This window comes from Exiguobacterium sp. UBA1053 (assembly GCF_002316465.1).
GTDB classification, from domain to species: Bacteria; Bacillota; Bacilli; order Exiguobacteriales; family Exiguobacteriaceae; genus Exiguobacterium_A; species Exiguobacterium_A abrahamii.
This window is the reverse complement of sequence record NZ_DCDO01000013.1, coordinates 576,716-692,058: the sequence shown is the minus strand read 5'-3', so window position 1 is coordinate 692,058 and position 115,343 is coordinate 576,716. Positions and strand designations below refer to the sequence as shown.

Below are 115,343 nucleotides of genomic sequence, written 5' to 3'. Positions count from 1 at the left end.
CATTATTCATTTATGATGAAGATGTAGAAGAAGCACACCAAAGTCGTTCGGCTTCTTTTTTTGTCAGTATAATGAATGGTTGTTCATTCAATTTAAAATCAGGGGGTATATCATGGCGAGTCAAATCGGTCAGCCGACCACAATCCAGTTGACGAAACACATCCAATTCGCCGTCATCATCGGTTCAGGGGTGATGGGTGCAGGCATCGCGGCACATCTTGCGAATGCTGGCATACGGACATTGATGCTTGATATCGTACCAAAAGAACTTACGGCACAAGAAGAGAAGCAGGGCTTGACGCTGAGTGATCCGCGCGTCCGCTCCCGCATCGCACGCGATAATCGCGAAAAACTCTTGAAACAAAATCCAGCACCACTCGCGTCGAAAAAATTGATCGACTTCATCGAGGTCGGAAACTTAGAAGACGACTTAGAGCGTCTGAAAGAAGCGGACTGGATCGTCGAAGTCGTCGTCGAACGACTCGATGTTAAACAACAATTGTTTAAAACGATCGAACCGTTTATTCGGGAAGACGCGATCGTCAGCTCGAATACATCGGGCATCTCGATCGAAGCGATGCGCGAAGGGCGTTCGGAGTCGTTTAATCGTCGTTTCCTCGGGACACACTTCTTTAACCCACCACGTTATCTGAAGTTACTTGAGTTGATTCCGACGTCAGACACGGATCCGAGTGTCGTCGACTTCATGAAGCAATTCGCAGAGGAACGACTCGGGAAAGGCGTCGTCATTGCGAAGGACACACCGAACTTCATCGGTAACCGAATCGGGACATACGGTCTCCTCGTGACGATGGATGAGATGAAAAAAGGTGGCTATTCGATCGGGGAGGTCGATTCGGTCACAGGTCCACTGCTTGGTCGCCCAGGGTCAGCGACGTTCCGGACACTCGACGTCGTCGGCATCGACACGTTCGTTCACGTCGCAAACAACGTCTATGACTTGTTGCCGGAAGGCGAAGAGAAGGAGACGTTCGCGGTTCCGACTGAGATGCGTCGCCTTGTCGAACAAGGAGCACTCGGTGCGAAGACAGGTCAAGGCTTCTATAAGAAAGTCGGAAAACAGATCCTTGAACTTGACCTCGAGACATTTGAGTACGTTGAAAAGAAAGCGCTTACTGAACCGTCAATCGGACAAGCTAAAGCACTTCCGGGCGCAAAAAACAAACTGAAAGCCGTCGTCTTCGCACAAGATCGTGTCGGTGCCTTACTCTGGCCGATCCATGCGAAAACATTGCTCTACTCGGCTCAGCTGACGGGAGAGATCGCAGACGACATCAAAGCGATCGACGAAGCAATGAAATGGGGCTTCGGTTGGAAGATGGGACCGTTCGAGACATGGGACGCACTCGGTGTCGAGAAGACGGTCGCGAAGATGAAACAAGACGGTTACGCAGTACCGGCATGGGTCGATGAGATGCTCGCAGCAGGAAAAACGAGTTTCTATGATGCGTCCGGTCGTCATTATGACGTTGCAACGAAAGACTACGTCGGTGCAACGGTCAATCCGAAGGAAATCCGCCTCCGCGACGTCCGGAAGTCAAACGGTGTTTTACTAGAGAACAATGGAGCACGCTTGCTTGATATCGGAGACGATGTTGCGGTGCTCGAGTTCACTTCTAAGAGCAATGCGATCGGTGTCGACATCATGCAGATGATTGAACAGTCAGTCGATCTCGTTGAGAAAAACCACCGTGGTCTCGTCATCGCGAACGATGGCAAGAACTTCTGTGTCGGTGCGAACCTAGCGATGATGCTGATGGAAGCGGAAGATGAAAACTGGTTCGAACTCGACTGGATCATCAACAAGTTCCAACAATCGATTCAAAAGATTCGTTATGCATCGCGTCCAATCGTCGCTGCACCGCAAGGAATGACGCTTGGTGGCGGTACGGAGATCTCGCTTCCGGCAGCTCGTCTGCAAGCCGGGCTTGAAACGTACATGGGTCTCGTCGAAGTCGGTGTCGGTCTGATTCCAGGAGGCGGCGGAAACGTCAATACGTACCGTCGACTGTTAGAAAACACACCGGACGGACTCGTCAATATCGAAAAAGCAGCACAAAAGACGTTCGAAAACGTCGCGATGGCAAAAGTCTCAAAATCAGCCTTTGAAGCACGCGAACTCGGATATGTCCGCTCCGTTGATCAGATCTCGATGAACCGGGATCACTTGACGTATGATGCGAAACAACTTGTCCTTGAACTGGACCGGACCGGCTACACGGCACCAGCGAAAGCGAAGATTCCAGTCGTCGGTCGTGCTGGGAAAGCGACGCTTGAACTCGCGACACGCGAAATGTTCTACGGCGGTTATATCTCGGAACACGATTTGAAGATCGCTAGTAAACTGGCACACGTCATCGCCGGCGGAAACGTCGCCTTCGGTAGCCACGTCGATGAACAATATATGCTCGACATCGAACGGGAAGCATTCTTGAGCCTGATCGGTGAGATGAAGACACAACAACGGATGCAGCACATGCTCGTCAAAGGCAAGCCGCTTCGTAACTGAGGACTGGGGGGATTCGGATGAAGGAAGCAGTAATCGTCGCCGGTGCACGGACACCGGTCGGAAAAGCAAAAAAGGGCGCATTCAAATCGATGCGCTCGGATGAATTAGCAGGCATCGCCATCCAAGAAACGTTGAAACGGTCCGGTTACACGGGAGCGGTCGATGACGTCATTCTCGGATGTGCCTTACCGGAAGCAGAGCAAGGGATGAACATCGCCCGTTACGCTTCAGTCCTCGGTGGTTTATCCCATGAGGTACCGGCAATAACGATCAACCGGTATTGTTCAAGTGGACTACAATCGATCGCTGACGCAGCGATGAAGATCATGACGGGGCAAGCAACTGCGGTCGTCGCCGGAGGACTTGAATCGATGAGTCAAGTCCCGATGCCAGGTCACGTCGTCCGACCTAATCCGTCGATCGTCGACACGGCACCGGAATACTACATGAGCATGGGGCATACAGCGGAGCAAGTCGCTGCGACCTACAATGTCTCACGGGAAGATCAAGATGCGTTTGCGTTGAAGAGTCACCAAAAAGCAGCGGCAGCCATCGCGGCCGGTAAGTTTGCTGACGAAATCGTCCCGGTAACGGTGACGGAACAATTCGTCAATGATGAACTGAAAATCGAAGAGAAGACATTCATCGTCGAACACGATGAAGGCGTTCGTCCGGATTCGTCACCGGAAGGTCTTGCGAAACTTCGCCCAGCGTTCCGCCTCGGCGGTAGCGTCACAGCAGGGAACTCTTCGCAGACGTCAGACGGTGCGGCTGCTGTCCTCGTCATGGAACGGGAAGAAGCAGAACGCCAAGGGTTACCGATTCTCGGAAAGTTCAAGTCGTTTGCGGTCGGTGGTGTCCGTCCGGAAGTGATGGGAATCGGACCGGTCGTCGCGATTCCGAAAGCACTTGAACTCGCAGGCATCACGCTTGAGGACGTCGGATTGATCGAGTTGAACGAAGCGTTCGCATCGCAGTCACTCGGTGTCATCCGCGAGCTTGGATTAAACGAAGACATCGTCAACGTCAACGGTGGAGCGATCGCCCTCGGTCACCCACTCGGTTGTACAGGAACAAAACTCACATTGACGCTCTTGCATGAAATGAAACGTCGGAATGTCCAGTATGGTGTCGTATCGATGTGTATCGGTGGCGGAATGGGCGCAGCAGGCGTATTCGAACTAGTTGAAGGAGGAACAGGACAATGAGCCAAACGACAAACGAATTAATCAAAGGTGGCAGTTTCGTATTAGATGAGTTAGCACCAGAACGTCTCTTCACACCAGAGGATTTCTCGGAAGAACACAAAATGGTCGGTGACATGACAGCGAAGTTCGTCGAAGATCGTGTCGTTCCTGTCCTTGACCGAATCGAAAAACACGAGTTCGAATTATCAGTCGGTCTCCTCCGTGAAGCAGGCGAATTAGGTCTACTCGGTGCAGACGTTCCGGAAGCATACGGCGGCTATCAGATGGATAAGATTTCGTCTTCGATCATTACGGAAAAGTTCGCGCGCGGTCGTTCATTCGCCCTCAGCTACGGCGCACACGTCGGAATCGGTTCGTTGCCAATCGTCTTCTTCGGTAACGAAGAGCAAAAGCATAAATACTTGCCAAAACTCGCTTCAGGGGAGTGGATCGCTTCGTACGCGTTGACGGAACCAGGCTCTGGTTCGGATGCTCTTGGTGCCAAAACGACGGCTGTCTTGAACGAAGCTGGTACGCACTACATCTTGAACGGTGAAAAGCAATGGATCACGAACGCTGGTTTCGCAAGCTTGTTCGTCGTCTACGCAAAAATCGACGGTGACAAGTTCACAGCCTTCCTCGTCGAAGGATCGTATCCAGGCGTCTCGACAGGCGTCGAGGAACAGAAGATGGGAATCAAAGGATCATCGACACGGACGTTGATCTTACAAGATGCAGAAGTACCAGTCGATAACGTCCTCGGTGAGATCGGACGCGGTCACGTCATCGCCTTCAATATCTTGAACGTCGGTCGTTACAAATTAGCTGTCGGTGCTGTCGGTTCATCAAAACGGGCGATTGATCTCGCAGTCCAGTACTCGAACGAACGGAAACAGTTCAAGACACCAATCAGCTCGTTCCCATTGATTCAAGAAAAACTCGCGACGATGGCAGCACAGACGTATGCGATGGAAAGTTCGGTCTACCGGACAGGTGGTCTGTTCCAAGACAGCCTCGATCAGTTGTCAGAAGAAGAGAGCAAGGACGGTAAGAAAATCGCTGATGCAATCGCGGAGTACGCGATTGAATGCTCAATGAACAAAGTCTTCGCTTCGGAAACATTTGATTATGTCATTGATGAAGCGGTTCAGATCCATGGTGGTTACGGCTTCATGGCAGAATATGAAGTCGAGAACATGTACCGTGATTCACGGATCAACCGGATCTTCGAAGGAACGAACGAGATCAACCGTCTTCTCGTTCCAGGAACGTTGCTGAAGAAAGCGATGAAAGGCGAGTTGCCGTTGCTTGCGGAAGCACAGCGTCTGCAACAAGAAGTGATGAGCTTCATGCCGACAGAAATCGGAACAGCACCACTTGATCGCGAACGCCACTTACTCGCGATGATGAAGAAGATCTTCTTGTTGACTGCCGGAACGGCGGTCCAAAAATACCAGGACAAACTCCAAGGCGAACAAGAGATCTTAGCGAACACAGCTGACATCATGAGTGCGATCTATGCGCTCGAGTCAGCGATCGTCCGGACGGACAAAGCGATTACCGACAAAGGAATCGAGAAGAGCGAACTGAAAGTCCGTTACACGGAAGTCTTCGCACAACAAGCGTTCGAAGCTGTCGAGCGTGACGCGAAAGAGACACTCTACGCGGCAGCAAGCGGCGACGAACTCCGGATGTTGCTCTCGGCGCTGAAAAAATTCAGCCGTTACCAGCCAATCAACGTCATCGGTACGAAACGCGACATCGCAAAACGTCTCATCGAGTCAAACAAATATACGGTCTAAGTCAGGTTTACCGCTTCGCCTTTGCAGGGAAAATCTCTGTAAAGGCGAAGTTTTTGGTTGGAGGAGGAAAACGAGATGCGCCAAGAATTGGTTGAACTGCATTTTGCGATTGCCTACTATCAATCCCTTGAACGTTTGTCGCCGGAAGAATGGGATCTGCCGCTTGCACTTAATAAGTGGACCGTCCTTGAGTGCGTCAGTCATCTGTATTTATGGGACCGGTTTTATTACGATCATGCCATCTCGAAGTTACCGGATGAACCGTTGACGCTCGTCGAGACGGATTTTGATCAGTTCAATCGACTGGCGGTCGAATATGCGCATCATATCGATCCGCTTGCTTTGTTGAAAAAAGCGATCAGCGTCCGGCGTGACATCGTCAATCACCTCGATCGTTTGTCTGACGAGCAGTTTGAAGCAACCTATGAGGATTTCCGACCACTTACATTCGTCGAGTCGTTCGTTGCCCATGACGCGCATCACCAAGATCAGATTGACGGGGCGCTCGCACGCTTGAAGCAGAAGTGATCCATCTGCTACTCTTGAAGTTGAGGTGAGGAACATGACAAAAACAGTCACGATGTACGGCTATCCGAAATGTAGTACGTGCGTCAAAGCAAAAAAAGCACTCGAACAGCACGGTGTCGAAGTGGATTACAAACATATCGTCGAGGAGACACCATCTGCAACGACGATTCAGGAACTTCATCAAAAGAGTGGAGAGCCACTGAAGAAATTCTTCAACACGAGCGGTCAATCATACCGTTCGCAAGGGATCAAGGACAAACTTCCAGAGCTATCAGAAGACGAGCAATACAAGTTACTCGCAAGTGACGGCATGTTGTTGAAGCGTCCGATCGTCACAGACGGGAAAGACGTCACGATCGGCTTCAAGGAAGAAATGTATCAAGGAAAATGGTATTAAGTTCAGAGTCGATTTTGGTATACTGAACACGTTAGTCCAAATTAGTCCACAGGGGGAATCGGAAATGAGTCAAGTAAAAGACAACTTACGCTATTCGGAAGAACATGAATGGGTCGAAGTATCAGGAAACAAGGCGCGCATCGGAATCACGGATTTCGCGCAACACGAACTCGGGGATATCGTCTTCGTCGAATTGCCTGAAGTCGGAGATACGATCTCAGCAAACGAGCCATTCGGTTCAGTCGAGTCGGTCAAGACAGTCTCGGAGTTATACGCACCGATCTCTGGTAAAGTCGTTGCCATCAACGAAAACCTTTCGGATTCCCCAGAACTCGTCAACGAGTCACCATTCGAAGGTGCTTGGATGGTTGACATCGAAATCGAAGATGCTTCACAAGTCGAGGCATTGATGGACGCTGCGGCGTACAAATCGATGATCAACGAGTAATACTTAACGAAAAGAGAGTGAACGAGGCGCTTGCGTTTCGTCCGCTCTCTTTTTTTTGTATACTGACGACAGATACCACGAAGAAAGGAGCGACCGTCATGCAAGAGGTCACGACCGTCCCGGAAAACGGGCTATTGTATGTCTATGCACCGATGTGCGGGACATGCGCCATCGCGGAGCGTATGCTCGATATCGTCGAAGCGACGGAATCAGGTCAATCGATTCAGAAGGCGAACGGGAATTTCATTCCGGATTTCTTAGAAGAAGCCCGTGTCATGAGTGTTCCTGCGTTGTTGAGAATTGAAGAAAATCAAGTCGTAGAGCGCCTTTATGCTTTCCAGTCCGTTCAAAACGTCTTTGCTTTCTGTCAAGAACGGTAAGAAAAGTCCAACTGGATTTTTCTTTTTGTTAAATTGTCGGAATATTTACAATAATCCGTTGACAACGCAGAAATATGAATGGTATATTCATAACAACTTCTAGAAATGCATTATAGGAAGTCTAGCAGAGATGATCGTTCAATACGATTCAAGTCCTGAACCCTTTCTCCCATCCTAAGCCGGTGTATTGTTTCCCCTTAAGTCGTCCCCCAAAGACGAAGCGGTGCAATGAACGGGTGGTGGATCGAAAGGACCGATCAGGAAGTGAACGTAAGCTGGCGATCATGTCGAACAGGCGCCGTCCTCCATGCGGAAGAGCGAACAATTCCGAATGGAGCTGGGTTTTCCTTCGTAGCATTTCTAACCACATTATTCGTGTTGTCGGTTCGCCGGCAACGCCTTTTTTTTGTTTTCTGGAAGTTTTTCGAGCCGGTCGCTTGCCAGGATAGAATCTCCTTGCTACAATGCGAATAAGGAAAATTACTTTAATTCATATCCGATTACTCGGAATTAACTGGTGAGATGGAGGACGACAAGGCATGACAGTACGTTTTATGGATGTTTTCACAGAATGGGCATCAACGTATGACGAGACAGTAACCGGACACGATCCGGAATATAAAGAGGTTTTTCGTCGATACGATGAGATTTTGGATACAGTAGCGGATAAAGCGCAGTCGCCGGTCATTGAATTCGGAGCAGGCACAGGGAACCTGACACAACGTCTTCTGGCACGTCACGACGCCGTACTCGCCGTTGAACCAAGTCCGGAGATGCGGGCAATCCTGACGGAAAAGATTCCGTCGCTTGATGTACAGGATGGTCACTTCCTCTCGTTCGAGGCGAAGGGAGCACGCAGTTTTGTTTCGACGTATGCGTTTCATCATCTAACAGATGAGGAAAAGGGAGAAGCAATCGAACTGATGGCATCACATTTACCGGCAGACGGAAAAATCGTCTACGCGGATACGATGTTCGTCTCAGAAGAGGCGCGCCTGCAAACGATCCGTGAAGCACGTGCTCAAGGGTTTGATGCGTTAGCGGAAGATCTCGAACGCGAGTTTTACCCGTTGATTCCAGTCATGGAAGAATTGTTTACATCACGGGGATTCACTGTTAAATTTATACAATACAATCACTTCGTCTGGCTCGTAGAAGCCGAGAAAATGGGGGAATAAATCATGGCACTTCAAAAAATGAACGTCGAAAGCTTTAACCTGGATCATACGAAAGTCAAAGCACCTTATATCCGCGTCGCGGGTTATAAAGAAGGTAAAGTCGACCAAGTCGTCAAATACGATATCCGTTTCACACAACCAAACGTTGAGCAAATGCCGATGCGTGCGATGCACACACTCGAGCACTTACTTGCTGAAAACATCCGTAACTACTCGGATGATGTCATCGATGTCTCGCCGATGGGATGCCAAACAGGTTTCTACATGGCGATGATGAACTTCGACTCGGTCGAAAAAATGAGCGAACTCGTTGAGAAGACGTTGAAAGACGTCCTCGCAGCAGAAGAGATTCCAGCGCAAAACGAAGTCCAATGTGGATTTGCGAGCGCACATGACCTCAAAGGAGCGAAGCACTATGCCGAGAAAATGCTTGCCGGTCGTGATGAATGGGACATCGTCTTCGGATGATCGCGAACAACGTCCGCGACCTCGTCGGAAACACACCACTCTACGAGATCACTTCATTCGATTTGCCTGCTGGTACGCGCATTTTGGCGAAGCTCGAATGGATGAACCCTGGGGGCAGCGTCAAAGACCGCCTTGGCATTCAACTCGTTGATGCAGCAATCGAAAACGGACATGTGACACCAGGCGGTACGATCATCGAGCCGACAGCCGGGAATACCGGCATCGGCTTGGCGCTCGCCGCTAAGAAATACGATCTCCAAGTCATCTGTGTCGTTCCGGAAAAATTCAGTCAGGAAAAGCAGACGTTGATGCGGGCACTCGGCGCAACCGTCGTCAACACGCCGACTGAACTCGATATGCAAGGGGCGATCGACCGGGCAAAAGAACTCGGTCAGGAAATTCCGAACAGTTACGTTCCGTTACAATTCGAAAACGAAGAGAACCCAGTCACGTATCAGCGGACACTCGGTCCTGAGCTGATTGCGGACTTGCCGCACATCGACTGGTTCGTTGCCGGTTGTGGTTCAGGTGGTACGTTCACCGGAACAGCGGACTTCTTAAAACAACGTCTCGGTACAAAAGCAGCAATCGTCGAACCGGAAGGCTCCGTCTTAAATGGTGGTCCAGCCGGTCCTCATAAGACAGAAGGCATTGGAACAGCAAAATGGCCAAGTCTCGTTCCGCGTGAACTCGTCGACGAGATTCATACGATTTCTGACCGCGATGCATTTGACGCGGTTCATACACTCGCTGCTCGCGAAGGATTACTCGTTGGTAGTTCAGCAGGTGCAGCGCTCGTTGCTGCGCTTGATATCGCGAAGCGTCACCCCGGCAGTACGATCGTCACCGTCTTCGCAGACAGTGCCGAACGCTACTTGAGCCAACAAATCTTTGAAAAGGTGGACGAAACTCATGCGTAAGAAGACAGCATTGATTCATGGAGGAACAGGTGTCGACCGGGCAACAGGAGCCGTCACACCTCCGATCTATCAAACAAGCACATACAAGCAGGATAAAATCGGTCAACTCAAGGACGGATACGAATACTCACGGACAGCGAACCCAACACGGACGAGCATCGAACGATTGATTGCGGATCTCGAAGGTGGCGCACGTGGTTTTGCCTTCGGTTCTGGGATGGCAGCGATCCATGCCGTCTTCCACTTACTTGAGTCTGGCGACCACATCGTCATGACCGATGACGTCTACGGTGGTACGTTCCGCTTGATGCAACGCGTCTTACCGAAGTTCAACATCGAAGTGACATTCGTCGATACGACGGACCTTGCGGCAACGGAAGCAGCGATTCAAGACAACACGAAGATCGTCTACGTCGAAACACCGACGAACCCGTTGTTGAAAGTTACGGACATTGAAGCAATCGCAACAATCGCAAAACGTCACGATCTTAAACTCGTCGTCGACAACACGTTCGCGACACCATACCATCAACAACCACTCGCACTTGGTGCAGACATCGTCTTGCACAGTGCGACGAAATACATCGGCGGACATTCGGACGTCGTCGCTGGACTTGTCGTCGTCAAAGATGATGCGCTCGGCGAAGAGCTGCACTTCATCCAAAACTCGACAGGCGGCGTGCTTGGACCGCAAGACAGCTTCTTGCTCGTCCGTGGTCTTCGTACACTCGGTATCCGGATGGATGCGATCGAAGAGACAGCACATGATCTCGTTGCGTTCCTACAAGCGCAAGATATTGTCTCAAACATCTTCTACCCGGGACTTGCATCGCATCCTGGTCACGACATCCAAGCGAAACAAGCGACTGGATTTGGTGGGATGATCAGCTTTGATGTTGGTTCAGCAGCGAACGCAGAAAAACTCGTCGAGGCGACACACTTCTTCACACTTGCTGAAAGTCTTGGTGCCGTCGAGAGTCTGATTTCCGTTCCGGCACGGATGACGCACGCGTCGATCCCAGCAGAACGTCGGGCAGAACTCGGTATCACGGACGGTCTCGTTCGGATTTCAGTTGGACTTGAAGACGCAGAAGATTTGAAAGAAGACTTAACACGTGCTTTCACGTTCCTCGAAAAAGTTTCTGAAAAAACTGTTTGACAACAAAAATAACCCCTGCTAATATTCAGAATATATTCTACAAACTTAATACCGAAACTCTTATCGAGAGTGGTGGAGGGACTGGCCCGATGAAACCCGGCAACCGCGGATCTAATCCGAAGTGGTGCTAATTCCAGCAGACAAAAGTCTGGGAGATGAGAGCAAATGGTTTTGTGTACTGAAAAGTGCGCGCGTTTGCTCTAAAACGCGCGCACTTTTTTTATTTTAGGAGGGACAGTTGTGATTCGTTTACAAGACGTAGGAAAGATTTATCGCTCAAAGCGCGGAGCGGTCGAAGCCGTCGCGAATGTCGATCTGACAATCGAGCGCGGTGAAATTTTTGGAATAATCGGTTATTCCGGAGCAGGGAAATCGACTCTGATCCGATTACTGAATATGCTCGAAGCACCAACGAGTGGTTCGATCCAAATCGATGGTGTTGAAATGACATCACTGAAACCAAAAGAATTACGAGGCGTCCGCAAGAATGTCTCGATGGTCTTCCAACACTTCAACTTACTATGGTCACGGACGGTTGAAGAGAACATCATGTTCCCACTCGAGCTAGGTGGCTTCCCGAAAGCACATCGCAAGGAACGGGTAGCGGAACTGATCCAACTCGTTGGTTTGGACGGACGCGAAAAAGCTTATCCGTCACAATTATCCGGTGGTCAAAAACAACGTGTCGGTATCGCTCGGGCACTGGCATCGAACCCGGACGTTCTCTTATGTGACGAGGCAACAAGTGCACTCGATCCGAAGACGACGGACTCAATCCTTGAGTTACTCGTCGACATCAATGAAAAACTGAAACTAACGATCGTCTTGATCACACACGAGATGCACGTCATTCAAAAAATCTGTCACCGGGTCGCCGTCATGGAAGCCGGTAAAATCGTCGAGCAAGGACCGGTCGCAGAAGTCTTCCGTCATCCGAAGCAAGCGATGACGAAGGAATTCGTCAAACAATTGACGTCACCGTCAGAGAACGAGTTAACGTTCGCGAAACTACGCGAACGCTACCCAACCGGAAAAATCGTTCAGTTGACGTTCGTCGGATCGACAGCGGAAAGCCCGATCCTCGCGGAAGTCATGAAGGATTCACCGGTCCTGTTCAATATCATCGGCGGAAACGTCGGTCAATCGCAGGAAGGGGCACTCGGTACACTGTTCATTCAGTTGATCGGGGAAACAGAAGCAACACAAGCGGTCATCACGAAGCTTCAAGCCAGTGATGTTGAAGTGGAGGTGGATCACCGATGATTTCATTCTTTGACAACCTAGATTGGGACATGGTGTGGGAAGCGACAGGCAGTACCGTCTATATGACGGCAATCGCTGGGGTTTCGACATTCGTTCTCGGTTTGATCATTGGTTTACTATTGTATGCGACAAACGAAGAGTTATTGTTCAAGAATCGGGCGTTCTATTCAGTGTTGAGCTTGATCGTCAACGTCTTCCGTTCGATTCCGTTCATCATCTTACTGATCTTATTGATTCCATTTACGACAGCGATCGTCGGTTCGTTCCTCGGACCAACGGCAGCATTACCGGCACTGATTTTCGGTGCTGCACCATTTTACGGTCGGATGGTTGAACTCGCGTTACGTGAAGTCGATAAAGGTGTCATCGAGGCAGCTGAATCGATGGGGGCGACGAAGTTCCAAATCATCTATAAAGTCTTAATCCCGGAAGCGTTGCCTGCCATCGTTTCTGGTATCACGGTCACACTCGTCTCACTTGTCGGTTATACGGCAATGGCCGGAGTAGTCGGCGGAGGTGGACTTGGGGACATGGCCTTCATCGAAGGATTCCAGCGTTCTCAAAACGATGTCATCGTCATTGCGACACTCTTAATCTTAGCGATCGTCTTCGTCATCCAAATCATTGGTGATTTGCTGATCCGTGCGATCGATAAACGTTAATTCAAATTTTATTCATATTGGAGGAATCATTCATGAAAGTTTGGAAAAAATTCGTAGGTACTGCTGCTGTATCCGTCTTAGCAATCAGCCTTGCTGCATGTGGCGAAAAATCATCAGGATCAGGTAGCGACGACAAAACACTCGTCGTTGGTGCATCAAACGTACCGCACGCTGAGATTCTTGAGCACGTTAAAAAAGAATACGAAGCAAAAGGTTACAAGCTTGAAATCAAGAAGTTCCAAGATTACGTACTTCCGAACAAAGCACTCGCTTCAAAAGAAATCGATGCGAACTACTTCCAGCACGTACCGTATCTTGAGCAACAAGAGAAAGAAAACAAATCATATAAGTTCGCGAACGCAGGTGGCGTCCACGTTGAACCACTCGGTATTTATTCGAAGAAATACAAATCACTCGATAAGTTACCAAATGGTGCAACGATCCTGACGAGCTCAAACGTCGCGGAACGCGGTCGTGTCTTGACGTTCCTTCAAAATGAAGGATTGATCAAGCTTAAAGACGGTAAAACAACAGATGCACAACTCGGTGATATCGCAGAGAACCCGAAGAAACTCAAGTTCAAGACGAACATCGAAGCATCACTTCTTCCGCAAGCTTATAAAAACAATGAAGGCGACGCTGTCCTCATCAACACGAACTATGCGATCGATAACGGTCTGAACCCACTGAAAGACGCGATCGCTTCAGAAGATGAGTCTTCACCATACGTCAACATCATCGTCACACGTGACGGCGATGAGAAAGACAAGCGTGTCACAGCACTTCTTGACGTTCTGCACGAGAAGAAAAACCAAGATTGGATCCTCGACAAGTACAAAGGTGCGGTCGTTCCAGTCAGCAAATAAGTTCACCGAAACCGGCATCCTTCCTATATAATGGAAGGATGCTTTTCATTTGTCTGAAACAGGGGTTAGGGGGAATCATATGCAACGCATACGTCAACTGCATCCGTTGACACTCGGGGTCTTGTTCGGGACGTTTTTCTCGCGTCTCGGAACGTTCATCACGATGCCGTTCTTCGCCATCTACATGACGACCGTCCTGAAGTTTGATCCGGTCGATGTCGGCTGGGTGCTCAGTATTTCGGCGATCGCCAGTCTCGTCATGAGCTTCATCGGTGGTACTTTGTCAGACCGTTATGGACGGCGGACGATGATGCTTGCCGGAACGATTGGGTTCGCGGTCGTCTTCATCGCGCTGGCACAAGTCGAGACATTCTGGGCATTCTTTACGCTCAGTGCCTTGAACGGGGTCTGTCGCTCGATTTTTGAACCGTCCGCCCGTGCCCTGATCAGTGATACGACGGACGAAGCGAACCGATTGTTCGTCTTCAATATCCGTTACGCGATGATCAACATCGCAGCAGCGATCGGACCGGGAATCGCCTTGCTGCTGAGTGCAGGGAACACGTCCGCGACGTTTTACATCACGGCGTTCGTCTATATCGTGTACGGGGTGATGATCGGTATCTTATTCAAACGCTATCCAATCACCGAGACGCATGGTGGGAAAAAGGTCTCGTTTGGAGCAACGGTTCGTCTGTTGCGGACGGATATCGCCTTTACGCTGGCACTTGCCGGCATCATCTTCGGGGTCTTTGGCTACAGCCAGTTCAACTCGACCTTGCCACAGTTCTTGACGGAAACGTCACTCCTTGAAGGCGGGAAGACACTCTATGCGATCTTAATCACGATCAATGCAATCACCGTCTTGATCGTCCAGTATCCAATCATGAAGTTTGGTGTCAAGACGTCACCACTCGTCTCGATCACGACCGGGATTGCGACTGTTGCGATCGGATTGTTCATCATGGGAAATGCGAACGCGATCTGGTTGATGATCGTCGCGATGTTCATCTTCACGTGCGGGGAAGTCATGATGTTCACGATGACTGATATCTTAACCGATCGGTTCGCGAAGCCAGAATTACGGGGCAGTTATTTCGGGGCGATGGGCTTGACGTCGATCGGACAATCAATCGGTCCGATCGCCGGAGGACATTTGTTAAGTTTATATGGAGCGGACCGTCCGTTACCGATTTTCGGGATATTAGCGGGCTTGACATTATTCGGAATACCACTGCTCTTACTGTCACAACGGATTCATCGGGCTTCGACGATCGAGGAACTCGAGGAACCGGTGAAACTTTCGAATGATTCTCAACAAAACGCATGATTTTGAGAAAAATCAACGAGCGATGACGCTTGAATAATACGCGATGTTTCTTTAAGATTAGAATGATACTAAATTAGTAACGCTCGTGTTCTGAATCGTCAGTCACGAAATGAATAGATGGAGGGATTCTAACATGAAGGCTTCACACTTGAAGATTGAAGATCTACACGTCGCGATCGACGGCAAGGAAATCTTGAAAGGCGTCAACTTGGAAATCAAAGGCGGGGAAATCCACGCGGTCATGGGGCCAAACGGGACAGGTAAATCAACACTCGCATCAGCATTGATGGGTCACCCATCGTACGAAGTGACATCTGGTTCAGTCACACTCGACGGCGAAGACGTCCTCGACATGGAAGTTGATGAGCGCGCACAAGCGGGTATGTTCCTCGCAATGCAGTACCCAAGCGAAATCAGTGGTGTCACGAACTCCGACTTCCTTCGTTCAGCGATCAACTCGCGCCGCGAAGAAGGCGATGAAATCTCACTCATGAAGTTCATCCGTGAGCTTGATTCACAAATGGGTCTTCTCGAGATGCCTTCAGAAATGGCACACCGTTACCTCAACGAAGGTTTCTCTGGTGGAGAAAAGAAACGTAACGAAATTCTTCAGATGATGATGCTTAAACCAGCGATCGCGATTCTTGATGAAATCGATTCAGGTCTTGATATCGATGCATTGAAAGTCGTCGCAAAAGGTGTCAACGAAATGCGTTCACCTGAATTCGGTTGCTTGATCATCACGCACTACCAACGTCTCTTGAACTATATCGAGCCAGACTTCATCCACATCATGATGGGCGGAAAAATCGTCATGTCTGGTGGTAAAGAACTCGCACACCGTCTCGAAGCAGAAGGTTATGACTGGGTTAAAAAAGAACTCGGCATCGAAGACGTCGAAATCGAAACAAAAGCGTAAGACGAGGGAGGAAGCATGATGACTGTAGAACTGAATCTTGCAGTAAATCGCGAGGCAGTGGCAGAACGTGCGACTCGCTTAGGGGAACCATCTTGGATGGTCGCAAAGCGTCAAGACGCGCTTGATCTTGCCCCAACGCTCGCATTGCCAAAAGTAGAAAAAATCAAGATCGAAGGCTGGAACTTCACAGAAGGTACGACGGAACTCGAAACCGTCACTGGTCTTTCTTCAGATATCGAAGCATTGATCGGCGAAAACCGTGATCACATGCTCGTCACGCGTAACGGACAACTTGTTCACGCGCAAAACAGTGAAGCGGCGAACGGCGTCATCTTCACGACGCTCGAAGACGCATTAAAACAACACCCGGAACTCGTCGAGAAGTACTTCATGACGGAAGGTGTTCAAGTTAACGAAGATCGTCTTGCGGCATTAAACGCAGCACTTCGTAACGGCGGTACGTTCCTTTATGTACCAAAAGGCGTTAAGCTTTCTGTACCGATGCAAGCGATCTACACGCTTGAGCAATCAGGCGCAGCGCTTTACCATCACGCGATCATCGTCGCAGATGCGGACAGCGAACTGACGTATATCGAAAACTTCGTCTCTTATGGTGATGAAGCGCACAACGTCAACGTCGTCACAGAAGTCTTCGTTGAAGACAACGCAAAAGTCCTCTTCGGTGGTGTCGACACGCTATCAAAAGGTGCCATCACGTATATGAACCGTCGTGGTGTCGTCAAACAAGGCGCGAAGCTCGAATGGGCACTCGGTCACATGAATGACGGTCACACGGTTACAGAAACGAAAACACACCTCGTCGGAAACGATTCGTTCTCAGATACGAAAGCCGTTACGGTCGGTCGTGGAGAGCAAAAACAAAACTTCAACGTCCGGACGGACCACTTCGGTAAAGGATCAGAAGGTTTCATCTTGATCCACGGTGTCCAAAAAGACGCAGCAACATCTATCTTCAACGGAACGTCGATGATCCATCACGGTGCTTCGAAATCAAACGGCGTTCAAACAGAACGTGTCCTCATGTTGTCTGAAAAGGCACGTGGTGATGCGAACCCAATCCTCTTGATCGATGAGGATGACGTCATGGCAGGACACGCGGCATCTGTCGGTCGTGTCGATGAACTACAACTCTACTACTTGATGAGCCGTGGCCTTTCACGGAAGGAAGCAGAACGCCTCGTCGTTCACGGATTCCTCCAGCCAGTCGTCTCGGAACTTGCGATTGACTCGGTGAAAGAACGTCTCGTTCAAGTCATCGAAGGGAAAGTAAACTAATATGGGAATCGATGCATCCATCCGCAATCAGTTTCCGATCCTCGACCAACAGGTCAACGACCGGAAACTCGTCTATCTCGATAGTGCGGCCTCTTCGCAGAAGCCGCTCGTCGTCATCAATGCGATTGACGACTACTATAAGACGATTCATTCGAATGTGCACCGTGGCGTCCATACGCTCGGAACACGAGCGACGGATGCGTACGAAGGTGCGCGTGAGAACGTTCGTCGTTTCATCCAGGCGCAACACCATGAAGAAATTATCTTTACCCGCGGCACGACGACGGCGATTAACATCGTCGCGTCAAGCTACGGCATGGAGCATGTCGAAGAAGGCGACGAAATCGTCGTCACGTACCTCGAACACCATGCGAATCTCATTCCGTGGCAACAAGTCGCTAAACGCAAAAAAGCGAAGTTGAAATACGTCGATTTGACAGCTGATGGTCGCGTGACGGTCGAAGCGGTCGAAGCACAACTGTCCGACCGGACGAAGATCGTAGCGATGGCACATGTCTCGAACGTTTTAGGTACGATCAATCCGATCAAAGAAGTCGCGCGTCTTGCGCACGCTAGAGGTGCCGTCATGGTCGTTGATGCTGCGCAAAGTGCGCCACACCAACGGATCAATGTCACGGATCTCGACTGTGACTTCCTCGCTTTCTCCGCACACAAGATGTGTGGTCCGACAGGCGTTGGTGTCCTTTACGGGAAAAAGGCATTACTCAATGCGATGGAACCCGTCGAATTCGGTGGTGAGATGATTGATTACGTTGGTCTTGAAGAGTCGACGTTCAAACCGTCTCCATATCGTTTCGAAGCGGGTACACCAATCATCGCTGGTGCCGTTGGTTTATCGGCAGCGATTGATTTCTTAGAAGAGATTGGTTTAGAGAACGTCGAAGCACACGAACGTGAACTCGCGCAGTACGCGATGGCACAAATGCGTGACATCGACGGACTAACGATTTACGGTCCGGAAGAACGCGTTGGACTCGTCACGTTCAATCTCGGTGATGTCCATGCACATGACGTCGCAACCGTCCTTGATATGCAGGGAATCGCGGTTCGCGCCGGTCATCACTGTGCACAGCCCTTGATGCGTTGGCTCGGAGCGAGCTCGACGGCTCGCGCTAGCTTCTATCTCTACAACACGAAAGAAGAGGTTGACGCACTCGTGACAGGACTTCGCCAAACGAAGGAGTATTTCAGTCATGGATTTTAACAATCTCGATCACTTGTATCGTCAAGTGATCATGGATCACTATAAAACTCCCCGAAATCGCGGTGCGATCGAGGGGGGCGTCACGATCGACATGAACAATCCGACGTGCGGCGATACGATTCGTCTCCAGCTCGCGATTGAAGACGATGTCGTCCGTGATGCGAAATTTGACGGGGAGGGCTGCTCGATCAGCATGGCGTCTGCTTCAATGATGACGCAACTCGTCAAAGGTAAGACTATCGAAGAAGCCTTACGACTCGCGGATATCTTTTCGGACATGGTCCAAGGAAAAGACTATGACGACGAATCGTTCGACCTCGGGGACGTCGAGGCACTCTCGGGTGTCACGAAATTCCCGGCACGGATCAAATGTGCGACACTTGCCTGGAAGGCGCTCGAACGCGGCGTAGAAGAAGGGAAGTAAACTTCGGTCACAAGCAAGTAAGAGGAGGAAATGAACATGGCAAAGAACATGCCGGAAATTGGCGATTATAAATATGGTTTCCACGATCGCGATATCTCGATCTTCCGTTCTGGACGCGGCTTGACGACTGAAGTCGTCGAAACGATCTCGAAAATGAAGGAAGAACCACAATGGATGCTTGATTTCCGTTTGAAATCACTCAAGATCTTCAACGAACAAGCAATGCCAGCGTGGGGTGGCGATCTCTCAGAATTGAACTTCGACGACATCACGTATTACGTTAAGCCGTCTGAACGTGCAGAGAAATCGTGGGATGAAGTACCAGAAGAAATCAAACGTACGTTTGATAAGCTCGGTATCCCTGAAGCAGAGCAAAAATACTTGGCAGGTGTCTCGGCACAGTACGAGTCAGAAGTTGTCTATCACAACATGAAAGAAGACCTCGAAGAAATTGGTGTCGTCTTCAAAGATACAGATACAGCGTTAAAAGAGAACGAAGATATCTTCCGTGAGTACTTCGGAAAATTGATCCCGCCAACAGACAACAAGTTCGCAGCACTGAACACAGCGGTCTGGTCAGGTGGATCGTTCATCTACGTACCAAAAGGCGTTAAAGTCGACACGCCGCTTCAAGCCTACTTCCGCATCAACTCGGAAAACATGGGTCAATTCGAGCGGACGTTGATCATCGTTGATGACGAAGCATCAGTTCACTACGTCGAAGGATGTACAGCACCGGTCTACACGACGAACTCGCTTCACTCAGCGGTCGTTGAGATCTTCATCAACAAAAACGCTTACTGCCGTTACACGACGATCCAAAACTGGGCGAACAACGTCTACAACCTCGTTACGAAGCGTGCGATCTGTGAAGCTGGCGCAACGATGGAATGGGTCGATGGTAACATCGGTTCGAAACTGACGATGAAATACCCAGCCGTCATCCTCAAAGGTGAAGGTTCACGTGGTATGACATTGTCAATCGCAATCGCTGGTAAAGGTCAACACCAAGATGCGGGTGCGAAGATGATTCACTTAGCACCGAACACATCGTCGACGATCGTCTCGAAGTCGATCTCAAAACACGGTGGTAAAGTCACGTACCGCGGTATCGTTCACTTCGGACGGAAAGCGACAGGTGCACGTTCGAACATCGAATGTGATACGCTCATCATGGATAACCAATCGACGTCGGATACGATTCCGTACAACGAAATCCTCAATGATAACATTTCGCTCGAGCACGAAGCGAAAGTCTCGAAGGTCTCGGAAGAGCAATTGTTCTACCTCATGAGCCGCGGGATCTCACAAGAGGAAGCAACGGAAATGATCGTCATGGGCTTCATCGAGCCATTCACGAAAGAACTTCCAATGGAATATGCGGTCGAAATGAACCGTCTCATCAAGTTCGAGATGGAAGGTTCAATCGGATAATTCGTCTTACTCTCTCATCTACGGATGAGGGAGTTTTTTTCATGAAATGGTTATTCGGGTAAAGAGTGAAAAAGGAGGGATTACTATGCGTGACATCGTCTATTCCTTTCAAGTCTCGCTCGACGGTTATATCGAAGATGCGTCAGGTAGGATTGATTTCGCTTCACCAGACGCAGAATTACATCAGTATTTCAATGACTACGAGAAAGCGTTCGATACTCATGTCTATGGACGTCGTTTGTACGAGATGATGCAATACTGGGAGACAGCGGATCAGGAAGACGAGCCGATTGTCGTTGAGTATGCGAAAACCTGGCAATCGCTTGAGAAGGTCGTCTTCTCGCGGACGCTTGATTCCGTCACAGGAAATGCGCGTCTAGCGAATCAGTCGCTTGCCGAGGAACTTCAAGCACTAAAAGCATTGCCTGGAAAACAGATTGCGATCGGTGGGGCGACGCTTGCTTCTGAAGCAATTGAGCTTGGACTCGTCGATCGCTATCATGTCGTGATCTACCCCGTTCTGCTCGGTAGTGGAAAACGGATGTTTCCGGTATTTGATCAACCACAGACGCTACGGTTAGTCGAAACACGCGTCTTTGCTTCCGGATGTATCGCGTTATCTTACGAAAAAATCTAGTCTTCACAAAAAAGAGTCTCTTATTTCAAAAGGGATTCTTTTTCGTTACATCCGATAAAATTTGGATATTATCATTTAATTTGGACGAAAATAGATTATAATAACTTTTGTGAAAAAATATATAAACATGATTAAGGTGTGAAAAAATGAAATTTTATCAAGAAATTCCTGTCATTCGATCGATTGCGGCAATCATGGTCGTCGCTGTCCATGTCATCGCCGGTTTGTATCATTCGAAAGGGGAATTCCAAAATGAAGCGATTGGTTACATCGATCAATTTTCTCGGATTGGTACGCCGATCTTTGCCATCATCAGTGCGTTTCTGTTGATGTCGATGGTCCAGCGCAAAGGATTCGATTTCGGAACATTCGTCAAGTCACGTTTCTCTAAAATCTTTATTCCTTACCTGATTTGGAGCACGATCTACCTCGTGTATCGTTATCATGTAGAAGATAGTTTAAAACCAGGTATGCCGCTATCGGATTACTTCCTTTATGGAACAGCAAACTTCCATCTGTACTTCATTTTGACGGTACTTCAGTTTTATGTCGTATTTCCGGTACTTGCACGACTTAAGAAAGGAACATTGCTGCTTGTCGCGACAGTGGCGGCGATGGGCGTCAACTACTTCTGGCTGACTTCAGGAAACTTAACGACAGACATCGAGTTTCTTGATCGACTCGTCAATAGCCGATCTTTCTTACTCAATTGGATTGCCTATTTCATGATGGGGATTACATATGCCGTCTATTATGAAGAGATTCAACAGATTCTAAAGCGTCATCGGACAATCTTATTGCTGATCAGTGGATTGATCATCCTTGATATTTGGGTCAGCATCGACCTAGAACGGACGTACACGTCGACGAACATTTCGAACCTTGTGTACATCCCGTTCGTCCTCGTCGTCTTGAACTACGTCTTCCGCCGTGTCCAGACGGATGCGACAGCGATGCGCATCTTCCAGACGATCGGAACGCATTCGATGGGGATTTACCTGATTCATCCGCTCGTCATTCGCGGAATCGGTCGAACGGATCTCTTCGCTTACTTCGACTCTGCGAGTATGTTCATTTGTGCGATGATCGTCACGCTTGCGGCTTCGATTTCTGTCTCTTATGTGATCAGTCTATTGCCGTACGGAAACTATATCGTTCCAGTTCCAAAACGAAGAGCTCCTGCTCCGAAAATCGTCGAGACACAGTCTACTGCTTCATGATGAGAACGGTGACTAGGCATCCTTTTCCTTCCTGCATGAGTAGGGAGGAGAGGATGTCTTTTTTCTGAAAAAAGAGTGTTTGCTTAGGAAGCATCGAAGAAGAAATCCCGGATTCTGCTATGCTATGATGAATAGGTAGAATAGAACATACGAGGGGGAAGAGAGCATGATATATATCGGTGTCACGGGCTGGGGAGATCATGATAGTCTCTACTTGACCCCGCAAGATCGTAAAGAGAAACTGGCTGCCTATGCCGGTCATTTTCCAGCGGTCGAGGTCGACTCGACATTCTATGCGATTCAACCGGAACGAAACTATGAGAAATGGACATCCGAGACGCCGGACGGGTTTCGCTTCATCGTCAAGGTTCACCGGGCGATGAGTGGGCACGACCGGGATAACAAAGATCCGCTCGGACCGATTTTTGAACAATATATCGCGTCGATCGAACCGATGCGAAAGAGTGGAAAGATTGCGGCGATCCTCGTGCAGTTGCCGCCCTGGTTCGATGTCAGCAAAATGCACTTGGAATATTTGCAAACGATTCGAAAATCACTTGCCGGACTGCCGGTCGCGATCGAGTTCCGAAATCCATCGTGGTATTCGGAAGCTTATCGTGAGAGAACGCTCCGTTTTCTGAAGGAACATCAGTTCATTCATACGATTTGTGACGAACCGCAGACGGAAGATGGTTCCGTACCATTCGTACCGGTCGTGACGCAGGAGACGGCATTCATCCGCCTCCACGGACGAAATAAAGCCGGTTGGTTAAAGAAACCCGGTCAAAGCAGCGAAGATTGGCGAAAAGTCCGCTGTCTCTATCGGTATTCGGAAGACGAGCTACAAGAACTCGCAAGTCACGTCCGCGACGTTGCAGCGGAAGCAAAGGATGTCTATGTCTTTTTTAATAACAACTCAGCAGGAGATGCTGCCCCGAATGCGAAACGATTAATCGAGATTCTCGATCTCGACTATGAACTCGCGCCGCGACAAATCTCTTTGTTCTAAATCATCAAGGGGGGCTTCTGCATGAAGTTACACATCATTCACTATAATGATTTGCACTCACACTTCGATATGTGGCCTCGCTACATGTCCTTCGTCAAGGAACACCGGACGTACGATTCGCTCGTTTTTGATCTCGGCGATCATGCTGACCGTGTGGATCCAGCGACGGAAGCAACAAAAGGAAAGATCAATACGCATCTACTGAATGCGTTGATGCCAACCGCCGTGACGATCGGGAACAATGAAGGCATCACGTTTCCACATGACTGGTTAGCGAATCTCTACACGGAAGCGGACTTTCCGGTCCTCGTCTCGAATTTAGAAGCACCGTTTGCCAAACAAGGGGTCATTCACGAATTACCGACCGGCAAAGTCGGCGTCTTTGGTCTGACGGCACCGTATATTGAACTATACGGTTTACTTGGTTGGACGATCGAAGAACCGTTTGACGTCGCAGCGCGTGAAATCGAGCGGTTGCGCCAAGAAGTCGACGTCTTGATTTGCTTAAGTCACCTTGGTTTCTATCAAGACGAAGAACTGGCGATGCGTTTTCCAGAACTGGATTTGATCATCGGTGCGCATACGCATCATGTCCTTGATGACGGTGTCGTTAAGAATGGTGTCTTGATCACCCAAGCCGGTAAACATGGTCAGTATGCGGGTGAAATTTATATGAATACGGACACTGGCGAGAAGGAAGCGGTCCTTCACTCCTTGCACGATTACGCCGAGGATGAAGCGACGGCAAAATTGCTCGACCGGGAACAATATCTGGCGGAACAACAGATGAAGGAGCCGATTGGCGAGACATCGGGTCTAGCCAATGACTGGTTCAGCGAGTCGCCATTCTCACAATTGCTTGTCGAGACGATGCGCGACTGGTGTGATGCGGATATCGCTTGTGTTCCGGCAGGCATTCTGCTTGGGTCACTTCCACCAGGTCCTGTCTCTGCCTTTGATTTACATCGACTCTGCCCGCACCCGATCAATCCCTGTAAAGTGACGATGACCGGAGTGGAAGTCCAAGCTTTCCTCGACGAAGTCAAAACAGATCAGTTCGAACAACTAAAGGTTCGTGGTCTCGGTTTCCGTGGTAAGTTGATGGGGCGGATGCATTATGCTGGTTTGGCGGAACATCAACCGCTTGAGCCAACGCGAAACTATACGGTCGTCTTGCCGGATATGTTCACATTCGGTCCACTCTTCCCAGCGATCAAAGAAATGCCAAAAGAATATTTCATGCCGGAATTGTTACGGGATTTATTGTTCGAACGCTTATCGGAGAAGTCGGAATATAATGAATTGCATGTTCGCAAACCCTGATTGTTTGTTATACTAAAGCAGACATTAATTGACTTTTTGGGGATGAAGGGGGAAGCGAAACCATGGGACGCGGAGAAATCCAACGTAAACCGGAATGGTTGAAAATCAAGCTGAATACGAATGAAACCTACACAGAATTAAAAAGTATGATGCGCGAGAAAAAGCTACATACTGTCTGTGAGGAAGCAAAGTGTCCGAATATCCACGAGTGTTGGGCGGTACGCCGGACGGCGACGTTCATGATTCTCGGAAGTATCTGTACACGTGCGTGCCGTTTTTGCGCCGTGACGACAGGACGTCCAAACGAACTCGATCTCGAAGAACCAAAACGTGTCGCGGAATCCGTTCGATTGATGAACCTGAAGCATGCGGTCATCACAGCGGTTGCTCGTGACGATTTGAATGATTTCGGAGCAGGCGTTTACGCTGAAACTGTCCGTGAAGTGCGTCGGATGAACCCAGAGACATCAATCGAAGTCTTGCCTTCAGATATGGGCGGGAACTTTGAAGCGTTGAAAACGCTGATCGATGCACAACCAGACATCATGAACCACAACATCGAGACGGTCCGCCGTCTGACGCCGACCGTTCGTGCGAAAGCCACTTACGACCGGACGCTTGAATTCCTTCGTCGTTCGAAGGAACTCGCACCTGAAATTCCAACGAAGTCGAGCTTGATGCTTGGTCTTGGTGAGACATGGGAAGAGATTCTTGAAACGATGGATGATCTTCGCGCAAATAACGTCGACATCATGACAATCGGTCAGTATCTCCAACCGACGAAAAAACACCTCGACGTCATCAAATACTATACACCGCAAGAGTTTGCTGAACTGAAGCAGATCGCCCTCAGCAAAGGGTTCTCGCACTGTGAGGCAGGTCCACTCGTTCGTTCGTCGTATCACGCGGATGAGCAAGTCAACGCAGCGAAAAAGAATAAAACAGCACTTCCGATCGACTAATAATCAAAAACCGTTCGAGCAGTTGCTCGGACGGTTTTTCGTCTGCCAGGCGAAATGGAATATGCTATGATAAGAACAGCAGGAGGTGGGAATAATGATACAAGTCAATCGGGAACGTTATGAGGTCGTCGAAGAGAAGCGCGAAGGTTTTAATGAGGAAGCCTTCATCGGTCGTTTTAGCGACGTCCTTGAGAAATATGATTATATCGTGGGGGACTGGGGGCACGGTCAATTACGGCTACGTGGCTTCTATGAGGATCAACACGAGAAAGCGACATTCGATACGAAGATTTCGCATGTGGCGGATTATCTCTACGAATACTGTAACTTCGGATGTGCCTACTTCATCGTCAAGAAGATCGGATTGGTAGAAGGAGAAGAAGCACCACCTCGCTTCGACGGTTCTTCATCCAATACGTTGAAGTTGAAACGGAAGTTCGCACCTGCACCAGAGAAAACGGAAAGCGAGTAATCAAACTGTCATACAGAAAAGCGTTTCTAGTGGACGGAATTCGGCTATTACTATAAGTATCATGTACCTATAGGGGGAACCATCCATGCGAATCGTTGGAATTTACTCATCCGTACCAGAAGTCGTCAGTGCCGTGCACGATCTCCGTGTTGCCGGTGTCGTCTCGACTGATTTAAAAGTCTTAGCGCACGATAAATACGATCTCGAACAAATCGAGGAATTGGCGGATTTGAACAACCAACAGACATCTACGCGTCTGTCACAGGAAGATCATCGTAATCTATGGCAGGAAATCAAGAGTATCTTCAAAAAGGATGATACAGTTTCTCATGGCGACGCGATTCATGGAAGTGGCTTGACGAAGGAAGACGTCGATCGTGCAAATCATGCGGTCGAAAGCGGTCAATTCGTATTACTCGTCGGTGATGAAGCAGACCAGCATTCAGAGCGTCGTGCCCATGACGAGTCAGACAATACGAACGTCTTCAGCGGACCGAACACACTAAATGAACGAAACGATCGTCTCTTATAAGAAAAAGCCTTCGTCCACGGACGAAGGCTTTTTTCATAGACCGATATAAGCACGCAGGTACATCTCAAGTTCCGTTGCCGCATCGTCTTCGACGTCAAACGCCGTCGCGATGTAGCCAGGTTCATCAAAATCATCCGCGCCGATGATCGCAAAGCGATTCGATAAGAGATTCAAGACGAGAATCTTACCGTAAAAATGCTCTGAGTGGGTGATGGCGAGATCAAACCGACTGGCTTCTCCAATCCAACTGACGAAGCGTGTCTTCGTTTGTTCGACATCATCATATAAAAAATCACGTTCTTCCATCATTCAGCTTCCCTCATTTCCCTAACATCTGTTTCAGATTAAAGGGTTTGGGGGACTTTTTGCAAGTATGGTTTACGCGATAAGCTATGCTCGGCGATGACTTTTCGAATCGTCCGTGTCTTTGAACGCATGACAAGGGATGTCGTCTCAACGATATCATCCGTCAAGAACTTCACGCCGTCGAGCATTTCGCCCGTCGTGACGCCGGTCGCAGCAAAGATACAATCGTCGCTTTTGATGAGGTCATCAAGCGTCAAGAGTTGAAGCGGATCTTCAAGCCCCATCCGGATGACACGAGCGGTTTCTTCTTCGTTCATCGGATGTAAACGTGCCTGCATGTCGCCGCCCATCGCTTTGACGGCAGCAGCCGTGATGACACCTTCAGGAGCACCACCTGTTCCGATGAAGATATCGATTCCTGTCGCAGGAGAGAGTGGTGCGATTCCAGCTGAGACATCGCCGTCTTCAAATAGACGAACCCGTGCGCCCATCCGCATCGCGGCTTCGCGGAAGTGATCGTGACGCGGGCGATCCTGCATGATAACCGTGACGTCCTCAATCCGTTTGTTGTTGTATTGAGCTGCTTTTTCAATGATGACTTCAAGTGGATCGTCGAGCGAGACGTGCCCTTTTAAGTTTGGTCCAACGGTTAATTTATCCATATACATATCCGGTGCGTGGAGCAGGGCACCTTGATCGGCGACGGCGATGACGACCATTGCATTACCGAGACCTTTGGCAACGATGTTCGTACCTTCAAGCGGGTCGACGGCGATGTCAACGATTGGACCGTTTGCTGTTCCGACACGTTCGCCGATGAAGAGCATTGGTGCTTCGTCGAGCTCACCTTCACCGATGACGACCGTTCCGTTCATGTTGACCGTGTTCAAGACTTCGCGCATCGCAGTCGTTGCTGCATCATCCGCTTCATTTTTCTTACCGCGACCAATCCATTGAGCAGAAGCTAGTGCTGCTGCTTCCGTAGCGCGTACGATTTCCAGTGCGAGTTCCCGTTCCATGTATATAACCTCCACGTCACCAATGTGACATACTATTTTCAGCAAAAATCTAAATTGAGGATAACACATTGGGGAATGTGATGCAAATGACCTTTCTGCTTTTCAGGATTGCCGGATAGCGATAAAATGGAGGATGTGAGGGGGAATGAAGATGTATTTCGTCAATCGTCAAAAAATCGAAGAGACGGTCGTCTGTTATGAGACGGCACTTCGACAAAGTAAGGAAGTTACGGGGGATCCGGTGACGACGGCACTGGCTATGGAACGGATCGGTTTTTTAGTCATCGAGAGTGTCATCGACATCGGAAACAGTATGATTGATGGATTCATCATGCGGGATCCGGGAAGTTATGAAGATATCATTCTCATTTTAGAAGATGAGAAGGTCATCGATGGACCGCTCGCGACGAGTCTGAAGAAGCTCGTTGCGTTACGTACGTTGATCGTCCGGTCATTCACACAGTCGAGTATGGCGGAGATTCGGGCGGTACTTGAGACAGAGGAAGCAGAACTACGTCGTTTCCCGGAAGCGATTCGCCGGTATATCGAGACAGAACTCGGACCGGTGTCTGCATTTTTACCAAACGAGGAGTGAGTCAGGATGAAGGCAAAAGGCTATTTATTTGATTTAGATGGAACGATGTATAACGGAACGGAACCGGTAAAAGAAGCGGTCGATTTCGTCAATCGTCTGCAAGCAGAAGGCATTCCGTATTTGTTCGTGACGAATAATGCGTCGATGACGGCAGAAGCCGTGGCGGAGAAATTACGCGGGATGGGTGTTCATTCCGATGCGAAACACGTCTTGACGAGTGCGATGGCGACTGGTCGTTATATCGCTGATCTATCACCGAAAGCACGCGTCTATGCCATAGGTGAGACAGGACTGATTGATGCGCTTGAACGGGAAGGGTTAGACGTTGTCGCAACCGAAGCGGCAGATTACGTCGTCATCGGTCTCGACCGTCAAATCACGTATGAAAAACTCGCTGTCGGTGCCCTCGCGATTCGTGCCGGTGCTCGCTTCATCTCGACGAACGGAGACATCGCCATTCCGACAGAACGTGGATTCTTACCAGGAAACGGTGCCTTGACGTCCGTACTGCGCGTGACGACGGAGAAGGAACCGTTCTTCATCGGTAAACCGGAACCGGTCATGGTCGATATCGCAACGGAGATGATTGGTCTGTCAAAAGAAGACGTCATCATGGTCGGGGATAACTACCATACGGATATTCTATTCGGAATCAATGGAGGCATCCGGACGATGCACGTCAATTCTGGCGTCCATACACCAGTCTTCATTCAAGGTCAGGATCGTCAACCGACATACATGGTCGATACATTAGCAGAATGGATTCTATGAATCAAAAAATCCCGAACGAGAATTCGTTCGGGATTTCATGTATTAGAAGACTTGTTCGACTTCAACGACGCCAGCGACTTCTTCAAGAAGGGCACGTTCGATACCGGCCTTCAATGTGATGGTTGAACTTGGGCAGCTACCACAAGCTCCCATCAAACGGAGTTTTACGATTCCGTCTTCTACATCTACGAGTTCAACGTCTCCTCCATCACGAAGAAGGAACGGACGCAATTTTTCAAGAACTTCATTCACTTGATCAAACATTTCCATGCGTAAACACATCCTTTCGTATAGTTTCATTGTAACAGGGTTGAAAAATGTTCTCAATCTGGAAAACTTGTATACTAAAGAGGAGAGAATTGAAAAGGGGGACTTCAAGATGGAAATCACGGTTTACGGGACAGCGGTCACTTGTCCGAGTTGTGTCGGGGCACCCAGCTCGGAAGAGACGTTCAGTTGGCTACAAGCCGTCCTCGGGCGAAAATATGAGCAAGCGATGACGCTACGCTATGTCGATTTCGAGACAGCGACAGCGGATCAATGGACGGAAGCGCTGAAAGAGGATGTCTATTTTTATCCATTGATCGTGCTTGATGATGAGATGATTGACGAGGGGTACGTCAAGCTGAAGACGATTACGGCAGCGATTGATGCAAAGTTAAGTCAGACGGGATGAATGAAAAAGAGGTATCCCAAGATCGGGACACCTCTTTTGCTCATTTAATCTTTTTGTGTTTCCATAAGACACCGGACTTCAAGAGACGTGGGACTTTCCCCGTCAGAGCTTGCTTGCCCATGACGATCCCGAAACCGTCTGATTTTCCGAGCGATCCGAGCATCCCGCGTAGTTTGATTTCTGGCAGTTTCGGCAATTTCTTCCCTTGCCATTTCGCTTGCAAGACGTCGACGACTTGTTCTGCCTGATGTTCTGCGAGTTGACCGCTTGGCGCATAAGGCAAGCTGGCACAATCGCCGATGACGAAGACGTTATCGTATTCTGGTACGTGATGATGTTCCGTCAATTTGATCCGACCACCACTGTCTGCAGCAAAGCCGAGATCACGAACGACTTTGACCGGTTGCGTACCTGCCGTCCAAATCGTCAAGTCCGACGGGTACGTATCGTCGCCGTTACGCACGTCGTCCGCTGTGACGAGCGTGACGTTCGAATTGTTGATGACTTCCACGTCATGCTCCTCGAACCATTCCTGAACGTAAGATGAGACTTTGTCGGATAAGAATGATAAAACGGATGGACCGCGGTCGAACAAACGAATCGTCAAATCCTTCCGGCTCTCGTGCAGTTCACTGGCGAGTTCGACACCAGATAGACCAGCACCGACGATCGAGACGACGGACCCCGGTGACAGACCACAGATCGCTTGCTGTGTCTTGCGCGATTCTTCAAGTGTCTGGATGCTGTATGTAAACTCTTGAGCACCCGGAATGTTGTGGTATTTATCCTCGCAACCGAGGGCGATGATCAAGTCATCATAGAATAATTCTGATCCGTCCTGCAGGTGGACCGTATTCGTCTCTGGTGAAATTTTAATGACATGTCCATATTTATAAGTAAGATGTTTCCCCTCCGGAAATTCAATCCGGACATCCCGATCTGATAATGTACCTGCTGCGAGTGCGTAATATTCCGTTTTGAGTGCGTGGTACGGTAGACGGTCGACGAGCGTGACGGCAACTTCCTCGTCCTTGAATCGCTCACAAATCCGCATTCCACCATAACCTCCGCCGAGTACGATCAATTGCTTCATAACGTAAAATCCCCCTTAGTTCCCCTAAATCAGTCTGACCTTGTATAATACGACATGAGGCAGGTCGTTTCCTGCTTGAAGGAGGAAAAAAAGTGAATCCGATTATTGAATTTTGTATTAGTAACTTAGCGGCTGGTACACAGGTCGTCATGGAGCAACTTGAACGTGACCCGAATGTTGACGTCGTCGAATACGGTTGCCTCGGTTATTGCGGGATTTGTTCGCTTGACCATTTTTGTCTCGTAGATGGTGAGACCGTCGTAGGTGAAACGCCGGAAGAGTTGCTTGAAAAGATTTACCTGAAAATCGAAGAGAATGAGCTGTGAGCATGGACAGCCAAAAAAATCCCCTCGTTCGTCTGAACGAGGGGATTCGTGTCCGTCAGCGGGCGCAGCTTTTCGGATCAGGCAGATTGTTGGCGGCGCATCATCCATGGGCGTAGTTTCAAGAACAATGGAATGAAGAGTGCCGAGATGAACAAAGCCTTGATGACGTTAAACGGTAAGATACCGGCAGTGATCGCTGTCCATTTGACAGCTGGATCCGCCATGTAATCCATACCGAGGAACCATGCATACGCTGGAAGGATCAAGATATAGTTGAGGATCGCAAGACCGAGTGCCATCGTGATCGTACCAGCGACGAGACCAGTTGCGAGACCTTGTGTTGATTTCTTTTTGTGGTAGAACCAGCTGACAGGTAGTACGAATGCGACGCCTGCAGCGAAGTTCGCGAATTCTCCGACCGGAACACCACTTCCGCGGAAGATGTAGTATAACACGTTCTTCAATGCTTCGACGATGACACCTGCGACCGGTGAGAACATGATCGCTGCGACAAGAGCAGGAACATCACTGAAGTCGATCTTCAGATAGTTTGGTAAGAACGGTAGTGGAAAATTGATAAGCATAAGAACAAATGAGATTGAACCTAACATTGACAGAGTGACCATTTTTTGTGTGCGTTTCATACGAGTATTGTCTCCTTTTGCTCGTTCCTCTCGATGAAGTATTGGCATGACTGCGACCATAAAGAAACCCCTATTGATGAGATCAACAGGGGAGAAGTCCGCATTAAATAAACCTAATCGATTATTGCAAAATCGATCAAATTCAAACTCATGCCGCCATCTTCTCCCATCCAGACTGTACTGTCGGCTCCTGAATTACACAGAATCAGCAAATAGCGCCCTATTCGCTCGCGGGCTTCAACTCATATGAGTTGTTTACCGCCGGTCGGGAATTTCACCCTGCCCTGAAGATGGAACGATTATTTTATTGTACATACCATTTATACAACGAATTCAAGATAGTTTCAAGCAACTAGGTTTCGATTCGCTCAGAAGTTGCGTATACTAAAGAAAAGGAAGGTGATGACATGATCCATTTAACGGAGGCAGCAGCGCTACAAGTCCAGGACATGATGGCGCAGGCACCAGCAGATGAACGGAATCTTCGGATGCTCGTCCAAGGTGGTGGATGTAGTGGTCTGTCGTACGGAATGGGATTCGACCAACAGAAAGAAACGGATCTCGTTTTCGAACAGCACGGCGTGACCGTCATCGTGGACGAAAAAGATTACCCGGTCGTCAAAGGACTGGAAATCGATTATAAACAGTCGATGCTTGGCGGCGGATTCACGATCACGAATCCGAATGCCATCGCAACATGCGGTTGCGGGACTTCGTTCCGGACGGCAACGAATGCCGGGACACCGGGTGGCTGTTAAGTTAGTCGCCTACTGAGCGCTAACTGACGCAAATGAGCGCAGGGATGCGAAGGGTGATAATGTCGAAGGATAAGATTGATTATTACTACGTGAGCACCGCGCTAATGCGTCTTCTATCGGTAAAACGATGGGAGGCGCTATTTTTTATGGCTAAAAGAAGAACGATGAATGGTGGAGGCGTGCGCAGAACGTTGCGTGCGCCAATCGGTAAGGGGAGAAAGCAAGACGCCATAATTAAGGCTGATTTGAATGTCGCGTTAGATCGGGCAGTCAGCGAATTTTTTGAGTCTAGAAAAGCTCGGAATTTAAGACCGGCAACTGTCGAAGCATACTCGTTAACTTGGCGAAAGTTTGACGGATGGCTTCGCGAAAAGTATCCCGAAGTGATGTTTGTATCGGATGTTGAAAATACGCATGTCCGAGAGTTCGTTCTTTATTTAACGGAAGAAGCGCCGCGTTACGGTGATCATCCTTCGTTAGGAAAGAAGAATTTTGGTAAAGGGCTGTCTGCTAACTCTGTTAACGGAGCAATTCGCAACTTAAGAGCGATGTTCAACTACTTCGAAGAAGAAAAGATGGTTGAGAAGAATCCTACGGCGAACATACGGCGCCAGCGAACGGATGACGATGTGATTCAGTCCTTCACGGATGACGAAGTGACTGCGTTACTAGATGCGTGCGATCAACGCACTTTCGTAGGGTTTCGAGATTATGTATTTCAGTTTTTGTTGTTGGATACTGGGGTGCGTAATAATGAGGCTACAGGTCTTCGATTTTCAGATATCAATTATAAAACAAGAAGTCTCTATATTAATGGTGACAAGGCAAAGAATCGTAAGGGACGTGTTGTCCCTATTTCTAAAGAAGTATTGGATTTATTAGAGGAATTACAAGCTGAAGCAACTTTTCATTTCCCTGATGCAGAGCATTTTTTTATGTCAACTAATGGAGTGCCAATGCACCCTAACAACATGAATAAAAGGTTGAAGTTTTACGGAGAAGTGACTGGGGTTGAAAAGCGAATACGCACGTCTGCTCATACGTGGCGACACACTGCAGCTAGGAACTATGTGCTGAACGGTGGTGATGCTTATACGCTAATGCGCTTACTCGGGCACTCTAGCGTCACTATGACAAGGCGTTACGTACAGATGACGGATACCGACGTACAAAACGTTCACGAGAGAGCATCTGCTATTCGCAAATTCCGAAAATTATCCAAAGGAAGTAGATTCTGAACACAAAAAAGCGTCCATGCGGAATACGTAAGCCCTGGCAGGGGCAGACGACACATGAACACCAATCTCTAGTTCTAGTGTAAGAAATATTCACTCAAAAAGCAAGCTAGTAACGCCACACAATAATATAGTGATGCGTTATTTTGCATGGATGCTCCGAAAAGGGAGCCTATACTAATGTCACTTAAAAATATCACTCACATACTTAACTCCGAAACACTAGCCTCAATGACGACGCATGATAGCGTAGAAGACCTCAATGCGACGTACTGGGCGCAAGTAATGCTGAACGGCGATCAACTAACGAAATTAGAGCGTGAGGTGTACTACCGGTTAAATCAATTTGCTTTGCGCTATATCGGCGTAGCTTATTTGTCTGCGAACAAACTCGCCACTATCGTCGGATGCGGTCGTGCAACGATATTCCGCGCTTTTAAGAAGCTCCGCACACTTGGCATGATCGAGGTACATAACGCTAAACGACGCTCTGATAACCGTCAGACTTCGAATATAGTCCGTATACTGCCCTTACCAATCGAAGAAACAGCGGCTACTAACGAAATAGATAACGGAGTGTCGCAATTCGAAGATGCGCAACCGGCGAATGATTCGCAAGGAACTATCGAAAATGATTCACAAGGACATAGCCGAAATGAGTCACCATTAATTTCTTCTCTTTTAAGCTCTTTTTCTTCAAGCTCTAAAACATTCGATGCTACTCCGAATGAAATATTGAGCGCCTTTAACGTGGAAACAGAACTGACGAGGGCAATACAGCCGTTAGCGATTCCGGTTGAACAGAGACTCGAGTTGCTAACGAAAGGTATCGCCAATCACGTCAGATCCGTTTTATCACGCCAGTTCCCTTTACTCGTCCGCAATTTTGATCTACTCGCATATATTCGTCAGATTGAATCTGCAGCCATCCGTACTGCCTATGTCGCGAAGAAGAAGAACATTCGCAGCATCGCTGGGTACTTTTTAAACGTCGTCACTTCGTTAGTATGCGATGAAATGGCTCAGATGGCCGCTGAGTTAGCGATGGAAGAAGCAGAAGGCGAAGGGGTGTCCGGATACGCAGCAATCGTGTATGGGCGCTATGTGGCGCAGAAGTACGCTTCAGGCGAAGGATTGGTGCGGGCTCGCAGTATTATCAATGAGTGTTCTATCGGTGAAGTCGGATGAGTGCGGACATGATACTTCGCTAAGTACGTATTATAGAAGGATATGGAAATCGAGATGTCCGTTTCGTTCCGGTTTAATCCGTACCGGGCGTAGGATGCGCAGGTAAATTTAATTTCGAGGATAGAGTGTAATGGGTGTTTTGTGCTGGCGTAATATAGTAGGAGTCAGAAAAAAACAGTTATACTTTTCTACACTCTACGTCCGCACACAGCTTCAGATAGACGGCCACTATTTATTTTTGAGGCAACTAATCCACTGTATATTTGTTGCATAAAAGGTGCTCTATACAGGCGCCAATCGACGCAACTATGCGGTGTTTCAACGCTATGTATATCGCATGCATACGCAAGTACTCGCATGACTGCGGACGAATGGCGTAACACCAACGTTCCTTGCGATAACACTAACGCAACACAACATGGTTCTGTAGCGTTGTTAATACGTTTTTTATTCATCGTGATATTTGCGGTGCTGATCGAGAACTTGCGCCCCCCAAGCGCCCCTCTTTTTTGAGCGCCTTCCTGGCGCCATAGAAATCCGCGCACCAAAATTACGTTTCGACTTTCTGCGAGTAAGAAAAAAAAGGCGCCTCTATAAAGAGGCGATTGATGAAAGAGCAAGTTATGCTTCTAGAGATTGGAAATTCATAATTACTACTGAATCTTTCGGGTAATTAAACCTACTAGCGATTTGATGACTCAATTCATTTAATTCTTCAATGTTAGAAAAAGGTTTTTCTCGCTGAACAGAAATATTACCAGAACCAGTTGAAGGGTTGCTTCCTTCGTTAATAAAGTAGTTATAAGAAATAAAGTATGTCTTCATGATGTATCACCTCCTCATATTACTTATTATAAAACAATTTGAGGCAATAAAATTCAATATTATGGTAAATGTTTTAATCAAAAAAGTTACGCTAATTTAGCGTAACTCGTCATTTATTTCAGATTTTAGTGGTAATCCTTTTTGATGCCTTATGTACACATTTGCTACTGCAATATCAATAAGCTTCGAACGATTTGACCCGTGTGCGTCCACAATTTCATCCATCTTCGCAAGCGTTTCATCCGATAGAGTAAAATTAACACGCTTCCGTAATCTGTTTTTTCCTTCGCTCATATAAATCCCACACCCCTTTTTACCAATATAACAATCTATCTCAAAAAGTGTGTACAAATACTTATGATATTGACCGAAATAATAAAAAGTCTCTTTATAAAGTGTGTACTAGTGTGTACACTAAAGGTACAGAATTACATTTAAGTAACAAGGAGGAATTTTTTTATGTTACTCATTGAGAATAAAGGTTACGGGATTTTTTGGGTTACTGAAGGGGCCGTTACATATGTAGTCGGCGCAAGAAACGCATCTGAGCTTTTGAATTGTACCGTCGAAAATGTCAAAAAAATCATGATCGCGACTGTCGAGGTGAGCCGATGAGCTTCGGACTAAGCGAGTTTAGAGCAGATCAACTATCGAAATCGTATTTTTATAATAGAGTGGCGACAAACTACGAAAAACCTGCGAAAGGTCACTCATTGAGCGAATTGTTTCCGCTATTGACTAGCAAGGTAACTCCAATTGATTTGACTGATCGGGAAGACTACTTATCAGGAATCGAGTTCGCTGGCAAAGTAATCCTCGAAACTCCGGTCTTTCGATGGGAGGGTATCACGACATTCTACCGTGATCGTGAAGAGATGTGGGATAACCTAGGAACCATCGATCGTGAGCGAGTTTCAATGTGGTTTGCCGAATATGTAATCAACGAAGCAAGTGATGAAGTGTTTGGTGCAGAGATTTTAGAAGGCGTCTATAACAAGCTAAGATACTGTTCTATTCAACACATCGTTCACAGCCAAAAGATAAAGGTTTACGTGTCAGACATCGTTTATCGTCTATCTTTTTCACCGGATCCGGATTGGGAGGGGCAATAAAACATGCAGAAATCATTACTTATACGAACGCAACGCCAAGGTACGATAGCTAATGTCGAGATTCCGCAATTGGATTCTTCTTGGACGATTCCACTCGGAACCAGATCGATATCGTTCTTCACGGAAGTCCACGTCAAATTGCCATGGGGCGTTGAGCAAACTATCACAGCGACATCTGCGCCAATCACCGATGACGAGCTCGGCGGACAGCAAGTCGAAATGGAAGCGTTACGAGTCGATTCAAGTAGCGCAGCAGTCCGAGAAGCAGTTAACCTAGCGCTAGGATTCTCTATCGACAACGAATTAATCGATCCATGGCGACCGGTACCGAATCAAATCGGCATCTATACTTTAGGAAACGTCGTCGTCGAGGTGAAGCGAGTCCAGGCAAGAGTCGAGATTCATCGATAATCAAATAGCAATACCGCAGAAGGCGCCTTAGGGCGTCTTTTTTCGTGGCTATAAGTGGAAAAACGGAGCGTGGCGTTAATAGCGAGGGTATCGGTATGGGTACGAAAGGGTTGCGCTGTAATCGCGATTGGATAGCGAAGAATAGAGCTAGTAATATAGTCTATCGTTTTTACCGCTGTTTATAGCACGATTCCAGCGTTGTACCATCGAACCATACCCGACATACCCGCAATTATCGCCACCTGTTATTTTTACGATTGGTGGGCGGTAAATCACGCATAGAATCGAAGGGGAGCGTAATAGTAAGTAAGGGATTGCGGAGGGCCGCGGAAGGATACCGGAGTAAGGTCGCCAGGTTGCGCTGATCGGCGAGTTACCCAGGATGCCGGCCCACTATCCTTTACCGCGTTAAATCGTGATGACTGACAAATACGTTCAATTGGTCGCCATTTCACTGACAAATACGTTCAATTGCAAAAGTGACTTACGCCTTAGAGCGCCAACGGTTTCCGCGTTTTTCGGGCAAAAAGTTCTCTTAGTCTTAGAGAGCGCAAGTTTAGGCGTCATAAATCCGAAGTAAATACGCAATTAAACACGCAATTAAACACCATAGGGTCAAATACGTTCAATTGGTCGATAAAAGAGGGTCAAATACGTTCAATCGCAAAACAGCGTTCGACCTTAGAGCGCCAATGACTTTCAGCGTTTTTAGCGAAAAAGTACTCTTAGTCTTAGAGAGCGCAGTATTACGGATATAAAAGCTAGCGATCTTTGTCTATCGACAAATCTCGCGCGAATAACAAACTCTTGTATAGTCGACATAATCAATTACATTGCTAGCACACGTGTGACGCGACAGCGGCACTAGTACTTGAACTTCAAAAACAAACACTCTTCCATAAAAGACTTTAATGAGTGCCTGTTTGTTTTTTAATGTCGATATAAGAACCTGCGATCTTTGTCTACCGACAAATCTCGCGCGAGGTAGACTGACGTATTTATGAGCAGTTGGTAATGAATAGGTGCGATATACAGAATCGATTAATGGCGCTATAAAAAGCAGACGATCAATTCCGGTAACTGGCGACAATCAACGTTAATAAAAATAGTTGCGAATTACTTTACTAAATCGGGGGCCAAAAAACGATAAATGTTGCATATAAGTATGAGAAGTATGTATTACAAATTATTTTGCGCAATTTGCCTACAAAAAGCGCTAATTGTTGTCTTTACTATATGAGGAAGTATAAACGATAAATTTATTTACGCAAAAAATAGTGAAAAAAGCGCCAATTGTTCTATTACGTTATAGAGAAGAGTAAACGAAATCAGTCGATAGTATCCGCAGATCAGCGCTAATAAAAATAATTAAATTTATTTTGCGGAATTAATAGATAAAAAGCGCTAATTGTTGCATATAAGTATGACGGGAATTATGTTTTAAATTATTTTGCGTAATTAGGTTGCAAAAAGCGCTAAATGTTATATGTAAGTATGAGAGGGCACGTACTACAGATTATTTTGCGCAAAAACCGCACAAAACCGCCGGATTGTTGCATGTATATATGAGGGATTGTTGCCATTGAGCACACCCCAAAAATAGTTGCGAATTATTTTCGTTAAAAATAGTATAAAAAGCGCCAATTGTTATATGTACTATTGAGAAGATATAGGCAGTAAATTTATTTTGCTTTAAAACCCGACAAAAAGTGCCGATTGTTACCTTACTGTATGAGAATGTATAAACGATAAATTTATTTTACGTAAAAACCGTACAAAAGATGCTAATTGTTGTGCGTATATATGAGAAGGCGTAGCCTGATCAAAAAAATTAAATTTATTTTTAACAAATAACCGCTAAAAAACCCTGATTGTTGCATATAAGTATGAGAAGGTATCGCGAATAAAAATAATTAAATTTATTTTGCGTATTTTGCCTGAAAAAAGCTCGAATTGTTGTATGTATATATGAGGATGTACTGTCTCCAAATTTATTTTCATGAAAAATGGAATGAAAAGCGCTAATTGTTACCTATAAGTATGAAGAGGTATTTAAACATAAATTATTTCAGCAACTCGGCACCTGCCGGATTGCTTTTTTTGCGTTCCATTAGCCAATATGGCTCAACCAAAGGAGGAGAGCACGCTGAATCCCATTCAAGAAATGCTGGACGTTTCAGGCTTGTCAGTCCGAGAAGTCTCGCGCCAAACCGGAGTCTCACGCTACATCACGCATCAAATCATCTCATATCCGACGTACCAACCGAATGATCCGAAGAACAAACGCAAGATTATCGCATTTTTGACCGATTATCTGGCGCAAAAAGGCGAAAAATGCACGCAAATCGTAAAGGGGCTGGTATGAAATGACGCTAATTTCAAGACCTTTGAAACAGTCGACACTTTGCCGAACTAATTTGGTGGAAAGCGTGACTACAACGCTAGAGACGAACGGTAAATCGGTCACAGAATCGCAAGAAGCGCACTTTTATCGCATGGTTGACGTCCTGGTAAATCGTCGTTCTTACGACAAGAAGGTCGCCATCGTCGCTGACGTTGGTTTAGGTAAGACGCTGTTGATTACGCGATTCATCGAAGCCACAGCGAAGTATTCCGGTAACCCTATCGTCGTCGTAGTTCCGCGCGTTGAGGTCGTGGATGAACTGGTGACCGCAGCAAACGAAGCACGCGAAGGTTCGGCCACCGCAATCCGGCGTAAAGATAGCTTTGTTGACGAGACGGATTACACACGACAGCTAGATATTGCGCATGAGTTCCGAATCGTAATCCTCACACACGCAATGTTCCGGATCGCGCTTGATTCCGGAATGTTTGATAGCCGGTTGGCGCAGTTTACGGGAGCTGTCGGTACATTGAAAGACACTCGTTCAATTATCGTGGATGAACAACTTCCGTTACTACGCGAGCATGCTATCTCACGAAGCTCGTTGAGCATGATAATGACGAATTTAGAGAATGTCGTGGATAATACTCGCCGATTCACCGGTACTAACTTTGCTGTTCGTTCCTTCGAAGATGTGCGTCAACATATCCGGAACTTGTCTGACGTGATTGATCGGACTGAACGAGAATCATTTCATGCTAAACGCATACCGGCGATTAATGAAGCATTTTCGTTGCCCCCAAGCCTAGTTGAACAAGCTCGAGCACGCTTTGGCTTTGATTTCGAGCGGATATTAAAATCTTTTGAGTACGTCGTACGTTCTGGCGCACGGTTAGAATGGAAACAAACGAAGTCGGATGGGGTTTATATGACCGACAAACTTGGTGCTGCCGTCAACGATTTTGGGCTATCTTGCTTCGAGTCCTTAGCTGGGTCCTTGAATCCGTATGATGTCGTTTTCTTCGATGCCACAGCGGAGTTTGACGCAATGTACGACCTGTTACCGAGTCTTCAAATCATTCGCCCAGAGACGCCAGTATTCGACTACTCAAACCTTACTATTCGCGTCTGTAACGCAGTGACTGCATCTAAACGATGGGCATCGAGTCCAGATAACATCGAAAGACTGCGCTATTTAGTCGAGGGGGAGCTAATGCTCGATCATGACCAGCTCTTAGTGTCTGTGTTTAAAGGTGACCCGATGGAATCGCTCATGCGTCGTCTTGCTGCGGTTAATCCGGATAGCATTTTGTATAAACCAAATGACAGCGGCCGAGGCGTGAACGATTACGAGCAAGCAGACGCCATTTTACAGGTAGGAACCGCGATTCCCGCTGCCATCACGAACATCGCAATTGGAGACAGTCGCTACCCTGATGAACATATTGACGGACATTATAAGCCAGATCGTAGTGTTTCAATTCTCTATGCGGATCCTTTAGTGCAGGGCGTCGTCAATTCGCACATCGGTGTCACGACAATCCAAAATATCGGTAGATTGCGCCCAGGCAGAAAAGAAGACGCGTTAACTGCCTATCTCTTAGCTGTTCCTGACGAGTCTGTAGCAATGATTGCACAGGCGTTCCCTGGTGCGAAGATAGTTCATGAACCGATTTTAAAAGGCGAATACAGCGATACAGTCAAAGCAATCGCTGATTTACTGCAAACTCACGATGAGCCGGAGCTAAAGAAGGCGCAGATTTGCAGTGCAATCGGAATTGCGCCGAACTCGCTTACTCGAGCTCTACGAGAAAACCAAACGCTTAATCGCGTCTTTACGGCGCATGGCTACGAACGTGTTTCGACACAGAAGTATAAAAAATCAAATTGATTACACAAAGGCGTCTTCCTTCGGGGAGGCGCTTTTTGCATATAAAAAACTAGATTGGAATGGTGCAAAAATGACAGAAGACCAAAAACGACGGATTGCAAACCGAAAGAAGCGACAGGCTCGTCACACGCTGTTAGGACGTTTACAACGTTGTGCAGAGAAAGCTAATCGAAGTGCTGCGGAACTAGGGCTGGATGATCGTATCACTACTGCAGAGCTAACAGAACTGTACATGAAGCAGTCGGGACGTTGTGCGATTTCAGGGAATCTGTTGACGTTTAAGGATCCAGATAGCCAGTCATACCTTTCTCTTGACCATATAATCGGGCTTCGCTGTAAAAGTGGCTTGGGAACAAACACTATCGCTAACATGCAACTAGTTCGGTTGCCATTGAATAAAAGAAAGTCCGTAAAGCCTCTTAGTAAGCTATTCAATCGGAAACGTCCAGTAGTGACTCGAATGGTAATGGATAGTTTTGAGGAAGAAGAGATTGATGCACTTGTCGAGAGCCAAAGGGCTCAAATGATTAGTCTCGGATTGAACCCCAAGGATGGGTTCGTTGTGGTTGCCAATTATGTAGAGAAACGGAAAGTGCAGCTAGCCGGATGACGGGTCTATAAAAAGGCGATGCAAGAGTTGATTGAACGAAAAGAAGCAAATTGATCAAGGCGCCTTCGGGCGTCTTTTAATTTAGGAGGAATCGCACATGCGAATTGAAACGAAGCCTGGCGAAATTGTTGTTCACGGCCATCCGGCTATTTACGAACTTGTCCGCAAATATAAAGTCGATAAACGAAAGCTCACGCCGTATCTTGAGCGAACAAAGCACCTGACGCTCGCAATGTCAGTGCAGGTTCTTGAGAATATCGTTGTGCTAAAGCAACCATCGAAATACAACGTGCTACTTTACTTCGGAGCATTGACTGCTTACTCGAAGCAGTATGAAGACGCAGGCGTAAAGGTGACGTGGAAAATCGAAGGTAGCGATGCTAGTGGTGAGCTGCGATGATTCAATTAAAAGCAATGGTCTCGATGAAAGACCAGTTCAGCGCACCACTCAAAAGGCAAATGAGTTCCCTTCGGGTGTTTCAAGCAAGTACGACAAATGCGACTTCAGCGGTCGATACGATGTCGCGCACCTTTTCGGGAGTATCGTCTTCTTCGAATGGGTTAGCGAAATCCATGAAAACCGTGTCAGTTGCATCGAACGAATTATCTAACGGACTATCTACAATCGATGCGACTCAAGCGCTTAACGGTGCAGAAGTGCGCTATGACTCGTTGGGCAGGAAGATCTACACTGTTTGGAAAGGCGCATCTGCGGAAGCGCAGCGAATGAGCGCCGAGGTCCGATCGGCTTTCGCACAACAGCGCGTAGCCATGGCTGGGCTTCGAGATGACCTGATAAAGTCGGAGCACGGATTCTTCAAGCTAGCGCAGAGCAGCGGAGCTTATAGTGGTACGTCGAAGGCGTTCATTTCGGAAATTGAGTCGATGGGGAATGCCCAAAAGAAGACGACCGAGAAAATGATGGCTGCGAATGAGCTGGGAAAGGCGTCCTTCTTCTCGAGCATCGGTGCAGTGTTAGCGCGATCTTCGCAAGCATCTAAGATTTCAGCGAACTTTGAGCGCATAGGAAATCCTCTTTATTCGCTCAACAAGCCGCTATTAAGCGTTGCGGACGGACTCTCTCGAATAGCTGCGCGAGGAACACCAGCGGCACTTGCGGTTAAGATGTTAGGCCCGTCTGCCAACCTCAAGCAGCTTAGCGACATGACCCGTATGATCAACCAGGGACTAATGCGCTTTACCGGCGTCGCCCTCGTGGCAGGTGTCGCGGCAGTCGCATTCTACGGAAAGTTGCACAAGTCAGCGATGGAGGCGAACAAAGGGTACGCAGAATCGTTCAAGGCGATGACCGAGAGCGTGTCGAAGGTTTTCGACCCACTCGTACAGACATTTGCAAAGATCATGACACCGATATTCAACGTCATTACGAAAGTCAGCGACATGATTGCGAAGTTCCAAGAAGCTCACCCGATGATCGCGAAGGTAGCTAGCGCATTCATGATCCTTGTTCCGGCACTGAGTGCCATTTTGGCGCCGCTTGCGATAGGTATCGGGCTGGTATCGGGGTTAGGTGCTGCATTCGCCGCCGCCGCACCACTCATGATGCCGTTGATTACCGGGTTTGCTGCAGTACTCGGGACGACATTCGCTGTAGCTGCGGGTATTACGTTGCTCGGCACCGCGTTCTACCTTCTATATTCGCGTTCAGAGACGTCCCGGAACGCAATCACGGCGGCATGGAACAGTATTAAAGCGGCAGCAATGTCGGTCTTCAACTTCCTCGCACCATACGTGACACAGGCGATGACGGCGGTTACGAGCTTCGTACAGGCGAAACTTACGGTACTCAAGACGTTCTGGCAACAAAACGGAACACAAATACTTCAAGCGCTCACTAATGTTTGGACTGCGATATCTACCGTGATTCGTGCGGGAATGGCGATCATCATGCCGATAGTATCCGTCGGGTTCGCAGTTGTGAAGAGTATCGTGGTTGGCGCATGGAATGCGATCAAGGACATCATCTCAGGCGCCTTAAACGTATTGATGGGAAGCGTTAAAGTCTTCACCGGTCTATTCACAGGCGACTTTTCGAAGATGTGGTCAGGCATCAAGCAAATATTTAACGGAGCTATACAAGCCGTTTGGGGCTACGTGAATTTGTTGCTAGTAGGTAGAATCCTAAGAGCAGGTCGAGCACTTTTCACAGGTTTGAAAGCGACAACTAGTGCGGGTTGGTCTTCAATCAAGTCGTTCTTTTCAAGTAATATCGCTTCGATCAAATCAGCGGTATCGGGCGGTTTCAATGCCATCAAAGGATTCTTCACTGGTGGTTTCTCTGCCGCGAAAGGAACGGTGAGTGCGGGATGGACGAGCATCAAAAACTTCTTCTCGTCAGGAATCTCGTCTGCAAAAACTTCGGTGTCGAACGGGATGCAGAACATCTTGACGACAATCTCAAGCAAACTCACGTCGGCCAAAAATAAGCTGGGCGAGTGGGCTGCGTCCTTACCAGGTAAACTCCTATCAGCGTTCCGGAGCGCAGTAGGCGTCCTTTCATCAATCGGCACGCTCGTTTTCGATCAAATCAAGTCTACGCTACCTAGCGTCGGCAGTATCGTTGATTATGTCTCGAGCAAGATTGGTGGAGGCGGCAAGAAAGCAGGAGGAGCGAAGTCGGATGGTCACCACTATTCCGGTCTCTACAACGTTCCGAAGCACGGATATCGCGCGACGCTACATTCGGGCGAATCGGTATTAACCGCCGATCAATCGGCAACTTTACGCAGTTCAGGCATCTTGTCGAACCGTAACGGTAACCGACCGGTCGTTAACGCGAATGCTGGTGTAGCAAATGCGAAGAATGGCGCAAACATGTCTGACGCAAGTCAAAGCGTCACACTACGAGTCGAAAACTTAGTGGTGCGTGAAGAAGCGGATATCACGAAAGTGGCGAGCCAGCTAGCGAAAATGATTCGACCGTATGATGATAGAAACAAGTAAGCTAAGGGGTGCTGAAGATTGAGTATACAAAACGCTTCCGCGGAATTACGTGATGCAATAAAAGAAGTTAGTTTCAATCGGACGCTAGATATCGAGTTCGGGGTTGTCGTAGATGACGACCCTCTCAAGGTATCGATGGATGGCGTAAGTGTCTTGTTCGGTGTTGAGGAACTCGTACTATCGGAGAGACTGACGAAGCATGAGATACAAATCGAGATTGACGGAGAAGTGCGCATGGCTACGGTGAATGGCGAGTTACGGCGTGGGGATCGTATCGCGCTTATATACGATCAGGATCAGTATAAGTACGTCGTAATCGACCGAGTGGTGAACGCAATCAATTATTATGACGATTAATTAATTTCAAATACTGTAGTTTTTCATATACCTCAGAAAAGAAAATTACACTCATTATTAAGTTTATTCTTAAAAAAATTATGGAATGGTCGATAATTAAAATACAAGAAGAACTCTATTGAAATTTATATGTATAAAAATAGCAAAAAAGTGAACGAGACGTAAAAAAAGTTTATTTAACGTTAGAATTATTCCCTTTAACAGTGACAATGTCATTAATTAGTGCTATTATTAACTTAATTACAAAAAGAGGTTGACATATATTTTTAAAGATGATAACATCCCACAAGGCGTTTTTTACTAAATGTTTTCAAAACGGGATGTTTTAGAAGTGCAATGAAGGGTTATATACATTAACTAAGCTTATGTGAACACAAATTAAGTCTATGTGAACGCAAACTAAGCATTAATTAACTCTACATCGTTGAAAAAGGAGGAGTAAAACGTGTCTACAATCAGCGAGATTAATTTATTGAATGAGTTCTTTTCTGATAATAGTCATTTGAATTACGATGATGAGCCGTTTAGAATTTATTCAGATTTGCACGATAAAGATCAGAACGGTAAAGAAATCATAATTAGAAACGTCCCGCACTTCACGTATACTGAAGGTGATTTAGACGAAAGCTTCATTCCTTACGATGTTGAGCGAACATTAATAAGCTTTCTAACTGAATTTAAAAGTGATAAAATACTTCACACAACGGGTGAGAACGATAAGTTTATGATTGAGTATAATGCCGTTGAAGCATACTGTAATAGATAATTGATTCTATATGATTATTCCACAAAAAAGGGAGGCTGCTAAATGCAGCTTCCCTTTTAATTTTATTTAATAGTAAGTGACCGCATTAACGGTAATTCTTACATGAACTCCTCGATGTCTTCGCAAAGAGATTACTACGCTGTCGTTTTGATGAGTGTTAGATGTCAAAACATAAGTTATTCCCTTTGGATTCCATCTAAATTTAATGGATACCTTGTCAAATTCCGTAATGTACTTTCGGATTTTGTTGTAACCAGTGGGAGAAAAATCATCGAAATCATTTGAACGAAGCTCCAGTCGTTCCAAAAAATGTTTTGTGAGATTTATCTCGCATTTATCCGAACGGAAATTGTTAGAAGAATCTAATGAGCTTAAAAGAAGTTTAATTAAATCTGAAACCAGCGTGTGTTGCGCGACTGACATGGTGACTCCAATAGAATTGTCTTCTAAATAATAAGCATCTTGTTTAGAAATTTCAGTTGAAAATTCTTGCGATTGTGCTGGGGCCAAAGAGGTAATGATTAAATCAGGTAGTAGAGAGCAAGTTACAGAGTCTTTCGTACTACCAGTTGCTAAAGGCACTACGGATTTTCTTGGGTTAACGTTTCCTGGATTGACCATAAATTTTGTGGACCCCCCTTTTCTTAGGAATTATTTTATTTGGTGTTGTGTAAAGTGCGATTATTTAATAATTTCAAAAACCTAAAAAATAAAGGGAGACATAATGGTGACCTAATAATGGCTTTTCTACATAATGCCCATTATATCAAGAACAAGAAGAAAAGTAAAACCGATAATGCTACTTTATTCCTAGTTGAAAAAGGTTATAATAAGCCTATGGTAGAAAACGTATTAGCGAAAACTTTTAATATCAATCTCATACATTTCGACAACTTGCGCAAACTGGCGAAAAATGATCGTAGGGTTCCGAAAATACTTCGGTTCTTAATTCACGATCACGAATCCGAATGCCATCGCAACATGCGGTTGCGGGACTTCGTTCCGGACGGCAACGAATGCCGGGACACCGGGTGGCTGTTAATGAATCCAATCGTGGACATCGTCCACGATTTTTTTATTGTCCGTATACAGGAGACCTGTTCCGTTGACTCGAAATATTAAGAGAGTGAATGCTACTACGAACAGGGAGGGCTTCAGGATGAGAAAAGTATTGATCTTCGGGGGAACGCGCTATTTCGGACGCCGGCTTGCGATTCGGTTAGCCGATTCGGGGGATGATGTGACGATCGTCACACGCGGCGAGCATACGCCACCGGTCGCGAAGGGCTTGACATTCTTCAAAGGGGACCGGACGTCAAGTAGTACGATGAAGGACTTAAGCCAACAGCACTGGGATGTCATCTATGACAACATCTGCTTCACGCCGTATCAAGCCATGCTTGCGATCGACGCGTTTGAAGGGAAAGTCGGACGCTACGTGTTGACGTCGACGATGTCTGTCTATGAAGGCGGTGGTGCGAACATCACCGAGCGTGCATATAATCCGTTTCCCGGGAAATATGACCTCGAGAAGGAACATGGATATGGCGAAGGGAAACGCCAAGCGGAGAGTTATTTCTTCCAACGGGCGACGTTCCCAGTCGTTGCCGTCCGTTTCCCGGTCGTCCTCGGACCAGATGATTATACGGAGCGACTCGTCTTTCATATCAAACGGGCGCTTGACGGTCGTCCGATCGTCGCTGAAAACAGCTATGCCAAGATGGGCTACATCTCAAGTTACGAAGCCGCTGCCTTTCTTGAGTGGTGTGGTCGTTCGGAAATGACGGGACCAATCAACGCTGCGAGTGACGGTGTCTTATCGATTCAAGATCTGATGGATAAGATCGACCACGTTGCGGGAACGACGAGTCAACTCGTTGCAAAAGGAGAAGATGAATCGCCGCTTGCTCCGGACCGTGATTTCTATATGGATACGACAGCTGCGAAACAAGCCGGCTATCTGTTCCAACATGTCGATGACTGGCTCGATCGTTTGATTGAAGAGGAGGTGCGCAATCACCAATGATGCAGTTGATAAAACCAACTCTTGAATGGGAAACGGAGTATCGCGCCTTTTTTGAAGACTGGCGAGAGTCGGGCGAAACGATCGTGCCGGAAGCAGTCGGAGACACATATGAACCACTGGGCGCTTATTTTGCGGAACTTAAGGAAATGGAGACAACAATCAGACCGGGTCTTGTCACCCATACGACGTACTGGATGGTCGACGGGCAACGAATCGTTGGTGCGCTGAACTTCCGGCATGACTTGACGGAGAACTTGAAGTTGTACGGCGGACATATCGGATACGGAATCCGACCATCCGAGCGTCAGAAAGGATATGCGACGAGTGGTCTTCGACTTGCGCTTGAAGAAGCACGCCAGCGTGGACTGGATCAAGTACTGTTGACGTGTGGCGTTGATAATCTAGCATCATGTCGTGTCATCTTAGCGAACGGCGGACAAGAAATCGAGCCGACTGTTCGTAATGGACGCGAGACACGTCGCTTTATCATCTTGTTATGAGAATCCGTGAAGCACATCTTGAAGATGCGTCAGCCATCGCTCGCGTTCATATCGACGCTTGGCGGGAGACGTATCAAGGTATCATCCCGGACACTTATTTAGCGCAGTTATCGTACGAAAAACGGACGAAACTATGGGAGCAGACGTTAGTCGATCAGCGCGTGTATGTTGCCGTGTCAGGAGAAGAAGTCGTTGGCTTCGCGCAAGGCGGACCGAATCGAAGTGATGCGCGTGAAGGGGAGTTGTATGCGATTTATGTCTTGCAAGCGTCTCAAGGGCAGGGACTCGGGAAAGCGTTGTTTCAACGCATCGCTGAGGACTTAGCGGAATATGAGACGATGCAGGTTTCTGTCTTGCGGGATAATCCGGCGTGCCAGTTTTACGAACGATTCGGTGGTCAGGTCTTCAAAGAATCGATGATTGAGCGTGGTGGAGTGGAATTCGTGCAACGGGTTTATCGGATGCCTATCCAACTAAGAACGAGATAGACTGATGAATACATTGCGAGAGCTACGAACAAATAAAGAACCTTCCAGAAGCTGATCTGGAAGGTTCTTTATTATTCATGATACGGGCGAAACCATATATTCTCGACTCCTACAGGAAAAGGAAGCATGTTATGTGCTTCCGTCAGGGATAGATAAGACCCGGAAAGCCGCACGGAGTGCGGGATACCGCGGCTTATCTCCCGCCTGAGGAAAGCGAGAATATTGGATCGGTCCGTAAAGATGGACTGTCAAGTGACTGATCAAGAATGATTCGTTACTTTTTCGAACAGACTCGTCGAGTGTTGCGGATGACGAGCAGATGGATCAACGAGAAGTTTCGCTTGGTTAACGGCGATTGGTGCTTCACCGAAGCCCGTTGCAATCAGTTTGACGCGTCCTTCGTAAGTCGCGATATCACCACAAGCGAAGACGCCTGGAATCGCAGTCTCCATCTTCGAATTGACACGAATCGAATTGCGTTCGAATTCGACTTCCCATTCTTTGAGCGGTCCGAGTGACGAGACGAAACCGAAGTTACAGACGACATCGTCGGCAGCGACGACGACGACTTCACCACTTTCAGCATGTTTGAACGTCAGCGTCTCGATGTGCGTCTCACCTGTAACTGATTCAAGTGTATACGGCGTCATGACGTTGACGGACGAATCGTGTAACAGTTCGACCGAATGTTCATGGGCACGGAACTTATCACGACGGTGGACGAGCGTGACGGATTTTGCGATCGGCTCAAGCATCAATGACCAGTCAACTGCTGAGTCACCGCCACCCAGTAAGACGACTTGGCGATCCTTGAAACGTTCCATGTCGTTGACGAAATAGTGTAAGTTTGTTTCTTCGAAGCGTTCTGCATCCGCTACTCCGAGTGGACGCGCAGCGAACGAGCCGTTTCCTGCCGTCAAGATGACGGTCTTTGTATAATGCTCGCCTTTGTTCGTGACGAGGCGGATGATTCCGTCATCCATTCGTTCATAAGCGATGACGGTCTCACCGAGCACATAGGTCGGATCGAATTCATTTGCTTGTTCAAGCAACCGATCGACCAGTTCCTGTGCTTTTACTTTCGGAAAACCGGCAATATCGTATATATATTTTTCAGGATAAAGCGTAGCGAGTTGACCACCTAATTGAGGTAGACTCTCGATGACCTTCGTCTTCATCTGGCGCATTCCTGAATAAAACGCGGTGAACAGTCCGACCGGACCGCCGCCGATGATCGTGACATCATATGGTTGGTGCATCTGATTCCCTCCTAGCGTTGGATAGGTCCATTATATAGGAAGTAGGGGGTGAAGGTGCAAGTACGGAACATCTCACATTTTTTTAAGGGAAATTACATTTTTCTTTTGCAATCATTCCTGAAAAGTGTTTCAATAGGCTTATAGACATGTGAACATTATTTGAACAAAATTTTTGAGCATTCGTCTGTAATTGAATGTGAAGAAAATCACAACAAAACTACGATTCGTAAGGAGTATCAGAACATGAACACACCTAACATTGTTATTCTTGGAGCGGGCTACGGTGGATTGATCACAGCAGTCAACCTTCAAAAAAAACTCGGCGTCGATCAAGCGAACATCACGTTGATCAACAAACACGACTATCATTACCAAACAACTTGGTTGCATGAACCAGCTGCAGGTACGATGTCTGCGGAGCAAGCGCGCATCTACATCAATGATGTTATCAACCCGTCACGCGTCAAACTTGTCAAAGGTATCGTTGAGAAAGTCGACACGGCTGCTAAAACGGTTCTCTTACAAGATGGCGGAACAGTTCCTTACGATTACGTCGTCGTTGCTCTCGGTGGCGTTCCTGAAACATTCGGTATCAAAGGATTGAAGGAACACGCGCTGACGATCAGCTCGTTGAACAGCGTCCGTAAAATCAAGGAACATATCGATTACTCATTCGCACAGTACAAAACAACAGGATCACAAGATCGTTCACTCTTGACGATCGTCGTTGGTGGTGCTGGATTCACAGGAATCGAGTTCATGGGTGAGCTCGTCAACCGTATTCCAGAACTGTGCAAACAATATGACATTCCACGCGAACTCGTTCGTGTCGTCAACATCGAGGCAGCACCGACAGTCCTTCCAGGATTCGATGCAGATCTCGTCAACTATGCACACAAATGGCTTGAGCGCCAAGGCATCGAGTTCAAACTCGGTAACGGCATCAAGGAATGTGGACCAGGAAGCGTCACATTCGGTCCGCTTCAAGGCGACACGACTGAGACGATCGAAGCGAACACGATCATCTGGACTGGTGGCGTCAGCGGTAACCCTGTCGTTGCAGCATCTGGTTTCGAAGCGATGCGTAACCGTGTCGTCGTTGAAGAAGATCTCCGTGTTCCAGGACACGACAATGTCTTCATGATCGGTGACTGTTCAGCAGTCATGGACCCAAGTTCGAACCGTCCGTACCCACCGACTGCACAAATCGCGACACAACAAGCACACAAAGTCGCTGAGAACATCGCAGCACTCATCGCGGGCCGTCAAACATCGACGTTCACGTACGAGAACAAAGGAACGGTCGCTTCGCTTGGTCACAAAGACGGCATCGGCATGGTCTTTGGTAAGAAGATTTACGGTCGTAATGCATCGTTCATGAAAAAAGTCATCGACAACAAACACTTCTTCGAACTGAAAAAGCTTGGTCTTGCGATCAAAAAAGGGAAGTTCTAAGTTCACGTTTTAGGCAAATGTACACTCGTGCATTTGCCTTTTTTGTCGGTTATACTAGAAGAGATTCAAAGGGGGAACAGTATGCATATCATTCAAGCCGTGATCGGGAGTGTGCTTTATCTCGTCATGTTCTTTAGTATCGGATTCATCTTAAACATGTTGTTGCGGAGTACGTGGGTGATGCTCGTACTCTATCCGGTCATCATCATCATGATGATCGACAACCAATCGACGCTCGAATACTTCACGAATGCTCGTGAAGCGATTCCGAATCTCGGAGACCGGATTGCTGGTCTACAGACAGCGGATATCACGATGTTCGCGGCTGGTCTTGCCGGAATCATCATCGCCGGTCTATCGATTCGCTTCTTGCGTAAGAGCGGTTACCAAATGTTTTAAAGTCTACTTGAGTAAGTAGGCTTTTTTCGTGTCTGAAAAACCGTTATAATAAAAACAATGTCTTTAAATAAATGTGTAAGAGCAGATTGGGTTGAGAGCGAATGGATAAACAAATGTACCACGTTATCAAGGTATTGAATAATAATGTCGTCATTTGTTCGACTGGTGCGAATCAGGAAGTCATTATCCTCGCGAAAGGGATTGGCTTCGGTCGGAAGCCAGGCGATCAACTGACAGATCTCGACAAGTTGGAAAAAGTCTACACGTTGAAGGATAAAGAAGAACAGGATCAATATAAGGCGCTCGTCGGTCATCTCGATGAAAATTTCATCGCGTTGATGAACGAGATCGTCTCGATGATCGAGACACGCTTCGGAAAAAAGGTCGACGAACATATCCATATTGGATTGACGGATCATTTGACGTTTACGTTCAAGCGACTGGAACAAGGAATGGAAGTCACGAATCCGTTTCTTGCTGAAACGGAAGCCTTGTATCCGGAAGAGTACGCCCTTGCAGAAGAAATCGTCGAGTTCATCAGTGCCGAGATGAATTTTTACCTGCCTCCAGCGGAGACAGGATTCATCGCACTTCATATTCATTCGGCGACGAACTTCAAAGACGTACTTGAAGTCAACCGCCATCATCAACTCGTCGGTTTAATTGCTAGTCATATCGAACAGCGACTGGAGATTAAAATCGATCGAAAATCGCTTGATTACAAGCGTCTGATTCGGCACCTTCGTTCAGCGATTGAAAGGGTTTCCAATGGGGAGTATCTAGAGGCTCCAGAAAAAGTAGAAAAGCTATTGCGTGAAGAATATCCGCTATGCTATGATACTGCTTGGGAGCTGATGTCCATCATGGAACGTCAGTTGAAGAAAGCGGTACCGCGCGGTGAGGCGACGTATCTTACGATGCATCTGCAACGCTTAGTGCAGTACGATTCAGGTAAATGACCGCACGGACTACGTGTTACTGATACGATCAGGCATGAGTGGGATGTCGGGCAAGAAGCTTTATTTCCGTTATTCAACGGGATAAGTCTATTGTCTACAATCCGCTCGTGCCTGATTTTTTTCTGTAAAAAATCGGTCAGATGTCTGACTTTTTTCGTCTCAATCATTGGCATTATTCATCATACTTCGCTCTTAACAGGAAAAGGAGGAAACACACATGTTCAAACAGATTTTTGCTGTTCTTCAACGTGTCGGTAAAGCGTTGATGCTTCCTGTAGCGATTTTGCCAGCTGCCGGTATCCTACTCGGATTCGGTAACGCGATGCAAAATCCGAACTTGACGTCAAAACTCGAGTTCTTAAAAAATGATGCAATCATCAAGGTTGCAAAATTGATGGAAGCAGCCGGGGATATCATCTTCGGTAACTTAGCACTCTTATTCGCGGTCGGTGTCGCGATTGGTCTTGCAGGGGACGGCGCAGCCGGACTTGCGGCAATCGTCGGATTCTTGATCATGAACAAAACAATGAGCGTTTGGCTCGGCGTTACACCAGAAATGGTTGCTAACGGTCAAGGGTATGCAAACGTACTCGGTATCCCAACACTTCAAACTGGGGTATTCGGTGGTATCATCATCGGTCTGATTGCAGCTTGGGCGTACGGGAAGTACCATAATCTCGAATTGCCGCAGTTCCTCGGATTCTTTGCTGGTAAACGTTTCGTTCCAATCGTCACTGCTGTCGTTTCATTATTCGCAGGTCTTGTACTTGTATTCGTTTGGCCGTTCGCACAGGACGGATTGAACACATTCTCCCACTTCATGATGGAGAAAAACCCAACACTCGCAGCATTCGTCTTCGGTCTCATCGAACGTTCGTTGATTCCATTCGGTCTTCATCACATCTTCTATGCACCATTCTGGTTCGAATTCGGTTCGTACACTAATGCAGCAGGTGATGTCGTTCGTGGTGACCAAGCGATCTTCTTCGCTCAATTGAAAGATAACGTTGAATTGACTGCTGGTACATTCATGACTGGTAAATTCCCGTTCATGATGTTCGGTCTTCCAGCAGCAGCTCTTGCTATGTACCACGAAGCTCGTCCTGAGCGCCGTGCAGTCGTTGGTGGTCTTCTTGGATCAGCAGCACTTACAGCATTCTTGACAGGTATCACAGAGCCAATCGAATTCGCATTCTTGTTCGTTGCTCCAATCTTGTTCGCAGTTCACGCAGTCTTCGCAGGTCTCTCGTTCATGACGATGCAATTGTTGAACGTTAAGATCGGTATGACATTCTCTGGTGGTTTGATTGACTTCCTTCTCTTCGGTGTTCTTCCAGGACGCACGCAGTGGTGGCTCGTCATCGTCGTCGGTCTTGCACTCTCTGTCATCTACTATGTTGGATTCCGTTTCGCAATCCGCAAGTTCAACCTGAAAACTCCAGGTCGTGAAGATGCAGCGCAAGAGACTTCATCTGCTCAAGGTTCTGAACTCGCTGAAGGTATCCTTGATGCACTCGGTTCAGAGTCGAACATCAAACACTTGGATGCATGTATCACACGTCTTCGTGTCGAAGTTCTCGACAAATCGAAAGTCAACAAAGATGAGTTGAAAAAATTAGGTGCTGCTGGTGTCCTTGAAGTTGGTAACAACGTTCAAGCGATCTACGGACCGAAATCAGACAACATCAAGTCTGAAATCCAAGCCGTCATCGCATCACGTAAACAAGAAAAAACAGTCTAAAGTTTTTAGAGTGAGTCCTTCTGCGGAAGGGCTCATTTTTTTTGGAAAAATCTTTTAGAATCGTTTTGCAATAGAATATTTTAGGGTATGAACTAAGTAGTTTGTTTAAAAAAGGAGGGAATATACGCATGTGGAAAAACGTGTTTGGTGTCTTACAGCGGATCGGTAAGGCTCTGATGTTACCGGTAGCGATTTTGCCGGCAGCGGGGCTATTGCTCGCGTTCGGGACAGCGTTTCAAAACCCGAACTTGACGCAATATTTACCGTTCCTCGAGAACGATTCGCTAGTCGTCATCTGGCGAGTCATGCAGGATGCGGGTGATATCATCTTTGCGAACCTCGGGTTACTGTTTGCCGTCGGGGTCGCGATTGGTCTTGCGAATGGGGAAGGGGTCGCCGGTCTAGCAGCGATCGTCGGTTTCTTGATCATGAACAAGGTCATCAGTTCGTTTTTACAGATCACACCAGAAAAAATCACGGAAGCACAGAAAGCGAGTGACTTGTCGTATGCGACGGTCCTCGGTATACCGACCTTGCAAATGGGGGTATTCGGAGGGATCATTGCCGGTTTGATAGCAGCGTACAGTTATAATAAATTCTTTAAAATCAAACTGCCTGATTTCCTCGGATTCTTCGCAGGGAAACGTTTTGTTCCGATTGCAACCGCCTTATTCAGTCTTGTCGCCGGGTTTGCCTTGTCGTACATTTGGCCGCCAATCGGTAGTGGAATCAACACATTCTCAAAAACAATCATCGAAGCGAACGAACCGTTGTCTGCCTTTATCTTTGGACTCGTCGAACGTTCGTTGATTCCGTTTGGTCTTCACCATATCTGGTACTCAAGCTTCTGGTTCCAGTTCGGTGAATATACGGATAAAGCCGGAACGATCATCAACGGGGATCAGCGGATCTTCTTCGCACAGTTGAAGGACGGTGTGCCGTTCACGGCAGGGACATATATGACCGGGAAATATCCGTTCATGATGTTCGGTCTGCCAGCAGCCTGTCTTGCGATGTACCACACGGTCGCAAAAGATCGTCGGAAAGCCGTCGAAGGTCTCTACTTCTCGGCTGCGTTGACTTCCTTCCTGACCGGGATCACGGAACCGGTCGAGTTCTCATTCGTCTTCGTCGCACCTCTCTTATTTGCCGTTCACGCTGTTTTCGCAGGTCTATCGTTCATGATCATGGACTTGCTGAACGTCAAGATCGGGATGACGTTCTCCGGTGGATTGATTGACTACACGTTATTCGGGATTTTACCGAACCGAACTTCGTGGTGGCTCGTCATTCCAGTCGGACTTGTCTTCGCCGTCATCTATTACTTCGGATTCCGTTTCGTCATCACGAAGTTTGATCTGAAGATTCCGGGACGCGAAGCGATAAAAGAAGGTGCCGCTACCTCAACGGCACAAGCCGGCGATCTACCGTATGAAATTCTACAAGCATTCGGTGGTCCATCAAACATCAAGCACCTCGATGCTTGTATCACACGACTTCGGATTACGGTTAATGATAAATCAGGCGTCAACAAGGACCGCTTGAAAGAACTTGGTGCTGCCGGTGTTCTTGAAGTCGGAGATAACGTCCAGGCGATCTTTGGACCGAAATCTGACGGAATCAAGACAGAGATGGCAGACATCATGAAAGATCCAAACTATAAACCAAAAGAAACACCGGAAGCCGATCCAATTCCACAAGTACCAACGGGAGACGAAGCGCGCACTTCTGGAACTACAGCAGATACCGGTCCACTCGCTGGGGATCGTGGTGGGGCTTACGTGCCTGAAGATGGATATGTCGCACCACTGAGCGGTATCATTCGTTCTCTCGATGATGTACCGGATCAAGTCTTCTCCGGTCGGATGATGGGTGACGGATATGCGATCGAACCAACGGAAGGATATGTTGTCTCTCCAGTCTCTGGTGAGATCACGACCTTCTTCCCGACGAAACACGCGATCGGTATTCTTGCGGATAATGGAGATGAGATCTTGATTCACATCGGTATTGATACGGTGTCACTCGAAGGAAAAGGATTCGAGGCGTTGGCGAAAGCAGGCGATCGTGTCGAACCGGGGACACCACTCCTCAATGTCGATCTCGAGCAAGTACGACCACTCGTACCATCATTACTGACACCAATCATCGTCACAAACAGCGGCGATCGAAAAGTCGACGTTGATGTCGGACGGACGGTCGAAGCCGGTGAAGCGATTTCGTATCGTGTAGAGTAAAGAAGAAAAGCGACGGATCGCCCTGAGCGATCCGTCTTTTTTTGTGTGAAACGATCGTAGAGCACATTTGATAGTGAGATTTTGCACATATGATGATACAATGAGTTAGCTATTATAAGAGTTAGCTAATTTTTTTAAGAAATGAGGTGCTTTGATGTCTTCGACTACAACAAAAACGAATACGACACCTGTCGTCATCGGATTATTGATTGGGATTTTAGTCGCAGCGATGGATAACACAATCGTTGCGACAGCGATGCCGACGATCGTCAGTGAGCTGAACGGGTTTGATCAGTACGCATGGGTCACATCTGCTTACATGATCGCAACCGTTGCCGGGATGCCGATCTTCGGTAAACTGAGTGACATGTATGGAAGAAAACGCTTCTTCCTCTTTGGGATGCTTCTCTTCATGGTGGGAAGTATCTTGTGTGGAATGGCAGACTCAATCATTGAATTGTCTGCGTATCGTGCCTTGCAAGGGCTCGGTGGTGGGGCGTTGATGCCGATTGCCTTTACGATCATCTTTGATATCTTCCCACCGGAAAAACGGGGGAAAGTCAGTGGATTGTTCGGAGCAGTCTTCGGTATCTCGAGTATCTTCGGACCGTTGCTTGGTGCCGTATTGACGGATTCCCTCGACTGGCGCTGGGTATTCTACATCAATATTCCACTTGGTTTGATAGCCCTTGGTCTCGTGACGGTCTTCTATCAAGAATCGCCGGTTCATCGGACGCAAAAGATCGACTATGTCGGCGCCTTTACCCTTGTCGCCGGATTGGTGTTATTCTTACTCGCACTTGAAATGGGTGGAAAAGAATATGCGTGGTCTTCGCCACAAATTCTTGGTCTGTTTGGAGCAGCGCTCGTCGCGTTCGTTGCCTTCGCATTTGCTGAACGACGCGCAGCGGACCCTGTCATTACGTTTAGCCTGTTCCGGCGTCGTTTGTTTGCGGCAACACAAGGCGTGGCGTTCTTTTATGGATTCGTCTTCATCTCGGCGAGTGTGTTCATTCCAATCTTCGTACAAGGTGTCTTTGGTGGCAGTGCGACGAATTCCGGTCTGATCTTGATGCCGATGTTGATCGCTTCAGTCATCTCGGCGCAGCTCGGTGGACAGTTGCCGAATAAGTTTGGTTTCCGCAATGTCATGATCGTCTCGGCTGTCTTTTTCTTACTCGGTGTTTATCTCCTCAGTACGATGACGCTTGAAACGTCGCGGACAGCGGTAACGATCTATATGATCATTCTTGGCTTTGGTGTCGGGTTCAGCTTCTCATTGTTGAACCTAGCAAGTATTAACGGAATCGAGATGCAACGTCGTGGAGCAGCGACCTCGATGGGCTCAACTTTCCGGACAATCGGGATGACGCTTGGTGTCACGGTGCTTGGCATCATTCAATCACGGACGTTCACTTCGGCTGTCTCCGATCGGTTGCCCCAAGGTGGAGCGCCGTCCGGTGGTCAGTTCCCAACGGCTGCTGCGTTTGCGAAGATGCCACCAGAAGTCGCGACAGCAATCAAGACGTCGCTTGCAGAATCAATCTCAACCGTCTATTTCTGGGCACTGATTCCAGCAGTACTCGGTGTCATCTTTATCTTCTTAATGGGGAACGAGCGTCCGATTTTATCGGAACAAGCAACACCAGCGAAGAAGAAACAAGCTCAATGATCACGTTTCAACAACGTCTTCTTTCTTAATTAGAAAGAAGCGTTGTTTTTTTGTTGATCGGCACAAAAAAAGACGAACCTGGATTGCTCCAAATTCGTCTGACAGAACTTATTTTTTGATGTCGAATGTCGTGCTGAGGAAGTCGACGACTTCTTCTGCCGTATCCATATCGAGTACTTGCTCGACGATTGCTTCACACTCTGACTTGTTGAGGCGTGTCATCAAGCTACGTGCGCGAAGGACAGATGATGCTGACATCGAGAACTCATCGAGACCAAGACCAAGAAGGATTGGAAGAGCCAATTCTTCTCCTGCCATCTCACCACACATGCCGACCCATTTGCCTGCTTTGTGTGCTTCAGTGATGACATTGTTCAAGAGGTTCAAGATTGCTGGGTTGAACGGTTGATACAGGTATGATACTTTTTCGTTCATCCGGTCTGCCGCCATCGTATATTGAATCAAATCGTTCGTTCCGACAGAGAAGAAGTCGACTTCTTTTGCGAACTGACGAGCCATGACTGCCGTTGCTGGAATCTCGACCATCATACCGACTTCGATGTCTTCCGATACCGTAACGCCTTCAGCTTGAAGGTTGGCTTTCTCTTCAAGGAGAAGTGCTTTTGCAGCACGGAACTCTTCGATCGTTGCGATCATCGGGAACATGACAGCGAGTTTACCGTATGCACTCGCACGAAGAAGTGCGCGTAATTGTGTACGGAACAAGTCTGTTTGATCGAGACAGAGACGGATCGCACGGTAACCGAGGAAAGGGTTCATCTCGTGTGGGAGATCAAGGTACGACAATTCTTTATCGCCACCGATATCAAGTGTCCGGATGACGACTTTTTTATCGCCCATTGATTCGAGAACCGTTTTGTAAGCTGTGAACTGCTCATCTTCCGTTGGGAATGTCTCTGCATCCATGTAGAGGAATTCCGTACGGTAGAGACCGACTGCTTCTGCACCGTTATCCAAAACGCCTTTGACATCGTTTGGTGTACCGATGTTTGCAGCGAGCTCGACGTGATGACCGTCAGCCGTCATTGTTTTTTCGTTCTTGAGTTTTTTCCACTCTTCTTTTTGTGCGATGTATGCTGCGCGTTTTGCTTCATACTCAGCAACTTGCTCTTCACTTGGGTTGACGATGACGTCACCTTCTGCACCATCAAGGATGAGAAGATCGCCGTGTTTAACGTCCGTCAAGACGACTTTTGTTCCGACGACTGCTGGGATTTCGAGTGAACGTGACATGATGGCAGAGTGCGATGTCCGGCCACCAATGTTCGTTGCGAAACCTTTAGCATATTTACGGTTCAATTGAGCTGTATCCGAAGGAGTCAAGTCTTCCGCGATGATGATGACTTCTTCGTTGATTTGAGCTGGAGTGACGAACGTGATACCGAGAAGGTGAGCCATCGTCCGTTTCGTGACGTCACGAACGTCTGCTGCACGTTCGCGCATGTATTCGTTATCCATCGATTCGAAAATCATGACCATCATGTTTGCGACTTCATCGAGTGCTTTTGCAGCATTTGCTTGCTCGTCCTCGATTTTTGCGTTCACCTGACTGACGATTTCCGGATCTTCTAAGATGAGAAGGTGAGCCGAGAAGATTTCCGCTTTATCTGGACCTAATTCTTGTAAGGTATTTTCACGAATGACTTCGAGTTCTGTCTTCGATTTTGCGATTGCCGCTTGGAAACGTTCTTTTTCCGCAGCTGCATCCTCGATTTTGTGCGATGGAATCTCAAAGACCGGTGTTTCCATCACGAATGCTTTTGCAATCGCGATCCCTGCAGAAGCGCCAATTCCCTTGATATGTTGTGCCATGTGCATTACCCTCTTTTCAGTAAGTTTTTTTAACGCGACGACTTCGTTTCTTAGCTATCTATAGATACCCATAAACGCCTCTCTCTTAACGAGCCTTCTGCGCACTCTCCCTTGAATGAAAACGTAGACATTTCCCGGAACAGCAAACGCATCGTTTCTTGAAGTGTCTCAACATTTCACCCGTTTAATCCTATCATATTGTGAAACGGGCAACAATTGTTTGAAACCAAGCATTTCGACAAATTGTCGAACAGAAGTAATGAAAGCGTTTGCGATCAGTCGAGAGGCTATCAGTTGGAAAATGACTGAAAACACTTCATACTAATAGATACTAGTCAAAGGGGGAGTTTTATATGCAAACGAATCAATCCGTAGATGTACTCGTTGTCGGGATTTCTGGAAATCAACCGCTCGATGAACGGTTACAAGCACTGTATGGTGACAAACTAGAAGAGTGGGTTCGTCAAGGCGATATCTCAACGAAACGCGGAGAACTGCGTCTATTACCAACGTTAGCGGGCGACATCGCGCGTGTGCTGTTCGTCGGGCTCGGGAAAGTCGATCAACTCTCACAAGACGATTTACGTCGCTTGCTCGGAAAAGCGGCACAGCATGTCAAAGCACGTCGCTTAGAACATGTCACAGTTGATGCAACGACATTCCCAGGGCAACCAGTCGAGCTGATTGCTGAGACATTCACCCTCGCTACATATGAGGTCAAACATTATAAGACGTCGCCTTCGAAAGCATATACGTTACAACTGACGGTCTTACCTTCTGATGACGAAGCCGTCCTTCGTGGTACGGTCTTAGGCGAAGCGACGAACTTAGCGCGTCGTCTCGTAACGATGCCAGGGAATCTCTTGACGGCGCCAGCGCTTGCGGACGAAGCACGTTTCATCGCGGAACGTCATGGACATGATCTCCGGATCATCGATAAGGAAGAGATGGAAGCACTTGGGATGGGCGCCTTGCTTGCCGTCAACCAAGGATCCGTCATTCCACCGAAATTGATCGTCCTTGAATATAAAGGATCAGCAGAAGCACCGATCGCGGTCGTCGGGAAGGGAGTCACGTTCGATACAGGTGGTTATTCCATCAAACCGAAAGACGGGATCGTCGGGATGAAAGGCGATATGGGGGGAGCAGCAGCCGTTCTTGGACTGTTCGAAGCACTCGGTCAACTGAAGCCAGATGTTCACGTCATCGGTGTCATTCCAGCAACCGACAACATGATTTCCGGGGATGCCTTCAAGCCGGATGACGTCATCACGTCGATGGCAGGAAAAACGATTGAAGTCCTGAACACGGATGCGGAAGGACGGCTTGTCCTTGCTGACGCAGTCACGTACGTGAAAGAGTATCAACCTAAAGCGATCATCGATCTCGCAACGTTGACAGGTGGTGTCCTAGTCGCCCTTGGAACGGAAATCACAGGTGCGTTGACGAACGATGCGTCACTTTACGAACGTTTTGAGCAGGTGACGAAAGAGACGAATGAGATGGTCTGGCAAATGCCGTATGTCGATGCCTTCATCAAACAAGTCCGCCGTTCGGAAGTCGCAGACTTGAACAACTCACCGGGACGCATGGGACACATGATCTTCGGTGGTGCGTTCGTCGGCGAATTCGTTGGTGACACACCTTGGCTACACCTCGATATCGCGGGAACATCGGAACAGAATCAAGCGTCTGAGATTGGTCCAAAAGGAGCGACAGGCGTCATGGTTCGTAGTCTGTACCGGTTCGTCGAGCAAGAAAAATGAGACGCTGGAATCTACTCGGCGTCTTGTTGACGATTCTTGCCGTCGTCTGGTATTTGGATGCACGCGATCGTCTATCGCTCGGTCTCGCGACGTTCATCGGTATCTTCACCGTCTTATCACTACTGCGTTCTTTCCGGGAGAAGACGAATGCACGTCATCGGGATTGATGCGGCAAAGGCGGGGTGGGTCGTCGTTATGTACGAAAATGGTCGTTATACGGGATTCGTCGAACCGACGCTTACTCAGATTCCGCTAGCTGACCGGATCTGGATCGATATGCCGATCGGCTTGATGGAAGGACGACGGGAAACGGATCAACTGTTGCGACTGGAGCTACGACCTGGGCGGACGAGCAGTGTCTTTAATGCACCGTTTCGTAGTGCGTTGACAGCTTCTACCTATATGGAAGCAAATGATTTAGCCAAACAACATGCGGGGATCGGGCTTTCAAAACAAGCGTGGTACCTATTACCGAAAATCCGAGAAGTCCGCAGCGTATATCGAACGGAGATGATTGAAGCCCATCCGGAAGTCTGTTTCGCACGACTCGCCGGTCATCCGGCACGCTTTTCAAAGAAAACGACCGAAGGCATTGCGGAACGAATCGAATTGCTCGAGCGCTTTGATTGTCCGCCGTTATGGGAACAGCGTCAGTCGCATGTTGCGGTCGATGATTGGCTCGACGCTTGTCTGCTTGCGACGGGCGCCCGTTTTCCGTGTGATTATTTGCCGGCGAGTCGACCGGTGGATCCGGAAGGATATCCGTTATATGCAGCTGTACCAAAAAAATCACCCTCACCGAAATGGTGTGGGTGATCCTTTGACGAAGTCCCAGATATAATGAAAAATCTGGGCGTTGTAGAGTGCTTTTAAGATGACAGCGATCAATGGTCCGAGAATCAGTCCGAAGACACCAAAGAATTTGATTCCGACGAACAGCGCAATCAACGCCGTGATGGGTTGAATCCCGATATTATCGCCGACGATTTTCGGTTCCATGATGTTGCGCTGGAGAATGACGAGCGCGTATAGAATCCCGAGACCAATCGCAAGTGTCGTATCTCCGGTAATCAAGGAGTAAGCGATCCAAGGCAGGAAGACGGAACCTGTACCGAGATACGGTAAAATGTCGAAGAAGGCAGCGATAAACGCGACTGCAAATGGATGCTCGACACCAATGATGAACAAACCGATTAGGACGATGAAGAACGTGATTGTAATCAAAGTGAATTGTGCTTTGATATAGCCGAACAAGGCGGAGCGTAAACTCAAGAAGACGGATTCGAAACGAGCGAACCAAGGAAGCATCTCATAGCGCTTCAATCGCATCTCGTACTGGTGCCAATCTTTTGCGATGAAAAACCAAGCAAGTAAGACGATGACGAAAATCAATGCAATCGATGGCAATGTCGCAAGGACCGTCTGTAGCATCATGGCGATACTTTTTGATCCTTCGCCAATCGCACTCGCAAGTGAACTCCCGAGAGATTGGATACTGTTTTGAACCGTATTTTGTTGCGATGGCTCCAGTGAGCGTAAGGCTTCGGAAGCATCGTTCCAGATGGGTGCCAGTTTTTCATTGTACAGCTTTTGAAAATACAGGCTCAACTCTTGGATTTGCGCCGGTAATTGGTTGGCGACAAATACAAGACCGCGAATCAACTGCATGATGATCAAGGCGAGCGAACCAACTAATAAGCCACTGATCAAAATGATGGACAACAACGCACCCCATCCGCGAGTGATTCGTAACCGCTTTTGGAAAAAATCGACGAGCGGTCGACTCAAAAGGGCAAGCAGAAACGCAAAGACAAACGGATACAAAATGGACGAGAGGCGGATGAGTAACCATCCACCAACTAAGAAGGCGAAGATCACCGTCAGGAACCGGGCCATTTGCCAAAGACGTTCAGTCGACACAAGCAACACCTCTTACTGGATTATGTAGAATTAATTGATATCATCATATCATGTTTAGATAGGTTACGAGTCATTCAAAAGGAGGAGATCTCGATGCGTAAAAGAGAAATTGGACTAATTGCTGCATTGATTGCTGCGACATCTGTCGGAATCCGAGAATGGAAGAAAAACCAGTCATTTACGCAACGCGTTAAACAGGAGACAGAAATGCACGTACGCCAGGCAATCGTGGAGGGTCAGACAGATGGAACAGATGAAGACACTGCAACAAAAGGTTGATGCGACGATTCGCTCACTCGGTGGTTATTTTCGACCGCTATCTGGTCTCGCGCGCCTGACGGAAGAAGTCGGTGAAGTCGGAGAAGCACTGGAACAAAATGATTTAGAAGCCCTTCGTTTTGAACTTGTCGACGTCTTGATGATCTCGACCTGTCTTGCGAACCAATACGTGACGGATCTTGCAGCACAGCATGAGACGCTCGGTACAGTAAATGATGATCAGGACGGTTCGTTTTATCGACTCGTGCATGAGGCCGGACAAATCGCACGTGTCATGAACGGTTATGAAGGGGACAAACCACCGAAAGCGAAAGACACGATTGTTCCGATTGGTCATTCCTTAGCACGTCTGCAACGCGAACTGTTTCGGTTAGCACGACCACTTCAACTTGATTTACTGACAGAAATCGACCGGACGAATGAAAAGAATCTGAAGCGGGATAAAACACGCTTCGCGTTGACGCGTGATCCCATCACGGAAGAGACGATTGATCATTTCCGAAGTGCGACAGGAAGCGAGGCACGCCTCTGGGGAGCCCCTATGTACGAGGAGAACCAAACGATCGAGGACAACATGGAAGCAGCATTGCCGTCACTCCGGCGTTTCCTCCGATGTGCGTCGATTGAGGGAATCGAGGCATTCGTCTTCGAAGCACCGATGGAACGCTCACGTAGTTTGGTTGAAGTGAAAGAACTAGCGGACGAAATGGGACGCTTGATCAAAGAGCGGACACCGCTTGACTTCAAGGATTCACCGTATCGGTTGGAAGTCTTTGCGCCACAACTCGGTCCAATCTCGCCGTATCACGCAGAAGACGATCATCGGATGTTCCTTGTTCTCTATGTAGACTAAAAAATGATCCGCCTGCTCTTTTGAGCAAGGCGGATCATTTTTTTTAATGTGAATGAGACGATGCTGCCTCATCTTGAGTCTGCCATTTTTTCATGAAGCGCTGAATGCGAGCGATCGCTTCTTGGAGTTGTTCAATCGAACTTGCATAACTTGCCCGGACATAACCTTCACCGCTTGCTCCGAAGACGGATCCTGGAACGACGGCGACGCGCTCAGCGAGTAGTAGTTGCTCAGCAAACTGTTCACTCGTCAGTCCGGTATGACCGATGTACGGAAAGGCATAGAAGGCGCCACCTGGTAAGTGTGTTGGGAGACCTGCATCGTTTAACGCCTTAACGAAGTAGTTCCGGCGTTGACGATAACTCGTCACCATGTCAGGGACAGTTTTATGACGAGAACGCAGTGCTTCAATGCCCGCGAATTGAACGAGTGTCGGGGCACACATCATCCCGTATTGATGGACCTTCAGCATCGATTGTGTGATTGCAGGTGGCGCACAAGTGAAACCGAGCCGCCATCCTGTCATCGCGAAGGCTTTCGAGAAACCGTTGATGATGATCGTCCGCTCTCGCATACCGGGAAGGGTCGCGAAGCAGATCGCTTCCGTTTCGTAGGACAGTTCCGCATAGATTTCGTCACTGATGACATATAGATCATGCTTTTGGACGAGTAACGCTAGGTCCGCTAATTGATCGCGCGACATCGTCGAGCCTGTCGGATTCGATGGGAAACAGAAGATGATCGCTTTCGTCTTATCTGTCAGCAATTGTTCGATCGTTTCCGGTTGAATCGCAAAACCGTCTTCTGCATGACACGCAGCGGCGACAGGAATGCCACCAGCGAGTTCAATCAAAGGGGCATACGAGACGAATGCCGGTTCGACGACGATGACTTCATCACCGGGATTGATCAAACTACGAAACGCAAGGTCGAGTCCTTCTGAGGCTCCAGTCGTGACGATGATCTCCTCCGTCGTCGAATAGGAGATGGCGAATTTTTCTTGCATGTAAAGCGCGATTTCCTGACGTAACTCTAGTAAACCGGCGTTGGCACTATACGCTGTATAGCCTTGCTCGAGTGCTGCGAAGCTCGCTTCGCGAACATTCCATGGCGTGACGAAATCAGGTTCGCCGACACCAAGGGAGATGACGTCTTCCATCGATCCTGCTAAATCAAAGAAACGACGGATGCCGGATGGGGCTAACTGTTCGACACGTTCAGATAGAGACTTCATGGAGACACCTTCAATCGTTTGTCGTCATCATCCTGACTGAAGAGGACACCATCGTGCTTGTAGGTCTTCAAGCGGAAATGGGTCGTCGTCGAGATGACGGAGTCGAGCGTCGATAATTTTTCCGAGACGAATTGAGAGACTTCTTGTAGCGATTTGCCATCAAGTACGACTTGTAAGTCATATGCGCCCGACATCAGATAAAGGGACGTCACTTCCGGGAAACGATGGATGCGCTCCGCTACCTCGTCAAAACCGCGTCCGCGTTTTGGTGTGACTTTGACATCGATGAAAGCTGTCACGCCATGATGGGCATGAATCTTTTGCCAGTCGATGACAGCGGTGTAACCGAGTAGGACACCGTCGCGTTTGAATGTCTCGATGGAAGCTGCTACTTCTGACGCTTCCCAGTCGAGCATTTGCGCAAGCAAGTCCACGTCCATCGGACCATTTTGTGTTAATAATGCTAATAATTCGAGTTGTTTTTCGGTGTACATGGGATCACTCACTTTCTGTCAATTGACCATTGAAGGTACGGCGGGTCTGGCGCAATCGTGCGCGTCGCTCAGCCTGGACGATATGGAAGTTCTTCATTTCATTTGTCGGAAGTTGGTGTTTTTCAACGAGGCGTTCAAAAAAGACGCGACGCGCTGCATCCTGACGCGCGGATTCATGATTACCCGACGGATTGAAAGCATATAAGACGGTCGCGCGCGCCGGATGCAGTATTAAATGATCCTTGCCGACGCGTAAGATCCAATCCCAGTCCCAGTAGTTGAAGACGTCCTCATCAAATGGACCAAGTTGATCGTGGAGCGATTTACGGTAGAGTGACCCGGACGGAATATACGTCGAGTCTTCTCGAATCGTCTCCGGATCGTACGGATACGCGAATGGCTCAGAATCGATTGCAATCCGGTGATCCTCTTCCCAACGGTACGTAAAGAGTTCCGCGTCCGTATAGGTGAGGTCGGCACCAGCTTCGAGATCGCCGACCGCTTCTTCGAGGTGACTCGGCAATAAGAGGTCGTCATCGTCATGAAGTAAGATATACCGACCGGAAGCGAGCGTGACACCATGATTTCGAGCACGAACATGGTGGTTTTCAGGTAACTCGACATAGGTCAGTTGAAGACGGTCCTGATACGCAGTCGTCACTGCTGAGACATCGTCTCCATTATTGTTTAAGACGATGACTTCGAAGTCTTGATAGTGTTGACGCGTCAACGCTTCTAGCGCTTCTGCTAATTCACGAGGACGATTGTACGTCGGAATGATGATGGATACGGTTGGCATCAGTGATCGCTCCTTGAACAAAGACACCTGTCCAGGAACAGGTGTCTTCTTGTTTTTTACATGTTTGCTTCAATGCGTGGTAGCAGTTCGTTCCATTCTGCTTCTGGTTCTTTCGTAACCGTCACGAAGTCGCCGTAAGCGAACAGATTGTCGATGCCATCGAGAGCGATCAATGATGCGAGCAACGCATCTTCAGGTGTATCTTCTTTTTTGACACTCGTACTTTTAGCACCGAAGCGCTGTTCTTCGAGCGTGATTTTGACGGAATTCGGATTTGGTGTGTAATCGACTTGCATGAGGTAAGCTCCTTTCAACGTACATACGTATATGCCGTCTTTTCGTGATAGATGGATGGAATCCTTCTTCCTGATAGACGGAAGATCGATACGTTCAGTATATCAGAAAATTCGAAGAGAATATTTTTCTTCTAGTAGGAGAAATGGACCATCTTTATTTTAACGGTTCACTTGACCTTATAATGCATTTTACTCGCTATCTCAATATATCTCAAAAGGCGTCATGATGCCTTTTTCAAATTGTTTGACCTGAATTTCAAAGCAAGGGGTTATTTTTTTGAATTTCAGTGATAACCTATATCTTGTACATTAACAGGTTTAAAAACGGCTAAAACGTCTATATATAGAGTGATACTTGTAGAGTCCTTTCTATATGTAGGACGTCTTTTTTTAGTTTAGCGTATTTCATTGTGTAATGCGAACCTGTTTAACGATAGAGAATGGGAGTGGTTCATAGTGGCATCTCCACTGAATACAGCACGCATCTTTAAGGGTGCAATGACAATAGAAGACGTATATGTCGTGATCCGACAGGCGACGGAAACGTATCCGGAACTTGATATCGACCGCTATACTGAACGTGCCATCCGAGCGCTTGAAGGAAAATCCCTACAAGCCGATCAAGTCTATGAACTGTTAACGATGCACGCACTCGATATGTTAAAGGCAGAAGAGCCGAACTGGACATTCGTAGCGACAGCGACTTACTTAAATCGGTTATACCTTGAAGCAGGTGAAAATCGCGGATATGCAGCAGAAGAACGGTATGGTTCGCTGTATACGCTGATTGAAAAACTGACAGAAATCGGCATCTTCACGAAACATTTACTAGATGCGTATTCGAAGGAAGACATCAACGAACTGTCGGCAACGATCGATCCATCCCGCGACCACTTGTTCACATACATTGGTCTTCGAACACTGGCAGACCGGTACCTCGCACGTGATCACGTCAAAAACTTGTACGAGCTACCACAAGAACGATTCATGGTCATCGCGATGACACTGATGCAGAACGAACCGAAAGAACGTCGTTTAGAACTCGTCAAAGAGTCTTACTGGGCATTGTCGAATCTCTACATGACAGTTGCGACTCCGACGCTTTCGAACGCTGGTAAGTCTTACGGTCAACTTTCTTCATGTTTCATCGATACAGTCGATGATTCGCTACGTGGCATCTACGACTCGAACACGGACGTGGCGACACTTTCTAAAGGTGGCGGCGGAATCGGCGTCTACATGGGTAAGATTCGCTCACGCGGATCAGACATCAAAGGCTTCAAAGGCGTCTCAAGCGGTGTCATCCCGTGGATGAAACAATTGAACAACACGGCAGTCAGCGTCGACCAGCTCGGTATGCGCCAAGGATCGATCGCGGTGTATCTCGACATCTGGCATAAGGATATTCTCGAGTTCCTGGACGCGAAGCTCAACAACGGGGATGAGCGACTTCGGACACACGACTTGTTCACAGGCGTCAACTTACCGGACTGTTTCATGCGTGCCGTCGAAGCACGAGAAGACTGGCATTTATTTGACCCACACGAAATTCGGACAGTCATGGGCTTTAGTCTCGAGGATTACTTCGATGAGACGGAACAAGGTGGCAGCTTCACGGAACGATACGAAGCATGTGTCAACGAGCCACGCCTCAGCAAAAAAACAGTTCCAGCAATCGATCTCGTCAAACGCTACATGCGTTCGCAACTTGAGACAGGGACGCCATACATGTTCTTCCGTGACGCCGTTAACCGTGCGAATCCGAATAAACATGCAGGGATGATCTACTCGTCAAACCTTTGCTCGGAAATCATGCAGAACATGAGCCCGACGACCGTGACGGAAGAATACACGGAAGACGGTAAGATCATCGTCACGAAGACACCAGGGGACTTCGTCGTCTGTAACTTGTCATCGATCGCACTTGCGCGTGCAGTTCGTTCTGACGTCCTCGAGCGATTGATTCCGATTCAAATGCGGATGCTTGATAACGTCATCGACTTGAATACGATCGATGTCCCGCAAGCACAATTGACGAATCAAAAATACCGTGCCGTTGGTCTTGGGACGTTCGGTTGGCACCATCTACTCGCACTCGAAGGCATCCGTTGGGAATCGGTCGAAGCGGTACAATACGCAGACCGTCTTTACGAGAAAATCGCTTACTTGACGATCGATGCGTCGATGCAACTTGCGAAAGAGAAGGGCGCGTACCGTCTCTTCGAAGGTTCGGAATGGCAAACAGGAGAGTACATCAAACGTCGCCACTACAAAACGACGGATGAACTCGATTGGGATCGTCTCCAAGCCGACATCACGGCGTATGGAATGCGTAACGCATACTTGATGGCAGTCGCACCGAACTCATCGACGGCGATCATTGCGGGTAGTACAGCATCGATTGATCCAATCTACAAAAAAGTTTACTCGGAAGAGAAGAAAAACTATAAGATTCCAGTCACTGTTCCAGATTTGACACCGGAAACGAACTGGTTCTATAAATCAGCGTTTGAGATTGACCAGCTATGGAGCATTCGTCAAAATGCTTCGCGTCAGCGTCACATCGACCAAGCGATCAGTTTCAATCTGTACGTGAAAAATAACGTCAAGGCGAAAGAATTACTCGAGATGCACATGGAAGCATGGCAACTCGGGATGAAGACGATCTACTACACGCGTTCAACGACGGTTGAGATCGACGAATGTGAATCGTGTTCATCATAAGATAAGGAGGACGATATCATGAAGGCAGCAATCGTATATGCGTCATTGAGTGGAAACACGGAGGAGGTGGCAGAACTCGTCGCGAAGACGTGTTCTGAGATGGGAATCGAGCCGACGATGTTGTTTGCAGACGAAGTGACGACGTATCAGTTAATGCCTTATGATATCGTCTATTTTGGTTCGTATACGTGGGGAGATGGGCAACTACCCGACGATATGCGCGATTGTCTCAGAACCGTTCTAAAGGAGAGTTCGCATGCGATTCCGCAGGCAGCTGTTTTTGGAACAGGGGACAAGATGTTCGTCAAATATTGTCGCGCCGTTGATGAGATGGCCTATCATCTCTCGAAATTCGGTGTACCGCTTGCCGGAGAACTGTTGAAAATCGAACAGTCACCACGCAATCGCCCACATCTCGTCAAGGAATGGACGAAACGGACCATTCTTCAATTACAGCAAGAAGGAGTCGAAGCACATGGAACAGCTACAAAAAATCAAACTGCTTGATGCACGTCATCCGAATCGCGCGACAGCGATCATCGGTGGCGAAACGAGTGCCATCGTCAACTGGAACGACATTGCGTATCCACAGTTTTATTCGATTTACAAACAACTATTATCGAACTTCTGGATCCCAGATGAGATCTCGATGTCGAAGGACATGCAACAGTGGAATCAATTAAGCGAACGGGAACAGGATGCATTCAAACGAATCATCGGACTACTCTCGATCCTTGACTCGGTTCAGACACGTTATATCTTGGAATCGGCAATGTTCACGTCGGATTCGTCCGTTCATGCGATTCTCGCGATCATCGCGCAACAGGAAGTCGTGCATAATCAATCGTACAGCTACGTCTTATCCAGCTTAGTTCCATTGGCTGAACAAAACCGGATTTTTGATATTGCGAAAGACGATGACATGGTCATGAAGCGTAATGCATTCATTCTTGATTTATACGAAGATTTCCAAAATGACCGGACTCCAGAGAACTTCGCGAAATCGCTCGTTGCTTCGATCGTTCTTGAAGGAATCAACTTCTATTCAGGCTTTGCCTTCTTCTATAACTTAGCACGTCACCAAAAGATGGTCGGAACATCGACGATGATCAGTTATATTCAACGTGATGAATTGCAACATTCGTACTTCATCAGCCAATTGTTACGTGCTGTCTTGTCGGAGCATCCGGAAATTGATGCCGATGGCTCATTCACACAATTCGTTTATGACACGTTCAAGCGTGCCGTTGATCTTGAAATCGAGTGGAGCGAATACGTTTTACGTGATTTAGACGGACTTGATGTCAGTGAGATGCGTGATTACGTTAAATATCTCGCGAACAAACGCCTTCGCGTCATCGGTTTGTCGGATCTCTATGAAGGGCACGACGAAGACGTCATGCCATGGATTCGTGCGTATTCAGATGATTCGATGAACGCGACGAAATCAGACTTCTTCGAACAAAAATCACGTTCGTATGCGAAAGTAACGGATGCGAATGGATTCGACGATCTGTAAGTAATCAATTGATGATTGCTTCTACTCTATATTTCCTTTACGCTAGGACAGGTGAGGTTCTGCTCGACTCCTGCGGAAAAACAAGTCATCATGACCCTGGAAGATGCGACGCATCTGAAGCGGCATGAGGGCTTGTCCGCGGAAAGCGAGCAGACCGAGACTGTCCGTTTTTTTGATAGTCTTATCTGTTTTTCGTCTTTCTCGTTTCAAGCATTACTTTTCTTTGTCACTTAGGTCAATTGAGCAAAAGAACAAAAAAAGGGCCGAACTCGGAAAGTTCGGCAGAATCAGGGGGAATACTTGAAGTCTTGCTATTAAAATGTTCCCTTGTGAAATAAAAAATAAACAAATTCCAAAAATATTTTTTACGATACAAGAAAAGTGTGTTATTATAAGTTGATGAATTTAGTTAGGGAGTGTATACATTATGGCAAACTTTGAAAAAGACCAAGTCGTTACTGGTAAAGTAACTGGTATTCAAAACTTCGGTGCTTTCGTAGCACTTGACGAGCAAACACAAGGTCTCGTCCACATCTCAGAAATCTCACACGATTACGTAAAAGACATCAACGATTACGTAAAAGTTGGCGATGAAGTAACTGTTAAAGTTCTCGACATCGACGAAGCTAACAAAAAAATGAAGCTTTCGATCAAAGCAACTCAGGAAGCTCCAAAACGTGAAGCACGCGCGAAAGGTCCACGCAAAAACGCTGGACGTCGCGATGCAGGTCCTGCTTTCAAACAAGAAGAAGCACCTGGATTCAACGTTCTTAAAGGTAAATTGGAAGAATGGATTGAAAAATCAAACTTCCAAAAATAAGCCACATGAGAGAATCGACATCGGTCGGTTCTCTTTTTTTATGCGATTTTTACATAGAATAAGCATTAAATTAGATGCGAAAGGGGAATGTGTGGATAATGTAAGGTGTTCATTACTTATTGAGGAGGCAACACAGATGGAAAACTTTGAATATCGCAATCCAACAAGACTTATTTTTGGTGACGGTCAAGTCAGCCAACTGAAACCACAACTCGAAGCACTCGGTGCAAAGAAAGTCATGCTCGTCTTCGGTGGCGGCAGTATTAAACGTAACGGCGTCTATGATGATGTCACACGTGAACTCAACGCGGCAGGAATCGAGTACGTCGAATGCGACGGTGTCGAACCGAACCCGCGTATCGAGACAGCAGAGCGCGGTATCAAAATCGCACGTGAAGCAGGCGTTGACGCATTGCTTGCACTCGGTGGCGGTTCTGTCATCGACTGCACGAAATTGATTGCTGCTGGTATTCCTTATGAAGGCGAAGCATGGGATCTCGTCATCGGCAAAGCAACACCAGAAACAGTCATCCCATTCGGAACAGTCTTGACGCTTGCAGCAACAGGTTCTGAGATGAACTCAGGATCCGTCATCACGAACTGGAAGACACAAGAGAAGTACGGTTGGGGTAGCCCGCTTACGTTCCCAACATTCTCAATCCTTGATCCGAAGTACACGGTCAGTGTGCCAAAAGATCAAACAATCTACGGTATCGTCGATATGATGAGCCACTGCCTCGAGCAATACTTCCACCCTGCGCATGCACCGGTCCAAGAACGGATGACAGAAGGTGTCATGAAAGCAGTCGTCGAAGCAGCACCAAAACTCGTCAACGATCTCGAGAACGTTGAACTTCGTGGCACGATTCTCTTCGCTGGTACGATGGCACTCAACGGTGTCCTTCAAATGGGCGCACGCGGCGACTGGGCATCACACAACATCGAGCATGCTGTCTCAGCTGTTCACGATATCCCGCACGCAGGTGGACTCGCGATCCTCTTCCCGAACTGGATGCGCCACGTACTCGACGAATCAAACGCACATCGTTTCGTCACACTCGGTGAGAACGTCTTTAACGTCGATACGGAAGGTAAATCAGAGATGGAAGCAGCACACGCGACAATCGACGCAATCAGTGCTTTCTGGACATCACTCGGTGCACCGAATCGTCTTGCTGATTACGACATCAAAGAAGATACAGTTGACGCAATCGTCAAGTCAGCAATGACACGCGGCGACTTCGGAAACTTCAAATCACTTGGAAACGAAGACGTTCGTCAAATCGTGACAGCTGCCCTATAACAATCTGTAACATTTGCTACTCATTTCACAAAAGACTTGAACGACCTTCCTTCTTGCGTTTTAATGAAAAGGAAGGTCGCATTTCGTTGCGAATGAATAAGGAGGACGATGGCATGTCAACAGTACGTTTTGATTATTCGAAAGCCCTACAATTCGTAGGTCAACATGAAGTAGATCATATGGCGGAAACGGTAAAGACGCTTCACCATGCGATTCATGCAGGAACAGGCGCAGGAAGTGATTTCTTAGGATGGGTGGATCTTCCGACGAACTACGATCAAGCGGAGTTTGCACGTATTCAAGCGTCTGCAGAAAAAATCAAGTCGGATTCTGATGTGTTGTTAGTCGTCGGAATCGGCGGTTCATATCTCGGAGCGCGTGCTGCGATCGAGATGCTCGGACACTCATTCCATAACTTGTTATCAAAAGAAGATCGCAAAGCACCACAAATCATCTATGCAGGACATAATATCTCATCGACGTATCTGCACGATTTATTCGAAGTCCTCGAAGGAAAAGATGTATCGGTCAACATCATCTCGAAATCGGGTACGACGACAGAACCAGCAATTTCGTTCCGTCTCTTGAAATCGTTCATGGAAGAGAAATACGGTAAAGCAGAAGCAAAACACCGGATTTATGCAACGACGGATAAAGCGCGTGGTGCATTAAAAACACTCGCAGACTCTGAAGGATATGAAACATTCGTCATTCCGGACGATGTCGGCGGTCGTTTCTCTGTTTTGACACCGGTTGGTCTATTACCAATCGCAGCAGCTGGTATTTCAATTGAAGAGTTGATGCAAGGTGCCCGTGATGCGCAAGAGCGCTATGCGAGCGAAAACCTAGCTGACAACGAAGCGTATCAATACGCGGTCGTACGAAATGCGCTCTATGCGAAAGGGAAGACGATCGAGCTTCTCGTCAACTACGAACCAGCACTTCATTATGTATCGGAGTGGTGGAAACAATTATACGGCGAGTCAGAAGGAAAAGACTTCAAAGGAATCTTCCCAGCAGCAGTCGACTTCTCGACGGATCTCCACTCGATGGGACAATACGTCCAAGAAGGTCGTCGTGACCTGTTCGAGACAGTCATCAAAGTCGGTCAAGCGCGTCATGCGTTGACTGTTGAAGAAGATGCTCAGGATCTCGATGGATTGAACTTCCTTGCAGGTAAGTCAATTCAATTCGTCAACGATAAAGCGGCAGAAGGTACGTTGCTTGCGCACACGGACGGACAAGTACCGAACTTGACAGTCGAACTTCCAGAGATGACACCGTATCACCTCGGATTCCTGTTCTACTTCTTCGAAAAAGCTTGTGCGATGAGTGGTTACCTCCTCGGAGTGAACCCATTTGATCAGCCAGGCGTCGAAGCGTACAAGAAAAACATGTTCGCTCTTCTTGGGAAACCAGGATTCGAAGCAGAAAAAGCAGAACTCGAAGCACGTTTGAAGTAATGTAAAACGACAGTCGATTGTTCCTTAGTGGAACATCGGCTGTTTTTTGTTTACCGGATGATAGTAGGCTATCATTTTCCAGATTTACAGGTAATCCTAGCGTTTTCACTTTTAGAATACCCGTGAAACAGGTAAAGTGAAGTTAGAAGAAGAAATGAGGTGCACGTACGTGATTACATTCTTGGATTATTATCAAAATCAAGTAGAGTTAAGTTTTGATGACCATCCGTTCTCGGATCGTCCTTTGCACGTGTGGGTCATTGCCGTGTACGAAGGAAAATGGTTACTGACCCATCATAAGCAGCGTGGTTACGAATTTCCTGGTGGAAAGGTTGAACCGGGTGAAACGGCAGAAGAAGCCGCACGTCGTGAAGTGATGGAAGAGACGGGTGGGAAAATCGATTCTCTCTCATATGTCGGACAATATCGTGTTGCCGGAAAAGGCGATACGATCATCAAAAACATCTATTTCGCGCAAATCGGATCATTGTCGTCTCATCTTGCCGTGGATGAAACAGATGGTGCTTTTCTATTCGAGGAACTCCCTGATCGTCTCGATACGAATCGACAATACAGCTTTATGATGAAGGACCGTGTCCTTCCGGAGACGCTCCGTGTACTTAGCGAACGCCGATTGGTTTGAACTTCCGCGGCAAGGTCCGTTTCGGACGTTTCGGATGTTTTATACCACAGCGGACGGAGAAAGGGTCGGTGCCTATATCGTACTCCCGCAAGTCGCGAACGGTCAGGGAATTCTCTACTTGCGTGGTGGAACGCGTTCGATCGGAATGGTCCGACCGACACGACTGCTCGCGTTCGCACAGGCAGGCTTTTTTGTCATGGCACCTTTCTATCGAGGGAATCTAGGCGGTACGGGAAAAGAAGACTTCGGTCATCACGATATCGAAGACGCCTGCAGTGCCTTTGACTGGTTGCAGCAACGGGTCTCGCATGTTCACGCATTTGGATTTTCACGTGGTGGACAGATGGCGTTGCTCCTTGCGCATCACCGTCCAGTCGCTCGAACGGTGTCTTGGGCAGGGGTGACGGAGTTGACGTGGACGTATGAAGAGCAGAAGACGATGCAAAAGATGCTGCGGCGATACACGGGAGGTACACCAGACACGGTTCCTGATGCATACGCGGTTCGCTCGCCGCTCCATGTCGAACCTCAAGGTGAAGTATTGTTGATTCACGGTGCGTATGATGAAAACGTTCGTTTACGACACGCGACGGCTTATGCCGCGAGTCATTCCGAAAAAACGATGCTTCAGACCTACGCCTACGCCCATCAATTTCCGATTCATGAGAAGTTGCGTGTGACGCAGAATGTGTTGAATTGGTTTGAGACTGGTATCTATAATCGATGATGTAACCGGTACGACGAATGTCGTATCGGTTTTTTTGTCAGCTAAAGAATCTGACTTACATACATAATGGGAAAAAAAGAATATTGATTCGTTGTAAAAAACAATAAACTTCCTAAAAAATAAATTTTGATATAATTAGAACCATATGAGTAATGTAGAGGGGGATGGAGGACGATGGATATCTTACTAGCACGTCAACCCATCGTTGACCGAATCGGAGCAGTTGATGCATTTGAGTTGCTGTATCGTTCCGTCAAACAAATGAATGTATTTGATGGTGATCTAGCAACTATGGATGTATTAACGAATACACTCGTTCATATGGGTGTGGAACATGTCGCTGAAGGAAAAAAACTTTTCGTCAACTTTACAGCGGATCTCTTGAAAAGTGATCTGATTCACTATTTAGATCCAAGTCGGTTCGTCATCGAAATTTTAGAAACTGTCGATATCGATACAGAGATGTTATCTGTGCTGCACAGTTGGAAAGAAGCAGGTTTTACACTAGCACTCGATGATTTTGTGACCGATTTACTTCGTCAACATGGAACAGAATTATTCGCACTAATTGATTTAATTAAAATCGACATCGAAGCGATTCCCACTCGCGAGCAAAGTGCGATTTTGCATATTGTCCGGCGTAATTATCCCCATATTAAGATGCTTGCCGAACGAGTCGAGACACATGAGGATCATACACGTTGTCTTGACATGGGATATGACTGGTTTCAAGGCTATTTTTACGCTAAGCCAATGTTGATGAAGGGAAAAGCTGTCCCTCCTCAATTGCCGGTATTGCTGAAGATGCTAAAATGGCTCGATACGGATGAAAAATACGATGAAGTCATTGATGAGATTGAAGCAAATCCTTATATCAGTATTCAAGTACTACAATTGATCAATTCTCCGGGAATGGGATTACGCAATACAGTCAGCTCTGTTCGACAAGCCATTTCACTACTTGGCTTCTCACAACTCAAAAGCTGGATTTCGTTAATCGTCTTGCGTGAGATGAAGCTTGCTAGTCCTTACGAATGGTCAAATGAGTTACTTCGGTCTTCCTTGCACTGCGCAAAACTTTGTGAGTTATTTGCGAAAGAGACGTGTACGTTAAAGCCGGAGAGTGCTTATATGATCGGTCTGTTATCACACATAGATGCGCTGTTATCTGTGGATATCGACGACATCATCGACCAACTGCCAATTGAAGATTCTCTGAAGGTCGTTCTGCAAGGAAAAGATCATCCGTTTCGGGATTGTTTAGTGCTTGCGATCAGTGCAGATCGCGGTGATTTCGATCAGTTTGAACTGCTCAGTCAACGTTTAGGTGTCTCACTTCCACGAGCCTATGCTCTACTAGCAGAAAGTCAGGAATGGCTTAAACAAAAAGAAACACATCTTCAAGAAAGAACGGATTCTATCCTATAAAAAAAGAGCCCGAAGGCTCTTTTTTTATAGGCGTGGACCAGCTGACTTGATCGCATCCGTCGCACTTTCGAAGCGAAGGAAATTGTGTTGGAATTTCTCAGCAAGCGACCGCGCTTGTGTGTCGTATTCGTCCGGATTCGACCAGACGCGTACCGGATTGAGTAACTCGCTTGGAACACCTGGAACTTCAAGTGGCATATGAAGTCCGAAAATCGGATGTTCTTCTGTTGGAATCGTTGCGAGTGTGCCGTTGACGGCAGCATTGACCATCGTCCGTGTATACGATAGCTTCATGCGACTACCTGTTCCGTAAGCACCACCTGTCCAGCCTGTGTTGACGAGATAAACAGTGACACCATGACGATCAATCAATTCGCCGAGCATCGTCGCATATTTTTCAGGCATCAGTGGAAGGAACGGTGAACCGAAGCATGTTGAGAATGTTGCTTCCGGTTCCGTGACACCGCGTTCTGTTCCGGCGAGTTTTGATGTATATCCTGATAGGAAGTGATACATCGCTTGTTCTTTCGTCAATTTACTGATCGGAGGCAAGACACCGTACGCATCAGCCGTCAAGAAAACGATCGTCTTCGGGTGACCAGCACGTGACGGAACAGCGATATTATCGATTGCAGTGATCGGATAAGCAGCACGCGTATTTTCCGTCAACGATGTGTCATCGTAATCAGGATGACGGGCTTCGTCGAGCACGACGTTTTCAAGGACGGTTCCAAAACGGATCGCGTCAAAGATTTGCGGTTCTTTTTCACGTGATAGATTGACCGTCTTCGCATAACATCCACCTTCGATGTTGAAGACACCGTCGTGCGACCAACCGTGTTCGTCGTCACCAATCAATTGACGACTATCGTCTGCTGACAGGGTGGTCTTACCAGTACCAGATAGACCGAAGAACAAGGCAACGTCGCCTTCGTGTCCGACGTTTGCCGAGCAGTGCATCGAAAGGACATTTTCTTGTGGCAAGAGATAGTTCATGACGGAAAAGATGGATTTTTTGATTTCGCCCGCATATTCGGTTCCACCGATCAAAACGATCCGATGTTCGAACGACATCGCGATGAACGTTTCGGAGTTCGTTCCGTCAACGGCAGGATCTGCTTTGAAATGTGGCGCATAGACGACCGTGAACGGTTCGAAGGCAGCCACTTCAGGATACTCGCGTAAAAAGAGTTGTTTGGCAAACAGGTTATGCCAAGCATATTGTGTGAGCACACGGACCGGAAGGGTGAAGTGCGTATCTGCCCCAGCAGCAGCTTCTGTGTAATAGAGCTGATCGGCTTCGTTCATGTAACGAAGAACCTTTTGCAACAATTGTTCAAATTTGTCTCCATCCATTGGTTGGTTGACATGCCCCCAATCAATGTGAGACTCGCAGGAAGAATCACGGACGATGAACTTATCTTTTGGTGAACGACCTGTAAATTTCCCCGTTTCTACAGATAATGCGCCGTTCTCAGCAAGGACACCTTCTTCGTTTCGAATCGCATGTTCGACAAGTTCAGCAACAGATAGTTGTTTGAACACATGCTCTTTCTTGAGTAGTTCTTCGATATTCAGGACCGTCATCGGCATCCTGACCCCACCTTTCCCCTACGTTGGTTTTGGCTCACTGTATTTAGTATGACACATTTATTATATATGACATACTAAAGAGAGAGCAATCATTTTCTAATGCTGATTTCTATTTATCTGGAAACGCTTTCAGCATTAACAGTTTAACATCTCTTTCAAAAAGTTTCGACTAGAATTTGAAACCTTGCTTGACAGAGTAGGTACAACTTTATATCATGTAATTCGTAACGGATACTCTTATTCTGAGCAGGTGGAGGGAACAAGGCCCGAAGAAACCCGGCAACCGTCCTACATTAATTCACATATTAATGAGGGAAAAGGTGCTCTCCTGAAGCGAAGTAAACACTTCGAACGATAAGAGGGTAAAGGAAGAACGCACAACCTTTCCCTGACCATTTTTTGGACTCGGAAAGGTTTTTTTCATTTTACCGTCCCACTCAACTAGGGGAAATGAGTACACCGTCAAATTCTTTTTTGGGAGGGTCATACATGACAAACCTTAATCGCCGACTATTCACGTCGGAGTCAGTCACTGAAGGTCATCCAGATAAAATCTGTGACCAAATTTCGGATTCAATTCTTGATGCAATCCTCGCAGCGGATCCAAACGCGCGTGTTGCGGCAGAAACTTCTGTTACAACAGGTCTCGTTCTCGTTGCAGGTGAAATCACGACATCGACTTACGTCGACATTCCAAAAGTCGTCCGTGAAACGATTCGTGAAATCGGTTATACACGCGCGAAATACGGTTTTGACGCGGACACGTGTGCTGTATTGACATCAATCGATGAGCAATCAGCAGACATCGCTCTTGGTGTCGACCAAGCGCTTGAAGCACGTGAAGGTAGCATGTCTGATGCAGAAATCGATGCAATCGGTGCAGGAGACCAAGGTCTCATGTTCGGTTACGCAACGAAAGAAACACCAGAACTCATGCCACTTCCAATCTCGCTTTCACACCGTCTCGCACGCCGTTTGGCAGAAGTGCGTAAAAACGGTCAACTCGACTACCTTCGTCCGGACGGAAAAACACAAGTCACGGTCGAATACAACGAGAACAACGAGCCGGTTCGTGTCGATACGATCGTCATCTCGACACAACATGCAGAAGAAGTCACGCTTGAGCAAATCCAAGCTGACTTGAAAGAACACGTCATCACACCGGTCATCCCGGCTGAATACATCGACGCAGCAACGAAATTCTTCATCAACCCAACTGGTCGTTTCGTCATCGGCGGACCACAAGGAGATGCTGGATTGACGGGTCGTAAGATCATCGTTGATACGTATGGTGGATACGCACGCCACGGCGGTGGAGCATTCTCAGGTAAAGATCCAACAAAAGTCGACCGTTCAGCTGCATACGCAGCACGTTACGTCGCGAAGAACCTCGTTGCTGCAGGTCTTGCAGACAAAGCAGAAGTTCAACTTGCGTACGCAATCGGTGTCGCGCACCCAGTATCAATCGCGGTTGACACATTCGGTACAGGAAAACTTCCTGAAGCGCAACTCGTCGAATTGGTTGCTGAAAACTTCGATCTTCGTCCGGCTGGAATCATCAACATGCTTGATCTCCGTCGTCCGATCTATCGTCAAACAGCTGCATACGGTCACTTCGGTCGTACAGATGTTGAGCTTCCATGGGAGCAAACAGATAAAGCAGCAGTTCTTGAAGAACAAGCAAAACGTTTCGCATAATCAAAAAGTCCGAAAACCCTACGCAGGTTTTCGGACTTTTTTGTTTCCGTGGAACTTTGCAGGAAACGAATGTTTTTTCTAGAAGAGGGTAAAAGTACATGAGTCGATTCGTATGAATACAAAGGGGGGTTCCGATTATGGAAATACGCGAAGCTATTCCAGCTGATGCAGGACGTATTCATGACATTGCCGTCACATCTTGGTTGGATACGTATGCAGAAATCTATTCCGAGCGCTCGAAAGCGCATTTCGTGCAGGAGGCGTATCCGCAAGAAGAAGTCGTTCGTGCGATCCGGACGGCGGAAGAAGCACGGGGAGAGTATTTTTATGTCGGAATCATCGATGAGGAAATCGTCGGTTTCATTCATGCTGTTGATGTTGAGGGAACGTGGGAGATCATTCGTCTGTACGTCTTGCCGAAATATCAGCAAAACGGAATCGGACGACGGCTGATCCGTGAACTCGAACGACAAGGAGCCGTCCCACTCGAAGTATACGTGGAGGCACGTAACTATAAAGCACGTCAGTTCTTAACCTCATTCGGTTTTGAAGAACTCAGTGAGATGACGGAAGAAGTCTTTGGGCAAGTAGAATCTGTCATTCGTCTTCGCCATGTCGCCTCATGAAATCCGTCTTGGGACGGTTTCGTGTGCGTTTGAAATAAGGTATCGTAAAAAAGAAGTATGAAGTGAAGAGGTGAGTTTGTGGTTGAACAACCAACAGGAATCATCGTATTAGTCTATCCGTTACAACTGCGTGCCCGTCCGAGTGAAGCCTTGATTCGGGTACTCGAACGAGAGTATGAAGTATTACTTGTCGACGCACCACGTCGCATCTCGTTTGAAGAGCATGGTCAACTGTTAAAAAAAGCATTACGTGAAGCCGGGAAACGCAAGCTACCGATTCATATTGTCGCCTGTAGCATGGGCGCACTCGTTGTCAATCGCCTGTTGCAAGAATATGAATTACCTGTCGCCAGTCTGTCGTTCATTTCACCGTTGTTTGATTGGCATCCGACAAAACAACTCGGAGGCGTCAAACAAGTCTTTGCAAGTGCATTTGATCGTTTCCGACCCGATGCGCCACTCGGTACGTTGCCGTTTGGTCAAAGTACGGAAGATACCGTTCGCATCGGTGAACTGACCTATGCGCAGTACCGGGAAATCGAAGAAGAGATCGTCTTACATGACGAGGAACGAAAAAAACTGCCGCGTGTGAATTTGGCTTGTTTTTATGCACCGGACGATCAGTTCGCAGACGTCAAGTTGACGCTTGAAGTATGCCGGAAAATGGGTGGCGATCAGATTTACTTACAACGTCTACACGGATTTCCGCATTTTAGTTTCGAACGGTTGAACACACGGTTTGCAGAAAAATTAATGTTGTTCTTTAAGCTTGTTGAAGAATGAAATAACAAAAGTGATGCCTCTAAAAAAGGGCATCACTTTTTTGTGTCCCATCATCCGCGTACTTTTTTCTCGATCGCGATGATGAACGGGGGATGATTTTGTTGATTCAAGAAACGGTACTGGAGAACGGCATAATCTTGCTGATCAAGGGCTGTGACGTAATCAAGGACAGCGTCGCGTTCCCGTTTTCCTTCCAGGTGACCGTGATAGACGACGAGGACGACAAGACCGCCGGGAGCGAGGACCGGGAGGAGGGCATCGAGTGCTTCGAGCGTCTCTTCTCCTGTCGTCGTGATTGATTTGTCGCTTCCAGGCAGGTATCCGAGATTGAAGACACCGGCGCGGACAGGACGTTGTTCGTCCGAAAGACGGGCACCGACATGGATGTGGCTTTCATGATAAAGGTCGACGCGTGCTAACATTCCGGCTTCGTCGAGACGTCGCGTCGATTCCTCGATGGCTTGTGCCTGGACGTCGAACGCAAGAACCCTTCCTTCTGGACCGACGCGTTCTGCTAAAAACTGTGTATCATGTCCATTTCCGGCAGTCATATCGACGACGCAGTCTCCCGGTTCGATAACGGACTCGAGTAATTGTTTCGTATAAGGTAGTACACGGGCAAGTGACATGGCATAGACTCCTGTTCCTATGGTCTGTTTTTCTAGTAATGGTTCAGTATGTGCAAGATTCTTTCTGCATTATATCATTTTTTGATTCGTTGACGAAAAGCGAAGTGGCTTGACAGTTAGGGGACGGATTGCGTAAAGTGGCAAGGTTGAGAATGAAATAGGAGGACCACAGGTATGCCAAAATTACCAAAAGCGGTCTGGATCCTCGTCCTTGCGATGGCCATCAATACGACGGGATCCTCTTTTTTATGGCCGTTTAATACATTATATATTCATGAATATTTAGGAGAGTCGATGACAAAAGCAGGGATGGCATTGTTCGTCAACTCGGCCTTAGCAATCGTCGGAAACTACTTAGGTGGAAAAGCGTTTGACCGTCTCGGTGGCAAGAAGACGCTTGTCATCAGTGTCATCGGACTTGTCCTGTCTTCCGTCGGCTTGTTGCTGTTTCATCAGACGTACCTCGGATACGTCGCGATGCTTGGATTGATTGGATTCGTCGGTGGGATGGTTTTTCCGACGATCTACGCGATGACGGGTGTCATCTGGCCGGAAGGCGGGCGCCGTGCCTTTAATGCGATCTATGTCGCACAAAACGTCGGTGTAGCGCTCGGGACAGCAGTCAGTGGTCAAATCGCTGCCTTTTCGATTCAGTACATCTTCATCGCCAATCTCGTCCTCTACATCGCCTTTGCCATCATTTTGTTCGTTGGTTTGTCCTGGATTCAGGCACCGGCGCGGATGCATGCGGCGCATGACGAAATCGAAACGACACGCACACCCCTTGCACGCGGTGCGGCACGGACGATGTTGCTCGTTTCGATTGGTTATGCCTTACTTTGGTTCGTTTATGTGCAATGGCAAGGAACCTTTGCCGTACACACGAAATCGCTCGGTGTCACGATTTCCGAGTACTCGATTCTTTGGACGATCAACGGAGCACTCATCGTGTTCGCACAACCTTTACTAACACCAATTCTTCGTTGGTTTGGAGATGACTTAAAGCGACAATTGATGACCGGTACAGGAATCTTCCTCTTGTCTTATCTGATCGTTCCGTTCGCAGGCGGCTTCAAGATGTTCCTCGTCGCGATAATCATCCTGACGATTGGTGAGATGTTCATCTGGCCAGCAGTTCCTGCTATGGCGGCGAGACTCGCGCCGATCGGAAAAGAAGGAGAATTCCAAGGGTACGTCAATATTGCTGCTTCAGCGGGGCGGATGATCAGTCCGACTGTTGGAGGGTTGATCTACGATGTATCCGGTATGTCAGCGGTCTTCTTGACATTGATTGGATTGATCCTGTTAGCAGGCGTCGTCTTCCTTCGTGCTATTCCTAAAATCACCTCATGAGCATCATTTGTGAGACAGTGGACATTAGATCCGCTGTCTTTTGTTACGTCATTCGTTCCAAAATCATAAAATAAACATTTAATAATATGGAATATTTCGGCAAAGAAACGGGTACTTTCTAATCAAGAACTTGAAAAAGAAAGGTCATATGAACGTTGCTTCTTTTTGACTGGAGGTGCACGAATGGAAAGGTGTCAATTCATCACAGATGCCGCAACTTGGACGACGCATGTACAGCAACAGCCTCTTGATATCTTCTACAGTCACCAATACGTCACGCTCAATGCTAGACCAGCTGAGCAAGCGGTGCTATTCCGTTATGAAGGTGATGTAGGAACAATGTTCTATCCATTTCTGAAACGCCGGATTTTTGATACGCCTTATTCAGATCTCATCACGCCGTATGGCTATGGTGGACCGGAAATCATCGGTCAACTGACTACGACTGAAATGCGGCATGCACGCTTATTGTTTGAAAGGTGGGCAAAACGAGAAGCGATCGTCTCGGAAATGATTCGCTTTAATCCATTGACAGGTAATGAACGTTTCATGCGGGATTGGACAAAAGTCTCCTTCATCCGTCATACGACGAGTATCGATTTACGCCCTTCACTAGAGGACATCATGCAGACATTTCATAAGAAGACGAGAAGTATGATTCGCAAATCGCTTGCCTCTCCTTTAACCGTTAGAACAGGAACGCGAGACGACCTACCTATTTTTGTGGCGTTGTATCATGAAACGATGGATCGGAAGAATGCTTCGGCTCATTACTATTTTACCACGACATATTTTGAGCAATTATTTGAAGCAAATTCACTCTGTGAGCCATTGTTACTGATTGCGGAAATCGACGGAGAACCTGTTGGTGGATACTTCGTATTGCTCGGAAAAGAATATGCCCACGGTCATTTGATTGGTTGTAAGCGGGACGAAGCGAAGATGTTCCCGAATCAGCGACTCGAGTACGAAGCGATTCTTCAGGCGAAAGCACGCGGTCTCGTCGAACAACATCTCGGGGGTGGATATCAAGAACGGGATAGTCTCTTTGAGAGTAAATGCCGTTACACAGGGTATCGTTTATTTGAGTATCATCAAGGAAAATCCATTCTTCAACCAGCCATATACGATCAGTTATGTGTACGATACGGGTCAGATGCTGATTCGGATTATTTTCCAGCTTACCGACAAACCAGTGTCCAAATGGCGACAAGTTAAACAGTAACTAAATGAAGAAGGCGAAACGACTACATCGTGTAGTCGTTTTTTTGATATGCTGAAATCATGATAGATCAATTGAGGGGGATGTGTCTTGAAAAAACGAGGTCTTATTTTTGATATGGATGGGGTCATTTTAGATAGTGAAATTCGCTACTTTGAGGTCCATCAGCAGATGTTCAAAACGTTATCGATTCCGCTCGACCCGGTTCAGTATGCGACGTTCATGGGAAAAACAGGTGATGAGATGTGGGAAGAGCTTGTCGCCCAGCATCAGCTAAAAGAAACAGCTAGTGCGTTACTAGAAGAAGAACATCGGTTGTTTCAAATTCATGCAAAACCGGAGGAATGTGGTTTAAAAGAGGGAGTCAAACAAGTCATCGAGCAAGCGGCGTCTCTTGGTTACGATATCGGGATTGCCTCCTCGAGTTCGCTTCAAAAAATCGAACGCGTCATCCGTCATTATGAGCTTCCAATCACGCATTACGTCAGTGGAGAAGAAGTCGTGCGTTCAAAGCCTGATCCTGCGATTTTTCATCTTGCAGCATCACGAATCGGGCACGCGCCTGAAGATTGTCTCGTCATTGAAGACGCTGCAAACGGGATGATCGGCGCAAAAGCAGCAGGCATGGAAGTGATTGCGCTTCTCGATGATCGGATGCCGACACAACGTCTAGAACAAGCGGATCATGTCGCACGATCGCATGCAGAAATCGAGGAAATTTTACGGAAGCGTTGACGCTTGAGGAAGAAACAGATTACACTAGGAAAAGATAGTCAATTGCATGGAACTGAAGTAGTAGGGGAAAGGTGCCGTCAAGAGAGCTGGTGGAAGGTGCGAACCAGTCGGTAACAACCGTGAACTCGTCAGGGAGCACGATTCGTGAAGTCGTAGTAGCGAATCCGGTCTTTCACACCGTTATCCGTGAATCAAGCGGTCTGTCATAGACAGACAACGTGGGTGGTACCGCGGAAGCCAAACCGGTCTTTCGTCCCTATTCCTAGGGACGGAGGACCGGTTTTTTTAGATTAGAGGAGGAAAAGACATGCCGTACAATCATCGCGAAATCGAACCAAAATGGCAGGCGCGTTGGGATCAAGAAAACGCCTTCGTCACGACAGAAGATCCAGAAAAAGAAGGGTTTTATGCCCTTGATATGTTCCCGTATCCGTCAGGTGCCGGACTCCACGTCGGTCACCCGGAAGGCTACACAGCAACCGACATCCTCGCACGGATGAAACGGATGCAAGGATACAACGTCTTGCACCCGATGGGATGGGATGCGTTCGGATTACCAGCAGAACAATACGCCCTCGATACAGGGAATGACCCACGTGAATTCACAGCGAAAAACATCGAGACGTTCAAGCGTCAGTTGAAAGAACTTGGATTCTCCTATGACTGGGATCGTGAAATCAACACGACAGATCCGAAGTACTACAAATGGACACAGTGGATCTTTACGAAGTTGTATGAAAAAGGACTTGCGTTCGTGGACGAAGTCGCGGTCAACTGGTGCCCAGCACTCGGAACCGTTCTTGCGAATGAAGAAGTCATCGACGGATTATCTGAACGCGGAAATCATCCGGTCGTGCGTGTCCCGATGCGTCAATGGGTCTTGAAAATCACGGAATATGCGGATCGTCTTCTTGAAGATCTCGATGACCTCGATTGGCCGGATTCTGTCAAAGAGATGCAACGGAACTGGATCGGAAAATCAGAAGGTGCTGAAATCGACTTCACGATTGATGGACACAAAAAACAAGTCACGGTCTTTACGACACGTCCGGACACAATTTTTGGTGCGACGTACCTCGTGCTTGCGCCGGAGCATCCATTCGTAGCTGACATCACGACAGCGGATCACAAGGAAGCCGTCGATACGTACATTTCGCAAGTCCAAACGAAGTCGGACCTCGAGCGGACGGATTTAGCGAAGGAAAAAACAGGCGTCTTCACGGGTGCTTTCGCCGTCAATCCAATCTCAGGTGATCGTCTTCCAATCTGGATCGCTGATTATGTCCTTGCTTCGTACGGAACGGGTGCAATCATGGCGGTCCCAGGACACGATGAGCGCGATCATGAATTCGCGAAACAATTCGACTTGCCAATCGTTGAAGTCGTCGCGGGTGGAAACGTTGATGAAGCAGCCTATACAGGAGAGGGCGAACACGTTAACTCGCATATGCTTGATGGTCTTGGAAAACAAGAAGCAATCGAGACGATGATTGCTGAACTCGAAACGAATCAAGTCGGACGTAAGAAAATCACGTATCGTCTCCGCGACTGGTTGTTCAGTCGTCAACGGTATTGGGGCGAGCCGATTCCAGTCGTTCATATGGAAGATGGTTCGATGAAGACGCTCAGTCAAGAGGAGTTACCGCTTGAACTTCCAATCATTCCGGAAATCAAACCGTCTGGTACAGGCGAATCACCACTTGCGCTTGCGGAAGACTGGTTGGATTACACGGATCCTGAAACAGGAATGAAAGGGCGTCGCGAGACGAATACGATGCCACAATGGGGCGGAAGCTGCTGGTACTATCTTCGTTTCATCGATCCGCACAATGAAGAGGCGATCGCGGATCCAGAAAAATTAAAATACTGGCTTCCAGTCGATATTTACATCGGTGGTGCGGAACACGCCGTTCTCCACTTGTTGTATGCGCGCTTCTGGCATAAAGTCTTGTATGATGCAGGCGTCGTACCAACAAAAGAACCATTCCAAAAGTTGTACAACCAAGGGATGATTCTTGGAGAGAACAACGAGAAGATGTCGAAATCACGCGGTAACGTCATTAATCCGGATGAAATCGTTAAATCGCATGGTGCGGATACGTTACGCTTGTACGAAATGTTCATGGGACCACTCGATGCATCAGTTGCCTGGTCTGAGAACGGTCTTGACGGGGCGCGTCGTTTCCTCGATCGTGTTTGGCGCTTGTTCGAACGGACAGCAGACATTCAAGACGTTACAGAAGTCGATGCTGACTTCGAGCGGACGTACCACCAGACGGTCAAGAAGGTCACGGAAGACTTCGCGAATATCCAGTTCAACACCGGAATTTCGCAACTCATGGTCTTCGTCAACGAAGCAAACAAACAGCCGGTTCTTCCGCGTCACTTCCTTCGTGGATTCATCCAATTGTTAACGCCAGTCGCACCACACCTTGGTGAAGAACTCTGGGAACAACTTGGATTTGAAGAGACATTGACGTATGCAGCATGGCCAACATTCGATGAATCGAAACTCGTCAGCGATACGATGGAATTCGTCATTCAAGTGAACGGAAAGGTTCGCTCGAAAATCGAAATCAACATCGATGCGACAAAAGAAGAAATCGAAGCACTTGCCTTTGCTGATGAAAAGACACAAGAATGGATCGGCGATAAGACGGTTCGTAAAGTCATCGTCGTACCGAAAAAATTAATCAATATCGTGGCAAATTAAGCCATAGCCCCTTTCATTCGTTTGACGCGAATGGAGGGGGTTTCTTCATTTCCGTCGCAAGTCCGCTTTTTTTTTGAACGTCCTTCTGCTACACTGAATCAGAAACCGAGAAAGAAAGGCGAGTACCATCAATGAAACGATCTTATATAGTCTATACAACGATTTTTGCTGTCGTTTCGGGGTTGATCCTTTGCGTACTGCTCGTCTTCTCGAAGCCGGAGACGTTGTCACGTATTCAGGAAACGTTCGCGAAAATCGAGACGCAATCAAAGCATCAGGCAGCCGTTAAACAGGTGCCACCGAAAACGCCTTCAGCTATTCCGAACCCGGAAGAGCCGTTAATCAAAAATGTCCAACACATGTTATATGATGATTCCATTGGTTCGTACCTCGTCGTCACAGACGATTATCGTTTCTTTGAAATCAGTGGAACCGGGGAACGCATCAACGCATCTTTCCAGTTAGAAGAAGGAAAGTTGTTGCTCGCTGGTCTAGACGGTATGACGCTGGTTGACGGGGAGACCGTCGCGTTACTGACGTCGAATCAGATTCTGGTCACGATTACGCGAAAAGACGGTGTCTGGAGCGAAGAAAAACGTGAAAAAGTACAAGGAACGACGATACGGGATAGTTTCCACGGTCTTGGATATGATACGAAGAAAAAAGAATTCTATACGATTAATCATATTCGAGCACTGGGACGAGTCGAGGTGACCTATTTCGCGATGAAAGAGGATAAGATCAAGATTGATCCTGACGCCTCGGAAAAGAAAAAACGTGCGTTGAAGAAAAAACAGAAACCACCTTATCTGTCAGTCATCAAACGCGAGAAGATTGAAGCGGCGAGTGGGATGCGAAGTGATGCGAAGAAATCGTTCGAGTCCGAGTTCCGTCCGATTGGTCTTGCTGAACGGCAAGGTCGGATCTACACACTCGATTCAGAAGCGCTCTATCTCTATTCGATCGATCGAAAGGACAAAACGATCACGGGTGAGACAGCCAGTCCGAAAGTATATGGTTCGAAGGGGATTTTCGTGCAGGATAACGAGTTGTTCGCGTTAGTCGTCACGGATAAATTCTCAAGCCGATCGTTTACACCGATTGATTAAATCCTGACACAATAAGACCCGATTTCTCTGTTAAGCAGAAGAATCGGGTCTTGTTCATATTAAAAGACAGTATCACGTGCCATCTCTGCGGCGTGACTACCGGCGCAATGACCCGTCACGAATGCAGCTGTGATGTTGTAACCACCTGTATAGCCATGGATATCAAGAATCTCCCCGGCAAAGAATAATCGCTCCGCTTTTTTCGACATCATCGTCTTTGGATCAATCTCTTTGATCGAGACGCCACCACCCGTGACGAAAGCTTTATCAAAGTCGAGCGTTCCCGTTGCTTTAAGTGGGAATCGCTTTAATTTTTGCAAGAAGTCCGTCCAGTCCTGTTTCTTGACTTGTGTGCAGACTTCATCGCCAAAGCCGATTTGAGCAAAGAGAAGTTCAAGCAGACGTTCCGGCACGAAGCCGCGGAGGGCGTTGCGTACCGTTTTCTTGGGATTGGCTGCAAGCGCGGCTTGGAAGCGTTCGGTTAACGCACCGAGTGATTCGTCCGGGAAGAGATCGATCGATAAATGGACGATCGTCTCCTTCGAACGTTTGCGCTCCTTGATCGTGTACTGGCTACAGCGTAAAGCAATCGGACCGCTTAAACCGAAGTGGGTAAAGAGTAGGTCACCCGTGTGTGTTTTGATTGCTTTATCTTTTTTGCCGTGGACCGTTAAGGCGACGTCACGTAGCGACAGCCCTTGTAATGTTTTTTCATGAATGAACGTATCACCTAACAAAATTGGAACTTCAGTTGGGAAGAGTTCCGTGATCGTATGACCCGCTTTTTCAGCCCACGGGTAGCCGTCACCTGTCGAACCGGTATGTGGAACGGATTGTCCGCCGACTGCAACGATGCAACTTTTTGCTTCAAGACGCATGCCGTTTTCTAAGATGACAGCTGCAAAAGAACCGTCTGGATGGAAGTCGAGCGTAGCGACCTGCGCGTCTGTTTGAATCTCGGCACCATGCGCGCGGATTTGATCGATCAATACACGGACGACATCTGCTGCTTTATCCGAGACAGGAAACATCCGTCCATTGTCCTCTTCTTTGAGGGCGACACCAAACCCTTCGAAGAGTTCGATGATCGATTCATTATTGAATTGAGAAAAGGCACTATAAAGGAAACGTCCGTTTCCTGGAATCGACTGGACGAGTTCGTCGAGTGGTTTTCGGTTCGTGACGTTACAACGTCCGCCGCCAGAGATCGCAAGCTTCCGACCTAATTTATTTCCTTTATCGAGCAGGAGTGTTCGAGCTCCAGCCTGTAAAGAGGCGAGCGTTGCCATCAAGCCGCTCGGTCCGCCTCCGATTACGATTACATCGTACATAAGGTCACCTCATTCATAGAATTCTGCTTGTTTCACTTTAGCAGAAGTTGCGACTGTAAACAAACCGTCTCTTTCAATTCAAGATAGACAGCGGTATAATGATTTGCAATTGTGTACGAGAGAACTTGTATAATGAGACAGTCACGATCAGAGTGTCGAGTTTAAAAATTAGAAAGCGTGAGGGATGTTACCATGTCCACAGTCAGTAATAAGCAGTCTACTTCTTCCGGCAATTCAGGATTCGTTCGTGGAACGATGCTCCTGTCCGGTGCGTCACTGATTTCCCGCGCACTGGGTTTGATTTATCTCTTTCCATTTCAGTTCATGGTCGGCGCGACAGGCATCATGTTCTATACCTATGCCTATAACTATTATGCGATCATGATCGGACTCGCGACAGCGGGGATTCCTGTCGCCGTCTCGAAATTCGTCGCCAAATACAATGCATTAGGAGAATATGATACGAGTGAACGGTTGTATCGGTCTGGTCTGAAAATCATGTCCTTGACCGGGATTGTTTCCTTCCTCGCTTTATTCTTTCTCGCACCGTATTTAGCACACCGGGCCATTCCGGGTGGTGACGTTGATTCAGCAGCCTACGTTGATGCCGTCACGATGACGATTCGTGGCGTGAGTTTCGCTTTACTCTTGATTCCCCCGATGAGTATGACCCGAGGTTACTTCCAAGGGTATCAATCGATGGGACCAACAGCGATTTCGCAAATCTTGGAACAAATCGTCCGGATCATCTTTTTGCTTGCAGGAGTCAGCATCGCCATCTATATCTTTGATTCAGGTGCAGCATTTGCCGCAACGATTGCAACGTTCAGCGCCTTCATTGGCGCAATCGGTAGTGTTGCGGTTCTGATCTATTATTTCCGCAAACGTGCCAGCGGCTTGCAGGAACTACGTGCTACTCAAACCGTCCGTTCGCCGGATCGCCCGTTAACGGATTTGTATAAGGAATTATTGACGTATGCGATTCCAATCGTCATGGTCGGTCTTTCGACACCCCTTTACCAAGTCATCGACCAAAATACGATGAATGCCGCATTACAAAGTATCGGTTACACGCTCGAAGCGGCCGGAAACGCGACTGCCTATCTGATTGCGGATAGTCATAAGATCGTCTTGATTCCGGTGTCGGTCGCAACAGGATTGTCGTTGTCGGCAACTCCACTGTTGACCGCATCCTTTACGCAAGGGGATATGCGGAAAGTACGAGCTCAAATCTCACAGATTTATCAACTCGTCTTTTTCGTGACGATTCCGGCAGTCGTCGGGATGATTCTCCTCAGTGAAGAAACGTTTCATGTGCTCTTCCCGAAAGATCAAGCGGCCTGGGTCTATCTGTTAAGTTATGCGCCGAGTGCGTTATTCCTTGCCTTGTATTCTGTAACGGCAGCCGTCCTTCAAGGGATTAACCGTCAGTACTTCACGATCATCGCAACACTTGCTGGACTACTTGCGAAGTATCTCTTGAATGCGCCGTTGATTCATTTGACGGGTGATGGAACGGGTGCTGGTTATGCGACAATCATTGGTTATCTCGTTGCGACGGGATTGATGTTCTTCCGGATCACACAAACGGTGAAGTTCCCATTCAGTACGGTCTTGCGCCGGACATCATTGATTCTAATCATCAGTGCATTGATGGGAGCAGGTGTTGCACTCGTGAAGTGGGGAATGGTGTCCTTTTTACCAGAGACGACATGGGCATCTCTGTTGATCCTGATTATTGGTGCGGCAGTTGGAATCGTGATTTTCGCTGGACTCTCGATTTGGAGTGGATTAGCAGAAGTCGTATTAGGACGTAAAATTTCATTGAAACGAGGACGAGGTCATGCGTCTAGATAAACTATTATCCAACATGGGGGCAGGCTCCCGAAAAGAAGTAAAACTTTTGCTCAAGGCAGGGGCAATTCAAATCGATGGTGAGATCGTTCGTGATCCGAAACAACATGTCGATGTCGAGACGCAACAGGTTCTGATGTACGGCGAACCGGTCACGTATCAAAAATACATCTATTTAATGATGAATAAACCACCTGGTGTCATTAGTGCGACGGAGGATAAACGAGATGAGACCGTCATTGATCTGTTGTTTGAAGACGTGACGTATTTCAAACCGTTTCCAGTCGGACGACTTGATAAGGATACTGAAGGCTTATTGTTACTGACAAACGATGGAGCGTTCAATCATGCTTTGATGTCTCCGAAGAAACACGTCGAAAAAACGTATTACGCGGAAGTGACAGGTGTGTTGACGCAAGAAGACGTCGAGGCAATTGCGGCAGGCGTCACCTTAGAAGACGGTTATCAGGCAAAGCCAGGAAAACTCGTTATCTTATCGACGACAGAAACAGACTCAACGCTTGAATTGACAATCACGGAAGGGAAGTTTCATCAAGTCAAACGGATGATGCTTGCCCTCGGTAAAGAGGTCACATTCTTGAAACGGCGTTCGATTGGTCGCTTGGAGCTTGATCCGGCACTTGCACTCGGGGACTACCGCGAACTGACACCGGATGAATTATCCTTGTTTGATTGGCAACCTGAATAAGCAAAACGAAAGGCGATGGAATAATGTACATTCCATCGCCTTTTATTGTGGAATTCAATTATTGGTTACGTAGTGCTTCTGCGATCGGATAAGGACCGCTGAGTACTTCGAACACACGAGATTGTGTCGGATGATCAATCAAGTGAACGAACAGTGCTGCCACATCGTCACGAGACACCTTACGATCTTCGTATGAATCGAAATGCTCTTTCGTTTCAACAGTACCTGCTGGGTCATCGTAGCTGAGTGGACCAGGACGGACGATCGTATAATCAAGTCCGCTTTCTTTTAGGTGAGCATCTGCTGCTGCTTTCGATTCGAGATATACTTTTAGTTCGCCTTTCGGTTCTTCTGTACCGACTGAGCTGAGCATTAGGAAACGATTGATTCCGTTCGCTTTTGCTGCGTCGATGACTTTGATCGCACCTTCCTGATCGACGGCACGTGTCAATTCGTCCGATGCGCCACCAGCACCCGCTGCAAAGATGACGACGTCCGCGTTACTGACGACGCCACTGACATCCTTCGTCAAATCCCCAAGTCTGACTTCAGATGCACCGAGTGCAATCAAATCGTTGATTTGATTTTCTTCACGTACGACAGCGATCGCTTGGTGATCTCCTTGTTTAGCGATCAATTCGACCATTTTGCGTCCCGTCGTTCCGTTTGCTCCAATGATTAAAATATTCATTCTTATCATCTCCTTCTCCCAATAGCTATACCCCACGTTTTAAAAAAGATAACAAAAAAAGACGCGAAGAATCGCGTCATCGAAAGATATACATAGTGAAACAGTGGATCAACCCGCTTGCTTTTGTTTCTTACTCGACGTCCATGTACCGCGTCGAGGGCTCACAATGAGATTGTTGTATTCGAGCACGTTCAAATCCCGCTGGACGGTCCTTGATGTGATGCCAAACTCTTCAACCAACTCTGCTGTCGTAGTAGCTCCGTTCTCTTGGATGTAGAGATAAATCGATTTAATCCGGGTCAACATACGGTCTGTAGAATCTTTCATTGGTATAACCACTCCCCCAATGGATAGAATAGTGTTCTAAAGCTTCGGGTGACAAAAGACAATGCAATATCCAGTTGTTTCGCCTTTAGTATAACGTTTTGATATTAAAATGCAAGTAATTTAACCGAACGTTTTCATAAAAAATATATTCAAATGGTTTGTAAAGTCGATGATTAGGGTTTTATTTTAGATTAATGTTCGTCATTTCAATAAATAAAAAAGAAAACAGAATTTGGATGTTCGTATCTGAACGAATATTCGCTATACTAGGAAGGTGTATAGGAAACGAATCCAAAACCCGTAATGAAGGAGCGAAATCAGATGGTGAATTGGAAAGAGGAAGTACTCGCACGTCGCGAGGATTTATTAGAAGATTTAAAAGAATTATTACGGATTCCGAGTGTACTCGACGAATCCACGATCAAAGAGGGCGCGCCGTTTGGTCATGAAGTCAAACGTGCCCTCGATTGGATGCTCGCGACAGGGGAACGCGATGGGTTCACGTCAAAAAATGTCGATGGGTATGCAGGACATTTGGAGTATGGTCAAGGGGAAGAGTTACTCGGTATTCTTTGTCACTTAGACGTCGTACCAGCTGGTGGTGATCACTGGACATACGGTCCATTCAACCCGACGCTTGTAGATGGAAAACTGTATGCACGTGGAGCAATTGATGATAAAGGACCGACGATGGCAGCTTATTACGCTTTGAAAATCGTCAAAGAACTTGGCTTACCACTCTCGAAGCGCATCCGTCTGATTGCAGGAGGGGATGAGGAGAGTGAATGGCGTTGTGTCAATCATTACTTCAAACATGAAGAAATGCCAACACTCGGTTTTGCACCAGATGCCGACTTCCCGATCATCAATGCGGAAAAAGGACTCTATGATGGGTTATTGATTCAAGGTAAACCAGCGCAAGCATCTGATACAGGCTACCATCTCGTTCGTTTTGAAGGTGGCGAACGTCCGAACATGGTTCCAGGTCATGCCCAAGCGCTTCTTCGTGTCGTCGAAGTAGGAACGCTTGAGACGGATTTCCATGCTTATCTTGAAGAACAAGATTTGACGGGAACAGTCAAGCAAGAAACGGAAGGTCTCGTCCTTGATGTCAATGGTGTCGCAGCCCATGCGATGGAGCCGGACAATGGTAAAAATGCCGCTTTACATTTGGCGCGTTTCCTCAATACGCTTCATTTGGATTATAACGGTCGTCGTTACATTCAACTCGTGACGCATATGTTCCGGGATTCTCGCGGTGTAGCGATCGGTGTCGCTGCTTCAGACGAGACAGGTGACTTAACGATCAATGGCGGTGTATTCCGTTACGCTGAAGAGCAAGGAACGGCATCGATCAATATCCGTTACCCGTATACAGCAGACTTCACGGAACGTCTGCAAATCATTAAGGAGGCCGCGGCAGGATATGGTTTTGAATTGCAGACGCGGACGCATATGACACCGCACCATGTCGATCCAAACCATGAATTGATCAAGACGCTAAGTGCCGTTTATGAGCGCCACACGAACCAATCAGCTGATCTGATAGCAATTGGTGGCGGCACATATGCGCGTTCATTGACGGCGGGAGTTGCTTTTGGTCCAGTCTTCCCGGGTGGTCCTGAAGTTGCCCACCAAGTCGATGAATATGTTGATTTTGATGAACTATTGCTTGCTGTCGCGATTTATGCAGAAGCGATTTATGAGCTCGCAAAATAATGATTGATGATCCCCGCATCGTAAAGATGGGGGGATTGCTTCTTGAAAGGAAGTTCCGTGTGAAAAATCGTCAAACCTATCATTTCCAAGCCTTATATTTCTTTATTTTCTTTGGGCAAGGAGCACTCATTCCGTATCTCGCACTTTATTTCTCAAACGACGCGTTCGGACTGTCGGCTTCAGAGATTGGAACAATCGTTGCGATTGGACCGATTCTCTCCATTTTCCTACAACCTGTCTGGGGAATCGCGGCAGATCGACTCGGGAAACCGAAACGACTCTTACTCGTCGCGATGCTTGCTGCCGGTATTTTTACACTCAGTTACTTACTGACGTCTGCTTATCTACTTTTATTGTTGATTTCTTGTGTCTGGGCGTTGTTCCAGTGTGCGCATATTCCGCTCGTGGATACATTAGCGATCGAGTACACGCGAAAGCGTAAAGTGGATTACGGCGCTTTACGTCTTTTCGGCTCAGCAGGGTTCGCTTTAGCTGTTTTCATTCTTGGGCAAATCACTGAGGGTGGCGGACTAAATCTGATTTTTTATGCAACCGGTGCAGCATGGGTTCTCGGTTTCCTTGTTCTGATCGGTATTGAAGAGACGGGCAGCGTCCATGTTTCAAATCAGCAATCCGTACCGTTAAAGCAGCTCTTTTCGAATCGGCGTTTCTTATTGTTCCTAGCAGGCGGGAGTTTGATCTTCGGACCCATCTTCGCCAATAATTATTACTTTGGTAGCTACGTCACGATTCGTGGCGAGACGACAGCACTCGTCGGAACACTATTCTTTGTCGCCGTTCTGTGCGAAATTCCGTTTATGCGCATCGCCACGCGTCTGTTATTACGCTTCGGAGCGATTCCGGTTCTTGTATTCGTCTCCTTGTTGTCGGCTGCGCGGACGGCGATGATTGCTTTAGAACTTCCAATCGTCATGCTGTGGGTATTATCTGCGATGCAAGGTATGATCGTAGGTCTATTGATCCCTGTCGCCTTAGATTATGTCCGATCGCTCGTTCCAGAGACGATGGTCGCAACAGCTGTCAGTACATATATGGCGACGACGACGGGACTCGCGACCGCGTTGTTTAATCTGATGAGTGGTTTTGTACTCGAGAAGAGTACAATCTATATCGTCTTTTGGGTATATACAAGTAGTAGTATCCTAGGTGCGATTCTGTATGGTATCAGTGGTCGTATGAAGGAGTGAACGCGACGATGAGACAAGAACGACACTTTTTCATTGCCTTACCGATCCCTTCTAAAGATTTAGCGAATCTTGCTGAACGGTTATCGCTACCTGAGCACTTTCGTAACGTTTATACATTAGAAGAGTATCATCTAACACTTCGTTTTTTCGGTCCATTGGAGGAAAAAGAACAGCAGTCGTGGAAACAGCAGTTACAGCAGATCGCGCGTACGATGGAACCCTTCGTGCTACGATTCGATCGTTTAATCACGTTTGGTCGGAATGAACGACCACGCGTCTTAGGGTTCGGAACGGAATCGGAGGAATTGTTTCAATTAGTGGAACAGATTGATCCGAATTCGACCAGACCATTCGTACCTCATGTCACGATCGCGAAAAAATGGCGTACTGAGGCAGCTGAATGGGAGACGAGTCCAATCCGATCAGTAGAGTGGACTGTTCGTGAGCTCGTTCTATTTGAAGTACGACCAGAGGTTTCACCGCGGTATGAGCCGGTTTACCGGATTCATCTAGGTGAAGAGGAATGAGGTGATCCCCATCGCAATTTTGATGAAACTATATGACTTAGATAGTCGATTTGAAAAAAATCCGCTAGAGATGACAAAACGATTCGGTGAACACCAGGCACTTGATTATGCCCATGTCTATCGCAGATGGGAAGCAGGAGAGTTGTTTCCAGGGGAGACGCTCATCCGTCCGAAGAAGTGGTGGCAAGTGATGAAAAAAAGTGAAGTCATTCAACTTCCGGGTAAACAATTATCTCGAAGAGCGTTTGATAAATGGTACAAAAAACGTCTCGAGTTACAAAAGCTCTTGAACGTCACTGGTGGAGCAGGGGAGGAGGACATTTGGCGGATTCCATTGAAACGTCATTTAGACTTCTATCAGATGTTGCATCTACTAAATGAACAATATGCGATGTTTTATCGAGCGGTCATCCAATATCAAGTCGGAGAAGTCGAATTGAGTCCGTTCGTCGTCGGTCCGTCCGCGATCTATATCATGGAATGGCTCGATGGCGACGAAAGTATCTATCATATCCGGCGAGATAAGTTATGGCGGGAGCAGCCGTTCAAGGCTTCTGCGAAACAAATTTTGAATCCGAACATCGGTTTAAAGCGGACAGAAGATATTTTACGGGTCGTACTCGGTCGAGATTACGTCTTGCCGATCGAACGAGTCATCCTCGCCCCTTCAGGTTATTTTGATCAAATTCCAAAGGAAACGACGACGACGTATGTCAATAAAGTCGATTTTCCGAACTGGGTGCAACGGATGAATGCGAATGCGACTCATACAAAGGCATTTCAGATGCGAGTGTGCGAAAAAATCCTAAAAGAGACGGTATCGATTCCGTTTCATATGGCGATTCAAAGTGAGGGACAGTCTCGAATCCAAGAGTAAGGGAGGGAGCGACGGCATTGTCGTTGCGAAAGAGATGACGAATCAAGAAGTAGCGATACCAGTGATCCGGGCGGAGTTCTTATCGTTCCAAAGCATCCGGGTCGAGGTCGAAGGCAATCCGTCAATCCACTGGTCGCTTGAATGTGATGGACAATCACTTGCGATCCAGCAAGTCGAGACACACCGTGAGGAACAACTGGTGATTTATGAATTGACGGTTCTGGAACCGGTCGAGCTAGAATGTCGATATGAGGTATTTGGAGCAGGTCGGTCAATCCGCGTCGTTCCCGACCGGTTAGTCAGGACGGAAGCATTCGAGCGCAAGTATCGTTACGAAGGGAAGCTCGGTGTCTGGGAAGAAGAGGGAGCATTTCACTTTGCTGTTTGGTCACCGGTCGCAGAACGGATCATGTGTGTCGTGTACGATCAAGATGAACGGTTACTCGGAAAGCACGAAATGGAGCGACAAGAGCAAGGTGCCTATCATCTTCAACTGGAACAAGATATCGCAGAGTGTTGGTATCGGTATGAAGTGACGACATACCTTGGCACACAAGAGGTCGTTGATCCGTACGCTAGTGCGATATCGGAGAATGGTCGATACGGCGTCATTGTTGACGTCGAACGGACGATGACCAAGTGGTTCCCGAGGCGCGTCGCGCGTCCTCTGTTCGTCAAACCGTCAGACGCTGTCATCTACGAAGCGAATATCCGTGATTTCACGATCGATCACTCAGCTGGTTCAAGTCATCCGGGTCAATACGCAGGGATGACGGAACGAGGAACGCGCTCTCCTCGAGGTCATGCGACGGGACTTGATTATCTCCTAGATCTCGGGATCACCCATCTGCAATTGCTACCAGTCCACTTTTTTGAGACGACCGATGAACGGACGCGGTCTCCGTATAATTGGGGATACGACCCAATGCTTTGGTTCGGGTTAGCTGGGAGTTATGCGAGTTCGGTTGAACCACTCGTTCGCGTCAGAGAGTACGCGGAAATGGTGGAGCAGCTCCATGAAGCAGGTATTCGTGTCACATTCGATGTCGTCATGAATCACGTTTTCATTCGAGAACGTTCCTCTCTCGAACAGCTTGTTCCGGGTTATTATTTCCGCTACGAAGTAGACGGAACACTATCGAACGGAACGGGTGTCGGAAATGATACCGCATCCGAGCGATTCATGATGCGTCGCCTCATCGTCGACTGTTTGACGTACTTTGCTCGTGTCTACCGCATTGATGCCTTTCGATTTGATTTGATGGGGATTCATGACATTGAGACGATGAACGATGTTCGCGCAGCGCTTGATGCGATTGATCCAACGATTCTGGTGTATGGAGAAGGATGGGATCTTGCGACAGCGTTGCCGGAACGATTGAAGGCGATGAGTGCCTCCGCTGCGCAAATGCCGCGGATCGCCCATTTTAATGATGTGTTCCGTGACGCGTTAAAAGGATCGACGTTCAGTGAATTCGACCGAGGATTCGTTGCGGGAGATGGCTGGAAGGAAGGGGAGGTCCGAAACGGGATTGCGGGAAGTGTCCATATCGACAATCAAACGTACGGACGTTTTCCGGAACCTACCTATTCCATCAATTACGTCGAGGCGCACGACAATCATACGTTATACGATAAATTAAAGTTATCTTGTCCAGAGGCAGATGAACAGCAATTATTGCGGATGAGTCGCTTAGCTCAGACGATTGCCTTGTTTGCGCAAGGGATTCCGTTTCTTCACGCAGGTCAAGAGTTCTTACGCACGAAACAAGGTGTTGAAAACAGCTATAACGCACCAGACGAGATCAATCGAATGGATTGGGAACGGCGGGATGATCATCTGTCCCTTGTCACATACATCAGGACGATTTTGCAGATTCGTAGAATGCATGGCGGATTCCGGTTGCACCGAGCGAATCAGATTCGCGAGTTGCTTCATTTCATCGACTTACGTCCGGGTGTCATTGCTTATGAACTTGGAGCGGTCCACTCGTATGATGCATGGCAACGCACGCTCATCGTTTACAATACGACGCGCGAAATCGTTGAAGTCTCACTTGATCATTCGCGCTGGAATGTGCATGTACAAGGGGATAAGGCCTCGGTCGACCCGCTTCTGAAAGGTGTCGACAGGATTCAGGTCCTTCCGTTGTCAACGACGATCGCAACGTGTTAAGATAAGCATTGTGCCTTAGGCAAATCTACTAAAAAAGTTGAGCGGATTATAATGGAATTAGATATTTTAGATGCGCTTGGCGAAGGCTGGACCCTTACGCCAGCAGGTGGAATCACAGGAGAAGCGTATATCGCTTCAACCGGACAATCGAAGTTGTTCTTAAAACGAAATTCATCGCCGTTTTTGGCGATTTTATCTGCAGACGGAATTGTTCCGAAGTTATTATGGACGAAACGGATTTATAGTGGGGACGTCATCAGCGCCCAACAGTTCATTGAAGGCGACGAGTTGGAGCCCGAAATGATGGAACGTCCTGAAGTAGCACGTTTGCTTGGGAAAATCCATGATTCGAAGGAATTACTGTTCATGCTACAACAGCTTGACCAGCGCCCGATCGAACCTGATGAGTTATTGCGACAATGTCGTTTGTACTTTCAACCGGATGATTTAGAGGATCCGGAGCTCGTGGAACATGCGATGGTTTACCTCGAACAAAATCTGGAGCAGGTCAGAACGGATGAGCAGGTCGTTTGTCATTCAGATTTGAACCATAATAACTGGTTGACGGGAGCAGACGGTCAACTCTATCTGAACGATTGGGATGATGCGATCATTGCTGACCGTGCGTACGATCTTGGAATGATGTTATATAGTTATGTCGACGAAGCGGCTTGGCCAGAATGGTTCGAACATTATGGACATCCTTTGACGAGTGATTTGAAGCGACGCATGCACTGGTATGTCGTAGCGCAAGCAGTATTGTCACTCTACTGGTATGAAGATACGCGTCATCCGGATGTCGACGACAGTTATCATTTTCTTGAACAGCTACTTGAATACTCAAACGACTAAAAAGCGTGTCATTCCGAAAGGGAACGACACGCTTTTTTGCTTAACCTTCTGCGATTTTAATCTCTTTTTCAATATCGTGACTTTCGAGATCTGCCGATCGATAAGCCGCTGTCGTCGGTAGACGTAAATCAAGTTGCGGCTTTTCTTCGAATGTGACGGTGACGTTCTTAACTGTGTAGTCAAAGACGTGACCACCACCTGCGCGAGCAGCATCGATGAAATGAAGGTGATATCCGGCGACGGCGATACCGTGACCAAATCGTGGTGTATAGTATCCGGCAAGCGTTCCTTCCGTGTGCTCGAACGTACGAGCGCTTTGAGAAGCGACAGCTTCCGTGATTGGAACGAACGGTTTTTCCTGGCGTGCGACGGTGCGTGTCTGAACCTCCGTGAATGTTCCGTCAATCCGGATAGCATAAAAGCTATTGATCGTTGGGAGTTGTTCGTTCAGCCAGTGCTCAAACGTCGCTTTTGACATCTCTTCCGTCACGGTCAGAGTTTGTTCCGGCTCGAAACGGGTCAATGTCGCGAAAGGTGTCGTCGTCTCAGGTTGGAGCGGTCGAGCACTACCATCTGAGCGGAGTTGATAGAATTGACCATCGAATCCAATCATTTCACCGTCTAAGTGGTCAAACGTTCCGATACCGAAATCACGTTGATCAAGGACGGAAGCGTACGTGACTTCACTCTCAAATACGCCGTCAAGTAGTGCCATCATCGTTGAAATCTGGACGAGTGTTTTATCGTGTGCCATGTGAATCCTCCTTAGTTCAATTGATCGAGATGAACTTGTTCTCCGAGCGCGATGTTGTCACGGTAATCGATCGGTACATCGACGATGACGGGACCGTCTGTCGCGAGTGCTTCATCCATGATTGCTGCGAGTTCCGAAGGATGATTGACGCGGAGTCCTTTTGCTCCAAAGCTTTCCGCATATTTGACGAGATCGACGTCACCAAATGACGTACCGGATTTCCGTTTGTATTTCATCTCTTGTTGGAACGCGACCATATCGAATCCGCTGTCGCGCCAGACGAAGTGGACAAGTGGTGAGTTCAAACGGACAGCTGTCTCAAGTTCCATTGCAGAGAAGAGGAATCCGCCGTCACCTGAAATCGATACAGCTTTCTTTCCGGGACGAACGAGTGTAGCTGCGATTGCCCATGGAAGTGCGACGCCGAGCGTTTGCATTCCGTTACTAAATAGGAGATGGCGCGGTTCGTACGAACGGAAGTGACGTGCCATCCAAATATAGTGTGAGCCGACATCGACCGTGACGGTGACATCGTCCGCAATTTTTTCACGCAACGTCTTCATGAAATAAAGTGGATGCGTCAACGGAGAATCCGCGACAGGAGGAACATCACGATCGACAAGACGTTGATGTAATCCTTCGAGGAATTGAACAGAGCTTTCAGGTAATGTGAGTGGTCGTAGGCGTTCAGCGATCGCGTCGACTGTTTTCGCCATATCACCGACAAGCTCATGATCTGGACGATAGAAATGATCGATTTCAGCACGCATTTGATCGATGTGAACAAGCGTCCGGTCGTGCGTTGGTTGGTTCCAGAATTTCGGGTCATAACCGATTGGGTCATATCCGATTGAGAGGACAAGATCCGCTTCAGCAAGTAACGCATCTCCCGGCTGGTTACGGAACAATCCAACACGTCCGTAGAAATTCGATTCAAGCTCTCGTGATAACGTGCCGGCCGCTTGGAATGTCTGAACGACAGGAATCGAGACGTTTTTGAGTAACGAACGAATCGCATGTACGACGTCTGGCTGACTCGCGCGCATACCGAGTAACAAGACAGGGAGTTTTGCCTCTTGAATCAGACGGGCTGTTTCATCGACCCATGCTTCTGGTGCAACGCCGAGCTTTGGTGCTTCAACCGCACGGAACGCCGTGACGTTCGCTTCGCTTAACCCGACGTCTTGCGGGATACTGACGAAAGCAGCTCCAGCTGTCGTTTCAGCTGTTCGGAAAGCATTCGATAATACTTCTGGAATGTTATCGGCATCTTGCACTTCAGCACTAAAGTTCGTAATCGGTGTAAAGAGTGCCTGATTGTCCATGGACTGATGTGTTCGTTTTAAACGATCGGCCCGCGTGACAGCTCCGGCAATTGCGACAACAGGGTCACCTTCAGAGTTCGCCGTCACAAGACCAGTCGCTAAATTTGATGCCCCAGGACCAGATGTCACAAGGACAACACCCGGTTTGTCCGTCAAGCGTCCGATGGCTTGAGCCATGAAGGCAGCGTTTTGTTCGTGGCGTGCAACAATGAGTTCAGGTCCCCGGTCCTGTAACACATTGAAGACGGAATCGATTTTGGCGCCGGGAATACCGAAGATGTAATCAACACCCTGCTCGATGAGTGAATCGACGACGAGATCCGCACCTGTTTTCTTCTGTACTAGTTCTTTTGAATCACTGTTTTTATTTTCGTTCATTACAATTCTCCTTTTTACCAACGTTTTTGGTGTTCGATAGCTGTAATAAATTATCTGTTTCAAAAAAAGTATACATCTGTTTCATGGTAAAACCAACCTAAAATCATTTAGATAATAAAAAAAGTACCTTGTGTATGATTACACAAGGTACAGAGATTGCCCTTATTCGACGTCGACTTTTCCGAAAGTCGCCCAGACGAACAAAGCAGTGATTCCCAAGACGAGAACGATGGGAGATGCCCAACTAATCAAGAAATCATCCACAGTATAGCCCTCCTTTTCGGTTCTTACGTACCTTAAGTGTATTAGAATGCTCACTATTTCTCAAGTGACGAACTGCTGAACATTCTTCGACAGGAAACGAAGAAGTTCTTATATAATTACCCGAATCATGATAAACTTATCTGCGGATAATTTAAGTTTGGAAAGGATGAACGATAGTGCGTTTACGACATAAACCATGGGCGCAGGATTATATGAAGGAACAATCCTCGATCTATATAGCAGAACCAGCATCTCTTAAAGGAGCATGGGCTAGCGAGTTCAAGAATGATAACCCGATCTACATCGAAGTGGGATCAGGGAAAGGAGCTTTCATTACCGGAATGGCGCACCAACACCCGGATATCAACTTCATCGCGATCGAACTATTCGAAAGCGTTGCCGTGACGATCGTTCAAAAATTGGTCGAAACACCACAATCGAACGTTCGCGTCTTGACGGTCGATGCAAAAGACCTACGTGATTACTTTGAAAAAGGTGAAGTGTCCCGCGTGTACTTGAACTTCTCTGATCCATGGCCAAAGACACGTCATGCGAAACGCCGCTTGACGTATAAAACATTCCTCTCGACATATGAAGATATTTTACCGGCGAAAGGTCAAATTCACTTCAAGACAGATAATCGGAAGTTGTTCGAATCGAGTTTGATGACGATGTCAGCATACGGTATGCGCTTCGACTGGATGTCGCTTGATTTACATGCGAATGAACCGGAAGATAACGTCCGGACAGAGTACGAAGAGCGTTTTTCATCAATGGGTCAACCGATTTATCGGATGGAAGCAACGTACCAAAATTAATTTAGACAAAAAGTTTTCTTATTTTCCTGGTATTTCTTTCACACTTTTTTCTTATTAATTGGTACAATGTTGTTGACTGAAGAACTTGTACTTATAGGTAAAGGGGGAATTTGGGGATGTGGCAGAAAAGCTTAGCCTTCGTAACGGCGCTCTTTCTCGCATTAAGTATCGGTCAATCGGTACTTGCTGCGGTTGATACCTCAGAAATGACGAAAGCATTAAATGAGGAATTACCAACGACGCATTACGATTATAAAAAAGGTTCGGTCGAAATCGAGGATCCGAAGACGTTCACGAATGAAAAAGGAGAAGAAGTCATTGGCGGAATCGCTGTCATCGAGACAGTCCGTGACGGCATCTTCATCACGATCAAACGTGAAATCCACTTCTTCAATGCCGATAGCGGTAAATTGTTGACGAGTGCCGATGCTGCAAAAGTTGATGGCGTAAAAGAATACATCGACGGTAACTCGGATAATCTTCAACAAAAAGTCGTCTACTGGTTACCGATGCTCTTGATGTTGTTGATCATCGCTGTACCAGCGGTCATCTTATACATCGTTGTTCCACGTCTATACTCGACGACGGAATACATGAACCCGATCTACGAACGCAACGACAACCCGCGTTAATTAAGAAAAAAAGCCTCTATCCAATCGGATAGAGGCTTTTTTCATGCAAGCAACACGAAGATGAAAGCAAGTATGGCAGGCAAGCCTTGTTTGAGTAAAATGGAGCGATTGGCAGTCACGGCGCCATAAAGCGCAGCGATGATGACGCACGCTAAAAAGAACAATTGGACAGCCACATCCTGACGAATCAGACCAAATACTAGTCCGGCTGCTAAAAATCCATTATATAAGCCTTGATTCGCAAAAAGTGTCCGAATTTGTTGTGATGCAACAGCTTCGTCCGTTAAACCGAACGTTCGACGAGCCGCTTTGGAAGAAAGTAAGAACATTTCAAGTGCTAAAATATAAAAGTGTTCCAAAGCAACGAGGATAACGAACAGCGTAGCAAGAATCGACATGAATCATACCTCCTTCAGATGAACGTGGAAAAAAGACCGTACTTCGTCGATCGAAGCACGGTCTTTTGATTAAGCGTATTCGAGTAAAGCGCCAGTTTCGGCATCAACTGTGAATTGATACGTTTTTTCGTCATCACCTTCAAGGACCGAGATGCCACCTTTGTAGCTTTGGTAGTCACGTGACTCATATGCGTAAGCCTCTGGTGTTGCAGAGATCCATGCACCTTGGACACGTCCTTTTGCTGAAAATGTGCGTTTCGTGATTTCGAGCGCTTCCTCGGCAGAAAGTTGTTTGTTATCAACGGCTTTCTTCACTGCGAAAGCGGCGACGACAGCTGCTGCCAATCCGATAATCCAATAGCGTTTTTTCATTAAAATTCCCCTCCTTACAGGTTCTATTCCTACTGTACCAAATAATTCGTTCAGAGAGAAACAAAAGGTTAAGTGATAGAAGCAATTTTTTGTATAATGAGAAGCAGGAGGCGATACATATGAATGAAAAAACGAGAGAGTTATTTCGAACACTGACGGAATTGAACGGGGCACCGGGGTTTGAGCACGACGTTCGTCAGTTCGTTCGCGAGCGCATCACACCTGTCACGGATGAGATCGTTACGGATGGGCTTGGTTCGATTTTTGGAAAACGAACAGGCGATGCGACAGGGCCGAAAGTCATGGTTGCCGGGCACATGGACGAAGTGGCATTCATGGTGACGCAAATCACGAAGAACGGAATGTTGCGGATTCAACCGCTCGGTGGCTGGTGGAGCCAAGTGTTGCTTGCGCAACGCTTCTCGATCTGTACGGACAACGGTGTCATCCCTGGTGTCATCGCATCGATTCCACCACACTTATTGACAGAAGAAGTGCGCAATAAGCCAATGGCGATCAAAGACATGTTCATTGATATCGGTGCAGACTCAAAAGAAGAGGCAGAATCGTTTGGAGTACGTCCAGGTATTCCTGCCGTACCATTCTTCCCGTTCACACCGATGGCGAATCCGAAGAAGATCATGGCGAAAGCATGGGATAACCGCTATGGTGTCGGAATGGCGATTGAATTGTTGGAAGAGACGACAGCGGCGGATCATCCGAACATTTTGTTCTCGGGTGCAACGGTTCAAGAAGAAGTTGGATTGCGCGGTGCGCAAACAGCGACGGCACTCATCGATCCCGACGTCGCGTTCGTCGTCGACGCTTCTCCTGCCAATGATGCATCAGGAGACAAAACGGAATTCGGTCAACTCGGACAAGGACCATTGCTTCGAATTAAAGACAGTGTCATGATCCTCTCAAAAGAGATGACGGATTACGTCCTCGATACGGCAGAATCGAACAAGATTCCGTATCAATATTATGTCGGTGCAGGTGGAACCGATGGTGGTGTCATCCATCGTTCGAATAATGGGATTCCCACGACAGTCGTTGGTTTACCAGCACGCTACATCCATACGCATGCATCGATCATGCATACAGATGATTATGATGCGGCGAAGGAATTGCTTCGGAAACTCGTCACGAACCTCGATACGACGACACTCGCGACGCTACAAGTCAAGTGAATGACATGACAGACAGTGGATGTGAATCCGCTGTCTGTTTTTGTTTAATAAGAACGACGTAAGCATGAACTGTCTTGTCAGTTGGAAAAACAATGTAGTCGGATAGAAAGGAGATTTGATATAATGATACGCGATGTTAAGAAAAGGACGTGACAAGATGTTCAAACAAAAAGGGATCTCACTTAGCCCTAAAGTATATTTCATCACCGTATTAAGTTATATGGCACTTGGTTTGTTTAGTTCGTTGATCATGGGTCTCATCATCCGAACGATTGGTGAGGGACTGGTCGATCGTGGTGTAGAGGCGAAGTTCCTCATTCAGTTAGGAGAGCAGGCGATCGCACTTACCGGGCCAGCAATCGGTGTGGCTGTAGCGTTTGCACTTGAGGCACCACCGCTGATCTTGTTCGCAGCAGTTGCTGTTGGTGCGTTCGGATATGAAGCAGGAGGACCAGCAGGTAGCTACATTGCAACGCTTCTTGCGACAGAGGTCGGAAAACTCGTTTCAAAGACGACGCGACTCGATATTTTATTGACGCCGTTCGTTACGTTACTAGCCGGATTCGTTGCCGGACGTTACGCAGGAAAATGGATTGGAAAAGGGATGACGGATCTTGGTGAGTTGATTCGTTGGGGAACGGAACGCGAACCATTATTCATGGGAATTTTCGTTGCTACCGTCATGGGTCTTGCATTGACAGCGCCGATTTCGAGTGCTGCGCTTGGAATCATGCTTGGTTTGGATGGACTTGCTGCAGGGGCGGCGACGATTGGTTGTGCGGCACAGATGATTGGGTTTGGCGTCATCAGTTACCGTGATAACGGAATCGGTGGTGTGGTTGCTCAAGGGATTGGAACATCGATGTTACAAGTAGGGAATATCATTCGAAATCCTTGGATTCTTCTACCACCAACTGCAGCCGGTGCTATACTAGCGCCATTTGCGACTGTTCTGTTAATGCTTGAGAGCAATCCGGAAGGTTCTGGTATGGGTACGAGCGGATTCGTTGGTCCATTGATGTTATTAAAAACGATGGGGTTCGAAATGGAGTATTACCTAGCAGTCGCTGTCCTCTGTTTCCTTGCGCCCGGCATCATCAGTTATTTCATTTATCGCATATTACGACGTCTCGGTCGGATTCAAGATGGCGATTTAAAAATCGAATATTAAATACAAAAAGCTGATTCTAAAGGATACGCCTGTTTGACCGGATGGTGGACGAACAAGCATATGACTTTTTGAATCAGCTTTTTTCATAAAGAGAATCCGAATGAACTTGAATAAAAACTCGTAAAGAAAACGTAGAGGTAAATGAGGTAAAGTGGAGTCAAATACCGCATGCGTACGACGGGCAATTTTCGAGCGAGTCGTTTTCCGAGTGCTTCGAGTAAAATGATGATCGCAAAACCGACGACCAAATACAAAAAGATTTCGGGTAAGCTTCGTTCGGAATCAATGAAGGAATAGCCGTAACGTAAACAACTCGTCATGCCAACGAAGCCGACGAAGCGTTCGAACGGATGTTTGATTGGTTGATCTGCCATAGTGAAGTCCTTTCCAGGTGTTTTCTAGTTGCAGTATAGCAAACCAAGCACGAAAACGCACAGCCACAATTGAATATGCTATGATGAGGGCAATGACTTCTAGGGAAATCAAAGGAGGAAATCATCATGAAAACATTACAATCCAAACAAGAATTCGATACAGCAAAACAAGGAAATGCCGTCTTTTTATTCTCAGCAAACTGGTGCCCGGATTGCCGCTTCTTAGATCCGTTCATGCCGGAAATCGAGCAAACATTTAACGGCTTCGAGTTTTACTACGTCGATCGCGACGATCATATTGAAATTGCCCAGGAAATGGACATCTTCGGAATTCCGAGTTTTGTTGCATTCCGCGATGGTGAAGAGACAGGGCGTTATGTCGGGAAAGAGCGGAAGACACCAGAACAGGTGACAGCATTTTTAGAGACGGTTTAAGAAAAAAGCGAGCGCTGACTCGCTTTTTTTCATGATAGAAAGGATGAATTCGAATGGAACTACAACAAATCCGAAGAATGATGACACAAACATTTGAAGAAGAAGGGTACACGACATATTTCGATCGTGAAAAGTCTGTATTACGAATTGAGCGAAAGCACGATAAATCAGGCGTTGATGTCGGATTGAATCCGCTTGTCGCAAAAGCAAAACGAAGAGGTGTCATCGCAGTCGAAGAGACGATCGAATATATCCGTGCTGTACTCGGACAAACGGATCAAATCTCACTCGTTGGACAAGAACAAAAAATCTTTCCTGTCATTCGCGCTAAATCGTTTGCCGATACGACAAAAGAAGGGAAGACGCTCGTCAGTACACCACATACGGGTGAGACGAAAATCATGTACGCACTTGATTTAGGGGCGACGTATCGTTTGATTGATGAGGAGTTACTGGCGTCTGCTGAATGGACAGCTGAACAGTTATCAGAAGCAGCGCGTTTTAATGTGAAATCGCTTGAAGCGCTATTTAAACAAGACGAAGTCGCAGGGAATATCTTTTATTTCTTGAGTCTCGGCGACGGATATGAGGCGAGTCGTGTTTTGAACAAGACTTTATTAGCCGATTATGCGGCGCAAATCGAAGGAGAATTCGCAGTCGGAATTCCGCATCAGGATGTCCTGATTTTCGCTGATATTCGGAATGACGCCGGATATGATGTCTTACAGCAGTTGATGTTTGACTTCTTCTCGAACGGTCGTGTACCGGTCACGGCACTGCCATTCTTATATGAAGATGGCAATCTGGAGCCGGTCTTCGTCCTTGCGAAAAACAAGCAGCCGAAAGAGTGAAGAATCTGATACAATAGGCATTGTGAGAAAGACGGAAGGGAGTCATGGATTGAATGAATGTGTTTTATAATAAAGAGGGCGTCGGCGACGTCTTAATGATCATTTTGGAAGACGCACCACGTGCGGAAGTGACAGCGACTCGTGAAGGAGACGTAGCAACTATCAAGCATGGTGATCGTGTCGTCGGTTACAACCTGTTTGATGCTTCGACTACGTTTACGATCGAGACACAAGGACCGGTTGAATTGACGGAAGAATTGGCAACACGCATCCAAAAGGAACTGGCGAGTCGAGATATCGAATTGTCACTCGAACAAGTGGATTATTCTCCGAAATTCGTTGTTGGGTTCGTTGCTTCTTGCGAGAAGCATCCGGATGCTGATAAATTATCGGTCTGTCAGGTAGAAGTAGATAACGGAACTTTACAAATCGTTTGTGGAGCACCGAATGTAGCGGCGGGTCAAAAAGTAGTCGTTGCTAAACCGGGAGCGGTCATGCCGTCTGGGTTAATCATCCGTCCTTCAGCGTTACGCGGCGTACCATCAAGCGGTATGCTCTGTTCAGCGCGTGAGCTCGGACTTGTCGATGCACCACAAGAAAAAGGGATTCTTGTACTCGATGATACAAAAGCAGTAGGGGATGCATTCTCAATCGGTCGATGATTCGACCGATTTTTTAACAAGATGGAGGGGTGAACGTATGAGTAATCGTTATGAACAGTCACTAAAAGAGCAGGCTGCCCGGATTCGTCGAGAGCTTGCAGGGGAACGTGAGACAAAGCCGGTGGAACGTCCGAAAAAAGAGGAGCGTGAAGATCGCTTCGTTTTAACGGATGTGCCTTCACCGATTTATGGATTCCAACGTCCGAAGCAATCTGCATCGGAAACCGTAAAAGCTGCGGAAGAAACAGAAATGAGTGAGCAGGTTTCGGAAACAGTCGAAGAGGGAAATACTGATGAGGTTGCTTTGACGGATAAAGAACTGATCGCGCCAGAAGTCGTATTAGAAGAAGCGGAAGCAGATGCTGGTCTTGTACCGGTGACGGATGTCGAATTACTCGTACCGGAACCTCACACAAGTGAAGAGCTCGTGAGAGAAGAAGTGCCGACCGTAACCGAAGTAAAAGAAACGGACGGAACTGAAACATCTTCCGACAGTGAGACGATGGAACAATCAGTTGATCCGACAGAAGTCGTATCAGACGAAGCGAATGCTGGTCTTGTACCGGTGACGGACGTCGAATTACTTGTACCGGAACCTCACACAAGTGAAGAGCTCGTAAGAGGAGAAGTGCCGACCGTAACCGAAGTAGAAGAAACGGACGGAACTGAAACATCTTCCAACAGTGAGACGGTGGAACAATTAGTTGTTCCGACAGAGACATCAAGTGAAGAGTCTGCTGATGAAAAAGAAGCTGAGCAACAAGCGGAGAGCTTCGCACCGACTTTTGATCCATCTGCTGTTGAAGTAGATCAAGATCCATCTGTTACTGAGGTGGATAAGCCTGTTCAGTCGGAAGTGAAAAAACCGGTCGGACCGCCTGTTAACGTCGTCATGACGACGAAAGACTTGATGGCGATGTATCGCGCACGTCGAGAACAAAATAATTTACATGGTAAAAAATAAATCGGTTTGCTATAATGGTACAGGTTTTGTACCCGAGCCCGATGGTACGGACCGGAACGTGAATTGGAGGGCTTTTATATGACAAAGTATCATTTTGTTGGAATCAAAGGAACAGGGATGAGTGCGCTCGCCCAAGTACTACATGAGATGAATCATGAGGTGCAAGGTTCAGACATCGAAAAGCACATTTTTACTGAAGACGCGTTACGGGCTAAGGGAATTCCATTTTTCCCGTTCAATGCGGATAACATCAAAGAAGATTATGTCATCATCCAAGGGAATGCTTTTGGAGATGATCATCCAGAAATCGCACGGGCAAATGAACTTGGTTTAACCATCCATCATTATTACGATTTCTTAGGACACCTAGCAAATGAATATCGTTCGGTCGCTATTACAGGCTCACACGGAAAAACGTCGACGACAGGTTTGCTTTCACACGTCTTGAGCGGTATCACGCCGACAGCTTTCTTGATCGGAGACGGGACAGGGGCAGGAGTAGAGGATGCGAAAGCATTCGTCTTCGAGGCATGTGAATACAAACGTCACTTCTTATATTACAAGCCGGACTACGCTATCATGACGAATATCGACTTCGATCATTCGGATTATTTCACAGGAATCGATGACGTCGTTTCGGCATTCCAAGAAATGGCGATGCAGGTTAAGCAAGCGATCGTTGCTTGTGGAGATGATGAGCATCTTCAAAACATTCAAGCGAATG

The 115,343-nt window shown here is 47.5% G+C and carries 117 protein-coding genes, 1 pseudogene, 3 riboswitches and 1 other annotated feature (1 of these 122 cut by a window edge); of the genes and pseudogenes, 92 read left to right on the top strand and 26 right to left on the bottom strand.

Annotation, left to right across the window (positions count from 1 at the left end; all coding sequences use genetic code 11):
* Positions 1 to 112 precede the first annotated feature (112 nt).
* The 27 genes from B3G15_RS11220 (at position 113) to B3G15_RS11090 (ending at position 26,571) form a co-directional block, all read left to right on the top strand.
* On the top strand, positions 113 to 2,530 hold the full coding sequence (locus B3G15_RS11220; protein ID WP_290720967.1) for a 3-hydroxyacyl-CoA dehydrogenase/enoyl-CoA hydratase family protein: 2,418 nt from the start codon (positions 113 to 115) through the stop codon (positions 2,528 to 2,530).
* A 17-nt stretch (positions 2,531 to 2,547) separates the two neighbouring features.
* On the top strand, positions 2,548 to 3,738 hold the full coding sequence (locus B3G15_RS11215) for an acetyl-CoA C-acetyltransferase (RefSeq protein WP_058264685.1): 1,191 nt from the start codon (positions 2,548 to 2,550) through the stop codon (positions 3,736 to 3,738).
* Positions 3,735 to 5,519, top strand: a complete 1,785-nt coding sequence (locus B3G15_RS11210) for an acyl-CoA dehydrogenase family protein (protein ID WP_290720963.1) — start codon at positions 3,735 to 3,737, stop codon at positions 5,517 to 5,519. Before B3G15_RS11215 ends, B3G15_RS11210 begins: the two co-directional genes overlap by 4 nt.
* Positions 5,520 to 5,594: 75 nt before the next feature.
* Positions 5,595 to 6,047, top strand: a complete 453-nt coding sequence (locus B3G15_RS11205) for a DinB family protein (protein ID WP_290720960.1) — start codon at positions 5,595 to 5,597, stop codon at positions 6,045 to 6,047.
* A 34-nt stretch (positions 6,048 to 6,081) separates the two neighbouring features.
* Complete coding sequence (locus B3G15_RS11200) at positions 6,082 to 6,444, top strand: arsenate reductase family protein (RefSeq protein ID WP_023469169.1); 363 nt, start codon at positions 6,082 to 6,084, stop codon at positions 6,442 to 6,444.
* 64 nt (positions 6,445 to 6,508) lie between these two features.
* Positions 6,509 to 6,892: a glycine cleavage system protein GcvH gene (gene gcvH, locus B3G15_RS11195; RefSeq protein WP_029342437.1), complete on the top strand. Its 384-nt coding sequence runs from the start codon at positions 6,509 to 6,511 to the stop codon at positions 6,890 to 6,892.
* 98 nt (positions 6,893 to 6,990) lie between these two features.
* Positions 6,991 to 7,272 (top strand): thioredoxin family protein, encoded by a 282-nt coding sequence (locus B3G15_RS11190; RefSeq protein WP_023469167.1) that lies wholly within the window; start codon positions 6,991 to 6,993, stop codon positions 7,270 to 7,272.
* A gap of 539 nt (positions 7,273 to 7,811) precedes the next feature.
* Positions 7,812 to 8,450 (top strand): class I SAM-dependent methyltransferase, encoded by a 639-nt coding sequence (locus B3G15_RS11185; RefSeq protein ID WP_215147271.1) that lies wholly within the window; start codon positions 7,812 to 7,814, stop codon positions 8,448 to 8,450.
* A gap of 3 nt (positions 8,451 to 8,453) precedes the next feature.
* Positions 8,454 to 8,918, top strand: a complete 465-nt coding sequence (locus B3G15_RS11180; protein ID WP_023469165.1) for an S-ribosylhomocysteine lyase — start codon at positions 8,454 to 8,456, stop codon at positions 8,916 to 8,918.
* Positions 8,915 to 9,838, top strand: coding sequence for a PLP-dependent cysteine synthase family protein (locus B3G15_RS11175; protein ID WP_290721755.1), 924 nt, complete (start codon positions 8,915 to 8,917; stop codon positions 9,836 to 9,838). The genes B3G15_RS11180 and B3G15_RS11175 overlap by 4 nt, the downstream gene beginning before the upstream one ends.
* Positions 9,831 to 10,997: a bifunctional cystathionine gamma-lyase/homocysteine desulfhydrase gene (locus B3G15_RS11170; protein ID WP_035396375.1), complete on the top strand. Its 1,167-nt coding sequence runs from the start codon at positions 9,831 to 9,833 to the stop codon at positions 10,995 to 10,997. Before B3G15_RS11175 ends, B3G15_RS11170 begins: the two co-directional genes overlap by 8 nt.
* Positions 10,998 to 11,054: 57 nt before the next feature.
* Positions 11,055 to 11,159, top strand: a riboswitch (SAM riboswitch).
* 78 nt (positions 11,160 to 11,237) lie between these two features.
* Positions 11,238 to 12,260: a methionine ABC transporter ATP-binding protein gene (locus tag B3G15_RS11165; protein ID WP_023469162.1), complete on the top strand. Its 1,023-nt coding sequence runs from the start codon at positions 11,238 to 11,240 to the stop codon at positions 12,258 to 12,260.
* Positions 12,257 to 12,922, top strand: a complete 666-nt coding sequence (locus B3G15_RS11160) for a methionine ABC transporter permease (RefSeq protein WP_064299452.1) — start codon at positions 12,257 to 12,259, stop codon at positions 12,920 to 12,922. The genes B3G15_RS11165 and B3G15_RS11160 overlap by 4 nt, the downstream gene beginning before the upstream one ends.
* Positions 12,923 to 12,954: 32 nt before the next feature.
* Entirely contained in the window at positions 12,955 to 13,788 is an 834-nt protein-coding gene (locus B3G15_RS11155) for a MetQ/NlpA family ABC transporter substrate-binding protein (protein ID WP_050678660.1), read from the top strand.
* Between the two features lie 79 nt (positions 13,789 to 13,867).
* On the top strand, positions 13,868 to 15,118 hold the full coding sequence (locus B3G15_RS11150; RefSeq protein ID WP_290720949.1) for an MDR family MFS transporter: 1,251 nt from the start codon (positions 13,868 to 13,870) through the stop codon (positions 15,116 to 15,118).
* A 133-nt stretch (positions 15,119 to 15,251) separates the two neighbouring features.
* Complete coding sequence (gene sufC, locus B3G15_RS11145; protein ID WP_023469158.1) at positions 15,252 to 16,037, top strand: Fe-S cluster assembly ATPase SufC; 786 nt, start codon at positions 15,252 to 15,254, stop codon at positions 16,035 to 16,037.
* Between the two features lie 18 nt (positions 16,038 to 16,055).
* Positions 16,056 to 17,333, top strand: coding sequence for a Fe-S cluster assembly protein SufD (gene sufD / locus B3G15_RS11140; protein ID WP_023469157.1), 1,278 nt, complete (start codon positions 16,056 to 16,058; stop codon positions 17,331 to 17,333).
* 1 nt (position 17,334) lies between these two features.
* Positions 17,335 to 18,558 carry a cysteine desulfurase gene (locus B3G15_RS11135; protein ID WP_035396382.1) on the top strand — a complete coding sequence of 408 codons (1,224 nt, stop codon included), beginning with the start codon at positions 17,335 to 17,337 and terminating at the stop codon, positions 18,556 to 18,558.
* Complete coding sequence (gene sufU / locus B3G15_RS11130) at positions 18,548 to 18,982, top strand: Fe-S cluster assembly sulfur transfer protein SufU (protein WP_023469155.1); 435 nt, start codon at positions 18,548 to 18,550, stop codon at positions 18,980 to 18,982. Before B3G15_RS11135 ends, sufU begins: the two co-directional genes overlap by 11 nt.
* A 36-nt stretch (positions 18,983 to 19,018) precedes the next feature.
* Positions 19,019 to 20,416 carry a Fe-S cluster assembly protein SufB gene (gene sufB / locus B3G15_RS11125; RefSeq protein ID WP_023469154.1) on the top strand — a complete coding sequence of 466 codons (1,398 nt, stop codon included), beginning with the start codon at positions 19,019 to 19,021 and terminating at the stop codon, positions 20,414 to 20,416.
* Positions 20,417 to 20,501: 85 nt separating this feature from the next.
* Positions 20,502 to 21,053 (top strand): dihydrofolate reductase family protein, encoded by a 552-nt coding sequence (locus B3G15_RS11120; RefSeq protein ID WP_290720941.1) that lies wholly within the window; start codon positions 20,502 to 20,504, stop codon positions 21,051 to 21,053.
* 146 nt (positions 21,054 to 21,199) lie between these two features.
* On the top strand, positions 21,200 to 22,273 hold the full coding sequence (locus B3G15_RS11115) for an acyltransferase (RefSeq protein WP_290720938.1): 1,074 nt from the start codon (positions 21,200 to 21,202) through the stop codon (positions 22,271 to 22,273).
* A gap of 166 nt (positions 22,274 to 22,439) precedes the next feature.
* Positions 22,440 to 23,282, top strand: coding sequence for a DUF72 domain-containing protein (locus tag B3G15_RS11110; RefSeq protein WP_064299457.1), 843 nt, complete (start codon positions 22,440 to 22,442; stop codon positions 23,280 to 23,282).
* Between the two features lie 21 nt (positions 23,283 to 23,303).
* Positions 23,304 to 24,605, top strand: a complete 1,302-nt coding sequence (locus B3G15_RS11105) for a bifunctional metallophosphatase/5'-nucleotidase (protein ID WP_290720934.1) — start codon at positions 23,304 to 23,306, stop codon at positions 24,603 to 24,605.
* 62 nt (positions 24,606 to 24,667) lie between these two features.
* On the top strand, positions 24,668 to 25,567 hold the full coding sequence (gene lipA, locus B3G15_RS11100; protein WP_023469150.1) for a lipoyl synthase: 900 nt from the start codon (positions 24,668 to 24,670) through the stop codon (positions 25,565 to 25,567).
* Positions 25,568 to 25,661: 94 nt separating this feature from the next.
* A complete protein-coding gene (locus B3G15_RS11095) occupies positions 25,662 to 26,039 on the top strand; it encodes a YutD family protein (RefSeq protein ID WP_023469149.1) in 378 nt (125 codons plus the stop codon).
* 85 nt (positions 26,040 to 26,124) lie between these two features.
* A complete protein-coding gene (locus B3G15_RS11090; RefSeq protein ID WP_064299459.1) occupies positions 26,125 to 26,571 on the top strand; it encodes a general stress protein in 447 nt (148 codons plus the stop codon).
* Between the two features lie 33 nt (positions 26,572 to 26,604).
* Here the strand turns inward: B3G15_RS11090 and B3G15_RS11085 are convergent, their stop codons facing one another.
* Together B3G15_RS11085 and glpX are read right to left on the bottom strand one after the other, a co-directional pair.
* The gene (locus tag B3G15_RS11085; protein ID WP_034786088.1) at positions 26,605 to 26,880 is read right to left on the bottom strand and encodes a DUF3055 domain-containing protein; all 276 of its coding nucleotides are present in this window, start codon (positions 26,878 to 26,880) and stop codon (positions 26,605 to 26,607) included.
* A 35-nt stretch (positions 26,881 to 26,915) separates the two neighbouring features.
* Positions 26,916 to 27,896 carry a class II fructose-bisphosphatase gene (glpX, locus tag B3G15_RS11080; protein ID WP_029342420.1) on the bottom strand — a complete coding sequence of 327 codons (981 nt, stop codon included), beginning with the start codon at positions 27,894 to 27,896 and terminating at the stop codon, positions 26,916 to 26,918.
* Positions 27,897 to 28,047: 151 nt separating this feature from the next.
* Here glpX and B3G15_RS11075 point away from each other — a divergent pair, with 151 nt between their 5' ends.
* Positions 28,048 to 28,491, top strand: a complete 444-nt coding sequence (locus tag B3G15_RS11075; protein WP_023469145.1) for a DUF86 domain-containing protein — start codon at positions 28,048 to 28,050, stop codon at positions 28,489 to 28,491.
* A 6-nt stretch (positions 28,492 to 28,497) separates the two neighbouring features.
* Entirely contained in the window at positions 28,498 to 29,262 is a 765-nt protein-coding gene (locus B3G15_RS11070; protein WP_023469144.1) for a TIGR01457 family HAD-type hydrolase, read from the top strand.
* 42 nt (positions 29,263 to 29,304) lie between these two features.
* Here B3G15_RS11070 and B3G15_RS11065 read toward each other — a convergent pair whose 3' ends face one another.
* Complete coding sequence (locus B3G15_RS11065) at positions 29,305 to 29,532, bottom strand: NifU family protein (RefSeq protein ID WP_012371190.1); 228 nt, start codon at positions 29,530 to 29,532, stop codon at positions 29,305 to 29,307.
* A gap of 109 nt (positions 29,533 to 29,641) precedes the next feature.
* Between B3G15_RS11065 and B3G15_RS11060 the strand changes: the two genes are divergently transcribed.
* Positions 29,642 to 29,938, top strand: coding sequence for a DUF1462 family protein (locus B3G15_RS11060; RefSeq protein WP_047393437.1), 297 nt, complete (start codon positions 29,642 to 29,644; stop codon positions 29,936 to 29,938).
* 40 nt (positions 29,939 to 29,978) lie between these two features.
* On the opposite strand, the gene B3G15_RS11055 is transcribed toward B3G15_RS11060, so the two are convergent.
* On the bottom strand, positions 29,979 to 31,031 hold the full coding sequence (locus B3G15_RS11055; RefSeq protein WP_214852642.1) for an NAD(P)/FAD-dependent oxidoreductase: 1,053 nt from the start codon (positions 31,029 to 31,031) through the stop codon (positions 29,979 to 29,981).
* A 92-nt stretch (positions 31,032 to 31,123) separates the two neighbouring features.
* On the opposite strand from B3G15_RS11055, the gene B3G15_RS11050 reads away from it, so the two are divergent.
* On the top strand, positions 31,124 to 31,357 hold the full coding sequence (locus B3G15_RS11050) for a YuzB family protein (RefSeq protein WP_023469141.1): 234 nt from the start codon (positions 31,124 to 31,126) through the stop codon (positions 31,355 to 31,357).
* A gap of 77 nt (positions 31,358 to 31,434) precedes the next feature.
* Here B3G15_RS11050 and B3G15_RS11045 read toward each other — a convergent pair whose 3' ends face one another.
* Positions 31,435 to 32,001 (bottom strand): ECF transporter S component, encoded by a 567-nt coding sequence (locus B3G15_RS11045; RefSeq protein ID WP_029342415.1) that lies wholly within the window; start codon positions 31,999 to 32,001, stop codon positions 31,435 to 31,437.
* Positions 32,002 to 32,155: 154 nt separating this feature from the next.
* Positions 32,156 to 32,297, bottom strand: a riboswitch (FMN riboswitch).
* 111 nt (positions 32,298 to 32,408) lie between these two features.
* Between B3G15_RS11045 and B3G15_RS11040 the strand changes: the two genes are divergently transcribed.
* The 3 genes from B3G15_RS11040 to B3G15_RS11030 all read left to right on the top strand — a co-directional run bounded on the left by B3G15_RS11040 (position 32,409) and on the right by B3G15_RS11030 (position 35,182).
* Positions 32,409 to 32,759, top strand: coding sequence for a HesB/IscA family protein (locus tag B3G15_RS11040; RefSeq protein WP_029342414.1), 351 nt, complete (start codon positions 32,409 to 32,411; stop codon positions 32,757 to 32,759).
* 146 nt (positions 32,760 to 32,905) lie between these two features.
* Entirely contained in the window at positions 32,906 to 33,997 is a 1,092-nt protein-coding gene (locus B3G15_RS11035) for a tyrosine-type recombinase/integrase (RefSeq protein WP_290720905.1), read from the top strand.
* A gap of 177 nt (positions 33,998 to 34,174) precedes the next feature.
* Positions 34,175 to 35,182, top strand: a complete 1,008-nt coding sequence (locus B3G15_RS11030) for a hypothetical protein (RefSeq protein ID WP_290720902.1) — start codon at positions 34,175 to 34,177, stop codon at positions 35,180 to 35,182.
* A 621-nt stretch (positions 35,183 to 35,803) separates the two neighbouring features.
* On the opposite strand, the gene B3G15_RS11025 is transcribed toward B3G15_RS11030, so the two are convergent.
* Positions 35,804 to 36,007, bottom strand: coding sequence for a hypothetical protein (locus B3G15_RS11025; protein ID WP_290720899.1), 204 nt, complete (start codon positions 36,005 to 36,007; stop codon positions 35,804 to 35,806).
* Between the two features lie 96 nt (positions 36,008 to 36,103).
* A complete protein-coding gene (locus B3G15_RS15995; protein ID WP_414651119.1) occupies positions 36,104 to 36,301 on the bottom strand; it encodes a ribbon-helix-helix protein, CopG family in 198 nt (65 codons plus the stop codon).
* 165 nt (positions 36,302 to 36,466) lie between these two features.
* Here B3G15_RS15995 and B3G15_RS11020 point away from each other — a divergent pair, with 165 nt between their 5' ends.
* From B3G15_RS11020 to B3G15_RS10980, 9 genes are all read left to right on the top strand, one after another.
* Positions 36,467 to 36,622 (top strand): hypothetical protein, encoded by a 156-nt coding sequence (locus B3G15_RS11020; protein ID WP_290720897.1) that lies wholly within the window; start codon positions 36,467 to 36,469, stop codon positions 36,620 to 36,622.
* Positions 36,619 to 37,119, top strand: a complete 501-nt coding sequence (locus tag B3G15_RS11015; RefSeq protein ID WP_290720894.1) for a hypothetical protein — start codon at positions 36,619 to 36,621, stop codon at positions 37,117 to 37,119. The genes B3G15_RS11020 and B3G15_RS11015 overlap by 4 nt, the downstream gene beginning before the upstream one ends.
* A 3-nt stretch (positions 37,120 to 37,122) precedes the next feature.
* On the top strand, positions 37,123 to 37,530 hold the full coding sequence (locus B3G15_RS11010) for a hypothetical protein (protein ID WP_290720891.1): 408 nt from the start codon (positions 37,123 to 37,125) through the stop codon (positions 37,528 to 37,530).
* Positions 37,531 to 39,712: 2,182 nt separating this feature from the next.
* A complete protein-coding gene (locus B3G15_RS11005) occupies positions 39,713 to 39,895 on the top strand; it encodes a hypothetical protein (protein ID WP_290720889.1) in 183 nt (60 codons plus the stop codon).
* Between the two features lies 1 nt (position 39,896).
* Positions 39,897 to 41,765: a DEAD/DEAH box helicase gene (locus B3G15_RS11000; RefSeq protein WP_290720887.1), complete on the top strand. Its 1,869-nt coding sequence runs from the start codon at positions 39,897 to 39,899 to the stop codon at positions 41,763 to 41,765.
* A gap of 707 nt (positions 41,766 to 42,472) precedes the next feature.
* Entirely contained in the window at positions 42,473 to 42,775 is a 303-nt protein-coding gene (locus B3G15_RS10995; RefSeq protein ID WP_290720884.1) for a hypothetical protein, read from the top strand.
* 326 nt (positions 42,776 to 43,101) lie between these two features.
* On the top strand, positions 43,102 to 45,339 hold the full coding sequence (locus B3G15_RS10990) for a phage tail protein (protein ID WP_290720880.1): 2,238 nt from the start codon (positions 43,102 to 43,104) through the stop codon (positions 45,337 to 45,339).
* Between the two features lie 18 nt (positions 45,340 to 45,357).
* A complete protein-coding gene (locus tag B3G15_RS10985) occupies positions 45,358 to 45,696 on the top strand; it encodes a DUF2577 family protein (protein ID WP_290720877.1) in 339 nt (112 codons plus the stop codon).
* A gap of 445 nt (positions 45,697 to 46,141) precedes the next feature.
* Complete coding sequence (locus tag B3G15_RS10980; RefSeq protein WP_290720874.1) at positions 46,142 to 46,462, top strand: hypothetical protein; 321 nt, start codon at positions 46,142 to 46,144, stop codon at positions 46,460 to 46,462.
* A 66-nt stretch (positions 46,463 to 46,528) separates the two neighbouring features.
* Here B3G15_RS10980 and B3G15_RS10975 read toward each other — a convergent pair whose 3' ends face one another.
* Positions 46,529 to 47,083, bottom strand: a complete 555-nt coding sequence (locus B3G15_RS10975) for a hypothetical protein (protein WP_290720871.1) — start codon at positions 47,081 to 47,083, stop codon at positions 46,529 to 46,531.
* Between the two features lie 328 nt (positions 47,084 to 47,411).
* Here B3G15_RS10975 and B3G15_RS10970 point away from each other — a divergent pair.
* From B3G15_RS10970 to B3G15_RS10955, 4 genes and pseudogenes are all read left to right on the top strand, one after another.
* Positions 47,412 to 47,504 (top strand): annotated as a pseudogene (locus B3G15_RS10970) (iron-sulfur cluster assembly accessory protein); the annotation flags it as partial.
* Positions 47,505 to 47,621: 117 nt separating this feature from the next.
* Entirely contained in the window at positions 47,622 to 48,488 is an 867-nt protein-coding gene (locus B3G15_RS10965; protein ID WP_290720868.1) for an NAD-dependent epimerase/dehydratase family protein, read from the top strand.
* Positions 48,485 to 48,988 (top strand): GNAT family N-acetyltransferase, encoded by a 504-nt coding sequence (locus B3G15_RS10960; protein WP_290720865.1) that lies wholly within the window; start codon positions 48,485 to 48,487, stop codon positions 48,986 to 48,988. Before B3G15_RS10965 ends, B3G15_RS10960 begins: the two co-directional genes overlap by 4 nt.
* Positions 48,985 to 49,476, top strand: coding sequence for a GNAT family N-acetyltransferase (locus B3G15_RS10955; protein ID WP_290720863.1), 492 nt, complete (start codon positions 48,985 to 48,987; stop codon positions 49,474 to 49,476). Before B3G15_RS10960 ends, B3G15_RS10955 begins: the two co-directional genes overlap by 4 nt.
* Positions 49,477 to 49,736: 260 nt before the next feature.
* Here the strand turns inward: B3G15_RS10955 and B3G15_RS10950 are convergent, their stop codons facing one another.
* Positions 49,737 to 50,735: an NAD(P)/FAD-dependent oxidoreductase gene (locus B3G15_RS10950; RefSeq protein WP_023469135.1), complete on the bottom strand. Its 999-nt coding sequence runs from the start codon at positions 50,733 to 50,735 to the stop codon at positions 49,737 to 49,739.
* Positions 50,736 to 50,978: 243 nt separating this feature from the next.
* On the opposite strand from B3G15_RS10950, the gene B3G15_RS10945 reads away from it, so the two are divergent.
* The 6 genes from B3G15_RS10945 to B3G15_RS10920 all read left to right on the top strand — a co-directional run bounded on the left by B3G15_RS10945 (position 50,979) and on the right by B3G15_RS10920 (position 59,198).
* A complete protein-coding gene (locus B3G15_RS10945) occupies positions 50,979 to 52,190 on the top strand; it encodes an NAD(P)/FAD-dependent oxidoreductase (RefSeq protein ID WP_029342410.1) in 1,212 nt (403 codons plus the stop codon).
* 81 nt (positions 52,191 to 52,271) lie between these two features.
* On the top strand, positions 52,272 to 52,589 hold the full coding sequence (locus B3G15_RS10940) for a YuiB family protein (protein ID WP_023469133.1): 318 nt from the start codon (positions 52,272 to 52,274) through the stop codon (positions 52,587 to 52,589).
* A 101-nt stretch (positions 52,590 to 52,690) separates the two neighbouring features.
* Positions 52,691 to 53,548 (top strand): glucose PTS transporter transcription antiterminator GlcT, encoded by an 858-nt coding sequence (gene glcT / locus B3G15_RS10935; protein WP_023469132.1) that lies wholly within the window; start codon positions 52,691 to 52,693, stop codon positions 53,546 to 53,548.
* A gap of 217 nt (positions 53,549 to 53,765) precedes the next feature.
* The gene (gene ptsG / locus B3G15_RS10930; RefSeq protein WP_029342409.1) at positions 53,766 to 55,289 is read left to right on the top strand and encodes a glucose-specific PTS transporter subunit IIBC; all 1,524 of its coding nucleotides are present in this window, start codon (positions 53,766 to 53,768) and stop codon (positions 55,287 to 55,289) included.
* A gap of 128 nt (positions 55,290 to 55,417) precedes the next feature.
* On the top strand, positions 55,418 to 57,526 hold the full coding sequence (ptsG, locus tag B3G15_RS10925; RefSeq protein WP_058713850.1) for a glucose-specific PTS transporter subunit IIBC: 2,109 nt from the start codon (positions 55,418 to 55,420) through the stop codon (positions 57,524 to 57,526).
* A gap of 154 nt (positions 57,527 to 57,680) precedes the next feature.
* Complete coding sequence (locus B3G15_RS10920; protein ID WP_290720854.1) at positions 57,681 to 59,198, top strand: MDR family MFS transporter; 1,518 nt, start codon at positions 57,681 to 57,683, stop codon at positions 59,196 to 59,198.
* A 108-nt stretch (positions 59,199 to 59,306) separates the two neighbouring features.
* Here B3G15_RS10920 and ptsP read toward each other — a convergent pair whose 3' ends face one another.
* A complete protein-coding gene (gene ptsP, locus B3G15_RS10915) occupies positions 59,307 to 61,031 on the bottom strand; it encodes a phosphoenolpyruvate--protein phosphotransferase (RefSeq protein WP_023469128.1) in 1,725 nt (574 codons plus the stop codon).
* A gap of 353 nt (positions 61,032 to 61,384) precedes the next feature.
* Here ptsP and B3G15_RS10910 point away from each other — a divergent pair, with 353 nt between their 5' ends.
* From B3G15_RS10910 to B3G15_RS10900, 3 genes are read left to right on the top strand one after another with little or no spacing between them, the layout of a single operon-like run.
* Positions 61,385 to 62,797: a leucyl aminopeptidase gene (locus tag B3G15_RS10910; protein ID WP_064299466.1), complete on the top strand. Its 1,413-nt coding sequence runs from the start codon at positions 61,385 to 61,387 to the stop codon at positions 62,795 to 62,797.
* Positions 62,794 to 62,964, top strand: a complete 171-nt coding sequence (locus B3G15_RS10905; protein WP_156772519.1) for a hypothetical protein — start codon at positions 62,794 to 62,796, stop codon at positions 62,962 to 62,964. Before B3G15_RS10910 ends, B3G15_RS10905 begins: the two co-directional genes overlap by 4 nt.
* Positions 62,945 to 63,613, top strand: coding sequence for a DUF429 domain-containing protein (locus B3G15_RS10900; RefSeq protein ID WP_035396398.1), 669 nt, complete (start codon positions 62,945 to 62,947; stop codon positions 63,611 to 63,613). Before B3G15_RS10905 ends, B3G15_RS10900 begins: the two co-directional genes overlap by 20 nt.
* Here the strand turns inward: B3G15_RS10900 and ytvI are convergent.
* Positions 63,593 to 64,717 carry a sporulation integral membrane protein YtvI gene (gene ytvI, locus B3G15_RS10895; protein ID WP_215147294.1) on the bottom strand — a complete coding sequence of 375 codons (1,125 nt, stop codon included), beginning with the start codon at positions 64,715 to 64,717 and terminating at the stop codon, positions 63,593 to 63,595. The two genes, B3G15_RS10900 and ytvI, sit on opposite strands and share 21 nt — an antisense overlap.
* Before the next feature lie 93 nt (positions 64,718 to 64,810).
* Here ytvI and B3G15_RS10890 point away from each other — a divergent pair, with 93 nt between their 5' ends.
* Both B3G15_RS10890 and B3G15_RS10885 read left to right on the top strand, forming a co-directional pair.
* Positions 64,811 to 64,996, top strand: coding sequence for a hypothetical protein (locus tag B3G15_RS10890; protein ID WP_215147295.1), 186 nt, complete (start codon positions 64,811 to 64,813; stop codon positions 64,994 to 64,996).
* Positions 64,962 to 65,849 (top strand): MazG nucleotide pyrophosphohydrolase domain-containing protein, encoded by an 888-nt coding sequence (locus tag B3G15_RS10885; protein WP_290720842.1) that lies wholly within the window; start codon positions 64,962 to 64,964, stop codon positions 65,847 to 65,849. Before B3G15_RS10890 ends, B3G15_RS10885 begins: the two co-directional genes overlap by 35 nt.
* A 43-nt stretch (positions 65,850 to 65,892) precedes the next feature.
* Here the strand turns inward: B3G15_RS10885 and B3G15_RS10880 are convergent, their stop codons facing one another.
* From B3G15_RS10880 to B3G15_RS10865, 4 genes are read right to left on the bottom strand one after another with little or no spacing between them, the layout of a single operon-like run.
* The gene (locus tag B3G15_RS10880) at positions 65,893 to 67,083 is read right to left on the bottom strand and encodes an aminotransferase (RefSeq protein WP_058713852.1); all 1,191 of its coding nucleotides are present in this window, start codon (positions 67,081 to 67,083) and stop codon (positions 65,893 to 65,895) included.
* Positions 67,080 to 67,577 carry an Lrp/AsnC family transcriptional regulator gene (locus tag B3G15_RS10875; protein ID WP_050678638.1) on the bottom strand — a complete coding sequence of 166 codons (498 nt, stop codon included), beginning with the start codon at positions 67,575 to 67,577 and terminating at the stop codon, positions 67,080 to 67,082. Before B3G15_RS10875 ends, B3G15_RS10880 begins: the two co-directional genes overlap by 4 nt.
* Before the next feature lie 4 nt (positions 67,578 to 67,581).
* Positions 67,582 to 68,376 carry a glycosyltransferase family 2 protein gene (locus B3G15_RS10870; RefSeq protein WP_133207639.1) on the bottom strand — a complete coding sequence of 265 codons (795 nt, stop codon included), beginning with the start codon at positions 68,374 to 68,376 and terminating at the stop codon, positions 67,582 to 67,584.
* Positions 68,377 to 68,432: 56 nt separating this feature from the next.
* A complete protein-coding gene (locus B3G15_RS10865; protein WP_023469118.1) occupies positions 68,433 to 68,672 on the bottom strand; it encodes a NifU N-terminal domain-containing protein in 240 nt (79 codons plus the stop codon).
* A gap of 456 nt (positions 68,673 to 69,128) precedes the next feature.
* On the opposite strand from B3G15_RS10865, the gene B3G15_RS10860 reads away from it, so the two are divergent.
* The 9 genes from B3G15_RS10860 (at position 69,129) to B3G15_RS10820 (ending at position 79,299) form a co-directional block, all read left to right on the top strand.
* On the top strand, positions 69,129 to 71,396 hold the full coding sequence (locus B3G15_RS10860) for a ribonucleoside-diphosphate reductase subunit alpha (RefSeq protein ID WP_290720836.1): 2,268 nt from the start codon (positions 69,129 to 69,131) through the stop codon (positions 71,394 to 71,396).
* Between the two features lie 18 nt (positions 71,397 to 71,414).
* Positions 71,415 to 71,903: a flavodoxin domain-containing protein gene (locus B3G15_RS10855; RefSeq protein ID WP_023469116.1), complete on the top strand. Its 489-nt coding sequence runs from the start codon at positions 71,415 to 71,417 to the stop codon at positions 71,901 to 71,903.
* A complete protein-coding gene (locus tag B3G15_RS10850; RefSeq protein ID WP_035406099.1) occupies positions 71,872 to 72,915 on the top strand; it encodes a ribonucleotide-diphosphate reductase subunit beta in 1,044 nt (347 codons plus the stop codon). The genes B3G15_RS10855 and B3G15_RS10850 overlap by 32 nt, the downstream gene beginning before the upstream one ends.
* Before the next feature lie 427 nt (positions 72,916 to 73,342).
* On the top strand, positions 73,343 to 73,735 hold the full coding sequence (gene yugI, locus B3G15_RS10845; protein WP_012371159.1) for a S1 domain-containing post-transcriptional regulator GSP13: 393 nt from the start codon (positions 73,343 to 73,345) through the stop codon (positions 73,733 to 73,735).
* A 136-nt stretch (positions 73,736 to 73,871) separates the two neighbouring features.
* A complete protein-coding gene (locus tag B3G15_RS10840; RefSeq protein ID WP_023469114.1) occupies positions 73,872 to 75,038 on the top strand; it encodes an iron-containing alcohol dehydrogenase in 1,167 nt (388 codons plus the stop codon).
* 113 nt (positions 75,039 to 75,151) lie between these two features.
* On the top strand, positions 75,152 to 76,501 hold the full coding sequence (locus B3G15_RS10835) for a glucose-6-phosphate isomerase (RefSeq protein WP_050678632.1): 1,350 nt from the start codon (positions 75,152 to 75,154) through the stop codon (positions 76,499 to 76,501).
* 169 nt (positions 76,502 to 76,670) lie between these two features.
* The gene (gene ytkD, locus B3G15_RS10830) at positions 76,671 to 77,144 is read left to right on the top strand and encodes an RNA deprotection pyrophosphohydrolase (RefSeq protein WP_047393467.1); all 474 of its coding nucleotides are present in this window, start codon (positions 76,671 to 76,673) and stop codon (positions 77,142 to 77,144) included.
* Positions 77,116 to 77,871, top strand: coding sequence for an alpha/beta hydrolase family protein (locus B3G15_RS10825; protein ID WP_290720825.1), 756 nt, complete (start codon positions 77,116 to 77,118; stop codon positions 77,869 to 77,871). Before ytkD ends, B3G15_RS10825 begins: the two co-directional genes overlap by 29 nt.
* Positions 77,872 to 78,045: 174 nt before the next feature.
* A complete protein-coding gene (locus B3G15_RS10820; protein ID WP_290720822.1) occupies positions 78,046 to 79,299 on the top strand; it encodes an EAL and HDOD domain-containing protein in 1,254 nt (417 codons plus the stop codon).
* 24 nt (positions 79,300 to 79,323) lie between these two features.
* Here B3G15_RS10820 and pckA read toward each other — a convergent pair whose 3' ends face one another.
* Positions 79,324 to 80,892, bottom strand: a complete 1,569-nt coding sequence (gene pckA / locus B3G15_RS10815) for a phosphoenolpyruvate carboxykinase (ATP) (protein ID WP_195864591.1) — start codon at positions 80,890 to 80,892, stop codon at positions 79,324 to 79,326.
* 234 nt (positions 80,893 to 81,126) lie between these two features.
* Positions 81,127 to 81,253: riboswitch (SAM riboswitch) on the top strand.
* Between the two features lie 128 nt (positions 81,254 to 81,381).
* Between pckA and metK the strand changes: the two genes are divergently transcribed.
* From metK to B3G15_RS10800, 3 genes are all read left to right on the top strand, one after another.
* The gene (metK, locus tag B3G15_RS10810) at positions 81,382 to 82,590 is read left to right on the top strand and encodes a methionine adenosyltransferase (RefSeq protein ID WP_023469108.1); all 1,209 of its coding nucleotides are present in this window, start codon (positions 81,382 to 81,384) and stop codon (positions 82,588 to 82,590) included.
* Between the two features lie 137 nt (positions 82,591 to 82,727).
* Positions 82,728 to 83,216 (top strand): GNAT family N-acetyltransferase, encoded by a 489-nt coding sequence (locus B3G15_RS10805; protein ID WP_023469107.1) that lies wholly within the window; start codon positions 82,728 to 82,730, stop codon positions 83,214 to 83,216.
* A 78-nt stretch (positions 83,217 to 83,294) separates the two neighbouring features.
* A complete protein-coding gene (locus B3G15_RS10800) occupies positions 83,295 to 83,999 on the top strand; it encodes an alpha/beta hydrolase (RefSeq protein WP_290720818.1) in 705 nt (234 codons plus the stop codon).
* Between the two features lie 50 nt (positions 84,000 to 84,049).
* On the opposite strand, the gene B3G15_RS10795 is transcribed toward B3G15_RS10800, so the two are convergent.
* Positions 84,050 to 84,649 carry a class I SAM-dependent methyltransferase gene (locus B3G15_RS10795; RefSeq protein ID WP_255343803.1) on the bottom strand — a complete coding sequence of 200 codons (600 nt, stop codon included), beginning with the start codon at positions 84,647 to 84,649 and terminating at the stop codon, positions 84,050 to 84,052.
* A 153-nt stretch (positions 84,650 to 84,802) separates the two neighbouring features.
* Here B3G15_RS10795 and B3G15_RS10790 point away from each other — a divergent pair, with 153 nt between their 5' ends.
* From B3G15_RS10790 to B3G15_RS10770, 5 genes are all read left to right on the top strand, one after another.
* Positions 84,803 to 85,981, top strand: a complete 1,179-nt coding sequence (locus B3G15_RS10790) for an MDR family MFS transporter (protein ID WP_290720815.1) — start codon at positions 84,803 to 84,805, stop codon at positions 85,979 to 85,981.
* Between the two features lie 183 nt (positions 85,982 to 86,164).
* Positions 86,165 to 87,199 carry a peptidoglycan bridge formation glycyltransferase FemA/FemB family protein gene (locus B3G15_RS10785; protein ID WP_290720813.1) on the top strand — a complete coding sequence of 345 codons (1,035 nt, stop codon included), beginning with the start codon at positions 86,165 to 86,167 and terminating at the stop codon, positions 87,197 to 87,199.
* A 94-nt stretch (positions 87,200 to 87,293) separates the two neighbouring features.
* On the top strand, positions 87,294 to 87,938 hold the full coding sequence (locus B3G15_RS10780; RefSeq protein WP_290720810.1) for an HAD family hydrolase: 645 nt from the start codon (positions 87,294 to 87,296) through the stop codon (positions 87,936 to 87,938).
* 38 nt (positions 87,939 to 87,976) lie between these two features.
* Positions 87,977 to 88,199 (top strand) — a binding site (T-box leader).
* A 46-nt stretch (positions 88,200 to 88,245) separates the two neighbouring features.
* Positions 88,246 to 90,651: a leucine--tRNA ligase gene (gene leuS / locus B3G15_RS10775; protein WP_290720808.1), complete on the top strand. Its 2,406-nt coding sequence runs from the start codon at positions 88,246 to 88,248 to the stop codon at positions 90,649 to 90,651.
* A 131-nt stretch (positions 90,652 to 90,782) separates the two neighbouring features.
* The gene (locus tag B3G15_RS10770) at positions 90,783 to 91,760 is read left to right on the top strand and encodes a hypothetical protein (RefSeq protein ID WP_064299480.1); all 978 of its coding nucleotides are present in this window, start codon (positions 90,783 to 90,785) and stop codon (positions 91,758 to 91,760) included.
* Between the two features lie 59 nt (positions 91,761 to 91,819).
* On the opposite strand, the gene B3G15_RS10765 is transcribed toward B3G15_RS10770, so the two are convergent.
* Positions 91,820 to 93,091 (bottom strand): NAD(P)/FAD-dependent oxidoreductase, encoded by a 1,272-nt coding sequence (locus B3G15_RS10765; RefSeq protein ID WP_050678607.1) that lies wholly within the window; start codon positions 93,089 to 93,091, stop codon positions 91,820 to 91,822.
* 192 nt (positions 93,092 to 93,283) lie between these two features.
* On the opposite strand from B3G15_RS10765, the gene B3G15_RS10760 reads away from it, so the two are divergent.
* Together B3G15_RS10760 and B3G15_RS10755 are read left to right on the top strand one after the other, a co-directional pair.
* On the top strand, positions 93,284 to 94,948 hold the full coding sequence (locus B3G15_RS10760) for a putative polysaccharide biosynthesis protein (RefSeq protein ID WP_223040707.1): 1,665 nt from the start codon (positions 93,284 to 93,286) through the stop codon (positions 94,946 to 94,948).
* Positions 94,935 to 95,654: a pseudouridine synthase gene (locus B3G15_RS10755; RefSeq protein WP_290720799.1), complete on the top strand. Its 720-nt coding sequence runs from the start codon at positions 94,935 to 94,937 to the stop codon at positions 95,652 to 95,654. The genes B3G15_RS10760 and B3G15_RS10755 overlap by 14 nt, the downstream gene beginning before the upstream one ends.
* Before the next feature lie 58 nt (positions 95,655 to 95,712).
* On the opposite strand, the gene B3G15_RS10750 is transcribed toward B3G15_RS10755, so the two are convergent.
* On the bottom strand, positions 95,713 to 96,345 hold the full coding sequence (locus B3G15_RS10750) for an SDR family oxidoreductase (RefSeq protein ID WP_214723818.1): 633 nt from the start codon (positions 96,343 to 96,345) through the stop codon (positions 95,713 to 95,715).
* A 108-nt stretch (positions 96,346 to 96,453) separates the two neighbouring features.
* Entirely contained in the window at positions 96,454 to 96,672 is a 219-nt protein-coding gene (locus B3G15_RS10745) for a DeoR family transcriptional regulator (RefSeq protein ID WP_023469095.1), read from the bottom strand.
* A gap of 321 nt (positions 96,673 to 96,993) precedes the next feature.
* Here B3G15_RS10745 and pepV point away from each other — a divergent pair, with 321 nt between their 5' ends.
* From pepV to B3G15_RS10715, 6 genes are read left to right on the top strand one after another with little or no spacing between them, the layout of a single operon-like run.
* Entirely contained in the window at positions 96,994 to 98,391 is a 1,398-nt protein-coding gene (pepV, locus tag B3G15_RS10740; protein ID WP_290720794.1) for a dipeptidase PepV, read from the top strand.
* Between the two features lie 59 nt (positions 98,392 to 98,450).
* Positions 98,451 to 99,599, top strand: a complete 1,149-nt coding sequence (locus tag B3G15_RS10735) for an MFS transporter (RefSeq protein WP_290720792.1) — start codon at positions 98,451 to 98,453, stop codon at positions 99,597 to 99,599.
* 8 nt (positions 99,600 to 99,607) lie between these two features.
* Positions 99,608 to 100,126 carry an RNA 2',3'-cyclic phosphodiesterase gene (gene thpR / locus B3G15_RS10730; protein WP_290720789.1) on the top strand — a complete coding sequence of 173 codons (519 nt, stop codon included), beginning with the start codon at positions 99,608 to 99,610 and terminating at the stop codon, positions 100,124 to 100,126.
* 1 nt (position 100,127) lies between these two features.
* On the top strand, positions 100,128 to 101,003 hold the full coding sequence (locus B3G15_RS10725; protein ID WP_231925647.1) for a hypothetical protein: 876 nt from the start codon (positions 100,128 to 100,130) through the stop codon (positions 101,001 to 101,003).
* 34 nt (positions 101,004 to 101,037) lie between these two features.
* Positions 101,038 to 103,179: a type I pullulanase gene (pulA, locus tag B3G15_RS10720; protein ID WP_290720784.1), complete on the top strand. Its 2,142-nt coding sequence runs from the start codon at positions 101,038 to 101,040 to the stop codon at positions 103,177 to 103,179.
* A gap of 51 nt (positions 103,180 to 103,230) precedes the next feature.
* Positions 103,231 to 104,031: a phosphotransferase family protein gene (locus B3G15_RS10715; protein WP_087681261.1), complete on the top strand. Its 801-nt coding sequence runs from the start codon at positions 103,231 to 103,233 to the stop codon at positions 104,029 to 104,031.
* 40 nt (positions 104,032 to 104,071) lie between these two features.
* On the opposite strand, the gene budA is transcribed toward B3G15_RS10715, so the two are convergent.
* The 3 genes from budA to cydS form a co-directional block, all read right to left on the bottom strand.
* Positions 104,072 to 104,785: an acetolactate decarboxylase gene (gene budA / locus B3G15_RS10710; protein WP_023469089.1), complete on the bottom strand. Its 714-nt coding sequence runs from the start codon at positions 104,783 to 104,785 to the stop codon at positions 104,072 to 104,074.
* A gap of 11 nt (positions 104,786 to 104,796) precedes the next feature.
* Positions 104,797 to 106,488: an acetolactate synthase AlsS gene (alsS, locus tag B3G15_RS10705; RefSeq protein WP_149427732.1), complete on the bottom strand. Its 1,692-nt coding sequence runs from the start codon at positions 106,486 to 106,488 to the stop codon at positions 104,797 to 104,799.
* Between the two features lie 162 nt (positions 106,489 to 106,650).
* Positions 106,651 to 106,752, bottom strand: coding sequence for a cytochrome bd oxidase small subunit CydS (gene cydS, locus B3G15_RS15990; protein WP_023469087.1), 102 nt, complete (start codon positions 106,750 to 106,752; stop codon positions 106,651 to 106,653).
* Between the two features lie 176 nt (positions 106,753 to 106,928).
* On the opposite strand from cydS, the gene trmB reads away from it, so the two are divergent.
* On the top strand, positions 106,929 to 107,570 hold the full coding sequence (gene trmB / locus B3G15_RS10700) for a tRNA (guanosine(46)-N7)-methyltransferase TrmB (RefSeq protein ID WP_023469086.1): 642 nt from the start codon (positions 106,929 to 106,931) through the stop codon (positions 107,568 to 107,570).
* A gap of 116 nt (positions 107,571 to 107,686) precedes the next feature.
* Complete coding sequence (locus B3G15_RS10695) at positions 107,687 to 108,202, top strand: hypothetical protein (RefSeq protein WP_058703918.1); 516 nt, start codon at positions 107,687 to 107,689, stop codon at positions 108,200 to 108,202.
* A gap of 41 nt (positions 108,203 to 108,243) precedes the next feature.
* On the opposite strand, the gene B3G15_RS10690 is transcribed toward B3G15_RS10695, so the two are convergent.
* Complete coding sequence (locus B3G15_RS10690) at positions 108,244 to 108,600, bottom strand: DUF1304 domain-containing protein (RefSeq protein ID WP_290720775.1); 357 nt, start codon at positions 108,598 to 108,600, stop codon at positions 108,244 to 108,246.
* Positions 108,601 to 108,669: 69 nt separating this feature from the next.
* On the bottom strand, positions 108,670 to 108,972 hold the full coding sequence (locus B3G15_RS10685; protein WP_012371126.1) for a PepSY domain-containing protein: 303 nt from the start codon (positions 108,970 to 108,972) through the stop codon (positions 108,670 to 108,672).
* Positions 108,973 to 109,091: 119 nt separating this feature from the next.
* On the opposite strand from B3G15_RS10685, the gene B3G15_RS10680 reads away from it, so the two are divergent.
* Both B3G15_RS10680 and B3G15_RS10675 read left to right on the top strand, forming a co-directional pair.
* On the top strand, positions 109,092 to 110,162 hold the full coding sequence (locus tag B3G15_RS10680) for a M42 family metallopeptidase (RefSeq protein WP_035396484.1): 1,071 nt from the start codon (positions 109,092 to 109,094) through the stop codon (positions 110,160 to 110,162).
* 157 nt (positions 110,163 to 110,319) lie between these two features.
* Positions 110,320 to 111,333, top strand: coding sequence for a PTS transporter subunit IIC (locus tag B3G15_RS10675; protein WP_290720762.1), 1,014 nt, complete (start codon positions 110,320 to 110,322; stop codon positions 111,331 to 111,333).
* A gap of 83 nt (positions 111,334 to 111,416) precedes the next feature.
* Here B3G15_RS10675 and B3G15_RS10670 read toward each other — a convergent pair whose 3' ends face one another.
* A complete protein-coding gene (locus tag B3G15_RS10670) occupies positions 111,417 to 111,707 on the bottom strand; it encodes a hypothetical protein (RefSeq protein ID WP_023469080.1) in 291 nt (96 codons plus the stop codon).
* 126 nt (positions 111,708 to 111,833) lie between these two features.
* Between B3G15_RS10670 and B3G15_RS10665 the strand changes: the two genes are divergently transcribed.
* The 5 genes from B3G15_RS10665 to murC form a co-directional block, all read left to right on the top strand.
* Complete coding sequence (locus B3G15_RS10665; RefSeq protein WP_023469079.1) at positions 111,834 to 112,142, top strand: thioredoxin family protein; 309 nt, start codon at positions 111,834 to 111,836, stop codon at positions 112,140 to 112,142.
* A gap of 53 nt (positions 112,143 to 112,195) precedes the next feature.
* A complete protein-coding gene (locus B3G15_RS10660; protein ID WP_290720759.1) occupies positions 112,196 to 112,993 on the top strand; it encodes a DUF1444 domain-containing protein in 798 nt (265 codons plus the stop codon).
* Positions 112,994 to 113,046: 53 nt separating this feature from the next.
* Positions 113,047 to 113,655 carry a YtpR family tRNA-binding protein gene (gene ytpR / locus B3G15_RS10655; protein WP_290720757.1) on the top strand — a complete coding sequence of 203 codons (609 nt, stop codon included), beginning with the start codon at positions 113,047 to 113,049 and terminating at the stop codon, positions 113,653 to 113,655.
* 37 nt (positions 113,656 to 113,692) lie between these two features.
* Positions 113,693 to 114,619 (top strand): hypothetical protein, encoded by a 927-nt coding sequence (locus B3G15_RS10650; RefSeq protein ID WP_214858157.1) that lies wholly within the window; start codon positions 113,693 to 113,695, stop codon positions 114,617 to 114,619.
* Positions 114,620 to 114,697: 78 nt separating this feature from the next.
* A protein-coding gene (gene murC / locus B3G15_RS10645) for a UDP-N-acetylmuramate--L-alanine ligase (RefSeq protein WP_023469075.1) crosses the window boundary here: on the top strand, positions 114,698 to 115,343 show its start. 650 nt of this gene lie beyond the right edge of the window; only the first 646 of its 1,296 coding nucleotides appear in the window; it begins with the start codon at positions 114,698 to 114,700; the stop codon falls past the right edge of the window.

Coding starts and splice junctions, on each gene's coding strand:
- B3G15_RS11220 (WP_290720967.1), top strand. CDS start 113: ATGGCGAGTCAAATCGGTCAGCCGACCACAATCCAGTTGACGAAACAC.
- B3G15_RS11215 (WP_058264685.1), top strand. CDS start 2,548: ATGAAGGAAGCAGTAATCGTCGCCGGTGCACGGACACCGGTCGGAAAA.
- B3G15_RS11210 (WP_290720963.1), top strand. CDS start 3,735: ATGAGCCAAACGACAAACGAATTAATCAAAGGTGGCAGTTTCGTATTA.
- B3G15_RS11205 (WP_290720960.1), top strand. CDS start 5,595: ATGCGCCAAGAATTGGTTGAACTGCATTTTGCGATTGCCTACTATCAA.
- B3G15_RS11200 (WP_023469169.1), top strand. CDS start 6,082: ATGACAAAAACAGTCACGATGTACGGCTATCCGAAATGTAGTACGTGC.
- gcvH (WP_029342437.1), top strand. CDS start 6,509: ATGAGTCAAGTAAAAGACAACTTACGCTATTCGGAAGAACATGAATGG.
- B3G15_RS11190 (WP_023469167.1), top strand. CDS start 6,991: ATGCAAGAGGTCACGACCGTCCCGGAAAACGGGCTATTGTATGTCTAT.
- B3G15_RS11185 (WP_215147271.1), top strand. CDS start 7,812: ATGACAGTACGTTTTATGGATGTTTTCACAGAATGGGCATCAACGTAT.
- B3G15_RS11180 (WP_023469165.1), top strand. CDS start 8,454: ATGGCACTTCAAAAAATGAACGTCGAAAGCTTTAACCTGGATCATACG.
- B3G15_RS11175 (WP_290721755.1), top strand. CDS start 8,915: ATGATCGCGAACAACGTCCGCGACCTCGTCGGAAACACACCACTCTAC.
- B3G15_RS11170 (WP_035396375.1), top strand. CDS start 9,831: ATGCGTAAGAAGACAGCATTGATTCATGGAGGAACAGGTGTCGACCGG.
- B3G15_RS11160 (WP_064299452.1), top strand. CDS start 12,257: ATGATTTCATTCTTTGACAACCTAGATTGGGACATGGTGTGGGAAGCG.
- B3G15_RS11155 (WP_050678660.1), top strand. CDS start 12,955: ATGAAAGTTTGGAAAAAATTCGTAGGTACTGCTGCTGTATCCGTCTTA.
- B3G15_RS11150 (WP_290720949.1), top strand. CDS start 13,868: ATGCAACGCATACGTCAACTGCATCCGTTGACACTCGGGGTCTTGTTC.
- sufC (WP_023469158.1), top strand. CDS start 15,252: ATGAAGGCTTCACACTTGAAGATTGAAGATCTACACGTCGCGATCGAC.
- sufD (WP_023469157.1), top strand. CDS start 16,056: ATGACTGTAGAACTGAATCTTGCAGTAAATCGCGAGGCAGTGGCAGAA.
- B3G15_RS11135 (WP_035396382.1), top strand. CDS start 17,335: ATGGGAATCGATGCATCCATCCGCAATCAGTTTCCGATCCTCGACCAA.
- sufU (WP_023469155.1), top strand. CDS start 18,548: ATGGATTTTAACAATCTCGATCACTTGTATCGTCAAGTGATCATGGAT.
- sufB (WP_023469154.1), top strand. CDS start 19,019: ATGGCAAAGAACATGCCGGAAATTGGCGATTATAAATATGGTTTCCAC.
- B3G15_RS11120 (WP_290720941.1), top strand. CDS start 20,502: ATGCGTGACATCGTCTATTCCTTTCAAGTCTCGCTCGACGGTTATATC.
- B3G15_RS11115 (WP_290720938.1), top strand. CDS start 21,200: ATGAAATTTTATCAAGAAATTCCTGTCATTCGATCGATTGCGGCAATC.
- B3G15_RS11110 (WP_064299457.1), top strand. CDS start 22,440: ATGATATATATCGGTGTCACGGGCTGGGGAGATCATGATAGTCTCTAC.
- B3G15_RS11105 (WP_290720934.1), top strand. CDS start 23,304: ATGAAGTTACACATCATTCACTATAATGATTTGCACTCACACTTCGAT.
- lipA (WP_023469150.1), top strand. CDS start 24,668: ATGGGACGCGGAGAAATCCAACGTAAACCGGAATGGTTGAAAATCAAG.
- B3G15_RS11095 (WP_023469149.1), top strand. CDS start 25,662: ATGATACAAGTCAATCGGGAACGTTATGAGGTCGTCGAAGAGAAGCGC.
- B3G15_RS11090 (WP_064299459.1), top strand. CDS start 26,125: ATGCGAATCGTTGGAATTTACTCATCCGTACCAGAAGTCGTCAGTGCC.
- B3G15_RS11085 (WP_034786088.1), bottom strand. CDS start 26,880: ATGATGGAAGAACGTGATTTTTTATATGATGATGTCGAACAAACGAAG.
- glpX (WP_029342420.1), bottom strand. CDS start 27,896: ATGGAACGGGAACTCGCACTGGAAATCGTACGCGCTACGGAAGCAGCA.
- B3G15_RS11075 (WP_023469145.1), top strand. CDS start 28,048: ATGTATTTCGTCAATCGTCAAAAAATCGAAGAGACGGTCGTCTGTTAT.
- B3G15_RS11070 (WP_023469144.1), top strand. CDS start 28,498: ATGAAGGCAAAAGGCTATTTATTTGATTTAGATGGAACGATGTATAAC.
- B3G15_RS11065 (WP_012371190.1), bottom strand. CDS start 29,532: ATGGAAATGTTTGATCAAGTGAATGAAGTTCTTGAAAAATTGCGTCCG.
- B3G15_RS11060 (WP_047393437.1), top strand. CDS start 29,642: ATGGAAATCACGGTTTACGGGACAGCGGTCACTTGTCCGAGTTGTGTC.
- B3G15_RS11055 (WP_214852642.1), bottom strand. CDS start 31,031: ATGAAGCAATTGATCGTACTCGGCGGAGGTTATGGTGGAATGCGGATT.
- B3G15_RS11045 (WP_029342415.1), bottom strand. CDS start 32,001: ATGAAACGCACACAAAAAATGGTCACTCTGTCAATGTTAGGTTCAATC.
- B3G15_RS11040 (WP_029342414.1), top strand. CDS start 32,409: ATGATCCATTTAACGGAGGCAGCAGCGCTACAAGTCCAGGACATGATG.
- B3G15_RS11035 (WP_290720905.1), top strand. CDS start 32,906: ATGGCTAAAAGAAGAACGATGAATGGTGGAGGCGTGCGCAGAACGTTG.
- B3G15_RS11030 (WP_290720902.1), top strand. CDS start 34,175: ATGTCACTTAAAAATATCACTCACATACTTAACTCCGAAACACTAGCC.
- B3G15_RS11025 (WP_290720899.1), bottom strand. CDS start 36,007: ATGAAGACATACTTTATTTCTTATAACTACTTTATTAACGAAGGAAGC.
- B3G15_RS15995 (WP_414651119.1), bottom strand. CDS start 36,301: ATGAGCGAAGGAAAAAACAGATTACGGAAGCGTGTTAATTTTACTCTA.
- B3G15_RS11020 (WP_290720897.1), top strand. CDS start 36,467: ATGTTACTCATTGAGAATAAAGGTTACGGGATTTTTTGGGTTACTGAA.
- B3G15_RS11015 (WP_290720894.1), top strand. CDS start 36,619: ATGAGCTTCGGACTAAGCGAGTTTAGAGCAGATCAACTATCGAAATCG.
- B3G15_RS11010 (WP_290720891.1), top strand. CDS start 37,123: ATGCAGAAATCATTACTTATACGAACGCAACGCCAAGGTACGATAGCT.
- B3G15_RS11000 (WP_290720887.1), top strand. CDS start 39,897: ATGACGCTAATTTCAAGACCTTTGAAACAGTCGACACTTTGCCGAACT.
- B3G15_RS10995 (WP_290720884.1), top strand. CDS start 42,473: ATGCGAATTGAAACGAAGCCTGGCGAAATTGTTGTTCACGGCCATCCG.
- B3G15_RS10990 (WP_290720880.1), top strand. CDS start 43,102: ATGAGCGCCGAGGTCCGATCGGCTTTCGCACAACAGCGCGTAGCCATG.
- B3G15_RS10975 (WP_290720871.1), bottom strand. CDS start 47,083: ATGGTCAATCCAGGAAACGTTAACCCAAGAAAATCCGTAGTGCCTTTA.
- B3G15_RS10965 (WP_290720868.1), top strand. CDS start 47,622: ATGAGAAAAGTATTGATCTTCGGGGGAACGCGCTATTTCGGACGCCGG.
- B3G15_RS10960 (WP_290720865.1), top strand. CDS start 48,485: ATGATGCAGTTGATAAAACCAACTCTTGAATGGGAAACGGAGTATCGC.
- B3G15_RS10955 (WP_290720863.1), top strand. CDS start 48,985: ATGAGAATCCGTGAAGCACATCTTGAAGATGCGTCAGCCATCGCTCGC.
- B3G15_RS10950 (WP_023469135.1), bottom strand. CDS start 50,735: ATGCACCAACCATATGATGTCACGATCATCGGCGGCGGTCCGGTCGGA.
- B3G15_RS10945 (WP_029342410.1), top strand. CDS start 50,979: ATGAACACACCTAACATTGTTATTCTTGGAGCGGGCTACGGTGGATTG.
- B3G15_RS10940 (WP_023469133.1), top strand. CDS start 52,272: ATGCATATCATTCAAGCCGTGATCGGGAGTGTGCTTTATCTCGTCATG.
- glcT (WP_023469132.1), top strand. CDS start 52,691: ATGGATAAACAAATGTACCACGTTATCAAGGTATTGAATAATAATGTC.
- ptsG (WP_029342409.1), top strand. CDS start 53,766: ATGTTCAAACAGATTTTTGCTGTTCTTCAACGTGTCGGTAAAGCGTTG.
- ptsG (WP_058713850.1), top strand. CDS start 55,418: ATGTGGAAAAACGTGTTTGGTGTCTTACAGCGGATCGGTAAGGCTCTG.
- B3G15_RS10920 (WP_290720854.1), top strand. CDS start 57,681: ATGTCTTCGACTACAACAAAAACGAATACGACACCTGTCGTCATCGGA.
- ptsP (WP_023469128.1), bottom strand. CDS start 61,031: ATGGCACAACATATCAAGGGAATTGGCGCTTCTGCAGGGATCGCGATT.
- B3G15_RS10910 (WP_064299466.1), top strand. CDS start 61,385: ATGCAAACGAATCAATCCGTAGATGTACTCGTTGTCGGGATTTCTGGA.
- B3G15_RS10905 (WP_156772519.1), top strand. CDS start 62,794: ATGAGACGCTGGAATCTACTCGGCGTCTTGTTGACGATTCTTGCCGTC.
- B3G15_RS10900 (WP_035396398.1), top strand. CDS start 62,945: ATGCACGTCATCGGGATTGATGCGGCAAAGGCGGGGTGGGTCGTCGTT.
- B3G15_RS10890 (WP_215147295.1), top strand. CDS start 64,811: ATGCGTAAAAGAGAAATTGGACTAATTGCTGCATTGATTGCTGCGACA.
- B3G15_RS10885 (WP_290720842.1), top strand. CDS start 64,962: ATGGAACAGATGAAGACACTGCAACAAAAGGTTGATGCGACGATTCGC.
- B3G15_RS10880 (WP_058713852.1), bottom strand. CDS start 67,083: ATGAAGTCTCTATCTGAACGTGTCGAACAGTTAGCCCCATCCGGCATC.
- B3G15_RS10875 (WP_050678638.1), bottom strand. CDS start 67,577: ATGTACACCGAAAAACAACTCGAATTATTAGCATTATTAACACAAAAT.
- B3G15_RS10870 (WP_133207639.1), bottom strand. CDS start 68,376: ATGCCAACCGTATCCATCATCATTCCGACGTACAATCGTCCTCGTGAA.
- B3G15_RS10865 (WP_023469118.1), bottom strand. CDS start 68,672: ATGCAAGTCGATTACACACCAAATCCGAATTCCGTCAAAATCACGCTC.
- B3G15_RS10855 (WP_023469116.1), top strand. CDS start 71,415: ATGAAGGCAGCAATCGTATATGCGTCATTGAGTGGAAACACGGAGGAG.
- B3G15_RS10850 (WP_035406099.1), top strand. CDS start 71,872: ATGGAACAGCTACAAAAAATCAAACTGCTTGATGCACGTCATCCGAAT.
- yugI (WP_012371159.1), top strand. CDS start 73,343: ATGGCAAACTTTGAAAAAGACCAAGTCGTTACTGGTAAAGTAACTGGT.
- B3G15_RS10840 (WP_023469114.1), top strand. CDS start 73,872: ATGGAAAACTTTGAATATCGCAATCCAACAAGACTTATTTTTGGTGAC.
- B3G15_RS10835 (WP_050678632.1), top strand. CDS start 75,152: ATGTCAACAGTACGTTTTGATTATTCGAAAGCCCTACAATTCGTAGGT.
- B3G15_RS10820 (WP_290720822.1), top strand. CDS start 78,046: ATGGATATCTTACTAGCACGTCAACCCATCGTTGACCGAATCGGAGCA.
- pckA (WP_195864591.1), bottom strand. CDS start 80,892: ATGCCGATGACGGTCCTGAATATCGAAGAACTACTCAAGAAAGAGCAT.
- metK (WP_023469108.1), top strand. CDS start 81,382: ATGACAAACCTTAATCGCCGACTATTCACGTCGGAGTCAGTCACTGAA.
- B3G15_RS10805 (WP_023469107.1), top strand. CDS start 82,728: ATGGAAATACGCGAAGCTATTCCAGCTGATGCAGGACGTATTCATGAC.
- B3G15_RS10790 (WP_290720815.1), top strand. CDS start 84,803: ATGCCAAAATTACCAAAAGCGGTCTGGATCCTCGTCCTTGCGATGGCC.
- B3G15_RS10785 (WP_290720813.1), top strand. CDS start 86,165: ATGGAAAGGTGTCAATTCATCACAGATGCCGCAACTTGGACGACGCAT.
- leuS (WP_290720808.1), top strand. CDS start 88,246: ATGCCGTACAATCATCGCGAAATCGAACCAAAATGGCAGGCGCGTTGG.
- B3G15_RS10770 (WP_064299480.1), top strand. CDS start 90,783: ATGAAACGATCTTATATAGTCTATACAACGATTTTTGCTGTCGTTTCG.
- B3G15_RS10765 (WP_050678607.1), bottom strand. CDS start 93,091: ATGTACGATGTAATCGTAATCGGAGGCGGACCGAGCGGCTTGATGGCA.
- B3G15_RS10760 (WP_223040707.1), top strand. CDS start 93,284: ATGTCCACAGTCAGTAATAAGCAGTCTACTTCTTCCGGCAATTCAGGA.
- B3G15_RS10755 (WP_290720799.1), top strand. CDS start 94,935: ATGCGTCTAGATAAACTATTATCCAACATGGGGGCAGGCTCCCGAAAA.
- B3G15_RS10750 (WP_214723818.1), bottom strand. CDS start 96,345: ATGAATATTTTAATCATTGGAGCAAACGGAACGACGGGACGCAAAATG.
- B3G15_RS10745 (WP_023469095.1), bottom strand. CDS start 96,672: ATGAAAGATTCTACAGACCGTATGTTGACCCGGATTAAATCGATTTAT.
- pepV (WP_290720794.1), top strand. CDS start 96,994: ATGGTGAATTGGAAAGAGGAAGTACTCGCACGTCGCGAGGATTTATTA.
- thpR (WP_290720789.1), top strand. CDS start 99,608: ATGAGACAAGAACGACACTTTTTCATTGCCTTACCGATCCCTTCTAAA.
- pulA (WP_290720784.1), top strand. CDS start 101,038: ATGACGAATCAAGAAGTAGCGATACCAGTGATCCGGGCGGAGTTCTTA.
- B3G15_RS10715 (WP_087681261.1), top strand. CDS start 103,231: ATGGAATTAGATATTTTAGATGCGCTTGGCGAAGGCTGGACCCTTACG.
- budA (WP_023469089.1), bottom strand. CDS start 104,785: ATGGCACACGATAAAACACTCGTCCAGATTTCAACGATGATGGCACTA.
- alsS (WP_149427732.1), bottom strand. CDS start 106,488: ATGAACGAAAATAAAAACAGTGATTCAAAAGAACTAGTACAGAAGAAA.
- B3G15_RS10695 (WP_058703918.1), top strand. CDS start 107,687: ATGTGGCAGAAAAGCTTAGCCTTCGTAACGGCGCTCTTTCTCGCATTA.
- B3G15_RS10690 (WP_290720775.1), bottom strand. CDS start 108,600: ATGTCGATTCTTGCTACGCTGTTCGTTATCCTCGTTGCTTTGGAACAC.
- B3G15_RS10685 (WP_012371126.1), bottom strand. CDS start 108,972: ATGAAAAAACGCTATTGGATTATCGGATTGGCAGCAGCTGTCGTCGCC.
- B3G15_RS10680 (WP_035396484.1), top strand. CDS start 109,092: ATGAATGAAAAAACGAGAGAGTTATTTCGAACACTGACGGAATTGAAC.
- B3G15_RS10675 (WP_290720762.1), top strand. CDS start 110,320: ATGTTCAAACAAAAAGGGATCTCACTTAGCCCTAAAGTATATTTCATC.
- B3G15_RS10670 (WP_023469080.1), bottom strand. CDS start 111,707: ATGGCAGATCAACCAATCAAACATCCGTTCGAACGCTTCGTCGGCTTC.
- B3G15_RS10665 (WP_023469079.1), top strand. CDS start 111,834: ATGAAAACATTACAATCCAAACAAGAATTCGATACAGCAAAACAAGGA.
- B3G15_RS10660 (WP_290720759.1), top strand. CDS start 112,196: ATGGAACTACAACAAATCCGAAGAATGATGACACAAACATTTGAAGAA.
- ytpR (WP_290720757.1), top strand. CDS start 113,047: ATGAATGTGTTTTATAATAAAGAGGGCGTCGGCGACGTCTTAATGATC.
- B3G15_RS10650 (WP_214858157.1), top strand. CDS start 113,693: ATGAGTAATCGTTATGAACAGTCACTAAAAGAGCAGGCTGCCCGGATT.